Origin of the sequence: Pseudomonas multiresinivorans (genome assembly GCF_012971725.1) — a bacterium.
GTDB lineage: Bacteria > Pseudomonadota > Gammaproteobacteria > Pseudomonadales > Pseudomonadaceae > Pseudomonas > Pseudomonas multiresinivorans.
In genome coordinates, this window is record NZ_CP048833.1 from 1416254 (window position 1) to 1526723 (window position 110470).

At 65.5% G+C, this 110470-nt stretch carries 108 protein-coding genes, 1 tRNA gene and 1 pseudogene (1 of these 110 only partly in view); 58 read left to right on the forward strand and 52 right to left on the reverse strand.

Annotated features, from left to right (window positions below; genetic code table 11):
- Positions 1-42: 42 nt before the first annotated feature.
- The 9 genes from fis to G4G71_RS06420 all read right to left on the reverse strand — a co-directional run bounded on the left by fis (position 43) and on the right by G4G71_RS06420 (position 9677).
- The gene (fis, locus tag G4G71_RS06380) at positions 43-363 is read right to left on the reverse strand and encodes a DNA-binding transcriptional regulator Fis (protein WP_024766365.1); all 321 of its coding nucleotides are present in this window, start codon (positions 361-363) and stop codon (positions 43-45) included.
- Positions 360-1367, reverse strand: a complete 1008-nt coding sequence (gene dusB, locus G4G71_RS06385) for a tRNA dihydrouridine synthase DusB (protein WP_037007535.1) — start codon at positions 1365-1367, stop codon at positions 360-362. The genes fis and dusB overlap by 4 nt, the downstream gene beginning before the upstream one ends.
- A gap of 222 nt (positions 1368-1589) precedes the next feature.
- Positions 1590-3203: a DUF3426 domain-containing protein gene (locus G4G71_RS06390; RefSeq protein ID WP_169936248.1), complete on the reverse strand. Its 1614-nt coding sequence runs from the start codon at positions 3201-3203 to the stop codon at positions 1590-1592.
- 60 nt (positions 3204-3263) lie between these two features.
- Positions 3264-4142 (reverse strand): 50S ribosomal protein L11 methyltransferase, encoded by an 879-nt coding sequence (gene prmA / locus G4G71_RS06395; protein WP_169936250.1) that lies wholly within the window; start codon positions 4140-4142, stop codon positions 3264-3266.
- 177 nt (positions 4143-4319) lie between these two features.
- Entirely contained in the window at positions 4320-5669 is a 1350-nt protein-coding gene (accC, locus tag G4G71_RS06400; RefSeq protein WP_054906434.1) for an acetyl-CoA carboxylase biotin carboxylase subunit, read from the reverse strand.
- Between the two features lie 17 nt (positions 5670-5686).
- Positions 5687-6151: an acetyl-CoA carboxylase biotin carboxyl carrier protein gene (gene accB, locus G4G71_RS06405; protein WP_054906435.1), complete on the reverse strand. Its 465-nt coding sequence runs from the start codon at positions 6149-6151 to the stop codon at positions 5687-5689.
- A 24-nt stretch (positions 6152-6175) separates the two neighbouring features.
- On the reverse strand, positions 6176-6619 hold the full coding sequence (gene aroQ, locus G4G71_RS06410; protein ID WP_015479055.1) for a type II 3-dehydroquinate dehydratase: 444 nt from the start codon (positions 6617-6619) through the stop codon (positions 6176-6178).
- 150 nt (positions 6620-6769) lie between these two features.
- A complete protein-coding gene (locus G4G71_RS06415) occupies positions 6770-8623 on the reverse strand; it encodes a protein-disulfide reductase DsbD (RefSeq protein ID WP_169936252.1) in 1854 nt (617 codons plus the stop codon).
- Positions 8624-8768: 145 nt separating this feature from the next.
- Positions 8769-9677 carry a LysR family transcriptional regulator gene (locus G4G71_RS06420; protein WP_169936254.1) on the reverse strand — a complete coding sequence of 303 codons (909 nt, stop codon included), beginning with the start codon at positions 9675-9677 and terminating at the stop codon, positions 8769-8771.
- A 115-nt stretch (positions 9678-9792) separates the two neighbouring features.
- On the opposite strand from G4G71_RS06420, the gene G4G71_RS06425 reads away from it, so the two are divergent.
- Together G4G71_RS06425 and speB are read left to right on the forward strand one after the other, a co-directional pair.
- Positions 9793-10884: a polyamine ABC transporter substrate-binding protein gene (locus tag G4G71_RS06425; RefSeq protein ID WP_169936256.1), complete on the forward strand. Its 1092-nt coding sequence runs from the start codon at positions 9793-9795 to the stop codon at positions 10882-10884.
- 248 nt (positions 10885-11132) lie between these two features.
- A complete protein-coding gene (gene speB, locus G4G71_RS06430) occupies positions 11133-12095 on the forward strand; it encodes an agmatinase (protein ID WP_169936258.1) in 963 nt (320 codons plus the stop codon).
- Positions 12096-12270: 175 nt separating this feature from the next.
- Here the strand turns inward: speB and G4G71_RS06435 are convergent, their stop codons facing one another.
- Positions 12271-14238 (reverse strand): methyl-accepting chemotaxis protein, encoded by a 1968-nt coding sequence (locus G4G71_RS06435; RefSeq protein WP_169936260.1) that lies wholly within the window; start codon positions 14236-14238, stop codon positions 12271-12273.
- 131 nt (positions 14239-14369) lie between these two features.
- A complete protein-coding gene (locus tag G4G71_RS06440; RefSeq protein ID WP_169936262.1) occupies positions 14370-15980 on the reverse strand; it encodes a GGDEF domain-containing response regulator in 1611 nt (536 codons plus the stop codon).
- 288 nt (positions 15981-16268) lie between these two features.
- On the opposite strand from G4G71_RS06440, the gene G4G71_RS06445 reads away from it, so the two are divergent.
- From G4G71_RS06445 to speA, 4 genes are all read left to right on the forward strand, one after another.
- Positions 16269-17333, forward strand: a complete 1065-nt coding sequence (locus G4G71_RS06445) for a DUF2333 family protein (protein ID WP_024766968.1) — start codon at positions 16269-16271, stop codon at positions 17331-17333.
- A gap of 3 nt (positions 17334-17336) precedes the next feature.
- Complete coding sequence (locus G4G71_RS06450) at positions 17337-17876, forward strand: NUDIX hydrolase (protein ID WP_169936264.1); 540 nt, start codon at positions 17337-17339, stop codon at positions 17874-17876.
- Between the two features lie 321 nt (positions 17877-18197).
- The gene (locus G4G71_RS06455; protein WP_024766966.1) at positions 18198-18569 is read left to right on the forward strand and encodes a translation initiation factor Sui1; all 372 of its coding nucleotides are present in this window, start codon (positions 18198-18200) and stop codon (positions 18567-18569) included.
- Positions 18570-18843: 274 nt separating this feature from the next.
- Positions 18844-20757, forward strand: a complete 1914-nt coding sequence (gene speA, locus G4G71_RS06460) for an arginine decarboxylase (protein WP_045216427.1) — start codon at positions 18844-18846, stop codon at positions 20755-20757.
- Between the two features lie 189 nt (positions 20758-20946).
- Here the strand turns inward: speA and G4G71_RS06465 are convergent, their stop codons facing one another.
- The 3 genes and pseudogenes from G4G71_RS06465 to pdxR all read right to left on the reverse strand — a co-directional run bounded on the left by G4G71_RS06465 (position 20947) and on the right by pdxR (position 25601).
- A complete protein-coding gene (locus G4G71_RS06465; RefSeq protein WP_169936266.1) occupies positions 20947-21645 on the reverse strand; it encodes an anaerobic ribonucleoside-triphosphate reductase activating protein in 699 nt (232 codons plus the stop codon).
- Positions 21642-23849, reverse strand: a pseudogene (locus tag G4G71_RS06475) (ribonucleoside triphosphate reductase). The gene G4G71_RS06465 and the pseudogene G4G71_RS06475 overlap by 4 nt, the downstream one beginning before the upstream one ends.
- A 321-nt stretch (positions 23850-24170) precedes the next feature.
- The gene (gene pdxR, locus G4G71_RS06480) at positions 24171-25601 is read right to left on the reverse strand and encodes a MocR-like pyridoxine biosynthesis transcription factor PdxR (RefSeq protein ID WP_169936270.1); all 1431 of its coding nucleotides are present in this window, start codon (positions 25599-25601) and stop codon (positions 24171-24173) included.
- A gap of 263 nt (positions 25602-25864) precedes the next feature.
- On the opposite strand from pdxR, the gene cbpA reads away from it, so the two are divergent.
- Positions 25865-26833, forward strand: coding sequence for a curved DNA-binding protein (gene cbpA, locus G4G71_RS06485; protein WP_169936271.1), 969 nt, complete (start codon positions 25865-25867; stop codon positions 26831-26833).
- Positions 26830-27132 carry a chaperone modulator CbpM gene (locus G4G71_RS06490; protein ID WP_024766161.1) on the forward strand — a complete coding sequence of 101 codons (303 nt, stop codon included), beginning with the start codon at positions 26830-26832 and terminating at the stop codon, positions 27130-27132. Before cbpA ends, G4G71_RS06490 begins: the two co-directional genes overlap by 4 nt.
- Before the next feature lie 4 nt (positions 27133-27136).
- Here G4G71_RS06490 and G4G71_RS06495 read toward each other — a convergent pair whose 3' ends face one another.
- Both G4G71_RS06495 and G4G71_RS06500 read right to left on the reverse strand, forming a co-directional pair.
- A complete protein-coding gene (locus tag G4G71_RS06495) occupies positions 27137-27886 on the reverse strand; it encodes a hypothetical protein (protein ID WP_205896259.1) in 750 nt (249 codons plus the stop codon).
- A gap of 156 nt (positions 27887-28042) precedes the next feature.
- A complete protein-coding gene (locus G4G71_RS06500) occupies positions 28043-28603 on the reverse strand; it encodes an NADPH-dependent FMN reductase (protein WP_169936273.1) in 561 nt (186 codons plus the stop codon).
- Between the two features lie 186 nt (positions 28604-28789).
- Between G4G71_RS06500 and G4G71_RS06505 the strand changes: the two genes are divergently transcribed.
- From G4G71_RS06505 to G4G71_RS06515, 3 genes are read left to right on the forward strand one after another with little or no spacing between them, the layout of a single operon-like run.
- Positions 28790-29530 (forward strand): NAD-dependent epimerase/dehydratase family protein, encoded by a 741-nt coding sequence (locus G4G71_RS06505; RefSeq protein ID WP_169936275.1) that lies wholly within the window; start codon positions 28790-28792, stop codon positions 29528-29530.
- Positions 29527-30021: a cupin domain-containing protein gene (locus G4G71_RS06510; protein WP_169936277.1), complete on the forward strand. Its 495-nt coding sequence runs from the start codon at positions 29527-29529 to the stop codon at positions 30019-30021. The genes G4G71_RS06505 and G4G71_RS06510 overlap by 4 nt, the downstream gene beginning before the upstream one ends.
- A 22-nt stretch (positions 30022-30043) precedes the next feature.
- Positions 30044-30889, forward strand: coding sequence for an arylamine N-acetyltransferase family protein (locus G4G71_RS06515; protein ID WP_169936279.1), 846 nt, complete (start codon positions 30044-30046; stop codon positions 30887-30889).
- A 6-nt stretch (positions 30890-30895) separates the two neighbouring features.
- Here the strand turns inward: G4G71_RS06515 and G4G71_RS06520 are convergent, their stop codons facing one another.
- From G4G71_RS06520 to G4G71_RS06555, 8 genes are all read right to left on the reverse strand, one after another.
- On the reverse strand, positions 30896-31555 hold the full coding sequence (locus G4G71_RS06520; protein WP_169936281.1) for a hypothetical protein: 660 nt from the start codon (positions 31553-31555) through the stop codon (positions 30896-30898).
- A 120-nt stretch (positions 31556-31675) separates the two neighbouring features.
- The gene (locus tag G4G71_RS06525) at positions 31676-32131 is read right to left on the reverse strand and encodes a DUF2214 family protein (protein WP_169936283.1); all 456 of its coding nucleotides are present in this window, start codon (positions 32129-32131) and stop codon (positions 31676-31678) included.
- A gap of 36 nt (positions 32132-32167) precedes the next feature.
- Positions 32168-33211, reverse strand: a complete 1044-nt coding sequence (locus tag G4G71_RS06530; RefSeq protein ID WP_169936285.1) for a sensor domain-containing diguanylate cyclase — start codon at positions 33209-33211, stop codon at positions 32168-32170.
- A 17-nt stretch (positions 33212-33228) separates the two neighbouring features.
- Entirely contained in the window at positions 33229-34578 is a 1350-nt protein-coding gene (locus tag G4G71_RS06535) for an MATE family efflux transporter (protein WP_169936287.1), read from the reverse strand.
- Between the two features lie 157 nt (positions 34579-34735).
- Positions 34736-35137, reverse strand: a complete 402-nt coding sequence (locus tag G4G71_RS06540; protein WP_169936289.1) for a YkgJ family cysteine cluster protein — start codon at positions 35135-35137, stop codon at positions 34736-34738.
- Between the two features lie 81 nt (positions 35138-35218).
- The gene (gene idi, locus G4G71_RS06545) at positions 35219-35758 is read right to left on the reverse strand and encodes an isopentenyl-diphosphate Delta-isomerase (RefSeq protein ID WP_169936291.1); all 540 of its coding nucleotides are present in this window, start codon (positions 35756-35758) and stop codon (positions 35219-35221) included.
- Positions 35755-36336 (reverse strand): NUDIX hydrolase, encoded by a 582-nt coding sequence (locus tag G4G71_RS06550; protein WP_169936293.1) that lies wholly within the window; start codon positions 36334-36336, stop codon positions 35755-35757. The genes idi and G4G71_RS06550 overlap by 4 nt, the downstream gene beginning before the upstream one ends.
- A gap of 76 nt (positions 36337-36412) precedes the next feature.
- Positions 36413-36862, reverse strand: a complete 450-nt coding sequence (locus tag G4G71_RS06555) for a DMT family transporter (RefSeq protein WP_169936295.1) — start codon at positions 36860-36862, stop codon at positions 36413-36415.
- A gap of 126 nt (positions 36863-36988) precedes the next feature.
- Between G4G71_RS06555 and G4G71_RS06560 the strand changes: the two genes are divergently transcribed.
- The gene (locus tag G4G71_RS06560; protein ID WP_169936297.1) at positions 36989-37390 is read left to right on the forward strand and encodes an SRPBCC family protein; all 402 of its coding nucleotides are present in this window, start codon (positions 36989-36991) and stop codon (positions 37388-37390) included.
- 170 nt (positions 37391-37560) lie between these two features.
- On the opposite strand, the gene G4G71_RS06565 is transcribed toward G4G71_RS06560, so the two are convergent.
- Entirely contained in the window at positions 37561-39585 is a 2025-nt protein-coding gene (locus tag G4G71_RS06565) for an NADPH-dependent 2,4-dienoyl-CoA reductase (RefSeq protein ID WP_240964884.1), read from the reverse strand.
- A gap of 134 nt (positions 39586-39719) precedes the next feature.
- Between G4G71_RS06565 and G4G71_RS06570 the strand changes: the two genes are divergently transcribed.
- From G4G71_RS06570 to G4G71_RS06610, 9 genes are all read left to right on the forward strand, one after another.
- Positions 39720-39965 (forward strand): hypothetical protein, encoded by a 246-nt coding sequence (locus G4G71_RS06570; protein WP_169936301.1) that lies wholly within the window; start codon positions 39720-39722, stop codon positions 39963-39965.
- A gap of 155 nt (positions 39966-40120) precedes the next feature.
- Positions 40121-43198 (forward strand): formate dehydrogenase-N subunit alpha, encoded by a 3078-nt coding sequence (gene fdnG / locus G4G71_RS06575; RefSeq protein WP_169936303.1) that lies wholly within the window; start codon positions 40121-40123, stop codon positions 43196-43198.
- Between the two features lie 8 nt (positions 43199-43206).
- Positions 43207-44139 (forward strand): formate dehydrogenase subunit beta, encoded by a 933-nt coding sequence (gene fdxH, locus G4G71_RS06580; protein WP_169936305.1) that lies wholly within the window; start codon positions 43207-43209, stop codon positions 44137-44139.
- A 57-nt stretch (positions 44140-44196) separates the two neighbouring features.
- Positions 44197-44823, forward strand: a complete 627-nt coding sequence (locus G4G71_RS06585) for a formate dehydrogenase subunit gamma (RefSeq protein WP_169936308.1) — start codon at positions 44197-44199, stop codon at positions 44821-44823.
- A gap of 126 nt (positions 44824-44949) precedes the next feature.
- Entirely contained in the window at positions 44950-45882 is a 933-nt protein-coding gene (gene fdhE / locus G4G71_RS06590; protein WP_169936310.1) for a formate dehydrogenase accessory protein FdhE, read from the forward strand.
- Positions 45883-46019: 137 nt separating this feature from the next.
- Entirely contained in the window at positions 46020-47426 is a 1407-nt protein-coding gene (gene selA / locus G4G71_RS06595) for an L-seryl-tRNA(Sec) selenium transferase (protein WP_169936312.1), read from the forward strand.
- Positions 47423-49345, forward strand: a complete 1923-nt coding sequence (gene selB / locus G4G71_RS06600) for a selenocysteine-specific translation elongation factor (protein ID WP_169936314.1) — start codon at positions 47423-47425, stop codon at positions 49343-49345. Before selA ends, selB begins: the two co-directional genes overlap by 4 nt.
- 99 nt (positions 49346-49444) lie before the next feature.
- Entirely contained in the window at positions 49445-49723 is a 279-nt protein-coding gene (locus G4G71_RS06605) for an antitoxin of toxin-antitoxin stability system (protein ID WP_169936316.1), read from the forward strand.
- Positions 49720-50022: a type II toxin-antitoxin system RelE/ParE family toxin gene (locus tag G4G71_RS06610; RefSeq protein WP_169936318.1), complete on the forward strand. Its 303-nt coding sequence runs from the start codon at positions 49720-49722 to the stop codon at positions 50020-50022. Before G4G71_RS06605 ends, G4G71_RS06610 begins: the two co-directional genes overlap by 4 nt.
- A gap of 180 nt (positions 50023-50202) precedes the next feature.
- Here the strand turns inward: G4G71_RS06610 and G4G71_RS06615 are convergent, their stop codons facing one another.
- Positions 50203-51657 carry an alpha/beta hydrolase gene (locus G4G71_RS06615; RefSeq protein ID WP_169936320.1) on the reverse strand — a complete coding sequence of 485 codons (1455 nt, stop codon included), beginning with the start codon at positions 51655-51657 and terminating at the stop codon, positions 50203-50205.
- 65 nt (positions 51658-51722) lie between these two features.
- Entirely contained in the window at positions 51723-52193 is a 471-nt protein-coding gene (locus G4G71_RS06620; protein ID WP_169936322.1) for a polysaccharide deacetylase family protein, read from the reverse strand.
- A gap of 487 nt (positions 52194-52680) precedes the next feature.
- Between G4G71_RS06620 and G4G71_RS06625 the strand changes: the two genes are divergently transcribed.
- From G4G71_RS06625 to G4G71_RS06680, 12 genes are all read left to right on the forward strand, one after another.
- A complete protein-coding gene (locus G4G71_RS06625) occupies positions 52681-53304 on the forward strand; it encodes a hypothetical protein (protein WP_169936324.1) in 624 nt (207 codons plus the stop codon).
- An 81-nt stretch (positions 53305-53385) separates the two neighbouring features.
- The gene (locus G4G71_RS06630; RefSeq protein WP_169936326.1) at positions 53386-53859 is read left to right on the forward strand and encodes an SEL1-like repeat protein; all 474 of its coding nucleotides are present in this window, start codon (positions 53386-53388) and stop codon (positions 53857-53859) included.
- 81 nt (positions 53860-53940) lie between these two features.
- Positions 53941-54315, forward strand: a complete 375-nt coding sequence (locus G4G71_RS06635) for a hypothetical protein (RefSeq protein ID WP_169936328.1) — start codon at positions 53941-53943, stop codon at positions 54313-54315.
- 463 nt (positions 54316-54778) lie between these two features.
- A complete protein-coding gene (locus G4G71_RS06640; RefSeq protein ID WP_169936330.1) occupies positions 54779-55192 on the forward strand; it encodes an Imm50 family immunity protein in 414 nt (137 codons plus the stop codon).
- Positions 55193-55412: 220 nt separating this feature from the next.
- Positions 55413-55697: a hypothetical protein gene (locus G4G71_RS06645; RefSeq protein WP_169936332.1), complete on the forward strand. Its 285-nt coding sequence runs from the start codon at positions 55413-55415 to the stop codon at positions 55695-55697.
- Between the two features lie 740 nt (positions 55698-56437).
- On the forward strand, positions 56438-56653 hold the full coding sequence (locus tag G4G71_RS06650) for a DNA-binding protein (protein WP_169936334.1): 216 nt from the start codon (positions 56438-56440) through the stop codon (positions 56651-56653).
- A 22-nt stretch (positions 56654-56675) separates the two neighbouring features.
- The gene (locus G4G71_RS06655; RefSeq protein ID WP_023090052.1) at positions 56676-56891 is read left to right on the forward strand and encodes a hypothetical protein; all 216 of its coding nucleotides are present in this window, start codon (positions 56676-56678) and stop codon (positions 56889-56891) included.
- Positions 56884-57273: a hypothetical protein gene (locus tag G4G71_RS06660; RefSeq protein ID WP_169936336.1), complete on the forward strand. Its 390-nt coding sequence runs from the start codon at positions 56884-56886 to the stop codon at positions 57271-57273. Before G4G71_RS06655 ends, G4G71_RS06660 begins: the two co-directional genes overlap by 8 nt.
- 628 nt (positions 57274-57901) lie before the next feature.
- On the forward strand, positions 57902-59194 hold the full coding sequence (locus tag G4G71_RS06665) for a hypothetical protein (protein ID WP_169936338.1): 1293 nt from the start codon (positions 57902-57904) through the stop codon (positions 59192-59194).
- Entirely contained in the window at positions 59194-60234 is a 1041-nt protein-coding gene (locus G4G71_RS06670) for a phage integrase (RefSeq protein ID WP_169936339.1), read from the forward strand. The genes G4G71_RS06665 and G4G71_RS06670 overlap by 1 nt, the downstream gene beginning before the upstream one ends.
- Positions 60235-60242: 8 nt before the next feature.
- Positions 60243-60338: transfer RNA gene (locus G4G71_RS06675), tRNA-Sec, on the forward strand.
- 104 nt (positions 60339-60442) lie between these two features.
- Complete coding sequence (locus G4G71_RS06680) at positions 60443-60853, forward strand: hypothetical protein (RefSeq protein ID WP_169936340.1); 411 nt, start codon at positions 60443-60445, stop codon at positions 60851-60853.
- On the opposite strand, the gene G4G71_RS06685 is transcribed toward G4G71_RS06680, so the two are convergent.
- The 8 genes from G4G71_RS06685 to G4G71_RS06720 all read right to left on the reverse strand — a co-directional run bounded on the left by G4G71_RS06685 (position 60850) and on the right by G4G71_RS06720 (position 64757).
- On the reverse strand, positions 60850-61071 hold the full coding sequence (locus tag G4G71_RS06685) for a DUF6434 domain-containing protein (protein ID WP_169936342.1): 222 nt from the start codon (positions 61069-61071) through the stop codon (positions 60850-60852). The two genes, G4G71_RS06680 and G4G71_RS06685, sit on opposite strands and share 4 nt — an antisense overlap.
- Positions 61072-61153: 82 nt before the next feature.
- Entirely contained in the window at positions 61154-61357 is a 204-nt protein-coding gene (locus G4G71_RS06690; protein ID WP_169936344.1) for a hypothetical protein, read from the reverse strand.
- 71 nt (positions 61358-61428) lie between these two features.
- On the reverse strand, positions 61429-62052 hold the full coding sequence (locus G4G71_RS06695; RefSeq protein ID WP_169936346.1) for a GrpB family protein: 624 nt from the start codon (positions 62050-62052) through the stop codon (positions 61429-61431).
- Positions 62053-62179: 127 nt separating this feature from the next.
- The gene (locus tag G4G71_RS06700) at positions 62180-62863 is read right to left on the reverse strand and encodes a M15 family metallopeptidase (protein ID WP_169936348.1); all 684 of its coding nucleotides are present in this window, start codon (positions 62861-62863) and stop codon (positions 62180-62182) included.
- Positions 62860-63321: a glycine cleavage system protein H gene (locus G4G71_RS06705; RefSeq protein WP_169936350.1), complete on the reverse strand. Its 462-nt coding sequence runs from the start codon at positions 63319-63321 to the stop codon at positions 62860-62862. Before G4G71_RS06705 ends, G4G71_RS06700 begins: the two co-directional genes overlap by 4 nt.
- Entirely contained in the window at positions 63318-63692 is a 375-nt protein-coding gene (locus tag G4G71_RS06710) for a DsrE family protein (protein ID WP_169936352.1), read from the reverse strand. Before G4G71_RS06710 ends, G4G71_RS06705 begins: the two co-directional genes overlap by 4 nt.
- The gene (locus G4G71_RS06715; protein WP_169936354.1) at positions 63679-64173 is read right to left on the reverse strand and encodes a GNAT family N-acetyltransferase; all 495 of its coding nucleotides are present in this window, start codon (positions 64171-64173) and stop codon (positions 63679-63681) included. The genes G4G71_RS06710 and G4G71_RS06715 overlap by 14 nt, the downstream gene beginning before the upstream one ends.
- Before the next feature lie 11 nt (positions 64174-64184).
- The gene (locus G4G71_RS06720) at positions 64185-64757 is read right to left on the reverse strand and encodes a DUF4136 domain-containing protein (RefSeq protein WP_169936356.1); all 573 of its coding nucleotides are present in this window, start codon (positions 64755-64757) and stop codon (positions 64185-64187) included.
- Between the two features lie 132 nt (positions 64758-64889).
- Between G4G71_RS06720 and G4G71_RS06725 the strand changes: the two genes are divergently transcribed.
- The gene (locus G4G71_RS06725) at positions 64890-65816 is read left to right on the forward strand and encodes a glycerophosphodiester phosphodiesterase family protein (RefSeq protein WP_240964885.1); all 927 of its coding nucleotides are present in this window, start codon (positions 64890-64892) and stop codon (positions 65814-65816) included.
- On the opposite strand, the gene G4G71_RS06730 is transcribed toward G4G71_RS06725, so the two are convergent.
- From G4G71_RS06730 to G4G71_RS06745, 4 genes are read right to left on the reverse strand one after another with little or no spacing between them, the layout of a single operon-like run.
- A complete protein-coding gene (locus tag G4G71_RS06730) occupies positions 65801-66397 on the reverse strand; it encodes a DUF4136 domain-containing protein (RefSeq protein ID WP_169936357.1) in 597 nt (198 codons plus the stop codon). The genes G4G71_RS06725 and G4G71_RS06730 overlap by 16 nt on opposite strands.
- A gap of 53 nt (positions 66398-66450) precedes the next feature.
- Positions 66451-67221 carry a methyltransferase domain-containing protein gene (locus G4G71_RS06735; protein WP_169936359.1) on the reverse strand — a complete coding sequence of 257 codons (771 nt, stop codon included), beginning with the start codon at positions 67219-67221 and terminating at the stop codon, positions 66451-66453.
- Positions 67218-67535, reverse strand: coding sequence for a nucleotide pyrophosphohydrolase (locus tag G4G71_RS06740; protein WP_024766201.1), 318 nt, complete (start codon positions 67533-67535; stop codon positions 67218-67220). Before G4G71_RS06740 ends, G4G71_RS06735 begins: the two co-directional genes overlap by 4 nt.
- Before the next feature lie 47 nt (positions 67536-67582).
- Positions 67583-68440: a MaoC family dehydratase gene (locus tag G4G71_RS06745; protein ID WP_169936361.1), complete on the reverse strand. Its 858-nt coding sequence runs from the start codon at positions 68438-68440 to the stop codon at positions 67583-67585.
- A 204-nt stretch (positions 68441-68644) separates the two neighbouring features.
- Between G4G71_RS06745 and G4G71_RS06750 the strand changes: the two genes are divergently transcribed.
- The gene (locus G4G71_RS06750; RefSeq protein ID WP_169936363.1) at positions 68645-69652 is read left to right on the forward strand and encodes an AraC family transcriptional regulator; all 1008 of its coding nucleotides are present in this window, start codon (positions 68645-68647) and stop codon (positions 69650-69652) included.
- A gap of 63 nt (positions 69653-69715) precedes the next feature.
- Positions 69716-70117 (forward strand): EF-hand domain-containing protein, encoded by a 402-nt coding sequence (locus tag G4G71_RS06755; protein ID WP_169936365.1) that lies wholly within the window; start codon positions 69716-69718, stop codon positions 70115-70117.
- Between the two features lie 175 nt (positions 70118-70292).
- Here the strand turns inward: G4G71_RS06755 and G4G71_RS06760 are convergent, their stop codons facing one another.
- The gene (locus G4G71_RS06760; RefSeq protein ID WP_084358557.1) at positions 70293-71648 is read right to left on the reverse strand and encodes a 3-oxoacyl-ACP reductase; all 1356 of its coding nucleotides are present in this window, start codon (positions 71646-71648) and stop codon (positions 70293-70295) included.
- A 168-nt stretch (positions 71649-71816) separates the two neighbouring features.
- Here G4G71_RS06760 and G4G71_RS06765 point away from each other — a divergent pair, with 168 nt between their 5' ends.
- Positions 71817-73094, forward strand: coding sequence for an acetyl-CoA C-acetyltransferase (locus tag G4G71_RS06765; protein WP_169936367.1), 1278 nt, complete (start codon positions 71817-71819; stop codon positions 73092-73094).
- Between the two features lie 347 nt (positions 73095-73441).
- Here G4G71_RS06765 and G4G71_RS06770 read toward each other — a convergent pair whose 3' ends face one another.
- Positions 73442-73888: an Lrp/AsnC family transcriptional regulator gene (locus G4G71_RS06770; RefSeq protein ID WP_065085495.1), complete on the reverse strand. Its 447-nt coding sequence runs from the start codon at positions 73886-73888 to the stop codon at positions 73442-73444.
- A 178-nt stretch (positions 73889-74066) separates the two neighbouring features.
- Between G4G71_RS06770 and yedA the strand changes: the two genes are divergently transcribed.
- Positions 74067-74954 carry a drug/metabolite exporter YedA gene (yedA, locus tag G4G71_RS06775; protein ID WP_169942536.1) on the forward strand — a complete coding sequence of 296 codons (888 nt, stop codon included), beginning with the start codon at positions 74067-74069 and terminating at the stop codon, positions 74952-74954.
- Positions 74955-75018: 64 nt separating this feature from the next.
- On the opposite strand, the gene G4G71_RS06780 is transcribed toward yedA, so the two are convergent.
- Both G4G71_RS06780 and G4G71_RS06785 read right to left on the reverse strand, forming a co-directional pair.
- Positions 75019-76602 (reverse strand): rhodanese-related sulfurtransferase, encoded by a 1584-nt coding sequence (locus tag G4G71_RS06780; protein ID WP_169936369.1) that lies wholly within the window; start codon positions 76600-76602, stop codon positions 75019-75021.
- On the reverse strand, positions 76599-77204 hold the full coding sequence (locus G4G71_RS06785; protein WP_169936372.1) for a 3-mercaptopropionate dioxygenase: 606 nt from the start codon (positions 77202-77204) through the stop codon (positions 76599-76601). Before G4G71_RS06785 ends, G4G71_RS06780 begins: the two co-directional genes overlap by 4 nt.
- A gap of 113 nt (positions 77205-77317) precedes the next feature.
- On the opposite strand from G4G71_RS06785, the gene G4G71_RS06790 reads away from it, so the two are divergent.
- The 10 genes from G4G71_RS06790 (at position 77318) to G4G71_RS06835 (ending at position 89167) form a co-directional block, all read left to right on the forward strand.
- A complete protein-coding gene (locus G4G71_RS06790) occupies positions 77318-78214 on the forward strand; it encodes a LysR family transcriptional regulator (protein ID WP_169936374.1) in 897 nt (298 codons plus the stop codon).
- A gap of 391 nt (positions 78215-78605) precedes the next feature.
- Positions 78606-79673 (forward strand): LLM class flavin-dependent oxidoreductase, encoded by a 1068-nt coding sequence (locus G4G71_RS06795; RefSeq protein ID WP_169936376.1) that lies wholly within the window; start codon positions 78606-78608, stop codon positions 79671-79673.
- Between the two features lie 11 nt (positions 79674-79684).
- Positions 79685-80629 (forward strand): ABC transporter substrate-binding protein, encoded by a 945-nt coding sequence (locus G4G71_RS06800; RefSeq protein ID WP_169936378.1) that lies wholly within the window; start codon positions 79685-79687, stop codon positions 80627-80629.
- A 193-nt stretch (positions 80630-80822) separates the two neighbouring features.
- Positions 80823-81719: an acyl-CoA dehydrogenase family protein gene (locus G4G71_RS06805; protein ID WP_052239088.1), complete on the forward strand. Its 897-nt coding sequence runs from the start codon at positions 80823-80825 to the stop codon at positions 81717-81719.
- A 174-nt stretch (positions 81720-81893) separates the two neighbouring features.
- The gene (locus tag G4G71_RS06810; RefSeq protein ID WP_169936380.1) at positions 81894-82865 is read left to right on the forward strand and encodes an aliphatic sulfonate ABC transporter substrate-binding protein; all 972 of its coding nucleotides are present in this window, start codon (positions 81894-81896) and stop codon (positions 82863-82865) included.
- Positions 82866-82945: 80 nt separating this feature from the next.
- Entirely contained in the window at positions 82946-83956 is a 1011-nt protein-coding gene (gene tauA, locus G4G71_RS06815) for a taurine ABC transporter substrate-binding protein (RefSeq protein ID WP_169936382.1), read from the forward strand.
- A 248-nt stretch (positions 83957-84204) separates the two neighbouring features.
- A complete protein-coding gene (locus G4G71_RS06820) occupies positions 84205-84996 on the forward strand; it encodes a taurine ABC transporter ATP-binding protein (protein ID WP_037015270.1) in 792 nt (263 codons plus the stop codon).
- A complete protein-coding gene (locus G4G71_RS06825) occupies positions 84986-85804 on the forward strand; it encodes an ABC transporter permease subunit (protein WP_054906495.1) in 819 nt (272 codons plus the stop codon). The genes G4G71_RS06820 and G4G71_RS06825 overlap by 11 nt, the downstream gene beginning before the upstream one ends.
- A gap of 228 nt (positions 85805-86032) precedes the next feature.
- Positions 86033-86869: a taurine dioxygenase gene (gene tauD / locus G4G71_RS06830; RefSeq protein WP_169936384.1), complete on the forward strand. Its 837-nt coding sequence runs from the start codon at positions 86033-86035 to the stop codon at positions 86867-86869.
- A gap of 258 nt (positions 86870-87127) precedes the next feature.
- Positions 87128-89167, forward strand: coding sequence for an OPT family oligopeptide transporter (locus tag G4G71_RS06835; RefSeq protein WP_169936385.1), 2040 nt, complete (start codon positions 87128-87130; stop codon positions 89165-89167).
- Positions 89168-89349: 182 nt separating this feature from the next.
- Here the strand turns inward: G4G71_RS06835 and betT are convergent, their stop codons facing one another.
- The gene (betT, locus tag G4G71_RS06840) at positions 89350-91308 is read right to left on the reverse strand and encodes a choline BCCT transporter BetT (protein ID WP_139092886.1); all 1959 of its coding nucleotides are present in this window, start codon (positions 91306-91308) and stop codon (positions 89350-89352) included.
- Positions 91309-92077: 769 nt separating this feature from the next.
- Here betT and G4G71_RS06845 point away from each other — a divergent pair.
- Positions 92078-92413 (forward strand): hypothetical protein, encoded by a 336-nt coding sequence (locus tag G4G71_RS06845; RefSeq protein WP_024764762.1) that lies wholly within the window; start codon positions 92078-92080, stop codon positions 92411-92413.
- A gap of 58 nt (positions 92414-92471) precedes the next feature.
- Here G4G71_RS06845 and G4G71_RS06850 read toward each other — a convergent pair whose 3' ends face one another.
- From G4G71_RS06850 to G4G71_RS06860, 3 genes are all read right to left on the reverse strand, one after another.
- Positions 92472-93413: a sigma 54-interacting transcriptional regulator gene (locus G4G71_RS06850; RefSeq protein ID WP_169936387.1), complete on the reverse strand. Its 942-nt coding sequence runs from the start codon at positions 93411-93413 to the stop codon at positions 92472-92474.
- A gap of 19 nt (positions 93414-93432) precedes the next feature.
- The gene (locus G4G71_RS06855; protein WP_169936389.1) at positions 93433-94623 is read right to left on the reverse strand and encodes a trans-sulfuration enzyme family protein; all 1191 of its coding nucleotides are present in this window, start codon (positions 94621-94623) and stop codon (positions 93433-93435) included.
- 118 nt (positions 94624-94741) lie between these two features.
- The gene (locus tag G4G71_RS06860) at positions 94742-95521 is read right to left on the reverse strand and encodes a MetQ/NlpA family ABC transporter substrate-binding protein (protein WP_169936391.1); all 780 of its coding nucleotides are present in this window, start codon (positions 95519-95521) and stop codon (positions 94742-94744) included.
- A 477-nt stretch (positions 95522-95998) separates the two neighbouring features.
- On the opposite strand from G4G71_RS06860, the gene G4G71_RS06865 reads away from it, so the two are divergent.
- Genes G4G71_RS06865 through G4G71_RS06875 form a run of 3 tightly spaced genes read left to right on the forward strand, consistent with a single transcriptional unit; the run spans position 95999 to position 98609 of the window.
- Positions 95999-97438: a cytochrome ubiquinol oxidase subunit I gene (locus tag G4G71_RS06865; protein WP_169936393.1), complete on the forward strand. Its 1440-nt coding sequence runs from the start codon at positions 95999-96001 to the stop codon at positions 97436-97438.
- Between the two features lie 2 nt (positions 97439-97440).
- Positions 97441-98448 (forward strand): cytochrome d ubiquinol oxidase subunit II, encoded by a 1008-nt coding sequence (gene cydB / locus G4G71_RS06870; RefSeq protein ID WP_054906502.1) that lies wholly within the window; start codon positions 97441-97443, stop codon positions 98446-98448.
- Between the two features lie 11 nt (positions 98449-98459).
- Entirely contained in the window at positions 98460-98609 is a 150-nt protein-coding gene (locus G4G71_RS06875) for a DUF2474 domain-containing protein (protein ID WP_037007166.1), read from the forward strand.
- Between the two features lie 184 nt (positions 98610-98793).
- On the opposite strand, the gene G4G71_RS06880 is transcribed toward G4G71_RS06875, so the two are convergent.
- The gene (locus G4G71_RS06880) at positions 98794-100005 is read right to left on the reverse strand and encodes an MFS transporter (protein WP_169936395.1); all 1212 of its coding nucleotides are present in this window, start codon (positions 100003-100005) and stop codon (positions 98794-98796) included.
- Positions 100006-100337: 332 nt separating this feature from the next.
- On the opposite strand from G4G71_RS06880, the gene G4G71_RS06885 reads away from it, so the two are divergent.
- The 5 genes from G4G71_RS06885 to G4G71_RS06905 are packed head-to-tail and all read left to right on the forward strand — an operon-like array spanning position 100338 to position 106453.
- Entirely contained in the window at positions 100338-103169 is a 2832-nt protein-coding gene (locus G4G71_RS06885) for a xanthine dehydrogenase family protein molybdopterin-binding subunit (protein ID WP_169936397.1), read from the forward strand.
- Positions 103162-103701, forward strand: a complete 540-nt coding sequence (locus G4G71_RS06890) for a (2Fe-2S)-binding protein (RefSeq protein WP_169936399.1) — start codon at positions 103162-103164, stop codon at positions 103699-103701. Before G4G71_RS06885 ends, G4G71_RS06890 begins: the two co-directional genes overlap by 8 nt.
- A gap of 2 nt (positions 103702-103703) precedes the next feature.
- Positions 103704-104915 carry a cytochrome c gene (locus G4G71_RS06895; RefSeq protein ID WP_169936401.1) on the forward strand — a complete coding sequence of 404 codons (1212 nt, stop codon included), beginning with the start codon at positions 103704-103706 and terminating at the stop codon, positions 104913-104915.
- Positions 104916-104918: 3 nt separating this feature from the next.
- The gene (locus G4G71_RS06900) at positions 104919-105890 is read left to right on the forward strand and encodes an XdhC family protein (protein ID WP_169936403.1); all 972 of its coding nucleotides are present in this window, start codon (positions 104919-104921) and stop codon (positions 105888-105890) included.
- Positions 105887-106453, forward strand: a complete 567-nt coding sequence (locus G4G71_RS06905) for a nucleotidyltransferase family protein (protein ID WP_169936405.1) — start codon at positions 105887-105889, stop codon at positions 106451-106453. The genes G4G71_RS06900 and G4G71_RS06905 overlap by 4 nt, the downstream gene beginning before the upstream one ends.
- A gap of 213 nt (positions 106454-106666) precedes the next feature.
- On the opposite strand, the gene G4G71_RS06910 is transcribed toward G4G71_RS06905, so the two are convergent.
- The 4 genes from G4G71_RS06910 to G4G71_RS06925 form a co-directional block, all read right to left on the reverse strand.
- Complete coding sequence (locus G4G71_RS06910) at positions 106667-107557, reverse strand: alpha/beta fold hydrolase (protein WP_169936407.1); 891 nt, start codon at positions 107555-107557, stop codon at positions 106667-106669.
- Between the two features lie 67 nt (positions 107558-107624).
- Positions 107625-108032: a type II toxin-antitoxin system VapC family toxin gene (locus G4G71_RS06915; RefSeq protein ID WP_169936408.1), complete on the reverse strand. Its 408-nt coding sequence runs from the start codon at positions 108030-108032 to the stop codon at positions 107625-107627.
- Entirely contained in the window at positions 108029-108289 is a 261-nt protein-coding gene (locus G4G71_RS06920) for an antitoxin (protein WP_169936410.1), read from the reverse strand. The genes G4G71_RS06915 and G4G71_RS06920 overlap by 4 nt, the downstream gene beginning before the upstream one ends.
- A 76-nt stretch (positions 108290-108365) precedes the next feature.
- On the reverse strand, positions 108366-109490 hold the full coding sequence (locus G4G71_RS06925; RefSeq protein WP_169936413.1) for a methyltransferase: 1125 nt from the start codon (positions 109488-109490) through the stop codon (positions 108366-108368).
- Positions 109491-109833: 343 nt separating this feature from the next.
- On the opposite strand from G4G71_RS06925, the gene G4G71_RS06930 reads away from it, so the two are divergent.
- A protein-coding gene (locus G4G71_RS06930) for a TRAP transporter substrate-binding protein (RefSeq protein WP_169936415.1) crosses the window boundary here: on the forward strand, positions 109834-110470 show its 5' portion. It continues 356 nt past the right edge of the window; only the first 637 of its 993 coding nucleotides appear in the window; the start codon lies at positions 109834-109836; its stop codon lies off the right edge, out of view.

Below are 110470 nucleotides of genomic sequence, written 5' to 3' on the forward strand. Positions count from 1 at the left end.
GCCCGGCTGACCTTGCGGTCGCGGGCCCGCGCCTGCCACCTGTCAGAGAAGATCGTACTGCTTGAGTTTCTTGCGCAGGGTCCCGCGGTTCAGCCCCAGCAGTTCGGAGGCTTTGGTCTGGTTACCCTTCACGTGGTTCATGACGGTTTCCAGCAGCGGCGCTTCGACTTCGCAAAGCACCATGTTGTACACGTCCGTGACCGGCTGCCCTTCGAGATGGGCGAAATAGTTATGCAGTGCCTTTTCCACGCTGTCGCGGAGGGTCTGGCCCTCCTGCGTCGGAGTGGTCAGGTGCTGTTTAAGGTTGGCGTTGTCGCTCACGGGTGTCATTCCACTCACTAATGTCTCGGTCATCGTTGTCATGCGGCCACCCCTTCTCCGTTATTGTGGCGCTCGGCGAAGAACTGCCTGACGCTGGCGCTCTGTGCATCCGTGTCCTGCAAACGATTGAACTGGGCGCGGAACTCCGCCGCGCCCGGTTGGGTTGCGAGGTACCAGCCCACATGCTTGCGGGCAATGCGCACACCCATTTCCTCCCCATAAAACGCATGCAATGCAGCGAGGTGTTCGAGCAGGATGCTCTGCACCTCGTGCAGACTCGGCGCCGGCAATAGCTCGCCGGTGCTCAGGTAATGATCGATCTCGCGGAAGATCCAGGGATTGCCCTGGGCGGCGCGGCCGATCAGCAGGGCATCCACGCCCGTCTGTTCGAAAACCTGCCGTGCCTTGCGCGGTGAATCGATATCACCGTTGGCGAAGACCGGAATCGAAACCGCCTGCTTGATCGCTGCGATGGTTTCGTACTCCGCTTCGCCGGTGTAGAGGTCGGCACGGGTCCTGCCGTGTACCGCCAGCGCCTGGATGCCGGACTGCTCGGCGATCCGCGCCACCGTCACACCGTTCTTGTTCGACCGGTCCCAACCGGTGCGAATCTTCAGGGTGACGGGAACCTCTACCGCCGCGACCACCGCCTCGAGGATGTCGGCCACCAGCCGTTCATCCTTCATCAGCGCGGAGCCCGCGGCCTTGTTGCACACCTTCTTTGCCGGACAGCCCATGTTGATGTCGATGATCTGGGCGCCGAGCTCCACATTGCGCTGGGCAGCTTCCGCGAGCATCTGCGGGTCGCCGCCGGCGATCTGCACCGAACGTGGCTGATCTTCGTTGTCGTGCTGCAGGCGCAGGCGCGACTTGCGGCTGTTCCACAGGCGGACGTCACTGGTGACCATCTCCGATACCACCATGCCGGCGCCGAGGCGGCGGCACAGCTGGCGGAACGGACGATCGGTGACGCCGGCCATCGGGGCCAGGATCAGTCTGTTGGGCAGTGTGTAGGAGCCGATGCGTACCACCGACTGGATTTCCATGGTCAATGGGGCGGGAACACCGAGGCGCCGCGCGTTGTACCACTCGCGGATGCGTTTCGGAGCCTGCCACCGGTGCTAGCAAAAAAGGGAGGGCATGATACCCGCTCTCGATGACCGGATAAAGGCGATTTTGGATAAATTCTGAACAGCTTCGGGCTTAGCACCCAAGGTAGGAAGACGAGCGGAACTGGCGCTCTCAGGCGCTTTGAGCTACCCGCCGGGTCATTCCGGCGAGTGGAAGCTCAGGCTGTAGTTCACCGCTTTCGGGCCCGGATCGAGGATGTCCAGGGAGATGTGGATCGGCGTCTGCGGCGGCATCTCGCTCTGCCCGGCCAGCTCGCCGGAGAGGTATTCGCTGGGCTTGAATCGGCGGCTGGCGATCAGTTGGCCGTTGAGGTCGGCGAAGCGCATTTCCAGCAGCGGGAAGGGCTGGGAGAAATTGGCGCGGTTGTAGATGATCGCGTCCACTACCAGTGCGCCGCTGAAGTCCGGGTGGCTGCGCACCACCAGGTTGCTGCTGCGGATCTGCTCCACGTCGACCTTGGACGGCAGGGTGCAACCCAGCTCCGGGCAGGCCTGGGCGAACCAGGGACGGTACTGGTCCTGGCGGGCCAGTTCGTCGAAGTGATAGGCGATGTACTGGCCGGCGAGGCCGGCCAGGGCCAGCAGCACCAGCAGCAGCCAGAACAGGCGGCGGCCCCAGCGGCTCCTGGGTTTCTGCCAGTCCAGTTGCAGCGGTTCGTCGCTCAGGTCGTGCAGGCCGTCGCTACCCAGCCCCGGCTCGGCGCGGCGGCTGTCGGCGCGCTGGTCGGCCAGCGGCGGCTCTTCGTCCTCATCGTCGACGGCATCGGGCTCGTCGTCATCGCGGCGGGCGCTGAAGGCGGGGAGCTTCTCGTCGTCGGTCTCGGCGCGCAGGGGGGCGGGGTCGATGCGCGGTTCGTGCTCCGGTTCGTCCTCCGGCTCCTCCGGCTCGGGCTCCTGGTCGGCTACCAGGCGTGCGCTGGCGGGCGGCTCCTCCGGCTCGTCCGCGGGCAGCTGGCCGAGGCTGGGCTCCTGGCGGGACACACGGCTGGCGCCTTTCTGTTCCTCTTCGATCAGGGCCTCGGCCCAGCGTTCGTCGTGCGGGTCGCGCTTCTCTTCCTGGCGAATCTGCAGGGCTTCGCTGGGGCGCGGGGCGCGTTCGATGCTGAGAAATTCCTGGGACAGCTCGAACTCGTCGAGCTTGGCCAGTTCCTCGTCGAGATTGAGGCTGTCCAGGTCGAGATCGTCGTGTATCCACAGCGTCTCGTCTTTCTTTGCCGTTAAGGGAGCGGATTTGGCTGGCTCGCTAATCACGGTTGCCGCCGGGGCAATCACCGTGGTCGCGGCAATGGCCGGGGCGGGTTCGGGAGCCGGTGTCGGTTTTGCTTCCACCTTCGGTTCAGCGATGGCGGGTTTTTCCGCCACATCGCTGGAGTGCCGCGCGGCATGGGGCGCCAGCGGCCAGCCAAGGGTGGCGGTGCCGGGGACGCTCGCTGCGGCGGGCTTTTCGGGGGTGAAGGTGCTGAAGGCCGGCGTGGGAATCGGCGCCGCGGCGACCGGCTCCGGAGCTTTGGGCGGAGCCGCTTGCACGACCGGCTCCGGTGCAGATGCCGGTTCGGTGGCTTCGATGGGCAGCGCCGCGCTGGCTGGCGCTGTCGGTGCCTGGGTCGGCTCGCCCACCATGTTCTGCGGCGCGCTGAACACCTTCAGGCAGGTTCCGCAGCGCACAGCACCGCTGGCCGCGCCCAGTTGCGCCGCGTTGACGCGGAATCGGGTCTGGCAGTGGGGGCACTGTGTGATGAAGCTGTCGCTCATGCGGCGGTCCGGCGGAAAAATCTGGCGGTTAGTCTAACTCAAGCCCCGTACGGCGGGCACTCAGCGGCGGCGGCCGCTGATGCGGATCCAGCCATCGCGCTCGGCGGTCGGGTCGAGGTCGAAGGCGCCGGCATAGGCGGCGCGCACTTCCTCGGCCTGCTCGGCGAGGATGCCCGAGAGGGCCAGCAGGCCACCGGATTTCACCAGCCCGGTGAGCTGCTCTGCCAATGTGACCAGCGGGCCGGCCAGAATGTTCGCCACCAGGACGTCCGCTTGTTCCTTCGGCAGATCAGCGGGCAGGTAGACGGGGAATTTCGCCGGGTCGATGCCATTGCGCGAGGCGTTGTCCCGCGAGGCTTCCAGCGCCTGCGGGTCGATGTCGGTACCCACCGCCTGTTCGGCCCCCAGCAGCAGGGCGGCGATGGCGAGGATGCCCGAGCCGCAGCCGAAATCCAGCACCTGCTGGCCGGCCAGCTCCTGGCCGTCGAGCCATTCCAGGCACAGCGCGGTGGTCGGGTGGGTGCCGGTACCGAAGGCCAGGCCCGGGTCGAGCAACAGGTTCACCGCTTCCGGCTCCGGAGCGTCGTGCCAGCTGGGGACGATCCACAGGCGGCGGCCGAAACGCATGGGCTTGAAGTTGTCCATCCAGCTGCGTTCCCAGTCCTGGTCGGCGATGTGTTCGATCTGGTGCTGGGGCAGTTCGCCGCCGGTCAGCAGGGTCAGATGGGCGATCAACGAGGTTTCGTCGGTGTCCGCCTCGAACAGCGCGAGCAGGTGGGTGTGGCTCCACAGCGGCGTGGTGCCAAGGTCCGGTTCGAAGATCGGCTGGTCTTCGGCGTCCATGAAAGTCACCGATACAGCGCCGACTTCCAGCAGTGCATCTTCATAGGTTTCCGCCTGATCCGGGGTGATGGCGAGTCGGACTTGGAGCCAGGGCATGGGCGGAACCTCGATAGTGCTGGGATGGTGCTGGAAAGACAGCGGGCCGCCTGGGCGGCCCGCAGATAAAGGCGGCAAGCTTACTGCACGGCACCTTGCCATGCCAGCGGGCAGGGGCCGCAAAGCACAAGGGCCGCCCGGAGGCAGCCCTTGTGGTGGAGCGAGGCAAGGCAGGGCTTAGTGCTTGTCCATGCCCAGCTTCTTCTCCAGGTAGTGGATATTCACGCCACCCTTGCAGAACTCTTTATCGCGGACCAGCTCCTTGTGCAGCTCGGTGTTGGTCTTGATGCCATCGACGATCAGCTCGTCCAGCGCGTTGCGCATGCGCGCCATGGCTTCATCGCGGTCCTTGCCGTAGGTGATGATCTTGCCCACCAGCGAGTCGTAGTTCGGCGGTACGGCGTAGCCGCTGTACAGGTGCGAATCCACACGCACGCCATTGCCGCCCGGCGCGTGGAAGTGCTTCACCTTGCCGGGGCTGGGCATGAAGGTCTTCGGGTCTTCGGCGTTGATCCGGCATTCCAGCGCATGGCCACGGATGACCACGTCCTCCTGCTTGAACGACAGCTTGTTGCCCGAGGCGATGCTGAGCATCTCCTTGACGATGTCGATCCCGGTGACCATCTCCGACACCGGATGCTCCACCTGAACGCGGGTGTTCATCTCGATGAAGTAGAAGCGGCCGTTCTCGTAGAGGAACTCGAAGGTGCCGGCGCCACGGTAGCCGATTTCCACGCAGGCCTGGACGCAGCGGGCCAGCACTTCGGCGCGGGCCTTCTCGTCGATGCCCGGGGCTGGGGCTTCTTCCAGTACCTTCTGGTGACGACGCTGCAGGGAGCAGTCGCGGTCGCCCAGGTGGATGGCGTTGCCCTGGCCGTCGGAGAGGACCTGGACTTCCACGTGACGCGGGTTGGTCAGGAACTTCTCCAGGTAGACCATCGAGTTGCCGAAGGCCGCGCCCGCTTCGGTGCGGGTCAGCTTGGCGGACTTGATCAGGTCTTCCTCGTGGTGCACCACGCGCATGCCGCGACCGCCACCGCCACCGGCGGCCTTGATGATCACCGGGTAACCCACTTCGCGGGCGATGGCCAGTGCGGTTTCTTCGTCTTCGGGCAGCGGGCCGTCGGAGCCCGGTACGGTCGGCACGCCGGCTTTCTTCATGGCGTCCTTGGCGGACACCTTGTCACCCATCAGGCGGATGACGTCGGCGCTCGGGCCGATGAAGGTGAAGCCGGAGCGTTCGACCTGCTCGGCGAAGTCGGCGTTCTCGGCGAGGAAGCCGTAGCCGGGGTGGATACCCACGGCGCCGGTGACCTCGGCCGCGGCGATGATCGCCGGGATGTGCAGGTAGGACTGCGCGGCCGGGGCCGGACCGATGCAGACCGCTTCGTCGGCCAGCGACAGGTGCATCAGCTCACGGTCGGCGGTCGAGTGCACGGCCACTGTCTTGATGCCCAGCTCCTTGCACGCGCGCAGGATGCGCAGCGCAATTTCGCCGCGGTTGGCGATCAGTACTTTTTCCAACATCGCAGGCTCCCCGCGCTTTAAACGATGGTGAACAGGGGCTGGTCGAATTCGACCGGCTGACCGTTCTCCACGAGGATCTGACCGATCACGCCGCTGGTCTCGGCCTCGATGTGGTTCATCATCTTCATGGCTTCGACGATGCAGAGGATGTCGCCTTTCTTCACGCTCTGGCCGACTTCGACGAAGTTGGCGGAAGTCGGCGAGGCAGCGCGGTAGAAGGTGCCGACCATCGGCGAGCGCACGGCGCCGGCGAGGTTCTGCGCAGCCGGAGCGGCTTCAGCGGCCGGAGCGGCAGCGGCGACCGGAGCGGCGGCGGGGGCCGGGGCGGGTGCGTAGGCAGGAGCGGCGGCATAGATCGGCTGGGCGGCGGTCTTGCTGTGGCGGCTGATGCGTACGGACTCTTCGCCCTCTTTGATCTCCAGTTCGTCGATACCGGATTCTTCGAGCAGTTCGATCAGTTTCTTGACTTTACGGATGTCCATCAGTGTTCGCTCTCCCAGGTGAGGTCACGGGCGTTCAAGTTGTTCGAGGGCGGATTCCAGGGCCAGGCGGTAGCCTGTGGCTCCCAGACCGCAGATCACCCCTACCGCCACGTCGGAGAAGTAGGAGTGATGCCGGAAAGGTTCACGTTTGTGCACGTTGGAGAGGTGCACTTCGATGAATGGGATGCTCACTGCGAGCAATGCGTCACGTAGAGCGACACTTGTATGCGTAAAAGCGGCCGGATTGATCAGGATGAAGTCCACGCCTTCGTTGCGCGCGGCGTGGATCCGGTCGATCAGCTCGTACTCGGCGTTGCTCTGCAGGTGCATCAGGTGGTGGCCGGCCTCGCGGGCGCGGCGCTCCAGGTCCTGGTTGATCTGCTCAAGGGTGACGGAGCCATACTTGTCGGGCTCGCGGGTGCCCAGCAGGTTGAGGTTGGGCCCGTGCAGTACCAGTAAGGTCGCCATCTGGATGCTGTAGTCCTTGTTCTTGGCGGGATAAAGATAGGGCGGGACTATGCCGGAAAGCCGGCGTGACTGTCCAGTCATGCGGGTTTTGCCGTAGATGTCAGCATGTTGCCAGCCGATTACGGCAAAACCGTTGCAGTCAAACTGTGATCAGGAGCGCGTTCCCGCCTGTTTGAGGCGGTCGGCGAGGGTGGCGGCATCGGTCTCGCCGATGATGCGCAGATCGCTCCATTCGTCGCCTTTTGGCGAGAAGAACAGCAGCGCGGGCGGGCCGAACAGGTTGTAACGGTCGAGCAAGGCGCGCTGCTCTTCGGTGCTGGCGGTCATGTCGAAGCGCAGCAGGACGAAGCCGGGCAGCTGCGACTGCACCTCCGGCGCCGGCAATACCTGGCGCTCGATGATCTTGCAGCTGATGCACCAGTCGGCGTACCAGTCCAGCAGCACCGGGCGGCCGCTGGCCGAGGCGCTGCGCAGGGCGGCATCCAGTTGGGCCGGGCTGGTGATGTTCTGCCAGTCGCCGGGAGTGGCGCTGGGCGGACCGGCGTGGGTCCTGACACCGCTGCGGCCCAGCGGGTGCAGCGGGTCGGATTCACCGCGCAGGGCGCCGGTCCAGGCGGCCACGGCGTAGACCAGCAGCATCAGGCCAAACAATTGCCCAAGGCGCTGCAGCGGCTTCTTCGGCCCCAGTTCGAGGGTGCCGATGGCCAGGGCGACGCCGCCGGCGAGGGTGCCCCAGAGCGTCAGCGCCACCGGGCCGGAGACCAGTCGTTCGAGCATCCAGATGGCGACCGCCAGCAGCATCACGCCGAAGACGTTGCGCACGCCGTTCATCCAGGCGCCACTCTTGGGCAGCAGTGCCCCACCGCCGACGGCGAAGATCACCAGCGGCGTGCCCATGCCCAGGCCGAGGGAGAACAGCAACAGGCCGCCGCCCACTGCGTCGCCGGTGCTGCTGATATAGAGCAGCAGGCCGGCCAGCGGGGCGGTGACACAGGGCGATACCAGTAGGCTGGAGAGCACGCCGAGGGTCGCTGCGCCGGCGATGGAGCCGCCGCGGGTGTTGTTGGCCATGTTGTCCAGGCGTTCGCGCAGGAAGCCCGGCAGGCGCATCTCGAACACGCCGAACATGGCGATGGCGAAGACCACGAAGAACGCTGCGAAGGGGATCAGCACCCAGGGCGACTGCAGCATCGCCTGCAGGTTGAGCTTGGCGCCGAACAGGCCCATCAGCGTGCCGAGCACCGCGTAGCAGGCCGCCATTGGCAGCACGTAGGCGAGCGACAGCGCCAGGCCACGCATGCCACCCGGACGGCCGCGCAGGACCACGCCGGAGAGGATCGGCAGCATCGGTAGCACGCAGGGGGTGAAGGTCAGCGCCAGGCCCAGCAGGAAGAAGATCACCAGCGCGCGGCCGAGTTTCTTGATCTTGCCCGGCTCGTGGTCGCCCAGCAGGCCGGCCAGCGGGTTGCCCGCGCTGGAGGCGGATTGGGCGACGGCGGAGGGCGCGGCGCCGGCCACGACGCTGGCGGCCTGGCCGTCGGCGATCTGCAGGCGGGTGGTTTCCGGCGCGTAGCACAGGCCCTTGTCGGCGCAGCCCTGGTAGTTGACCACCAGGGTGAAGGGTTTGTGCTGCGGGTTGATCAGCGGTACGTCGATATCGGTGATGGCGTAGTAGACGACGGTGTCGCCGAAATAATCGTCATGGTGCTGCTTGCCCGGCGGCAGCTTCACTTCGCCGACGCTCACGCCGCTGTCGGCGGGCTCGACCTTGAAGCTGAACCGGTGCTGGTACAGGTAGTAGCCGTCGGCATTGATGAAGCGCAGTTTCACCTGCTGGCTATCGCTGTCCTCGACGCTGACGCGGAAGGCCTCGGCCACCGGCAGGAAATCGCCCTTGGCCGGTTGTCCGGCGGCGAAGCCGCCCTTGTCGGCGGGTTTGTCGAACAAGCCGGCGGAGGCGGGCAGGGCGACGAGAAGCAGGAGCAGGGTAAGCAGGCGGCGCATGGACATCTCGCGGACTACAGGGTGGCGGGCATGATAGCGGAAAGCTCCCGGCGCGGCCCGCGCCGCTGGCCGAAGAGCTGTCACAAGAAGTGATCGGTCGCTTGGGACTGCGCCAGAGCCTCCGGGTTCCAAAGACGCGCCTGCGTCAATCGGCCGCGTGCTGGCCGAAGGCTGCCAGAAGATCGCTGACGAAGGCCTGCTCGGCATCGCCGGGGTGGCGGCCGCGGTGGCGGGTCAGGCTGAAGGCCACGTCGAAGCCCAGCTCGTCGGGCAGCAGTTCGCGCAGTTGGCCGCGCTCGATCCAGGGCTGGGCGACGTGCTTGGGCAGATAGCCGATGTGCGCGCCGGAAAGGATGAAGGCCAGGCTGCCGTCCACCTGTTCGCAGCGCGCGCTGCTGCGGCTCGTCTGCAATGGCTCGTCGGCGGCGATGAAACGGTAGGGGTGCAGCACCTGGTCGGCGTCGGCCAGGGAATCGCGGGTCGGTTTCGTTTCCGTGAACGCAGGATGGCCCGCACCGCAATAAAGGCCCTGGGGTTCGACGAACAGGGTATGGTGCTCCAGCGCCGCCTGGGTGCCGGCGAAGTAGCCGACCGCCAGGTGCAACCGGTCTTGCAGCAACAGGCGCTCCAGCTCGGCGGGCGTGGCTGTCACCAGTTCCAGGCTGACCGCTTCGTTGCGCTGGCGGAAGCGCCGGATCGCCCCGGACAACTGCGCCAGCACCTCCACATCCAGGCCCTCTGACAGGCCGATGCGCACCTCGCCCAGCAGCTTGTCCGCTACGCCGCGCGCCTCGTCGCGGAAGCCCTCGATGGCGACGAACAGGCGCCGCGTCGATTGCAGCAGGTGCTCGCCCTTGGGCGTCAGGCGGAAGCCGCCCTTGCCGCGTTCGCACAGGCGATAGCCCAGGCGCGTCTCCAGCTTGGCCATCTGGATGCTGATGCTCGGCTGGCTCAAGCCCAGTTCACCTTGCGCCGCGCTGAAGCCGCCGCACTCCACCACGGTGACGAACAGGCGCAGCAACTGCAGGTCGAGGTCGCGCAATTGGCTGAGCATGGCCGTCTCCAAACATTGCCAATATGAAATGCCAAAGTAATTAACTTTGTATTTTTGCAAAGTAAAGCCCACGCCATGCTCGCCCCACAACGACAACAATCTCGAGGCGATAATCATGCGTGTGTTCCTCCGGGCTTCCCTCGCGGCCTTGGCCGTGGCCCTGGCCATACCCTTGCAGGCGCAGGAGCGGGTGCTCAACCTCTATAACTGGGCGGATTACGTGGGCGCCGATGCGCTGCAGCGTTTCCAGAAGGAAACCGGCATCCGCGTCAAATACGACACCTTCGACAGCGCCGAGGTGCTCGACAGCAAGCTGATGACCGGCCGCAGCGGCTATGATGTCGTTTTCCCCGCCAGCAGCGGGCTGGCCCGCGCCATCCAGGCGAAGGCTGTGCAGCCGGTGGACGATGCGCAGTTGAAGAACTTCGCCAACCTCGACCCGGAACTGCTCGCCAAGCTGGCCGCCATCGATCCGGGCAACCGCTTCGGCGTGCCCTACACCTGGGGCACCGTGGGCCTGGCGATCAACAAGGACGAGGTGCTCAAGCGCATCCCCGACGCGCCGCTGGATAGCCTCGACCTATTGTTCAAGCCCGAGTACGCCAGCCGCCTGGCCGATTGCGGCATCTCGCTGATCGACTCGCCCCAGGAAGTCATCAGCGTGGCGCTGAACTACCTCGGCAAGTCGCCGTACAGCACTGATCCGGCCGACCTTGCCCAGGTGCGCGAGCTGCTGGGCAAGCTGCAACCCAACGTGCGCTACATCGCCAGCGGCAAGCACATCAATGACCTGGCCAATGGTTCGCTGTGCGTCGCCCTGACCTACACCGGCGACGCGCTGATGGGCGCTGCGCAGGCCAAGCAGGCGAACAAGCCGTTCGAGGTGATCTACCGGATACCCAAGGAGGGCACGCTGATCTGGTTCGACACCATGGCCATCCCGGTGGACGCGCCGCACCCGCAGGAGGCGCGGGCCTTCATTGACTTCATGCTGCGCCCGGAGTCCATCGCCGAACTGACCAATACGTTGTACTTCGCCAACGCCAACCAGAAGGCCACGCCGCTGCTCAACGCCGACGTGGCGGGAGACCCGGACATCTACCCGCCGGCGGCGATGCGCCAGAAGTTGTTCGGCGAGCAATTGCTGACGCTCAAGCAGCAGCGCGACCGCACGCGGCTGTGGTCGGCGTTCCGTACCCGCAACTGACGAACAGGCTTACGTAGGGCGGATACCGCTCCAGCGTTATCCGCCCTACGTAGTTGAGTGCCTGGGACTCCCTCTCCCCCCGCCCTCTCCCTGAAGGGAGAGGGAGCCACTCGGAGTGGTCGGCAGACACGGCGTTCCGCCTGATGCCGATCCATCCCCTCTCCCTTCAGGGAGAGGGTCAGGGAGAGGGGGATCCCGCAGACACTGAACCATCAGAACAACACAACAAAGACATTGATGAGGACACCATGGATCTCGCCCAAGACAACGACCAGGCCATCACCCGCGACAGCCTATACGGCACCGCTGCCGAATCCACCTACGCCGGCATCACCAGTTTCATGCGCCGCCGCTACAGCCGCGACCTGCGCGGCGTGGACCTGGTGGTCAGCGGTGTGCCCTTCGACACCGCCACCACCAACCGTCCCGGCAGCCGCTTCGGGCCGCGGGCGATTCGTGCCGCCTCGGTGCAGATGGCGTGGGCCCGGCACTTCCCCTGGGAGTTCGACCCCTTCGACCACCTGGCGGTGATCGACTACGGCGACTGCTCCTTCGACCACGGCGTGCCGCAGGAAACCCCGGAAGTCATCGAAGCCCACGCTGCGCGCATCCTCGATGCCGGTTGCGCGCTGCTGACCCTGGGTGGCGATCACTTCATCAGCTACCCGCTGCTCAAGGCCCACGCGAAGAAGCACGGCCCGCTGTCGCTGATCCACTTCGACGCGCACAGCGACACCTGGCCCGACGAGGACTGCCAGCGCATCGACCACGGCACCATGTTCTACCACGCGGCCCGCGAGGGATTGGTGGACCCTTCGCGCTCGGTGCAGGTCGGCCTGCGCACCACCAACGACGACGTGATGGGCTTCCAGGTGCTGGACGCCCGCGAAGTCCATCGTCACTCGCCGCAAGCCATCGCCGAGCGCATCCGCGCACGGGTCGGCGACAACCCGGTGTACCTGACCTTCGACATCGACTGCCTCGACCCGGCCTTCGCTCCGGGCACCGGCACGCCGGTGTGCGGCGGGTTGAGCTCGCACCAGGCGCTGGAAGTCCTCCGCGCATTGCGTGGCATCAACCTGGTGGGGATGGATGTGGTGGAAGTCGCGCCGCCCTACGATAGCGCCGAGATCACCGCCCTGGCCGGCGCGACCCTGGCGATGGAGATGGTTTGCCTGTATGCGGCACGGCACAAGCTGGGCGAGCGTTGAGTCCACGCTGAACTGCAGGGGCACAATCGTAGGAGCGGACTTTGTCCGCGATTGACTCAACGCCCGCTCCAGATCGCCCGATGGCGCCAGGCTGATCCATCGCGGACGGAGTCCGCTCCTACGCTTCCTGTGGGGGGGGCGTACAGCTGGCAAGAGCTCCTACAGGTCGAGTCCGTTACACCCGGAACGCCCGCACAGCGGTATGCAATGCCCCGCCCAGCTCCTGCAACTGTTCGCCCTGGCTGCGTCCCTGGCCGATCAGGCGCAGGTTCTGGCTACCCAGTTCGTGGATGCGTTCGCTGTGTGAGCGGATTTCACTGACCGCGCCACTCTGTTGCGCAGAGCTTTCGGCAATGCGTTCGGCCATGCTGGCGATGGTGCGGATGGCGCCGACCACCTCGTCCAGCGCGCCCTCGGCGGCGCCGGCCTGGTTGGCAGTGATTTCCGCATGCTCGACCTGGCTGCGCATCGCTTCCACCGATTGTCGCGCGGCCTGTTGCAGGCGTTTGGTGAGCTGCTGGATTTCCTCGGTGGCGCCGGCGGTGCGCAGGGCCAGCGAGCGCACTTCCTCGGCCACGACGGCGAACCCGCGGCCTTGTTCACCGGCGCGCGCGGCCTCGATGGCGGCGTTGAGCGCCAGCAGGTTGGTCTGTTCGGCGATGGAGCGGATCACCCCCAGCACGTTGCCGATGGTGGCCGATTCTTCCGCCAGGTTCTCGATGGCCTGGGCGTTGCTCTGCACTTCGTCCACCAGCGCGCGCATGCCATTGAGGCTGTTGCCGATGACCTGCTGTCCCTGTTCGACGGCCGCGCCGGCGGCATGGCTGGCCGAGGCCGCCTGGCTGGCGTCGCCGGCCACCTGCTGGATGGCCGCCTCCATGTCGCCCAGCGCGTCGCGGATTTCCCCGGTATCGCTGGCCTGGCGCTCGGCCCCGGCGTGCAGGCCGCCGCTGAGTTCGGCCAGGGCGCGGCTGCTGCCGGCCACTTCCTCGGCGCGCTGGTGGATGGTGCCGACCAGGGTGCCGAGGAAGTCGCGCAGGCGGTTCAGCGATTCCTGCAGTTCCACCAGGTCGCGGGTGCGGGTGTTCAGCGCGATGGGCGTGGCGAAGTCCCCGCGCGCCCAGGTCGAGAGCGCCGGGACCAACTGACCGAGCACGCGCGCCAAACGGCGTTGCAGGGTGTCGATGAGCAGCGCGGTGGCGAGGATCAGGGCGATCAGTGCGCCCTGGATGACGCGTACCTGTGCCTGGATCTTCGAGCGCTCCTCGCGCACCTGCGGCTCCAGAGTCGCCAGGGCCTGCTGCACGGCGCCCAGGCGCTGGGCGGTGGCGCTGGCCAGCTCCTGGCGCTGGGCAACCAGTTGGCGGGTGCGGTCCAGTTCGTCGGGGTAGCGACGCAAAACACTGGCAAGGTCGCGCTTGAGGGTGACGCCGCGATCTTCGCTCTGCGCCTCGGCGGCCGGTTGGGATTCCAGGCCCATCATCGCGGCGAAGTCGTCGGAGGCCGATGCCTGCTGTTCCAGCACGCCCAGCAGCGGCAGGGCGTCGATGCGCTCAGCCAGCTGGCGCAGGGTTTCCAGCTCGCGCTGGATATCCTCGGCCAGTGCCGGGTTGCCGCTTTCCACCAGCTTGGCGCGGGCGTGGGCCAGGCGCGTCAGGTGCAGGCCGGCCTGCAGCAGCGGGGGGCGGTACTCGGCGGCGGCAGGGTTCTGGCTGGCGTCGGCGTAGGCGCCGAGCTGGTCCAGTGCGGCCAGCAGGTCACGCTCGGCCTGCAGCAGCAGCCCCTGCGGATCACCCGCCAGCTTGCCGGCGGCGAGCAACTGGTTGCCGCTGAACTGGCGCAGTTCGTCGAGGCGCTGGCCGAGCAATTGGCTGAGGCTGTCCGGCAGTTGCGGCAGCTCCGCGGCCAGTTCGTCCAACGCCTGCTGCGCGGCTTTCTGCTTGAGTGCGTCGCCGCTGGCGAGGTACGCCTGGATGTTCTGCGCCACCTTGCGCTCGAAGCCCTGGGAGAGTTCCAGGTAGCGGTCCATCAGCGTGAAGGGGCGCTCCAGTGCACGTTGCGACCACCAAAGGGTGGCGCCCAGCGCGAGGCAGACGAGCAGGAGCAGGAAGGTGTTGAGGTTGGTGAGCAGCTTGAGGCGCATGGCAGGTCTCGACCGACAGCGAAAAACGGCGAGCCCTGAACCTATTGCAGTTTGGTTACTGGCTGATGACACGGTGCCAGCATTTGGTCGGGAAATGGCGCGGCAGAGCGCCGCGCTGCCACTGCTGGGTGTTACTTGAAGACCTCGACGCGATTTCGGCCACCGTGTTTGGCGGTGTACAGCGCCTCGTCAGCCTGCTTGGCGAGGGTCTTGATGTCCATCTCCTCGCCCAGCTCGGCGATGCCGCAGCTGAAGGTGCAGGAGAGGTCATGGGGCTGCGCCGGGTAGTGGATCTCGGCGAAGCGCTGGCGGATTTCCTCCAGCACCTTGCGCGCGGCCGCGGCGTCGGTGTCCGGCAGCACCACGGCGAATTCCTCGCCGCCGTAGCGGCCGATGTGATCTGTCTTGCGCAGGCGCTGCTTGAGGAACAGCGCCAGGCTCTTGATCACCCGGTCGCCCATGGGGTGGCCATAGGTGTCGTTGACCCGTTTGAAGTGGTCGATGTCGAGCATCGCGAACGTCAGCGGGCGCTCCTCGCGGCGCGCGCGGAAGCGGGCATCGTCGAGCAATTGCAGGGTATGGGTGTGGTTGTACAGGCCGGTCAGGCTGTCGCGCACCATCCGCGCCTTGAGGCTGCGGGCGCGGGCGGCGCGGTTGCGCACGGTGGCGATCAGGTGGCGCGGCTTGATCGGCTTGGTGAGGAAGTCGTCGCCGCCTTCGCTCATGGCGTCCAGCTGCTTGTCCAGGTCGTCCTCGGCGGACAGGTAGATGATCGGCACGCTGACGTAGCGCTCGTGCTGGCGGATCACCTTGGCCAGCTCGGTACCCAGGCATTCGGGCATGTACATGTCGAGGATGATCAGGTCCGGCTGGAACTCGGCCAGCTCGGCCATCACCGACAGCGGCGCGGTGAGCGCGCGGGTGACGATGCCGGCGCTGTTGAGGACCATCTCGGTGTGCGCGGCCTGGGCGCGGGAGTCGTCGACGATCAGTACGCGGAACGGCTCGTAATGAGCCACGCGGGTCAGCGTCTCGATCTTCTCCAGCAGGCCGGAAGCGTCCAGCGCGCCGCTGAAGAAGTCCTGGCCACCGGCGCGGGCGGCAGCCAGGCGGGTTGGGGTGTCGGTTTCCTCATGGCTGAAGAACAGCACCGGCAGTTTCTGCTTCAGGCCCGCCTGGGCCTCGTCGGCCAGGGCCAGGCCCTGGCCGCCCCCGAAGTCGATTTCCATGACGATGGCTGCCGGATGGCGGTCTGCCATGGCGGCGCGGAAGGCGTTGGCGTGCTCGCAGGGCTGCGCGGCCATGCCGAAGAATTCCAGCTGCTGGGCCAGGCGCTCGGCGCGCTCCAGGTCCTGCAGGGCCAGGTAGACCGGCTTGCGCAGCGGCGGCAGGTGGGTGTGCTCGAACTGGTCGCCATGGCGCAGGCCGGTGCGCGACAGGCGCTGCATCAGCCGGTTTAGCTCGGTGATCAGCTCGCTGGACAGGCGCCCGCGGTTGTCCTGCACGGCGCGCAGGCACTGGTCGATGGCCTTGGCGAGGTCGGCGTGCTCGGCCTGCTCGAAGCGTTCGGCGTAGCGCTGCAGGCGCAGGCAGGCCTCGGCCAGCTCGGCCATTCCGGCGCTGTTCCACTCCGAGCGCGACAGGCGCTGCCAGACCTCCAGCAGGTGGCGGGCCTGGTGAATCACCCGCTGGGCGAAGTGATGCTTGAGGCGGTCGAGGGATGGATCGTCGAGCTCGGTCATCGCGCGCTTCTTTATAGGGCCGTACCGGCGGCCTGCGGGGCGAATATGTTTCCGCCGTGATACACACTGATGGCCCTATGCTACCAATCCTTGATGGCAATAACAGTGCCTTCGGTCAAACATCTCAAGCTTTGTAATTCGCACCATTACCTAGCACCATGCGCAGGGTAGGCTGCGTTGGCCTGCCCGGGTGCGGCATGCTTGCGCAGCGAGGCCTAAAATCGCGGCACCCTGGGGCCGGTTGCAGGTCCAAGCTATCTTCGAATTCGGGACATCAAGGAACTTGCCATGTGGAACTGGAAGAAACGCGGCTCCGTGCGTGATCGCGTGGATGACACGGTAGACAATGCGCGCGCCTACTTCGGCGGCCCCTGGCTGGGCCGCGTACTGGGCGGCCTGCTGGGTGCCTACCTGGTGGTCTGCGGGGTGATCGGCTGGTACTGGAGCCAGGAACCGGACCTGTTCCCCGTGCAGCAGAACGCCCAGGCCGCCGCCGAGCGCGCCGGCCGGCAGATGGTGGTGGGCTACACCACGGTGGAAACCCTCAAGGAAGTGGTCGCCACCATCCTCAACAAGCCGGGTGGCTACCTGTCCAACGACATCTTCCCGCCGGGCGTCTGGCTGGACAACATGCCCAGCTGGGAATACGGCGCCCTGGTCCAGGTGCGCGACCTGTCCCGCGCGCTGCGCAAGGACTTCGCCCGCTCCCAGTCGCAGTCCACCGAGGACGCGGACCTGGCGCGCGCCGAGCCGCGCTTCAACTTCGACAACAAGAGCTGGGCGCTGCCGTCCTCGGAGTCCGAGTACGCCGAAGGCATCAAGTCCCTGGACCGCTACCTCGGCCGCCTGTCCGCCGATCCGGCCGGCGCGCAGTTCTACGCCCGCGCCGACAGCCTGAACAACTGGCTGGGTGACGTCTCCACCCGCCTGGGCTCGCTGTCTCAGCGCCTCTCGGCCAGCGTCGGCCGGGTCAAGCTGAACACCAACATCACGCCGATGCAGCCGGTCGCGCCGGGCCAGGCGCCGCAGGTCGAGGAAGTGGTCCAGGAAACCCCCTGGATGCAGATCGACAACGTGTTCTACGAAGCCCGCGGCCAGGCCTGGGCGCTGTCGCACATCCTGCGCGCCATCGAGGTGGACTTCGCCGACGTGCTGGCGAAGAAGAACGCCACCGTCAGCGTGCGCCAGATCATCCGCGAGCTGGAGGCCGCCGAGGCGCCGCTGTGGAGCCCGATGGTCCTCAACGGCAGCGGCTTCGGCGTGCTGGCCAACCACTCGCTGGTGATGGCCAACTACATCTCCCGCGCCAACGCCGCGATCATCGACCTGCGCCAACTGCTGGCCCAGGGCTGATCGATGGAAGGCATCAGCCGCAAGGAAGCCGCCCACCGGGCGGCTTCGGACGCCGAGAAGATCGCCTGGGTCGACGACGACGACCAGTTGCTGGGCAGCCTGCCGCGCGCCGAACTGCGCGCGCGCGGGCTGATCGGTCGGGGCACCTTCATCCTGCTGTTCAACTCTGCCGGCGAGCTGTGCGTTCACCGGCGCACCCTGAGCAAGGCGGTCTACCCCGGCTACTGGGACCCGGCAGCCGGCGGCATGGTCCAGGCCGACGAAAGCTACGCCGAGTCCGCCGCCCGCGAGCTGGAAGAAGAGCTGGGCATCGCCGGCGTCGAGTTGCGCGCCCACGGCACCTTCTTCTTCGACCAGCCGGATAACCGCCTGTGGTGCGCGGTGTTCTCCGCCGTTTCCGACGCGCCGCTGCGCTTGCAGCCGGAGGAAGTGCTGGAAGCGAAATTCATCGACCCGCACCAGGCGCTGGTCGAGGCGAAGGCGGGCGCGCTGTATTGCCCGGATTCGCTGGCGGCGTTACGCAAGTATCTGGTCAGTTTCTGAGGGTTCGCCGCAGGCTTTGAAGCATCGCGGACGGAGTCCGCTCCTACGCCAGGGTCAGCATCCGGGTAGGAGCGGACTCTGTCCGCGATCGCTCGATCCGACTTCCAGCTGTCCTGAAAAGAGGGCATGTCGCCAAACCACCGATCAATGACGCATTTTCGGTCTTAGCATTTGCCTTCAATGCTGCTAAATTGCGCGACCTTTCCGGCAGGGTCCTCCGCCGGGAATTGCGCAGCCCCTGCCTGAGTGGGGCGTCGCGGTCGGTACCCGCCGGCCATTCGTTGACCTGGCCCGAAGAGGCCAATCCTGGGGAAACGCCCGGTGGTCAAGAAAGCATCCTCCCTGTCCGCCCTCGGCGGGCTCGTCTACTCCACTGATTCCGGCCGGCACTGCCCGGACTGCAATCAGCCCGTTGGCGCGTGCATCTGCAAGCAGGCCGAGATTCCGGCCGGCGATGGCATCGCTCGCGTGCGTCGGGAAACCAAGGGCCGCGGTGGCAAGACCGTAACCACGGTGACCGGCGTGCCGCTGGCGGCCGATGCGCTGAAGGACCTGGCCACGGCGCTGAAGAAGCGCTGCGGCACGGGTGGCGCGCTGAAGGACGGCATCATCGAGATCCAGGGCGACCACGTCGACCTGCTGCTCGAAGAGCTGACCAAGCGCGGCCTCAAGGCGAAGAAATCCGGCGGCTGAGCCGTCTTCTGTCGCAAGCGACTCTCCCCTGTCGAGAACGGGTTCCAGGCGATGCGCGTCGTGCGCATGGCCGGCAAGCCCTTTCCCTAGATGGGAGATTTATCGGCGCGCCCTGGGCGTGTCGTCGGATTTTCCTAAACTTACCGCCAACCCCGGCGGTCAACACGGCAACGTCACGAGGCCCGGCTAGGTTTACACCACCAGGCCTGACGACTCACCCGCACGCCGGGCGGGCGCCTGCACACATTCGCGCAAATTGAGGAGACCACCCCGCATGGCCGCTAGACGGACCCGCAAAGACGACGGCAGCAACTGGACCGTGGCAGACAGCCGCAGCATCTACGGAATTCGCCACTGGGGCGCTGGCTACTACGCCATCAACGACGCCGGTAACGTGGAAGTTCGCCCGCAGGGCGCCGATGCCCAGCCGATCGATCTGCACGGGCTGGTCGAGCAGCTGCGCGAGGCGGGCCTGTCGCTGCCGCTGCTGGTGCGCTTCCCGGACATCCTCCAGGACCGCGTGCGCAAGCTCACCGGCGCCTTCGACGCCAACATCGCGCGCCTGGAATACAGCAGCCGCTACACCGCGCTGTACCCGATCAAGGTGAACCAGCAGGAAGCGGTGGTGGAAAGCATCATCGCCACGCAGAACGTCTCCATCGGCCTGGAGGCCGGCTCCAAGCCCGAGCTGATGGCCGTGCTGGCGCTGGCGCCCAAGGGCGGCACCATCGTCTGCAACGGCTACAAGGACCGCGAGTTCATCAAGCTGGCACTGATGGGGCAGAAGCTCGGCCACAACGTGTTCATCGTGATCGAGAAGGAATCCGAGGTGCAGCTGGTGATCGAGGAAGCCGCCGTGATCGGCGTGCTGCCCCAGGTCGGCCTGCGCGTGCGCCTGTCCTCGCTGGCATCGTCGAAGTGGGCCGATACCGGTGGCGAGAAGGCCAAGTTCGGCCTGTCCGCCGCGCAGCTGCTGTCGGTGGTCGAGCGCTTCCGCGCCGCCGGCCTGGACCAGGGCGTGCGCCTGCTGCACTTCCACATGGGCTCGCAGATCGCCAACCTGGCCGACTACCAGCACGGCTTCAAGGAAGCCATCCGCTACTACGGCGAACTGCGTGCCCTCGGCCTGCCGGTGGACCACGTGGACGTCGGCGGCGGCCTGGGCGTGGACTACGACGGCACCCACTCGCGCAACGCCAGCTCGATCAACTACGACATCGACGACTACGCCGGTGTGGTGGTCGGCATGCTGAAAGAGTTCTGCGACGCGCAGGGCCTGCCGCATCCGCACATCTTCTCCGAGAGCGGCCGCGCACTGACCGCGCACCACGCGGTGCTGATCACCCAGGTCACCGACGTCGAGCGCCACAACGACGAAGTGCCGAAGATCACCGACCTGGCCGAACAGCCGGAGATCGTCCAGTGGCTGGCCGACCTGCTCGGCCCGACCGACGCCGAGATGGTCACCGAGACCTACTGGCGCGCCACCCACTATATGAGCGACGCCGCCGCGCAGTACGCCGAGGGCAAGATCAGCCTGGCGCAGAAGGCCCTGGCCGAGCAGTGCTACTTCGCCATCTGCCGCCGCCTGCACAACCAGCTCAAGGCGCACCAGCGTTCGCATCGCCAGGTGCTCGACGAGCTGAACGACAAGCTGGCCGACAAGTACATCTGCAACTTCTCGGTGTTCCAGAGCCTGCCCGACACCTGGGCCATCGGCCAGGTGCTGCCGATCCTGCCGATCCACCGCCTGGGCGAGGAACCGACCCGCCGCGCGGTACTGCAGGACCTGACCTGCGACTCCGACGGCAAGATCACCCAGTACGTCGACGAGCAGAGCATCGAGACCAGCATGCCGGTGCACGATGTGAAGGAAGGCGAGGACTACCTGATCGGCACCTTCCTGGTCGGCGCCTACCAGGAAATCCTCGGCGACATGCACAACCTGTTCGGCGACACCGACTCGGTGAACGTCTACCAGAACGCCGACGGCAGCTTCTACCATGCCGGCATCGAGACCCACGACACCATCGAGGACATGCTGCGCTACGTGCACCTGTCGCCCGAGGAGCTGATGACCCACTACCGCGACAAGGTCGCCGGGGCCAAGCTCACCGTTCGCGAGCGCACCCAGTACCTTGATGCGCTGCGCCTGGGGCTGACCCGCTCGGCTTACCTGTCGTCCTGATGGATTGGCGGTACGCGTAAGCAAAAGCCCCGCTTCGGCGGGGCTTTTGCTTTTCCGTTTGCGTGGGCGAGAGGCAGAGCGTAGGAGCGGATTTATCCGCGATGCTCTTCAGCAGCGGCGGACCTATCGCGGACATAGTCCGCTCCTACGACATCACCTCGCACCGGAGCTGGATTGCAGAAGCAGCTTTCAGGCGTCTCTCAGTTCGAAGGTCGTGAACAGCAAGTTCAGTTCGCGCCAGAGTTCGGCTGTACCGTATGGCGCCGGCGTGGCTATCAGCTCGGGATCGAGCTGCCGCCCGCTGCGGGCCAGTTGTACCACGAAGTTATCCACACCCATTGCGCGCAGGCGCAGGGCCAGGCGGCGGAGTTTATCCAGGTCGAACAATTGCCAATGCACGGTCATCCGGCACTCGTGTGCCACGCCGCTCTCCAGCAACAGTTCCAGGCTGCGCCAATTGGCCAGCCCACTGCGCTTCACGCCGGTGATGGCGTCCATGTCTTCGGCCAGTCCCTTCACGTCGAACCCCACCCAGTCCGCATGGGGCAGTGCACGGGCAAAGGACTCCGGGCGGATACCGGCGCTGTGCAGCCCGGCGCGGAAACCCATCTCGCGGACGCTCGCCATGGCATCGGGCAGGGCGTTCTGCAGGGTCGCTTCGCCGCCGCTGAAGACCACACCTTGCAGCAGCCCCTGGCGACGGCGGAGGAAGGCGAGGATGTCATCCCAACCGATTTCCTCCACGCCGCGCGGAGCAATCAGCTCCGGGTTGTGGCAGTAGCGACAGCGCCACGCGCAGCCCTGGCAGAACAGTACGCAGGCGAGCAGGCCGGGGTAGTCGAGGGTGGTCAGGGGCACCAGGCCCCCGACCCTGAGCGTGGCGCTCATCGCGTCTCGCGGAAGTGGCGGCGCTCGCGGTGCTCGGATTGCTTGCCGGCGTTGAAGGCCGTCACCGGGCGGTGATAGCCCATCACGCGGGTCCACACCTCGCAGCGCTGGCGCTGGCTTTCGGGCAATTGGTTCGCGGTCATCGGTAGTGCTCCTTTTTTGCGGGGATGAAAGTGAACGGAGGATCAGCCGCCACAGCAGCTCTTGGGCGCGGCTTTCTGCAGCGCGGCTTCGTCGCACTTCGGGCAGAACTCGTGTTCGCCGGCGAGGTAGCCGTGGACGGGGCAGATGGAGAAGGTCGGCGTTACCGTCAGGTAGGGCAGGCGGAAGCGCCCGAGGGCGGTGCGCACCAGGGTCTTGCAGGCCTCGGCGCTGGAGATGCGCTCGGCCATGTACAGGTGCAGCACGGTGCCGCCGGTGTACTTGCACTGCAGGGCGTCCTGCAGTTCCAGCGCCTCGAACGGGTCGTCGGTGAGGCCCACCGGCAACTGCGAGGAGTTGGTGTAGTAGGGCGCGTCCGGCGTGCCGGCCTGGAGGATGTCGGCGTGGCGCTTCTGGTCCTCGCGGGCGAAGCGGTAGGTGGTGCCTTCGGCCGGGGTAGCTTCGAGGTTGTAGAGGTGGCCGCTGTCTTCCTGGAAGCGCACCAGCCGCGCCCGTACATGGTCCAGCAGCTCCAGCGCGATCTGCCGGCCGGACTCGGTGTGCAGGCCTTCGCGATCATCGGTGAAGTTGCGCACCATCTCGTGCAGGCCGTTCACGCCGATGGTGGAGAAGTGATTACGCAAGGTGCCGAGGTAACGTTTGGTGTACGGGTAGAGCCCGGCATCCATGTGCTGCTGGATGACCTTGCGCTTCACTTCGAGGCTGTCGAAGGCCAGCTCCAGCAGGTAGTCCAGCTGGCGGTGGAGCCCGGCCAGATCGCCGCGATGGCGGTAGCCCAGGCGCGCGCAGTTGATCGTTACCACGCCCAGCGAACCGGTCTGCTCAGCCGAGCCGAACAGCCCGTTGCCGCGCTTGAGCAGCTCGCGCACGTCCAGTTGCAGGCGGCAGCACATGGAGCGCACCTGATTGGGCTGCATGTCCGAATTGAGGAAGTTCTGGAAGTACGGCAGGCCGTAGCGCGCGGTCATCTCGAAGAGGCGCGTGGCGTTGTCGCTGTCCCAGGGGAAGTCGTGGGTGATGTTGTAGGTCGGGATCGGGAAGGTGAACACCCGGCCGTGGGCGTCGCCGGCCTGCATCACTTCGATGTAGGCGCGGTTGATCAGGTCCATCTCGGCCTGCAGGTCGCCGTAGGCGAAGGGCATTTCTACGCCGCCGACGTAGGGAATCTGTTCGCGCAAATCTTCCGGGCAGACCCAGTCGAAGGTCAGGTTGGTGAAGGGCGTCTGGGTGCCCCAGCGCGACGGCACGTTGAGGTTGTAGATGAATTCCTGCAGGGCCTGGCGCACCTGTTGATAACTCAGGCCGTCCTTGCGCACATAGGGAGCGAGGTAGGTGTCGAAGGAGCTGAACGCCTGGGCGCCGGCCCATTCGTTCTGCAGCGTGCCGAGGAAGTTGACCATCTGCCCCAGTGCGCTGGACAGGTGTTTCGGCGGCCCGGCCTCGACCCGCCCCGGTACACCATTCAGGCCTTCGCTGAGCAGGGTGCGCAGCGACCAGCCGGCGCAATAGCCGGCGAGCATGTCGAGGTCGTGGATGTGCAGGTCGGCCTCGCGGTGGGCGACGGCGATACCCGCGCTGTACACCTCGTCCAGCCAGTAGTTGGCGGTGACCTTGCCGGACACATTGAGGATCAGCCCGCCCAGGGAGTAACCCTGGTTGGCGTTGGCGCGCACCCGCCAGTCTTCCCGCGACAGGTACTCGTTCATCGACGCGGCGACGTCCACCAGCGTCTTGCGCTCGCGGCGCAGGCGGCCGTGGCGTTCGCGGTAGACGATGTAGGCGCGCGCGGTGGGGTAGTGGCCGGCTTCCATCAGGGTGCGCTCGACCATGTCCTGCACCTGTTCCACGTCGAGATCATTCTGCGCCGGCAGGCGCGCCAGCACGCGGCGGGTCAGCTCCTGCGCGTGGGGCGCGGAGAACTCGCCGCTGGCTTCGCCGGCGGCGGCAATGGCGCGTTCGATCTTGCTCGGGTCGAAGGCTGCGGCGTTGCCATTGCGCTTGCGCAGGCTGGCGGGAAGAGGGGCGGTCCGTGTCAGGGGCATTGGCTGGATTCCACAACATGCTGTGTCTCGACTTATTCAAGACAACAAGATGTTGTGGGAATCTAACGATATTGCCCGTAGGGAAATTGACCTCGGTCAACGTCGCCTGTCAGTCAATTTTTGCCATCGGAGGTATTGACCGCCGCTCGGCGCGACTCCGTCCGGCAAGTGCGCCAGTTGCTCTGTGACAGATGTCAGGGCTGGCTCCAGGCGTCTGCGGTCGGTTCGCGAGCAAGCTCGCTCCTACAGCCCGGGCCGACCTGCTCTACGTAGGAGCGAGCTTGCTCGCGAACGGGACTGCGCGCCAAACGCGGGGAGCCTTCAGCCCAGCAACGGCACCAACCGCTCTGCCAGGCGACCGGCGAGCTTCTCGTCGGTGACGTTGGTGAAGCTCATGAGCAATGCCGGTTCGCGCCTGGCCTCCACGCACCAGGCGTTCAGCGCTTGCAAACCGAGGCCGTCCGCGTGGGCGCGGCGGGCGACGGCGAGGTCATCCTGTTCCAGCGCGCCGATCAGGTGCAGGCCACCGGGCGTATCGGCGAAGCGCAGGTGTTCGCCCAGGCGATCCTCCAGCGCACTGCGCAGCCACTGACGGCGCTGGGCGTAGAGCGTGCGGGTGCGCTTGAGGTGACGGGCGAAATGGCCTTCCTGCATGAAGTCGCAGAGGGTCGCCTGGAGCAGCTCGGCGCAGCCCGACGTGAACACCTGCTGGGCGCGCACGAAGTCTTCCACCAGCTCCGCCGGTACTACGAGATAGCCCAGACGCAGCGCCGGATAGAGCACCTTGCTGAAGGTGCCGGTGTAGAGCACGCGGCCGGCGCGGTCGAGGCTTTTCAGTGCCGGCAGGGGGAAGCCGGCGTAGCGGTATTCGCTGTCGTAGTCGTCCTCGACGATCCAGGCGCCGCTGCTCGCCGCCCAGTCCAGCAGGGCCAGGCGCCGTGGCAGGCTGAGGGCGACGCCGGTGGGGCTTTGCTGCGACGGGGTGATCAGTGCGAAGCGCGCGTCCGGCGCGCGGGCGATGCCGTCCTCCACGCGCAGGCCATCGCCATCCACCGCGACCGGCACCGGCACACCGCCGGCGCGGCGCAGCAGTTCGCGGCCGCGCGGGTAGCCGGGGTCCTCGTGCCAGAAGCGCTGGCCGGGCTCCAACAAGGTGCGGCTGATCAGGTCCAGTGCACCCTGGTAACCGGCGCAGATGAATACCTGTGCCGGGTCGCAGGCGATGCCGCGGGAGATGCCCAGGTAGCCCGCCACCGCCTCGCGCAGCGGGCCGTAGCCGCAGGGTTCCGGGTAGGCGAGCATCGATGCGCTTTGCTGGCGCAGTCGGCGTGCGCACAGGCGTGACCAGAGCGCGCGGGGGAAGGCGTCCAGCGCCGGCACGCCGAGCTGGAACGGCCGCAGGGCGGGGCCGTGGGCGATCAGGCCGGGCAGGCTGCGTTCCACGGTCGCCGGGGCGATGGCCACGGGCGGTGCGCTTTCCGTGCGGCCGGCGAGTTGCGGGGAGACCACCGTGCCGGCCGGACCGCGCGCCAGCAGATAGCCCTCGCTGGTCAGCAACTGGTAGGCGAGCTCCACCGTGCCGCGCGCCACGCCCAGTTCGCCGGCCAGGCCGCGCACCGGCGGCACGCGCTCGCCCGGCCGCAGTGCGCCACGGGTGATGGCGTCGCGGATGCGCTCATAGAGTTGCCGATAGATCGGCAGCTCGTGGCTCGGGTCCAGCGGCTGGCGGAACGAGTCGGTGGGCGCGCTCATGGCCTGGAAGGTTCGTGAGGAAGTGGGGAAGGTGACTATGCCATGACCGGTATCAAGTCGTCCCGGCAGACCCGATGCAGGATCAGCGTCTAGGCTTGCAGGCAGTGTTGAAAAGCGGGCGCGACGCCTCCATCTGGTAGGGCAGAACCCGCTTTTTCCACCTGTTCGCCTCGCAGTGCGCGCAGCGGCTCCGGCTGCCCGCGCGAATCCCCCGTGTCCCAGGCGCCGACAGGTCCAACGCATGTGAGGAGTGACCGCTACCGATGGAATTCAAGGACTATTACGCCGCGCTCGGGGTCGAACCCGACGCCGACGACAAGGCGATCAAGACCGCCTACCGCAAGCTCGCGCGCAAGTACCATCCAGACGTCAGCAAGGAGCCGGACGCCGAGGCGAAATTCAAGGACGTCTCCGAGGCCTACGAAGTGCTGAAAAGCCCGGAAAAGCGCGCCGAGTACGATGAGCTGCGCCGCTACGGCCCGCAGGGGCCGCAATTCGAGGCGCCGCCCGGCTGGCAGCCGCGCGGGGGCTTCGACGGCCCGCCGCCGGGGCACGAGCAGGACTTCAGCGACTTCTTCGAGCAGATCTTCGGTGCCCGCGCAGGCGGCCCCCAGGGCGGCTTCGGTGGCGCCCGCCAACCGCGCCAGCACCGTGGCCAGGACATCGAGATGGAAGTGCCGCTGTTCCTCGAGGAGACCCTGTCCGGCGAGAGCCGGCCGATCAGCTTCAGCCTGCCCAGCTACGACGAGTACGGTCGCAAGCTGCCGCCGCAGAACAAGACGCTGAACGTGAAGATCCCCGTGGGCACCGCCGACGGCGAACGCATCCGCCTCAAGGGGCAGGGCGCGCCAGGCGTCAATGGCGGGCCGGCGGGCGACCTGTACCTGGTGATTCGCCTGGTACCGCACCCGGTGTTCGACGTCGATGGCCGCGACCTGATCGTCACCGTGCCGGTGGCGCCCTGGGAAGCGGCGCTCGGCGCCAAGGTGGAAGTGCCCACCCTGGGCGGCCGGATCAACCTCGGCATTCCGGCCAACAGCCAGGCCGGCCAACGCCTGCGCATCAAGGGCAAGGGCCTGCCGAACAAGGGCGATGCCGCCGCCGGCGACTTGTACGCCGTGCTCAAGGTGGTGATGCCGAAGACTGCGGATGACGCGACACGCAAACTCTGGGAAGAACTGGCTGCCAAGGCGGCCTTCGACCCCCGTGCCGATTGGGGTAAACGCGCATGACGACGACAGTGATGGTGGTGGACCTCGACGAGCTCTGCCAGTCGGTGAACCTCCCCCGCGACGTGCTCGTCGAGATCGTCGAGGTGGGCATCGTGGAGCCCCGTGAGCAAGGCGCAGGGCACTGGGTTTTCGATTACCAGGCGGTCAGCGTGGTGCGTCGTGCCGTGCGCCTACGCCGTGAATTCGAACTGGATTGGCCGGGCATCGCCCTGGCGTTGCGCCTGCTGGACGAGGTCGACGAACTGCGCGCGGAGAACCGTTACCTGCGCCAGCGCCTGGCGCGCCTGCTGGAAGACTAGGCCGCTACTGCGATGCCGCCGCCGTGGCGGCATCCAGCGGGATGAACTGCACCAGGCCGATGATCGGCGCGGCGAGGATGCCTTGCACATAGTTGATGCCGCTGCGTCGCAGGCTTTCGTTGGTCATCTGCGCCAGCAGCTCCAGGCGTCCGGCGATGCGGCCGAATTCGCGCTCGAAGGACAGGTTGCGCCCCTTTTCGCTGATCTCGTTCGATAGCAGCAGGGGCTGCCCCTGGGCGTCTTCGCGGCTGGCCAGCAACCAGGCGGCAACCTCGATGTTCCAGGCGGCATTGGCGGTCTTCTGCGAATCCAGCCCGCTGAGCAGGTGCTGGGTCGTGGTGCCGCCGTAGAGTTCCATCAGCATGCTGCCCAACCCGTAGATCAGCGTGCCGGCGCGGTCGCCCGTGAAGCTGGCGTCGAAAGCCAGGGGCAGCACGGCGACGGATTTCTGCTCCTTCAGCCCGGCCAGTGGGCTGTTCCCGGTGATGGCATCCATCACCGCCTTGTGTGCCTCATCGCGGCTGGCGGCGCCGGTCTTCTTCCATTCCCGTGGGTTGCGCTTGTAGAGCTTGTCCAGTAGCAGCGACAGGCTTTCCAGGTTGTCGCGCATGGCCAGGTTGGCGGCCCGGTTGGCGTCGCTCTGCAGCAACTGACCGGAGCTGAAATCCTCGCCGTGGACGTCTTTCTTCACCGGCGGGGAGCTGCAGGCAGCGAGCAGGGCAAAGGCACAGAGGGCGATGAGGCGCAGCGACATGATCGGTCAAGGCATGGGAATCGGCCCTGAACCATGGCGCGCGGGGCAGTGCGCAGCCAGCTGAAGTGGCTGTTATCGGGGCCTCGCCTGGAAGCCTGCGACCGGTTGCACAGATTGGCGGAAGAGGGCGCCGGCGGGGGCCGGCGCGGTGAACGATCAGCGTGGCTGGTTCTGTTCGATCCAGCCGGCGAAGGCGTCGATGATGCTCTGCAGGAAGGGCTGGGTCTTCTCGGACAGCTTGCCGGCTTCGTCGAAGAAGGCACCGGCACCGCCCAGGTAGGCCTCGGGTTGCTGCAGCACCGGCATGTTGAGGAACACCAGGGACTGGCGCAGGTGGTGGTTGGCGCCGAAGCCGCCGATGGCGCCCGGCGATGCGCTGACCACGGCGCAGGGCTTGGCGTTCCAGGCGCTCTTGCCGTACGGCCGGGAGCCGACGTCAATGGCGTTCTTCAGCACGCCCGGCACCGAGCGGTTGTACTCGGGCGTGACGAAAAGCACCGCGTCAGCACGGGCGATGCGCTCGCGAAAAGCGGTGTAGCTGGCGGGCGCGGTGCCTACGTCGAGCTCTTCGTTGTACAGCGGCAGGTCGCCGATCTCCACGATTTCCAGCTTCAGGTTGGCCGGCGCCAGGGCGGCGAAGGCCTTGGCGATCTTGCGGTTCAGGGATTCCTTGCGCAGGCTGCCGACGACCACGGCAACATCGAAGACTTGGCTCATGACGACTCCTCGGGAAAGCGGTAGTTGAGCCGTTTGTTATAGACGATGCCGGCGGTCCTGCCCGGACCTGGGTCAAGAAGGCAAGTCGCATGTCCCAGTCATTCAGTGCGATCTTGGCTCTGTGGAGTGGGGCATGGCGCTCCTAGAGTGAGGCCATGTCCTGAACCGCCCGAGTCGAGGTCCACCATGTGCATGAAAGTGTTTTTCGCCGGCGCCAGCGGTGCCATTGGCCAGCGCCTGCTGCCCTTGTTGCTGGAGCGTGGCTACGAGGTGCTGGCGATCAGCCGCTCGCCGGAGCGCGCCGCTCGCATCGAGGCTGCCGGCGCTCGCGCGCTGGTGCTGGATGTCTTCGATGGCGACGGCCTGCGGGACGCCGTGCAGGCGTTCGGGCCGCGCTGGGTGATCCATCAGCTGACCGATCTGCCGGCCGGTCTCGACCCGGCGCAGATGTCCGCCGCCCAACCGCGCAATGCCCGTGTTCGCCGCGAGGGCACCGCCAACCTGGTGGCGGCTGCGCGTGCCGCCGGCGTCGAGCGCATGGTCGCGCAGAGCATTGCCTGGGCCTACCGGGCCGGCGAGCAGCCATTGCACGAGGAGCAACCGCTGGACCTTGGCGCCGAAGGCCCGCGCGCCATCAGTGTCGGCGGCGTAGCAGCGCTGGAAAATGCCGTGCTCGGCGCTCAACCGATGGAAGGCATCGTGCTGCGCTACGGCCGGCTCTATGGCCCTGGAACAGGGGCTGAAACGGCTGATCCGCGTCTGTCCGTGCATGTCGATGACGCGGCTCGCGCCGCACTGCTGGCGCTGGAGTGGGGCGCCCACGGCGTCTACAACATCGCCGAGCAGGACGTCGAGGTCAGCTCTGCCAAGGCCCGCCATCGGCTTGGCTGGCAGCCGGGCTTCCGCCTGGCGGGGGCCTCGGCATGAACCTGGCCGTGGGCCGTGAGTGGCGCATCGGGTTGGCACTGGTGGCGGCCGTTGCGGCGGGTGCACTGCTCTGGCAACCCGCTTCGCGTCCCGTGGTGCATCTTGCCGAAAGCCATGCCGGACACTCCGCCGACGTGCGCCCGGCCACGCAGGTGAGGCGCCTTTCCTGCGAGCCGCTGGCGGACATGCCCGGCAAGGTCGTCACCACGTTGCAGGTAGATTTCCCGCCCAGGGGCTTCACGCACGCTCACCGCCATCCCGGCGCGGTGACTGCCATCGTGCTCAGCGGCCAGGTCCGCTCGCAGATGCAGGGCCTGCCGGCACAGACTTACGGACCGGGTGAAACCTGGTTCGAGCCCAGCCGCGAGCTGCACCTCTTCGCTGAGAACCCCAGCGCCAGTGAGCCCGCGCGGCTGCTGGCGGTGATCGTCAGCGAAGAGAATTGCGGGCCGCTGGTGATTCCCGAACCCACTGCCCGGAGCACACCTTGATGCTTCGCGAAAGGAGACTCGCATGACCCCGCTCACCCCCTTCGACACTGCCCAGCTCGATGCAACCCTGGCGCGCCTCGGCCTGCCGTCGGAGCGCCCCGCACCGACCCTGGAAAACCTCGACCGGCTGATCGTTGCCGCGCTGCACCAACTGCCCTTCGAGAACCTCGACGTCCTGCTGGACAAGCCGGTCCTGATCGAGCCGGAAGCGGTGTTCGAGAAAGTCGTCGAGCGTCATCGCGGCGGCTACTGCTTCGAGCTCAACAGCCTGTTCGCCCGCCTGCTGAGCAGCCTGGATTACCGGGTGACGCTGCTGGTGGCGAGGGTGCGCTGGGGGCTTGCGGCGGATGCGCCGCTGACGCCGCAGACCCACCTGCTGCTGCGGGTCGACCTGGAGGAAGGTGCGCACCTGGTGGATATCGGTTTCGGCGGTCCGGCCTCGCCGCGCGCCCTGCCGTTGCGTGTGGATGAGGAGCTGCCCGGTGGCTGGCGCATCAGCCGCAGGGCGGATGGAGAACTGGAGATGGCGACACGCTCTGCGTCTGGCTGGCAGACGCTTTACCACTTCACCCTGGAGGCCCAGCACTGGGCCGATTACACCATGCGCAACTGGTACACCTCGACCTACCCGCAGAGCGTGTTCCGCAATTCCCTGCGCGTGGCGCTGAGCGAAGAGGGGGCGCGGTTGTCGCTGCTCAACGGGCAGTTCAGCCGGCGGACGGCGGAAGGTGATGTCGAGCAGTCCAACATCGCTGACGCGGATGAGCTGCTGGCAGTCCTGCGCCAGCGCTTCCACCTGCAGCCCGCGCCGGGAGAGATCGAGGCCCTGCGCATGCGGCTGGCGCAGCTGTTGCCGCCGAACAGCTGAGAGGGGTTATTGACCGGAAGCGGTGACGGTGGCGGGTACGTCGGGTGCCGCACCGATGGCCAGGCGCACGGTACGCCCCGCCAGGTCACTGCGCCGCAGCGTTCCGCCCGGCGTGGCGTCGAACCAGCGGCCTTGCAGGTCCGAGGCGCTGCATTGCAGTCGCCGCTCGATGGTGGTGCCGGCCCCGGTCGGCGGGAGCTGCCAGCGGCATTGGCCGTCGAAGATGATTGCACCCTTGCGCGGCGGTTCCCAGACGCTCGCCGGCAGATGCTCTCGGACTGTCAGGATGGCGAAGGCCAAGTCCGGCTGCACGGCGTCATTGGGGTGGACGGCGGACTCGCCATCGAGCTGGATCTGTATGCGGCTGAGCTGAAGGACGCAACCCTCGGCTCTTGTGCTCAGCGGCACCTGAAAGCTCACTCGCTGCGGTCGCGCCGCATGCCCCGGGGTATTGAACAGGCGATGCCTGAGGTTCTGTCCCGTCGCACCCGGGCAGCTGTTGCCGGCGGACTGGATGTACTCGGCGTCGCCCGCCAGTTGGAAGTCGCCGGGCAGGTCGGCCTCCAGGGTGAACTCGTCACTGGCGCAGCCGCCCAGGGCGGTGGCAAGCAGGACGAGGGCCGGGGATGAAGCGCGCCGGATGAGTGTTAGAAGGGGACGGAACATGCAAGGGGCCTGCAGCAGTTGCAACTGCACAGGAGCATCCGCCGATCAGAACGGCGCCTGAATCGGACTGGTCTCGATTGTTTGTAGGAAAATGGCAGACCAGGCGGAGCTATCCGCGGCTCAACCGATCATCCCGAAACCGCGCGCCATCAGGCTCGCCAGCAGCGGCAGGATCAGCAGCGCGAGCAATTCGACGCGGATGGTCATGATCACCAGCTTTGCCTGGCGCTCGCTGGGCGCCGGCACGCGCCCGGCCTTGAGCTCGTTGCGCCAGTTGAGGAAGGTCATGGTCGGCAGGATCGACAGCAGTGCCACCAGCACGAACAGGCCGATCTTGGCGTGGAAGATGCTGTTGTGCAGGTAGTACTCGGTGCCCTTGGCGAACCACACCACACGTGCCGCGCCGGTCAGCAGGACCAGGCCGGCGCAGGCGCCGTAGGCGAGGTCGACGATGACCAGGCTGCGTGCCCGCGACAGGTCCAGCGGCAGGCGGAACAACTGGTGCTCCAGCACCAGCAGGGCGAACAGGATGAAGATCGACAGGTAGTGCAGGTATGCGGCAATGGCTTGGGCCATGGAGGCTTCCTCGGATGGGGCCTTCTTATTGGGGATTCAGGCTTGGGCCGATGACGCGTGGAAAACCACCCGGTTGCGTCCGGCCTGCTTGGCACTGTAAAGCGCGGCGTCGGCGCGTTCCAGTGCCTGGTCCACGGCTTCCTCACCGGCCAGCAGGGTGCAGCCGATGCTCAGGCTCACCGGCAGCGGCCCGCTGGACAGCTGCACCGGCTCGTTGCCGATCAATTGGCGCACGCGCTCGGCGACCCGCTGCAGTTCCTCGCCGTCCTTCACCTTGAGCAGCGCGACGAACTCCTCTCCGCCCTGGCGCACCAGCAGGTCGTCGGGGCGTAGCGCGGCGCGCAGGCGGCGGGCACATTCGCACAGCACCTGGTCACCGGCGGCATGGCCATGCTGGTCGTTGATCGACTTGAAGAAGTCGAGGTCGGCATAGAGCACGCCCAGCTGCGCATGGCTTTCCCGCGCCATCCGGCATTCGCGCTCCTGGAAGGTCAGCAGGCCGCCGCGGTTCCACAGCTGCGTCAGTGGATCGAGCAGGGCCTTGCGCTGTTCGCGGTCCATCTCCACGCGCAGGTCGCGGTTGTTCTGGATCAGTGTGCGCAGTTGCAGGTAGCCCTCGGCGAGGGTGGCGAGGTCGCGGAAATTGGCCTGCTGCGCCTGGGTCATGCTGCGCGGGCGCGGGTCGACCATGCACAGGGTGCCGATGGCCTGGCCATTGCCGGCGCGCAGCGGGCGCCCGGCGTAGAAGCGGATGTAGGGCGGGCCGAGGACCAGCGGGTTGTCGGCGAAGCGCGCGTCGAGGGTGGCGTCGGGTACCAGCAGGGTGTCCTCGCCGAGAATCGCGTAGCCGCAGAAAGACACGTCGCGCGTCGTCTCGTTGGCGTCCAGGCCGACGCGGGCCTTGAACCACTGGCGGTCCTGGTCGATCAGGCTGATCAGCACGGTATCGACCTTCACCAGATCCTGGGTCAGCTGGACCAGGGTATCCAGGTAATGCTCGGCCGGGGTGTCGAGCAGGTTCATCTCATCCAGGGTCTGCTGACGCAGGTGTTCGTCAACGGGAATGGGACAAGCCGGCATGGCGTTTCCTCACAGGTTCAGGGGCTGGCAGGCACCTGCCAGGCATCTTGGCGCGTGAGCCTCCAGGCGTAGAGGGCGAGGATCGCGCCGCGCAGCAACATGAAGCATAGGAAGGTTAGCCATAAACCGTGATTTCCCCAGCCCTGCAGCGCGATGCCCAGCGGCAGGCTGGCGGCGCAGGCGAGCAGCATGGCGTTGCGCATCTCGCGGGCGCGGGTGGCGCCGATGAACAGGCCGTCGAGCAGATAGCTCCACATGCCGATCAGCGGCAGGCAGGCGAGGTAGGGCAGGTACTGGTCGGCGGTGGCGCGTACTTCGGGGATGTCGCTCTGCAGGGCGATGAACAGGTGCCCGGCGAAGCTGAAAAGGGCAACGAACAGCAGGCTGGCGATCAGTGACCAGCCGCAGGCGACCACCAGCGAACGGCGCAGCGCAGTACGGTCGCGGCCGCCGATGGCATGCCCGCACAGGGCCTCCACCGCATGGGCGAGGCCGTCGAGGGCGTAGGACGTGACCATCAGCCCGTTCAGCAGCAAGGCATTGGCGGCCACCGTGGCGTCGCCCAGGCGCGTGCCCTGCACCGTCAGCAGGAAGAACACGCCCTGCAGCGCCAGGCTGCGGATGAAGATGTCGCGGTTGACCATCAGCAGCGGGCGCCAACTGGCCCAGGCGCGCAGGCGTGACCAGTCCGGCTGGCCGGAGTAACGCGCCAGGGTCCTGCGGGTCAGCGCCAGGCCGAGCAGGGCGCCACTCCACTCGGCGAGCACGGAGGCCTTCGCCGCACCGCCCACGCCCCAGCCCAGGCCGATCACGAACCAGAGGCTGAGAACGATGTTGATGACGTTGGTGGTCAGCAGGATCGCCAGTGGCGCGCGGGCGTTCTGCGTCCCGAGGAACCAGCCGACCAGTGCGTAGGTGGCCAGCGCTGCCGGCAGGCCGAACAGGCGGATGTGGAAGAATTCGCGAGCCAGCGCATCCAGCTCGGCAGACGGGCGCATCAGCCCCAGTGCCGGACCGGTCAGCGGCACCGCCAGCACGCCGAGCAGCAGCGCCAGTCCCAGTGCGAGCAGCAGGCCCTGGCCGAGAATCCGTCGCAGCGCTCCGCCGTCGTCGCGTCCAGCCGCCTGCGCGGAGAAACCGGTGGTGCCCATGCGCAGGAAGCCCAGCACTCCCACCAGCAGCGTATAGAGCCCGCCGCCGACGGCGACGGCGCCCAGCTGGTGCGCGTGTGGCAGGTGGCCGATCACCGCGCTGTCGACCAGGGTGACCAGCGGCACGGAGACGTTGGAGAGGATCATCGGCGCGGCGAGCGCCCAGACACGGCGGTGGGTCGGTGAATGCCGCCAGGCTTCGAGCAGGGAATTCATTCGGGGCTCCTGAGCAGGCCCGCAGTATAGCGAGCCACCTCAGGGGCTGTAGGAGCGAGCTTGCTCGCGAACCGCATAGCACCGTGCCTTGCAGGTTCGCGAGCAAGGGCTATGCGCCCCCCTCGTTCCTACGAAAAGCAGAAAGCGCCCTGGGCGCTCAGCCGGTCTTCTTGCGATAGGCGCAGTAGCCAGGGCGCGGGCCGACCTGCGGGTGGTTGCGGCAGGTGTCCGGGCGCTTGGCGTAGACGCTGCAGAGGCGGGTCTTGCGGTCGAGGAAGTAGCAGTCGCCGTTGCTGGTGCGGGTCAGGGTGAAGATGCCGCTCTTCTGGTTGAAGCGCTCGACGACGCCTTCCTTCAGCAGGCGCTTGGCGATGTTCTTCGCCGGTTCGTCGCGCTCGAATTCGTCGACCACGCCGATCCGGATCAGGTCGTTGACGTTCACTTCCGCCGGCATGGTGCAGCAGGTGGCGTTGCAGTCCTTGCACAGGCCCGAGGTGTACTTGGCCCAGGTTTCCAGGCGGTCCAGTTCGGCGTTGGCGATCAGCGGTGGTTTTCTCATGGGGGCATTCGGCGGGGCGTTGCGAAGGCGCGCATCATAGTGGTGAGGCGGAACAATTGCGCGCTCTTTCGACGAAGGGCCTCAGAGTGCTGCCAACCCGCCGTGCTCCCGCAGGTGGGCGTTGAGCGCTGGATAGCAGAGGCGGAACCAGGGGGTGAAGCGGTCCGGGGCGGCGGCCATTTCCACTTCCAGGTCGGCCAGGCTGATGTAACGGAAGTCATCGGCCTCCTCGGGATCGGGGTGGGGCGGCTGATTGTCCACGGCAGCGAAGATATGCCCGTACTCGTTTTCGATGAGGCCGCCGGGCAGCTCCAGGCAGTAGCTGAACTCGAACAACTTGTGCAGGTGTACATGGACACCCATCTCCTCGCCCAGCCGGCGTTCGGCGGCGTTGAGCGCGGTTTCGTCGGGGTAGGGGTGGCCACAGCAACTGTTGCTCCACAGCCCGCCGCAGTGGTACTTGGCTTGCGCGCGGCGTTGCAGCAGCAGTTCCCCTGCCGTGTTGAACAGATAGACCGAGATGGCCCGATGCCGCAGGCCCTGACGGTGCGCCTCGAGTTTCTCCAGTGTGCCGACGGGGTTGTCGTGTTCGTCGACCAGAATCACCTGGATATCCGTCATGCAAGATCTCCCTCGGGGAATCCGAAATGCAGCCGGCCCAGGCGCATCAGGCCCAGTAGCAGGCAACTGAGGTGGCCGTTGTCGAGCAGCGAGCCGTCCAGCAGGCGCGTCTGCACCTCCGTCAGCGGCAGCGTCAGCACGAAGATGTGTTCGTCATCGTCCGGCTGCGGTTCGCGTACCCGTTGCCCGCCCGTGGCAAGGAAGGCATGCAGGAGGTTGTCATGGGTGCCGGGGTTGGGTGAGAGCGACAGCAACGGCTCGACCTGGTCGAACACATAGCCGGTCTCCTCCAGCAGCTCGCGCCGAATGGCATGTTCGCGGTCGGCGTCGTCCGGCTTGACCCAGCCGCCGGGCAGCTCCACTACCCAGCCTCGAACGCCATGGCGGTACTGGCGCACGAGGAGCAGCTCGCCATCGCGGGTCAGCGCCGTGGCATTGACCCAGTCCGGGTACTCGAGAACGTAGGCGGTTTCCGGCTCGTCGCGGCCCGGCCAGCGCAGGCTGTCGCGACGCAGGTTGAAGGTGCGGGAGCCGAATAGCCATTCCGACGGCTCGTCGCTGTGCGGGAGTGTATCCATGGCGTGACTCGGCACGGTCCGGGTCCCAGCAGCATAGCCAGTGTGGCTTGGTTGTCGGGCCCGCCCGTCGGTCCGCTCAGCCCCTGCGGATCATCCAGATACCGATGGCGATGGCGACCATGCCGGCGACCTTCATGGCGCTGACCGGCGCTTCCTTGAAGCCGGCCCAGCCGAAGTGGTCCAGGGCCAGCGCCATGCCCAGTTGCCCGGCGAGCACCAGCACCATGAACATCAGCGCACCGACGCGCGGCGCGGCGAAAGCGGCGATGAAGATGAAGAACATCCCCAGGAAGCCGCCGCACCACTGCCACCAGGGCATCCCGCGCATCGCTGCGAGGCTGGGGAATTCACGGTTGGCCAGGGTCAGCGCGAGCAGGCCGAGCATGCCGACGAAGAAGGAAATCAGCGCGGCGGCCAGTACGCTGGACACCTGCTTGGCCAACTGGCCGTTGATGCCCGCCTGCAACGGCAGGCAGGCTCCGGCGATCAGCGGCAGGACGAACAGCCACCAGGGCGGTGTAGGCATGGGAAACTCCGGAAGCGGTTCGCGGGCAGAGCGGCGACGGGCCGGCCTGCGGTCGAAGGATGAAATGTAGCCGCGTAGTATGCACCAGACCGGAGCATTGCTCCCGTCCCGATGGAGGTCCCGATCATGGCCACCCGCGCTTCCCGCGTCTTCAGCATCCGCATCGAGCGGACTCGCGATGCGGCCTACGACTTCCTCGCCGACCCGAAGAATTTCCCCTACTGGGCTTCCGGGCTGTGCAGCGCCATCGCGCCGCTTGAAGGCGACCTGTGGCTGGCGCAGACACCCCAGGGGCCCCTGCGCGTGCGCTTCTCGCCGCGCAACGGGTTCGGCGTGCTGGACCACGACGTGCTGCCCGAGCAGGCGCCGGCCATTCATATCCCGCTGCGCTTGATCCCCAATGGCGATGGCTGCGAGTTGCAGTTGACCCTGCTGCGCCAGCCGCAGATGGACGACGCCACCTTCGAACGCGACGCCCAGTGGGTCGAGCGCGACCTGCAGGCGATCAAGGTGTTGCTGGAGGGTTGACTGCTCGGACCTGTAGGAGCTCCCCATGGGCGCGAGCCCAAGATGGGATTCCAGCACTGCCTCAAGCGATCGCGGATGAATCCGCTCCTACCCACATGCTAAAGCTGGTGTAGGAGCGGACTCTGTCCGCGATGGGCCTCCGCCACGCCAGAGCATCATGGATAACGTCGTTACAACCGCGCGGCCAGTTCGGCGCCCTCGCGGATGGCCCGTTTGGCATCCAGCTCCCGCGCCACGCTGGCGCCGCCGATGACGTGGTAGCGCAGGTTCTCCGCCGCCAGTGTCGGTTGCAGTTCCAGGAGGGGTTCCTGGCCGGCGCAGATCACCACGTTGTCCACGGCCAGGCATTGCTCCTGGCCATCGACACGGACGTGCAGGCCGTCATCGTCGATGCGCAGGTACTCGACGCCGCCAAGCATTCGCACACCGTGATGCCTGAGGTGCGCACGGTGCACCCAGCCGCTGGTCTTGCCCAGCCCGGCGCCGGGCTGGCCGGCCTTGCGTTGCAGCAGCCAGAGCTGCCGGCGCGATGCGGGGGCGACAGGCGGGATCAGGCCGCCCGCAGTGGCGTTGTCCAGATCGATGCCCCACTGGCCGAGCCACTCGCCCAGCGGCTGCGGACCATCACGCTCGGTGAGCAGGAAGCTGGCGACGTCGAAGCCGATGCCACCGGCGCCGATCAGCGCGACCTTCGCGCCCACCGCTGCGCCACGCAGCACGTCGAGGTAGCTGAGCACCTTGGCGTGGCCGATGCCCGGAATCGACGGCGTGCGCGGCTGGATGCCGGTGGCGACTATCACCTCGTCGTACTCGCCGCTCAGTTCGCCGCGCCGGATGCGCCGGCCCAGTTGCACCTCGACACCCAGTTCACCCAGGCGTACGGCGAAGTAGCGCAGCGTCTCGTGGAATTCCTCCTTGCCCGGCACGCGCTTGGCCAGGTTGAACTGCCCGCCGATCTCCCCGGCGGCTTCGAACAGCGTTACCCGGTGCCCGCGCTCGGCGGCGACGCAGGCGGCGGACAGCCCGGCAGGCCCCGCGCCGATCACCGCGATGCGCTTTTGCACGCGCGCCTTGCGGTAGCGCAGTTCGGTCTCGAACGCCGCGCGCGGGTTGACCAGGCAGCTGGCGCGGCGATTGGCAAAGGCGTGGTCCAGGCAGGCCTGGTTGCAGGCGATGCAGGTGTTGATCGAGTCCGCGCGCCCGGCGGCAGCTTTCTCCACGAACTGCGGGTCGGCCAGCAGGGGCCGGGCCATGGAGACGAGATCGGCGTGGCCCTCGGCGAGCAGCCGCTCGGCGACTTCCGGCGTGTTGATGCGGTTGCTGGCGATCACCGGCACGCGCAACTCACGGCGCAGGCGTGCGGTGACTTCGGCGAAGGCGGCGCGCGGCACCGAGGTCACGATGGTTGGCACCCGCGACTCGTGCCACCCGACGCCGGTGTTGAGCAGGTCGATGCCGGCGCCTTCCAGGGCTCGTGCAACGGTGCGCACCTCGTCCCAGCTGTTGCCGCCTTCCACCAGGTCGAGCAGCGACAGGCGGTAGCTGACGACGAAGCGTTCTCCCAGGGCGCGACGTGTGCGGCGGACGATCTCCAGCGGCAGGCGCATGCGGTTGCCCAGGTCGCCGCCCCAGCGGTCCTGGCGCTGGTTGGTGCGCGGGCAGAGGAACTGGTTCAGCAGGTAGCCTTCGCTGCCCATGATCTCGACGCCGTCGTAGCCGGCGGCGTGGGCGAGCTTCGCGCAGCGCACGAAGGCGGCGATGGTGCGCAGGATGCCGCGCTCGGAGAGTTCGCGCGGGGCGAACCAGCTGATTGGCGATTTCAGCGGCGAGGCCGAGACCACCAGCGGGTGATAGCCGTAGCGCCCGGCATGTAGGATTTGCAGCAGGATGCGCCCGCCCTCGCGGTGCACCGCCTGGGTCAGGCGGCGGTGCGCCGGCACCTGCAGGCCGCTGGTCAGGCTGCTGCCCAGCGGCAGCAGCCAGCCTTCGCGGTTGGGCGCGAATCCGCCAGTAATGATCAGGCCGACGCCGCCGCGTGCCCGCTCTCGGTAGTAGGCGGCGAGCTTGCCGAAGTCCCAGAGGCGATCTTCCAGCCCGGTATGCATCGAGCCCATGACCACGCGGTTGCGCAGCTGGAGGGCACCCAGGTCGAGCGGGGCGAGCAGGTGAGGGAAAGGCGAGGCGGCAGACGACATGGAAGCACTCATGGGCAGTCAGGTCCTGCCACCCTAATGGGCCAGCGGTGGGTCGGTTAACGGCCCGGCTGCCGTCTCGTTCAGGCATTTCGGTCAAGCGTTTCGATTTGACAGACTGGCCACAGGTTCCAGACTTGAACCCATGGCAGGGCTTCGTGCCCCGAACGCTGGCTGAAGTGACGGAGGTCGTCATGAAAGCGATAAGAACAAGACATGCGCGCCATTACCTGCTCGCTGCCTTCATCGGTGTGGCCCTGCTCGGACTGCACGAAACCCTTCAGTCGGATCGCGCGCAGTCCGCCTGTCGTTCCGATGCTGAAGCTATCTCCTGCGCCTACCCGCCCGTTGCCCATTTAGGGGTACTCAGCAGTCCGTTCTGAGTGACGCACTGACGCGCGTCAATGCGCCGCAAAGTCTCCGCGTGCATGGTCAGCGCCCGGCTGAAGACTGGCTTATTGCCTCAGCTTGGCTATCTTTTAAGCAGCAAGGGTCCGGCCATGCACCGGACGTACGCTGCCTGATCAGGAGACGCACGATGGATATGAACCGTCGGCAATTTTTCAAGGTCTGCGCTGTGGGCCTTGGAGGATCGAGCCTGGCGGCACTCGGGATGGCACCCCCGGATGCATTCGCCGACCAGATCCGCCATTTCAAGCTTGCGCGCACCGTCGAGACCCGCAATACCTGCCCGTACTGCTCGGTAGGCTGCGGCATCCTCATGTACAGCCAGGGTGATGCGGCGAAGAACGTCTCGCAGAACATCATCCACATCGAGGGCGACTCGGACCATCCGGTCAACCGTGGCACCCTCTGCCCCAAAGGCGCCGGCCTGCTGGACTTCGTCCACAGCCCGAACCGCCTGAAATACCCGCAGATTCGCGAAGCTGGCTCCGCTGAGTGGAAGCGCATCGGCTGGGACGAGGCGCTCGATCGCATCGCCAAGCTGGTGAAGGACGACCGCGACGCCAACTTCATCGAGAAGAACGCCCAGGGCCAGACGGTGAACCGCTGGCTGACCACCGGCTTCCTGGCAGCGTCGGCGTCTTCCAACGAAGCCGGCTACATCACCCACAAGGTGATGCGTTCCCTCGGACTACTGGCGTTCGACAACCAAGCGCGTGTCTGACACGGCCCGACGGTGGCAAGTCTTGCCCCGACGTTTGGCCGTGGAGCCATGACCAACCATTGGACCGACATCAAGAATGCCGATCTGATTCTGATCATGGGCGGAAACGCCGCTGAAGCGCACCCGTGTGGCTTCAAGTGGGTGACCGAAGCCAAGGCGCACAACAAGGCGCGCCTGCTGGTGGTCGACCCGCGATTCACCCGTTCCGCCTCGGTGGCCGACTACTACGCGCCCATCCGTACCGGCACGGACATCGCCTTCCTCGGCGGCCTGATCAATTTCCTGCTGGAGAACGACAGGTACCAGAAGGAATACGTCCACAACTACACCGACGTCTCGTTCATCGTGAAGGAAGGCTTCGGTTTCGACGACGGCCTGTTCAACGGTTACGACGCCGAGAAGCGCACCTACCCGGACAAGTCGTCCTGGCAGTACGAGCTGGGCGAGGACGGCTTCGCCAAGGTCGACCCGACCCTGACGCACCCGCGCTGCGTGTTCAACCTGATGAAGCAGCACTACAGCCGCTATACGCCGGACGTGGTGAGCAACATCTGCGGCACGCCCAAGGACATGATGCTCAAGGTGTGGGAGGAGATATCCACCACCGCGGCGCCGACCAAGGTCATGACCATCATGTACGCCCTGGGCTGGACACAGCACTCGGTGGGCGCGCAGATGATCCGCACGGGCGCGATGGTGCAACTGCTGCTGGGCAACATCGGCATGCCCGGCGGCGGCATGAACGCCCTGCGCGGTCACTCCAACATCCAGGGTCTGACCGACCTCGGGCTGCTGTCCAACTCGCTTCCCGGCTACCTGACACTGGGCATGGACGCGGAGCAGGACTACAACGCCTACATCACCAAGCGCACGTCCAAACCGCTGCGTCCGGGGCAGTTGTCCTACTGGCAGAACTATCCCAAGTTCCACGTCAGCCTGATGAAGTCCTGGTTCGGCAAGTCCGCGACCAAGGACAACAACTGGTGCTACGACTGGCTGCCCAAGCTGGACATGCCCGGCGCCGGCTACGACGTGCTGCGCTACTTCGACATGATGTACCAGGGCAAGGTCAACGGTTACTTCTGCCAGGGCTTCAACCCCATCGCCTCGTTCCCCAACAAGGCCAAGGTCAGCGCTGCGCTGGCCAAGCTGAAGTGGATGGTGGTGATGGACCCGCTGGCCACCGAAACCTCCGAGTTCTGGCGCAATGCCGGCGAGCACAACGACGTCGACACCAAGGCCATCCAGACCACGGTGTTCCGCCTGCCCACCAGTTGCTTCGCCGAGGAGGACGGTTCCATCGTCAACTCCGGCCGCTGGCTGCAATGGCACTGGAAAGGCGCCGAGCCGCCGGGTGAGGCACGCACCGACATCGCCATCATGAGCGGCCTGCTGCATCGCCTGCGCGAGGCTTATCGCAAGGACGGCGGCAAGTTCCCCGACCCGATCCTGGGCCTGGACTGGCCGTACCTGACGCCCGACGAACCGACGCCGGAGGAGATCGCCAAGGAGTACAACGGCAAGGCACTGGCCGATGTGGTCGACCCCGCCAACGGCATGGTCCTGGCGAAAGCCGGCGAGCAGCTGCCCGGCTTTGCGCTGCTGCGTGACGACGGAAGCACCGCCAGTGGTTGCTGGATCTTCGCCGGCTCCTGGACGCAGCAGGGCAACCAGATGGGCCGCCGCGACAACAGCGACCCCTACGCCATGGGCCAGACCCTGGGCTGGGCCTGGGCGTGGCCGGCCAACCGGCGCATCCTCTACAACCGCGCCTCGGCCGACGTCAGCGGCAAGCCGTGGGATCCGGTGAAGAAGCGCCTGGTGTGGTGGAACGGCAAGGCCTGGGGCGGCACCGACATCCCGGACTTCAAGCCCGATTCGGCGCCGGAAGCGGGGATGAACCCGTTCATCATGAACCCCGAAGGCGTGGCGCGTTTCTTCGCCGTCGACAAGATGGCCGAGGGGCCGTTCCCCGAGCACTACGAGCCGTTCGAGACGCCCATAGGCGTCAACCCGCTGCACAAGAACCCGCAGGCGATCAGCAGCCCGGCGGCGCGGGTGTTCAAGAACGACATGGAACTGTTCGGCACGGCGAAGGAGTTCCCGTACGCCGCGACCACCTACCGGCTCACCGAGCACTTCCACTTCTGGACCAAGCATTGCCGTCTGAATGCCATCGTCCAGCCGGAACAGTTCGTCGAGATCGGCGAGGCGCTGGCGAAGGAGCTCGGCATCAAGGCCGGCGACCGCGTGAAGGTTTCCTCCAACCGCGGTTTCATCAAGGCGGTGGCGGTGGTGACCAAGCGCATCCGTCCGCTGCAGGTCAACGGCCAGACCGTGCACCACGTGGGCATCCCCCTGCACTGGGGTTTCTCCGGCGTGGCGCGCAACGGCTACCTGACCAACACCCTGACCCCCTTCGTGGGCGACGGGAACACGCAGACGCCGGAGTTCAAGTCCTTCCTCGTCAACGTGGAAAAGGCGTGAGGTGACCCATGAGTAGCCAAGACATCTACGCCCGCTCCGCCACCACCTTGCCGTCGCCTTCGGTGCGGCACGAGGAGGAAGTGGCCAAGCTGATCGACGTGTCCAAGTGCATCGGTTGCAAGGCCTGCCAGGTCGCCTGCTCGGAATGGAACGAGCTGCGCGACGAGGTGGGTCACAACCACGGCACCTACGACAACCCGATCGACCTGACGGACCAGTCCTGGACGGTCATGCGCTTCACCGAGCATGAGAACCCCAACGGCAACCTCGAGTGGCTGATCCGCAAGGACGGCTGCATGCACTGTGCCGAGCCGGGCTGCCTAAAGGCCTGCCCGAGCCCCGGCGCGATCGTGAAGTACGCCAACGGCATCGTCGACTTCAACCAGGACCACTGCATCGGCTGCGGCTATTGCATCACCGGCTGCCCGTTCAACATCCCGCGCATCTCGCAGAAGGACCACAAGGCGTACAAGTGCACCCTGTGTTCCGACCGCGTGGCCGTGGGCATGGAGCCGGCCTGCGTGAAGACCTGCCCGACCGGCGCCATCGTCTTCGGTACCAAGGAGGACATGAAGGAACACGCCGCCGAGCGCATTGTCGACCTGAAGTCCCGTGGCTTCGAACACGCGGGTCTGTATGACCCCGAAGGCGTCGGCGGCACTCACGTGATGTACGTGCTGCACCATGCCGACCAGCCGTCGCTGTATGCCGGCCTGCCCGACAAACCGGCGATCAGCCCGATGGTCAGCCTGTGGAAAGGCCTGACCAAGCCGCTGGGCCTGCTGGCCATGGCCGGCGTGGTGCTGGCCGGGTTCTTCCACTACACCCGCATCGGCCCCAATCGGGTCGAGGAGGACGAGGAGGACGGACCCGACCCGCAGGCGCCGGTGCACAAGGTCGATCCTTCGGTGCATGACTATGATCCGCGTGATCCCCGCTGACTGACTTCCACCCTCCTCGCGGGGAGGGCGGAAAAGGGCAGCAAGGAGCCCGACGACATGAAAAAAGATATCCAGCGTTACAACGCCAACGAACGGAGCAACCACTGGATGGTGGCCATTCTGTTCTTCCTCGCCGGCCTCTCGGGGCTGGCGCTGTTCCATCCGGCCATGTTCTGGCTGACCAACCTGTTCGGCGGTGGGCCGTGGACGCGCATTCTCCATCCCTTCCTCGGGGTGGCGATGTTCCTGTTCTTCCTCGGCCTGGTGATTCGCTTCGCCCACCACAACCTGGTGGAAAAGCGCGATGTGCAGTGGCTCAAGCAATGGCGTGATGTGGTGACCAACCGCGAGGAAAACCTCCCGGAAGTGGGTCGCTACAACGCCGGGCAGAAGCTGCTGTTCTGGACCCTGCTGCTGTGCATGCTGGTGCTGCTGGTGACCGGCTTCGTGATGTGGCGTGCGTACTTCAGCCACTTCTTCGGCATCGACCTCATCCGTATCGCCTCGCTGCTGCATGCCTTCGCCGCCTTCGTACTCATCTGCAGCATCCTGGTGCACATCTACGCCGGCATCTGGGTGAAGGGTTCGATGGGCGCCATGCTCTATGGCTGGGTCAGCCGCGGCTGGGCGCGCAAGCACCACGCCGCCTGGCTCAAGGACGTGGACAAGGGCAAGGGCCACTGACCCTCGACGTAGCCGCCGGCTGAGGCCAGTGCTTCCGCCGGCACGAACCATCCCCTCTCCCTTCAGGGAGAGGGCCAGGGAGAGGGGCTTTCCAGGCCCCGCTCCGAACCCAACAAGGAGTCCTGCGTGTCAGGCCGAATTCTCGAACCCGGGCAGATCGAAGCTGCCGCAAACATCCCGCCGCTGTTCAATCTACCGCCCCACGACCTGTTCTCCCGCCGCGCCGCGCGCCTGCGTGAACTGGCACCGGATAATCCGCTGCAGGGCTACCTGGAGCTGATCGCCGGGGTCTGCGACGCTCAGCAGGTGCTGCTGGAACGCAAGCTGTTCCTGCCCACGCCGGACGCCGCCGCGCTTGCCCGCAGCCAGGAACACCGCATGCCGCCGCTGGCCTACGAGGTCCTGGTGCGCGAAGGTGCGTGGCTGCCGCTGCTGGATGCCTTCCTCGATGCCTATGAACTCACCGCCAACCCGGCCGTGGTCGAGGCGCTGAAGGCACTGCGCAACGCCGACTCCGGCCAGCGCAAGGCCTGGGCGCTGGGCCTGCTCAACGGCCAGTTCGACCTGCTGCCGCCAGCCCTGGTGCCCTTCCTTGGCGCCGTACTGCAGGTCGCCTTCAGCCAGTGGCTGCTGCAATTGCCGGAAGACACCCTGGTGGAAACCGACAGCCAGACTCTCTGCCCGGCCTGCGGCGCACCGCCGGTGGCCGGGATGATCCGCCACCAGGGCAAGCACGCCGGGCTGCGTTACCTGGCCTGCTCGCTGTGTTCCTGCGAATGGCACTACGTGCGCGTGAAGTGCAGCCACTGCGCCGAGAGCAAGGGGCTGGCCTACTACTCGCTGCAACGCGAGGGGCTCGCCAGCGACCAGGCGCCGCTCAAGGCCGAGACCTGCCCCGGCTGCCAGTCCTATCTCAAGCAGTTCTACCTGGAACACGACAAGCACGCCGAGGCCCAGGCGGACGACCTGGCCAGCCTCGCTCTGGACATCCGCCTCGCCGAGGACGGCTACTTGCGCAGCGCGCCGAACCTGCTGCTGGCGCCGGGTGGCGCTGGCTGAATCTGCTCTTCGTAGGGCGGATAACGCGGCACGCGTTATCCGCCGTCAGCTTCGCTTCGATTGGGCCGGCGGATAACCGCGAGCGGTTATACGCCCTACACTGACTCCAGCCATCGACTCCGCATTAAGGTTCGTCCATGACCTCGGTACGCCTGCCTTCCATCGACCGCCTGCTGCGCAGCCCGGCCTGCCAGCCGCTGCAGCAACGCTATGGCCGCGAGGCCCTGCTCAAGACCCTGCGCGACCTGCTCGACGAACTGCGCGAGCCCGCGCGCCACGGCCAGCTCGCTGCCGTCGAACTGGAAGAGTCCGTGCTCGCCGGCCGCGCTGGAGAGCGTCTCGCCGCCCACCACGCCAGCCGCGTGCGCCGGGTGTTCAACCTGACCGGCACCGTGCTGCACACCAACCTCGGCCGTGCGCTGCTGCCGGAAGAGGCCATCGAAGCCATCACGATGGCCGCGCGCTACCCGCTCAACCTCGAATTCGATCTCGCCACCGGCAAGCGTGGCGACCGCGACGACCTCATCACCGGGCTGATCCGCGAATTGACCGGCGCCGAGGGCGTCACCGTGGTCAACAACAACGCCGCAGCCGTACTGCTGGCGCTCAACAGCCTGGGTGCGCGCAAGGAGGGGATCATTTCCCGTGGCGAGCTGATCGAGATCGGCGGCGCCTTCCGCATCCCCGACATCATGTCCCGCGCCGGGGTGAAGCTGGTCGAGGTCGGCACCACCAACCGCACCCACGCCAAGGATTACGAAGCCGTCATCGGCCCGCGCTCCGGCCTGCTGATGCGCGTGCACACCAGCAACTACAGCGTTCAGGGCTTCACTGCCAGCGTGCCGACGCCACAACTGGCACAGATCGCCCACGCCCATGGTTTGCCGCTGCTGGAGGATCTGGGCAGCGGCACCCTGGTCGATCTCACTCGCTGGGGTTTGCCAAAGGAGCCAACCGTGCAGGAAGCCCTGCGCGACGGCGCCGACATCGTCACCTTCAGTGGCGACAAGCTGCTCGGCGGCCCGCAGGCCGGGTTGATCCTCGGCAGCAAGGAGCTGATCGGCAGGATCAAGAAGAATCCGCTCAAGCGTGCCTTGCGCGTGGACAAGCTGACGCTCGCCGCGCTGGAGGCCGTGCTCAACCTCTACCGCGATCCCGACCGCCTCGCCGAACGCCTTACCAGCCTGCGCCTGCTCAGTCGCCCGCAAACCGATATCCGCAGCCAGGCGCAGCGCCTCGAACCCGCGTTTGCCACGCTTCTGGGGGAAGGCTGGAGTGTTAGCGCCGAGGATGCGCTCGGCATGATCGGCAGCGGCGCGCAGCCAGTGGCGCGGCTGCCCAGCGCCGCATTGTGCCTGCGTCCGAACCAACCCAAGCGTCAACGAGGCCGCGCATTGCTGGACCTCGAAGAGCGTCTGCGCTGTCTGCCCATCCCGGTGCTCGGCCGCATCGACGATGACGCGCTGTGGCTCGACCTGCGTCAGCTCGACGACGAGCCCGGCTTCGTCGCGCAACTGCCGATGCTGGCCGAGGGCGAGGCGTGATCGTCGGCACCGCTGGGCACATCGACCACGGCAAGACGTCCCTGCTGCGCGCCCTCACCGGCGTCGAAGGCGACCGCCGCCCGGGCGAGCGCGAGCGAGGCATCACCATCGACCTGGGCTATGTCTACGCAGAGCTCGGCGACGGCGCGTTGACAGGTTTTATCGACGTGCCGGGGCACGAGCGCTTCGTCCACAACATGCTCGCCGGCGCCAGCGGCATCGACCTGGTGTTGCTGGTGGTCGCCGCCGACGACGGCGTGATGCCGCAGACCCGCGAGCACCTGGCCATTGTCGAACTGCTCGGGATACGTCGCGCCATCGTTGCGCTGACCAAGGCCGACCGCGTGCTGTCCGAGCGGGTGGAGCAGGTCACGGACGATCTGCACGAACTGCTGGCCGACGGGCCCTTTGCCGGTGCACCGGTCATCGCGGTTTCCAGCGTCAATGGCGAGGGCATCGACATCCTGCGCGACGCTCTTCGCGAGGCGGCCCGAGAGACCCGCGAGCTGGCGGCGAACGGCGGATTCCGCCTGGCGGTGGATCGCGCGTTCAGCGTCAGTGGAGCGGGTATCGTCGTCACCGGAACTGCCTTTGCCGGCAGCGTCCAGGTCGGCGATGAGCTATTGCTGGGCACTGCCGGCCGCCGCGTTCGCGTGCGTGGCCTGCATGCACAGAACCGCGAAGCGCAGCAGGCCCACGCCGGCCAGCGGGTGGCGGTGAATATCACTGGCGAGCGGCTGAGCCTCGACAAGATTCACCGCGGCGACTGGCTGATCGCCCCGGAGCTTCACGCACCCACCACGCGCATCGATATCGACCTGCAGTTGCTACCCAGCGAAAGCCGTGCCTTTGCACACTGGACGCCAGTGCATGTCCACCTTGGCGCGCAGGACGTCACCGGCCGTGTCGCACTACTGGAAGGCGAGCGGCTGCAGCCTGGCGAACGTGCTTTCGCGCAGTTGGTGCTGAATGCGCCCAGCCATGCCGTACACGGCGACCACCTGGTGCTGCGTGACCAGTCCGCGCAACGCACCCTTGGCGGCGGCCGCGTGCTCGACCCGTTCGCCCCGGCGCGCAACCGGCGCAGCCCGGAGCGCATGGAGCAGTTGCGCGCACTGCAGGGCGACAGACTCGAAGGTGCCTTGCCAACCCTGCTGGCGCACGCCAGCAATGGCCTCGATCCTGCGCTGCTGGCGCGGCAGTTCAACCGCCCGCGCGAGGGCTGGCAACTGCCCTCGGCACTGGCCGAGATCAACACGCGGCTTGGCGCTCGGCTGTTCGCCGCCGAGCGCTGGTCCGCGCTGCAGCAGCAACTGCTCGATGCCCTGCAACGCTTCCACGCAGAAGTCCCCGACGAACTCGGCCCCGACCGTGATCGCTTGCGCCGCTACGCTTTCTCTTCGCTGGAGCGGCCGGTCTTCATCGCCCTGCTGGAAAGCCTGCTGGCGACCGGGCAGGTCGCCAGCAGCGGTCCCTGGCTGCACTTGCCGGATCACCGGGTACAACTGGTCGAGGCTGACGAGAAGCTGCGCGAACGCCTCTGGCCATTGTTGCTGGCAGGCTCCTTCGACCCGCCCTGGGTACGCGACCTGGCTCGGGAGCTGGGGGAGGAGGAGGCCGACGTGCGCCTGCTGTTGCGCAAGCTCGCTCGCCTGGGCCAGTTGCACCAGGTGGTGAAGGACCTGTTCTACCCCGAGCAGACCCTGCGCCAACTCGCCGGCCACGCCCTGCAACTGCGCGACGAAGCCGGCATCATCCGCGCCGCCGCCTTCCGCGACCGTATCGGCATCGGCCGCAAGCGCTGCATCCAATTGCTGGAGTACTTCGACCGCATCGGCTTCACCCGCCGCTTCGGCAATGAGCGACGGATAAGGGAGGATTCGGCGTTGGCGCAGGGCGCGTCCGACGACAATTCCTGACTATTGGTCGGATGCAGATTTCGCGGAACAGGGGGGATCGCCTACAGTGAGGCGGGTGTATACGAGGTATATACTTTTTCATCACCAGGTAGTTCCCCCATGAGTAAAGAAGCCGTATTCACCATGAAGCTCGAACCCGAATTGCGCGCCGAGTTCATGGCCGCAGCCGAGGCGGCTCATCGCCCTGCGTCTCAGGTCATGCGCGAATTGATGCGCGATTTCATACGCCAGCAACGCCAGGCTCAGGACTACGACGACTACCTGCAGGCCAAGGTCGAGGCGGGGCGTGCTTCGATGGCTGCGCGAGACGGGCGCTCGGACGAAGAGGTCGAGGCGGTATTTGCGGCGCTTCGATCAAGGGCAACCGAGCGTAAATGAAGGTCTTCTGGACGCGGGATGCTCAGCAGGATCGTCTCGATATCTGGGAATACCTCGCCTCCGAAAACCCAGGCGCTGCCGCGCAGATGGACATCCTTTTCAGCGCTACCGCCGCCAGGCTCAGGAGCTTCCCGATGATGGGCAAGCCCGGCCGAATTCCCGGCACGCGTGAGCTGATCCCCCATGAGAGCTACCGGCTCGTCTATCAGATCGAGGCCGACGCTCTGTGGGTTCTCGCACTGGTGCACACATCCAGGATGTGGCCTCCATTGAGCGAGGATCGACGCCATCAACAGTGAGCGCGGCGGTCGGCGCCAAGTCTTGCTCGTCTCCTCTTGAAGAAGCCTTCTGAACACTCTATCCGCCGTGTTCTTCTTATAGCCTTGCTCACTACAGGGAAGAGGGGCCAATGATTTCCTGGCTGCTTCTGCTGTTTATTGCCGACACCTGACTGCCGTCGTGTCGGACCTGGGCAGGCGTTAGCGTGATGGCAAAACCTGATCCACCCGTTGCACGAGGTAGTCATAGAACGGGTTGGATGTCACCCGCTGGAACAGGTCCAACCCGACGATCAGTACGCCGCGTTCACCGCGAGGCGTGAGGGTGCCCAGGTGGATACCGAAGTCCTCCGTGGTGTCCGGGTGCTGGCCATACAGCGCGTCATTGGGCGGGAAGGGCAACGCCACATGGGACAGGGAGAACAGGTCCGGTGGGTAGCTCGCCGCCAGCGGCTGGCTCTCCTGTCGCTGGCTGTGGGCAGTCGTATGCAGAGCTGCAACCTGGCTGCCCAGCGGGCTGTTGGAGATTACCGTCAGGTCGTAGTTGCGCTGGCGCTCCGGCAGGAGGCGGTCGCCCAGCGTGGCCATTTCCGGGCGCAGCAGCGGGCCGTAGTTCAGTGAGCGGTTGAGGTCGAACAGCACGAGTTCGCTACCGTTGTCCGGCAGTCGGTCGTACAGGTTGCTGATCACCGCGGGGGTGCTGACGGTGCTGTCGGCCAGGGACTGGAAAGTGAGGATCGGTGGCAGGCGAGTGAGACTGCCGCTGCGATTGGCGCTCTCCAGGCTGCGTTGGACGGCGTCGGTCAGCTCCACGGTCTGGCGCGCTGCGGAGATGGGGAAGGAGTTGTATTTGAAGGGGTTGAACTCCGGCAGTACGTTGAGCCACGCCGCCTTGGCGAAGGCCGGCAACAGCGCTGGCAAACCGGCGAACCCGGCAAACTGGGCGTAACGGGTGACCCCGATCATCGGCGAGATCAGCACCAGTTGCTTCGGCATGGCCAGGCTCGCGTCGTCCAGCGCATCCAGGCTGTACTTCATCGCTAGCGCGCCGCCGTTGGAGAAGCCCACCATCAGCAGCGGTGCGCCCCTGGGCAATTGCGCCGATGCCTCGCGCACGGCCAGCCGGGTGGCGGCCATCCAGTCTTCCCAGCCCGCATCGGTCAGCCCGGCAGGTACCGTGCCGTGGCCCGGCATGCGGATCGCGATGACCACGAAACCCTGTTGCCGCAGGTGCTCGCCCAGGTGGCGCAGGCTGTAGGGCGAATCGGTCAGCCCGTGCAACAGCACTGCCGCGCCGCGCACTTCGCCGGCGGGATGCATCTCGTAGGAACGGTTCCAGTCGGTGGCGAAGTGGCCGGGGTAAACCTCGCTCCGGTCGAAATAGCGGTTGTAGGCCACGCGCTCGAAGGGTTGCAGGCTGGCCGCCATTTCCTTGCGCATGGCCTGCATGAGCCTGTCTTCGGCGGCCAGGTATCCGGCCCAGTCCAGATGGTCGATGTCATCGCTGTGCAGATCGTTCGGTACCCAGGTATGCCAGGGCTCCAGCGGCGGGATATTGCGCAGCGCGGCGACCCGCAGCCCCAGCGCCAGAACGGCGATGGCGAGGATGACGATGACTACCCAGAGCAGTGCCCTGGTGAGTTTGGCGTTCAGCATGGAGTTCCCTTGTCAGCTTGCGGGACAAGCATAGAGCCCCAGGCGCCACAAAGTCCGCCGGTGGCTCAAATGGCCGCGGTCGCCTCGACATAGGCGGAGTTGCCGATGCCCACCTGGGCCCAGACGGGGCGCGTCTCATTGCCCTGACGATCGTATTGCTCGTCCGCATCCCACAGCGTGATGATCTGGCCGGGGAACAGGTATTCGCTGTCGGTGAGCTCGTGGGCGCCGGAGTCGTCCGCCGAGGCGATCAGCGAGAACAGCTCGCCGGCCGACAGCGCAAACACGTCCACACCCTGGTAGCGGGTGAGGTATCGATCGCTCTGGGAGATACCGATGAACCAGATCAAACCTTGCTCATCACACTCGGTCTGGATCGCCGCCTGGCAGAAGTAGTCCGTTGGCCCGTTGGACGATTCCAGCGGAAAACCGGCGGCAGCCAGCGCGTCGCGCGCCATGACTCGCGTGTCGCCCAGACAGACCGGGCCGATGCCCTGGTGTGGGGAAATCTCGAGGATGGGTAAAGTGGGCTTCATGCCGTTGTAGCTCCCTGGGTTGCCGCTGGCGAGGTTAGAGCACGGGCACCCAGATTGCCGTCTTTTTCTGGCTAATCAATAGCAATTTGATTGTACTTGGCCATATTTGTATGAAGGGCTGTCGGGAATGGCGTCACGCTCCAGCCAGCGCTGCGGCATCACTGCGCTGGCATCCAGCGTGGCAACAATGGCAACATCCGGGCTCCCGCTTTCGCCGCTGCATTCGCGCAGCCGGCTTCTGACCAGGGAAGGCAATCACGCCCGGTGGCGTGGCCGGGCTTCAAACCCTCTAAAACAGTGCTTTGATGCGTTGCTATACGTTCCAACGCCACTGTTTTCGCCGGTTTGGTGTCCCAATCCGTAGCTTTTCGTGCCATCGATTTCGACACATTTTCGACAGGCGTCCGTCACTGCTCGAAAGGTGTCAGTGGGTGCGGCTGCGGAAACCGAATGACTATCCTTGATCGGACGATTGGATTGGCACTTCATGAAAAGACCTTCGGTACTTCTGATTCTTGCTATAGGTTTTCTCTGCAGCAGGGCCTATGCGCAGAGCGAACTGGAGCCCTGCGGTAATGAATTTTCCGGTGAATACTATGCACGTGTGGATAGAGTAATTGCCGAAGCTGTTGGTCAGCGCGCTCAGCTGAAGTTAACAACTATTCCTTCGTTTGAGCCTGAGTCCGGCGTGCGCCTTGTTGGCACGGATGTGTACTTTGTTAAGTTCTTGAATTCCTTATGGGCGGAGGCCACTTCTTTTGATGAAGCTGGGTATGGCCATACGGACTATGCCAAGCCGCAAATCACCACTGAGGTACGCCACGCCCCGCTTGCTCCAGGACTTGCTAAGCGTGTGGAGCAAGTTTTCTTGCAGTCAATTGCAAACACCAAAAAGTCTGATGAATTGAGGCTTGATGGTGTTACTTATCGATTTTCGACAGATAAGAATAGCTGTGGCACTACTTGGTCACCTGATCCGGAATCGCATGGTGGACGCTTGGTGAAAGTATTTAGGCTTCTTGAAAAACATGCCGTTTTGGAAAGCGCTAGTGATCTAAAGAATAGTGAAGACTCAATTTCTCTGGCCTTAGATGAGTTGAAGGTTGAGTAATGCATGGTCAATATGGGTTGGCTTGGGCGGGCTCGATCATGGAGAGCAGCAGGGCGCTAAATCGAGGTCGAGTGTTTTCCTATGGACGATGATGTGATACTCGCCAAAGCCCAGGAACTGGTGGAATCTGGCTCCGCCAGAGAGGCGCATCTTCTAATCCAGCCTCTGCTGAAAGCGTCTCAGCCGGACGCCTTATTTCTGTATTCGACCTATAGCGTCGATAGAAATGAGTCCAATGAGGAGTTCGAGAGACGGAGCGTTGCTCTGCTGACTAAAGCGTCCACCCTCGGACATGTAGGAGCAACCTTTGTCCTTGCCGGCTATTACGACTCCGGCGACATGGTTCTGATGGACAAGCCATATGCCGCTCAGCTGTGCAAAAGAGCTGCGGACGGTGGTCATCCCACGGCCAAGCTCATCCACGGCTTGGACTTGTTCTATGGCGCTAATGGCATTCGGCAGGACAAAGCATTGGGACGACAGCTCATAGAGGAAGCGGCCCAGGAAGGTGTCGACGGTGCTTTGGCACGAATCCAAGAACTGGGTTCGTACTGACGCCTCCTAAGCTCAGTAGCTGATTGTAACCAGCAGCAGGAAGCGGCCAAAAGGGGCCGTTTCGGTGAGGATCAAGCACCTATGCTCATCCGATTTACGACACTGGCAATGGACCCTGACTCAGGCCACACAACTGGAATCTTGGTTTGTGCTCATGACCTTCGAGATAACGGTGATCTCACTGTTGGCGAACACTCCGAGCTACGTAACTGCTTGTCTTGGTTCAACGCGAATTTGTTTGTACCGGGTGTCCTTAAGGCGGAAGAGCATCGTCGCGCCATCTCATGGTTCAAGCCGGCTGCCAGTGAGGCTATTCAGCATATGTGGCAGCTAAAAGGCATTCTGGAACCCCATGGTTTTCACGTCGAAGTGCTTCGGTCAGCAGATCCGGGCGCCGTGGTCTATGAGGATGATTGGCAAATCATCGCTAAGCCCAGGAAGGGGCAGCGCTTTTAGGAGCGTATGTGCGTTTAGTCAGTTCTCTTGAGCGCATTTGGCCGACACTCGCCTTCAGGTGGATAGCAGTGTCTGGCTGGTACCCGCCTTTCGCTCGGGCAGCAACGGGCTGGATGCTTGCCGCCTGATGCGGTCTACTTCGGAGTTGAGGTGGAGCTTCCAGGTGTAGGGAATCGAACCCTTGAGAATAGTGCGTTGATGCATCGCTATACGTGCCATTGTCACTGTTTCCGCAGCTTCGGTGACTCGTTCCGTGCCTTTCTGTGGCATTGATTTCGACACATTTTCGACACGTGTCGGATGACCGCAACCGGCTAGAAGCAGATATTCGACTTTCTCCGTTTATAACCAGTGACTGCCTTTCGGATTAGGAGCCCAAAGCTGCTTTCGCCTGCCCAAAGCGAATTGGGGCACCCGTTCTGCATTGGTTAGACTGCAGCATCGTTCTCAAGGAAAACCTCTTATGGAAAGCCCAGGTTGCGTTCAACACACCGAGAAAGTAATCGAAGCGCTGGGCTACTGGCCTGGCTTTCATGATGCGGAAGTGATTTCGGTGTCTGCCACCAGGGCCATGGCTGGCCATCCGGTTGCCACGTCAGCACGGCTCTGCGTCAACGTTCGCCAGTACAAAGAGGTCGGTGCAGGGACCGCAGACTACGAAATGGTCTGTATCAGGAGCGTCCTGATTGAATTCTTGTTCAGCGATCTGCAATACCTGTCTCTTGAGGATTTCAATCACCAGAATGTCATTGATTCGATTGAATTTACTGTCTTGGAGAACCAGTCCATCGAAGTGAATGTTGCGTCCATATGGGGGCTAGGTGGTGTTATCAGGTGTGCGAGGGTCGAGATAGGGGATGTCACTCGCCTGCTTTGAATCCTGAGTGGCCGAGCCAAGAGTGCATCGACGCGCGAGCGTCCGCTATGGGGCGGTAGCGGCCTCTCGCTAGGGGGGGCAACCGGCCGGTAGCGGCCATTGGGTATCTGCGCCAAGGTCTATCAAGTAGACGGGAGGCAGCTGAAGCGATGACCTCTAACAATCCTGCGATAGTGACGCAGTACTTAACGAATCGTCATATGGGCCAGGAGACCTGCCAATGCAGAAAGTGACCGTATCAGGGGTACAGTTTGCCCGGGCCGCCTATTACCTGGCCGCTATTGGTTTTCATTGGGCTTTGTTTTTCACCAATATTGGCAACTACTACCATGGTGGGACACCGTTTGAGTGGGTGGCATTGAATACCGTGGCCGTGTTGATTGTTTTGTCGGCCCTCAGGCTTGTGCCGGCGGTTCGGATGCCGCAAAAAATCCTCATAGTGCTGTGCGCCGCGGTGCCGACTATCTCTATTGTTTGGGTTTTGGCTGAAATGGTCCGAAGATAGAGGCCGGTAGACCGTACGCTGGCTTCTTCGTTGGTAGCGGCTGTGCACGGCATGGTGATGCGGGTCATCCATGACGAGTATTACTTTAGCTTCAAGCTGCCGGTCAGCGTCAGCCTGAGCTCGCGCGGCGGATTTACTGAGCTGGCCTACTCGCAGCCCTCACCGTGACTCGGTATTGATGCCCGCTTCGTAACATCTACCGAGTGACTGCTATGGGTCGGTAGCTGCCGTTCAAAAATTCGCTGTCAGTTGACTAGTCGGCAATTGTCATTGGTCGAATTGCCACATTAGCCACGTCCTTTGCTGAACCAGCGCAGTGCCACCTTCCTAGTCAGCTCTATCCCGCGCTGGGTTTGGCTAATTTGGCATCGGCTTCCTCATAACCCGGAGCGACTTGGCCATGTTCAGGGTCTACCTCGCCTTTCCACAGCCATAGCTCGTATTGAGGAAAGGCCTTCAGGACCTCCTCCATGTCTTCGATTCGGGCTTTGACATCTTGATTCGTAGCCACGGTCTGCCAGCGCCTGCGGTCGATGCGGGTTGCAGTGGCAAGCTTTGTCGCGCCTATGTAGCGGACCAGCGTTCTTAGACGGCCCTCAATCATTCCAGTTGCTCAATGCTGAAAGACAAAATATTTGACTGGCAAATATTTTGTCTTTATGGTGTTCGTGTTTGACAAATAATTTGCCATAAATCTGCGAGCACTCGCTTGCAATGGCACGAATAGTGACGGAACGAGCATGGAACTGGAAGAGCTGAACCCCGGCGCCCTGGTAGGGGCGCAGCAGGATGTGGAGTCGATAGAGCATTGGGCTGAGCGCAACGGTGTCGCCTATGGCATCGCTCGAGCCTGGGTGTACCGAGGCGTTCTGCCTTCCGTGAAGTTCGGCAAGTTCCGCATGGTCAACAGCGCTTTGCTCCGGAGCTGGTTGCTGGAGCAGGAGTGGACGGCATGAATGACGGAATGGGAGAACGACTGTGAGCAAGGAGAAATGGAATCTGGACCTGTGCGGCATCGCTACCTTTGCGGAGATGTGCAGCGTGTCGTACGACGAAGCGGCCCAGTGGGCGGAAGACGGCACTGTTCCGAGCATCCAGATGGGGTGCTTCCGCATGATCAATCTTGCCCGTTTCCGCGACGACATGGAGCGCGGCAAAGCCACCTTCGGTGCGGGGGACTACAGCAATGAATAGCCAATCTCCCGTCCTCGATGCCGAAAGCGCTCTGCCTTATCTGGGGAAGACTGTCCTCGTTGAGTTGGCCTGGGAGCAGGACCCTGAATCGCTCTGGTGCTGCATGCACATCGTGGGCATCGTCCTGCCGCTGGCCGGTATCCAGGAAGAACCGTATTTCCTGGTCAAGCACGTCGCTGGTGACGAGCCATTTCCCAACGAGATGTTCTGGTCGAACGTGCGCACGATTCGGGTGATGCGGTACCGCGACCGGCATGGTTCCGGCAACGTACTGGGCCGCGTCACCCACCCTGACGACTCGCGCTCAAGGGCCGCGCTCCCGGCTCGTCGGAACAGCCCCACCGTTCCGGCGAACGGAAGCACGGGCGGAGCGAACCCTTGAACGCTTGCCCCTCATCAGCCTCGGCCGGTGAGCGTGGGGCAGCTTCTCCGCCCCGCGCTCCCGAGCCCTCGGCGGCAAGAGCGGGATGACAAGGGCAGCGCCCTTGGTGTGATGGAGGCGTCAGCCATCAAGAAAGCTGATGGCTTGAAATGCCTGCCCATGACCCCGAATGTTGTTCCGTCGCTATTCGTTCCAATGCGTCTAGAACGGGCCTCTAGCCATTAAATCAAACGATTAGTCGCGCTGCCGGCGGTTTGATTCAATACCCATATCCCACTGCAAAACCTCGATAGCGCAGATCAACCGGCGAGCGCGCCTGTTTATCCGTGCCAGGCCAACTCATGCCTGCGAAAAGGCAACGGAGGCAGCGCGATGCAATTACCCGATTGGACCTATGACCTTGTGCTGGTGGCGCTGGCCTACCTGCTGGGCGCGATCTCGGCCCTGGGTTCTTCCTCGCCAGCAGTAGCGTTTCCCTACTGAGGTGCATGAGTCGGGCGTGGGCCGCGACGCCGGCCGGGAGCGCAAGGCACGAGCGGTAGGCCGAAGGCGCGGCCGACGCCCCCTGTAACACGTCGGAAAGCCCAACTACCAACGTTTCAATTCGTAGCTATTTGGAGTGTTTAACATGGCAAAGCCCTATCACATGCTGCGCATTACCCTGAAGCCCAATGGCGAGTTCGTGGAGTCGGAGAGCGGTCGCCTGTTTTTCGATGACCAGCGCAAGCGATTCATTGACCTGTCCAACGTTCGGTTGCTGCGTTGCGGCGTCGACACCGTTCGCCAGTTGTACAACGGCATGATCCGGCCTGAAGTCATGGCGCTGTTCGAGCAGCCGGAAGAGTTCGTTAAGTTCGCCGGCCACCAGTGGGCCAAGGGCAGGGTAGGGCGCGATTCGGGCTATCAGTACCGTTTGCAGAACGCTGACATGGGCGTGATCCTGCTGATCAAGAACCACAACGTGAAGCTCGAGAACATCGGCGCTCACCTCAAGTTCGAGATTTCCCCTCACGCCCTGGATGGCGCGGATCCGCAATCGCTTCAACGCCTGATGGATGACCTGGCGCGGGCTGTGCTGATGCACTGCGAAACCAATCAGTGTGCGGTCCATCTCGCCCTGGATGTGCAGGGTTGGGAGCCTCCGCGCGACATCGTGGAGCACATGCATTGCCGCTCGCATCGGGTGCGCCAGATCACCGGGATTGAGCGCATTGAGTTCGACAGCAGCGCCTCCGTCTACGGTCGCGGTGAAACGTACATGTTCGGCTCCGCCAGTGGCCTGCAACTGTGCATCTACAACAAAACGATCCAGGCACGGGCCACCGACAAGCTCGATTACTGGAGCAACGTGTGGGCATCCCTCAACGGCGATCCGTTCGGTGATGGTGACCCGGCGTACAAGCCTGAAGAGGACGTATGGCGCCTTGAGTTCCGTTTCCACCACTCGGTGATTCAGCAGTTCTCCGAAGGCTCCACGCTGTCCTCTGGTGAGGTGATCGGGTGCCGCACCTATGCTGGCCTATGCCCGCACCTGCAAGGCCTCTGGCGCTACGCCTGCGACAACTTCCGCCTGTTCAAATCCAAGTCCCGCCTCGATCCGTTCTGGACCCTGATCTTCCAGGATGCAAAGGTCCAGGTGGAGGCCGATCCGCTGATTGATCGCACCGAGTACCGCCGCTACTACAAGACCGCACAGGGCTTCTCCGGGAAGAACTGCGAGATGTTCCTGGGCCAGTTCGTCAGCCTTATCGCACGGGAGCGCGTGAACATAAAAAAGGCTATTGAGGTCGGCAAGACGCTGCCGTTCTGGCACGTGATCGAGGATCACTACAAGGCCAAAGGCTTCACGACTGTCGACCTCGAAAAGCACATGCGCAAGCTGCTGAATGACCGGTATTTGCGGCGGGGGTACTCTATCTAGTGAGCATCACCAAGCTCCCCGATGGCCGTTGGTTTGTCGATGTAGAACCGATCAAGGGCAGGCGTTTCCGCAAGCGGTTTAGTACCAAGGGAGAGGCCCAACGCTTCGAGGCTACTGTGCGTCAGAAGTGCATCGATAGCCCTGGTTGGAACCCCACTCCGAAGGACCGACGCCGGTTGCTGGAATTGCTCAATCGCTGGGGTGTTCTGCATGGTCATGCGCTGAGCGATTACGACGGGCGCGAGCTGCTGATGCGACGGATGATTGAACGGCTCAAGAACCCTATTGGGCGGGCCTTCACGGCCATTCGGTTTGCGGAGTATCGGGCCAAGCGCCTTGCGGATGGCTACAGCCGAAAGACTCTCAACAATGAGCTGTCGTACCTGCGCGCGATGTTCAATTGCCTGATCCAGTTTGGTGAGGTGGATTACCCGAACCCACTGGCCACTCTGAAGCCGCTGAAGCTGCAAGAGAACGAGTTGGCCTACCTCGATCATGACCAGATCGCGGCGTTGTTCGATACGTTGCGCCAGATGCCGCACGTCCACGTGGAGCTGATATCAGCCATTTGCCTTGCCACGGGGTGTCGATGGGGAGAGGCGCAGGGGCTTGTGCCATCCAGGGTGAAGGGAGCTGCCGTGCACTTCATCAACACCAAATCCAAGCGTCGACGCTCGATACCGATTTCACCCGAACTGGAGAGCAGGATTCTCGATCACTTCAAACGCTTCGGACCTTTCACCAACTGTCGAAACGCATTTGATGAAGCTGTCACCAAGGCTGGTCTAGAGTTACCGCCAGGTCAGAAGGCACACGTCCTGCGACATACCTTCGCTAGCCACTTCATGGCGAACGGTGGCAACATCCTGTCCCTGCAAAAGATACTCGGCCATTCGACCCTGGCGATGACCATGCGTTATGCGCACCTCGCTCCAGGGCACATGCAGGACGTGCTAGCGTTCGGTCCCAGCAGAGATTTTCGACACTTCTTCGACACTCCACCGGAGTCGGCCACGGAAGCTGGAGAAAAAGCCTTGTAAATCAATATGGAAGGCAATCACGCCCGGTGGCGTGGCCGGGCTTCAAACCCGGTGGGGGACGGCAGCCGTTCCTGGGTGAGTTCGACTCTCACTGCCTTCCGCCAATTTCCCTGTTTCGAACTTCTTCCGCCCTTGGCACAGGCTGAGCAGGCATGGGCTATTGTCTGCCTGAGGTCATCAAGGCTGCGCCGTCAGGAGGGACCTGGCCATGGTAAGGCTGGACCTGTTCACCGAAGAACATCTGGAATTGGGCGATCTTTGGCAGTTGCAGGATGGGCGACGGGAAGAGTGTTTTCTGATACCGCTGATGGCGGCTCAGGTCGAGCAATCGGGGCCCTTGCTGGTTCGCGCATTGTTTCGATTACCGTCCGGTGACCAGCTTCAGGGCTTGATGACTTATGACGCAGACAGCGATGACGTCTACGCGCTGCATGTGCTGATTGGCGGAGAAAGTTTCTCCTTCAATAAATACCTGCCGGAAGCGTCCTTCGAAGAAGTGCTGGCGCTGGCTGATCGTCTGGGCGTCGGAACGGGTGGGGTCCTGCCCGTGCGTTACAGCGTTGTACGAGACGCCATGCCCATTCGCGACGGCCGCTTTACTTTGTGGATCGGCTGTTAACGAGTAGTCGCGCAGTCTTTGCGCCGCCGCCACTCATCCACCACCGCTCCCATGTCCGCTGGCGCGCCGCTGCGTATCCAGGCCATGAAGGCGCGGTCGAAATGGAAGTCGTCGCCGCAGTGCTCGGTCATGAAGCGGCGGACGTTCTGGGTGTTGCGGTAGTTGCTATCCAGCGGGGTCTGCCGGGTGATCGGGTCGCTGTGCCAGTCGAAGGCCATGGCGTCCATTCCTGTGCCTTGGGGAGCTGCCGTTATAGCGCACTCGGCAGCCGCTGGTGCGGTCTGCCGAGGTGTTGCGGCGTCACTGGCCCCACATCATCCGCTGTTGCTGCGCCGAGTAATCGTCGCTTTGCAGGCGCATGCGGGTGGGCTGGCGTTCGAGGTTGTCTTCGCCGAAGGATTCGCGCACGGGCGATTCGATGGCACCGAAGTGGTTGTAGTGCGGGGCGTCGGCGCAGCCGACCAGGGTGAAGCAGGCGAAGGTGACCACGGAGAGCTTGAGCATGGGACTTCCTCCTGAGGGGAGCTCCGAGCTTCGGCCGGCTGGATTAACGGCGGATTAACGAGCAGCAATCTTCAGCGGCTGTCCGGTCCCTGGATTTCGCCACCATGGGCAGCGTCGCCGTCGCGGTAGTGCTCCGGCGGGTTGAGCGCGCGCCCCAGTATCTGCGCGACGACCTCGTCCTTGCCTTCGGTGTAGGCGTCGCGGTCGGTGGGGAAACGCTGTGCCAGGTCGTGTTTCACCTGCGCGTAGAGTCGGGCGTCGTCGGGGTGGGTGCGCAGCCAGTCGCGGAACAGCAGTCGGCGCGAGGCTTCGTTCAGCTCCATGACGTGGACATGATGGGTGCGCCCGCTGCCCAGCGGCGGCATGCCTTTGACGAAGAACATTCGCGAGGTGTCGGGATTCTCCGCCCAGTACTGGTAGCCCAGCCGTTGTAGCGGTTCGATGAGGCGATGCGGGTCGCTGCCCGGCGGCGGCAGCAGGAGGATGTCGATGATCGGCTTGGCATCCAGCCCCGGCACGGCGGTGCTGCCGATGTGCTCGATGCCCAGGCCGGGGAGCTCGACCTGCTGGGCGATGGCGGCGGCTTCTTCGGCGAATCGTTGTAGCCAATGGGGATCGGCTGCAACGACTTCGATGCGGTCGTCTTCGGCGTTGCTCCAGCGCTGGCCGTCGAATTCGGGGGCTAGCGGGCTCATGTGGAAACTCCGGCGATAGCGGTGGGAGGGCGAGGATTGGAGGCTGGTCGGGCGGGCGGAGTTCCGAGCAAGTCCGGCAGGAGCATTCCAGGGACGCGATCTTGAGGGCCATGCTCGTGGAGCGTGCTCATTGCACCGGGAAGTCGAAGTAGGTCTTCGGGTAAGGCTCGGCCTTCAGGGTGTAGTGCCACCACTCGGCGCCGTAAGGTTCGAAGCCGTGGCGCAGCATGGCCTGGCGCAGGGTTTCGCGGTTGCGCGTCTGCTGCACGCTGACCAGCGCGGTGCCGTGATGGGAGATGGGCCCGAAGAAGTCGAACGGGCTGCCCATGTCCAGTTCTTCCCCGGAGCTGGAATCCACCAGCGTGAGGTCGACGGTGCTGCCGCGCGAGTGGCCGGAGTGCTTGGCGATGTAGCCGTCGCGGAACAATGCAGGCTTGTCCAGGCCCGGGTAATAGCGGGCCTTCTGGCGAATGTCCTGCGGGTCGGCAGCCCAGCGGCGGAACTCATCCACGGCGCGCTGCGGGCGATAGCCATCGAAGATCTTCAGCGCCAGGCCGCTCAGGGCGACGTCCTTCTCGACCGCTGCCAATGCGCTGGCAGCTTCGCGGGTCAGGATGATCCGCGCCTTCTGGTAGCCGTCGATGGGCTCGCCGACGAAGTTGTCGGCGCCGGCGTAGCGCACCTCATAGCGCGCAGATTTCAGTACCTGGTCGAGATAGACGAAGCCGTCCTGCGCGGGCTGGTCGGCGTACAGCGTCGGGCTGGCGAGCAGGCAGAGCAGCAGCGCGAGGCGTCTGCCTGCCGGGCTCATGGGCGCAACGCCTGGACCCCGTCGTCGTCCGGGTCGAAATTGTCCAGGCGCATACGCTGCTCGAAGGCTTTCAGCGCGGCCTCGCCGTGCAGGAAACGGCCCCGGGCGCCGGCCCAGTCGTCGGGCTTCAGGCGCACCATCCAGCCCTCGCCGTAGCAGTCCTGGTTGATCAGGCCGGGGCGGCGCACCACGGCTTCGTTGCTGGCGAGGACGGTACCGTCCAGCGGGCTGCGCGCCGAGGAAGCAGCCTTGGCGAACTCCACTACGCCGAAGCTGCGATCGCAATCGATGTGCCAGCCATCGCGCTTGGGGGTGAAGGCGAAGATCTGCCCGTAGATCGCGCAGCCGTAGGAGGTGAGGCCGAGTGTGACGGCGCCGCTTGCTTCCTCGCGCAGCCAGAGGTTGTACTCGGGGGCGTAGAGCAACTGATCCGGAAATTCGAGGCCGTGCAGCTTCACAGGGTCAGTACCCGGTCATATTCGAGGATCATGCGCGCCATCTCGCCGCCGCTGGCGATCTCGTCGACCTCTTCGATCAGTCGGCTCTCGTCGATGCTGATGCCCGGTGCGCGGCACATCAGCAGGCGCGCGCCGGCTTCCTTGGCCTGCTGGATGAAATGGCTGATGGGCTCGCCACCCTCGGCGGCATAAAGGTGATCGGCGATGTCCTGGAAGGCCAGGCGCGTGCCTTCGCCACTTAGGAACAGGGTGACCTGCGCGTCCATGCAGGCCAGCAGCGTGGCGGTGTAGAAGGGCGCGGCGCAGCGCGCCGGGGTGCTCGGGCCGCTGCTGACGATGATCAGCACCCGCTGGACTTCAGGCGTGGGCAAGGGATTTCTCCAGTTGGACCAGGGCGACGCGCCGGCCTTGCGGGTCGGCGCGCTCGACGATGCCCTGCGGCCGGTAGCCCAGGCGTGCGTAGAGCAGCAGGCCGGCGGCGTTGGCATTGAAGCAGGACACTTTCATGACCTGCGCCTTGTACTGGTCGCGGGCGAGATTCTCCATGACCTCGATCAGGTACTGCGCGACGCCGTGCCGCCGCGCCGATGGCGCCACCATCATGTTGCCCAGCGCGCAGAAATCGCCCTGCTGCCACTGGTAGAAGTTGGCGAAGCCCGCGACGCGATCATCCAGCAGTGCGACCGTGCTGCCACGCCTCTCGGCCATGGCGGCAGCGAGCTGGCCGACGGTCAGTGGCCAGCTCGCCTTGGGATAGCAGTAGAAAAGCTCATCGGCGTCCTGGGGGAATTCCACCACTTGCCCAAGGTCGTCGGCGAGGGCGGGGCGATGCTGCAGGGCGGACTGGTTCACGGGGTCTCCTGTCAGTGCGGCGGATACTGGGCGATGATCTTCTGCACCGTCTCGCGGATTGCCGCTTCGCGCTCGGCGGGTGTCGGCGGGCTGCTGCGCATGATCTGCTCGCCGCTGCCGCGCCAGACCAGTTTGCCGTCCTTGCCGTCGAGCATGTCGACCTGGATGGTGGCGACCTTGTAGGTCACGCTGCGGGTCTCGGCCATGGGCGGCGGGCCCCAGTAGCCACCCCAGTAACCGCCCCAGTAGCCGCCGGTGTAGGTGGTCACCTGGTCCTGGCGTTGGTCGACGATCAGGTAGGCGCGGATTTTCACATCGCCCGGGTTGCCGTCCTGGGCCTTGCGCAGGCCGCGCTGGTCGAACTGGTCGGCTACCGCGTCGCTGATGCGTTGCTCGGTAAGGTCGCTCTTGATGCGCGGGTCATCCGGGCGGTACTCGAACGCCGGCTGCGCCCAGCTCCAGGTCTGGTAGCGCGAGAAGTCGCGGGTGGTGTCGTAATCGCGGCTGACACTGGTGGTTTCGCAGGCGGCGAGGCCGAGCAGCAGGCCCCCGAGGATAAAGCGGCAGAGCAGACGGCGGATCATGGTCGCAGTACTCCAGTCAGAGATTTCCATCCAAGCGCAAGGCACGGGGAATGGCAAGTACGGAATGTTCAGCGTCTGCGACGGCCCTTCCCATTGCTAGAGTCGCCGCTCGTCTTCGATCTGGAGAAGGTCATGAAACAGCAGTGGCTGGGCGCGGCATTAGGGCTGGTAGTACTGACGGGATGCAGCCTGGACGGCATACGGCCGGTAAGGCAGGAGCCGCAGGTGGTGGCGCACCGGGGCGGCACGGCGGATGCTCCGGAGAACACCTTGCTGGCGATTCACCGGGCGCTGGATAACCACAGTGAGGGACTCTGGCTGTCGGTGCAGGCGTCTGCCGACGGTGTGGCGGTGCTGTACCGGCCGGCGGACCTGTCGGCGCTGACCGATGCGCAGGGTGCGGTCGCCTCGAAGACGCTGGAGCAACTGCGCGCGGTGAATGCGGGCTATCAGTTCAAGGACGCCGCTGGCGCTTATCCGTATCGCACGGCCCCTCAAGCGATCCCGACACTGGCCGAGGCGCTGCGAACGATCCCGGCGCAGGTTCCGTTGTTCCTCGATATCAAGGCGCGACCGGTGGCCGACGTCATCGATGCGGTCGCGCGGACGCTGGATCAGGAGCGGGCCTGGGCGCGGGTGCGCTTCTACTCCACCGAGCGTGATGCCAGCGACTACCTGGCACAGCACTACGCTGGTCGCGCACTGAATTTCGAAAGCCGCGAAGCGACGCGCAATCGACTGGTCGACCTGGCGCTGGGCGGGCGCTGCGCTCCGCCGGTCGCAGGTGCCTGGATGGGCATCGAACTGGACCGCGAGCTGACGGTGACGGAACAGTTCACCCTCGGTTCGTCGTCCCATCCGGTGAAGCCGGCCCGGTTGTGGACTCCAGAGGCGATGGCGTGCGTGCGACGAGCCGCAGGAACCACGGTGATGATGTTCGGCATCAATTCGGCGGCGGCCTATCGGACGGCCCGCGAACTGGGCGCCGATGCGGTGATGGTCGATTCGCCGGCCAGTGTTCCCGACTATCGGCGCGCTGCGGCTCAGCCCGGCGGGTAACCGTCCATGGCCTTGCGCGCGGCTTCGCGCAGCGCGCGGGCCTGGTCGGTCTGGCTGCTGCCGTCTTCGTACTCGGCGCTGCCGCTCCATACCTGCTGGCGACTGTGCGCATCGAAGAGCGCGATGCGCACCACGCTGACGGTGACCACGTAGGTGCGGGTAACCGGGTAGGAGGCGCCGTAGCCGCCATACCACGGGTCGTTCCAGCGGCCGTAGCCGCCGTAGTAACCGCCGTTGTAGTAGTCGGTGGTCTGGCGGGTGCGCTGCTCGCTGGAAAGATGGGCGCTGACGGTCAGGTCCGCCGGCGTATTCGTGCGAGCCGGGCGCAGGCCGCGCTGGTCCAGCGCCTCACTGACGGCATCCTGCAGCGGGCCGCCGAAGCCGGTGCCGTCCATCCAGCTCCACGAGCGGAAGCGCCCGTAGTCCAGCGGCGGCGCGGGATAACTGCCCGGATCGAGCCCGGGATTGGTCGACTGCGCGGGGGCCGGTGGCATCGGCAGCGAGGTGGCGGTGTAGGGGTTCTGGCCCTGGCAGGCGGCGAGGGCGGCGAACAGTGGCAGGACCAGCAGATGACGCGGCATGACGGACTCCCGCACGCTCACTTCGATTGGCGTGCGCAGTGGCAACTATGCACCTAATCCTGCGGCCGGCACAGCCAGTGCAGGTAGCGGCCGAGGCCGGCGAAGGCAGGATGTCGACGGTATTGCAGCTCCATTTCCACCAGGTCCAGCGGCTCGGCCTTGTGCTGGAATTCCACCGGCATGTAGTCGTGGAACACCCGCACGCCGCTGCGCGCATCGATGCTCCAGTGACCAGCCATGGCGGCCTCCAGTACGCGCGGATCGAGCGGTTCCTGCGGGGTCAGGCTTTGGCCCTCGCCGGCGAAGCGGTTCTTGCGCAGCTTGCGGAAATGCCCCTTGAGCAGGTTGCGGTAGATCAGCGCATCGCGGTTGTAGAAAGCCAGGGACAGCCAGCCATCGGCGCGGGTCAGCTGGTGCAGCACGGGGAGGATGGCCAGCGGCTCGGCCAGCCACTCCAGCACGGCGTGGCAGATCACCAGGTCGTAGGGCTCGTTGAGCTGGCCGAGCAGGTCCTGCCAGGGAGCCTCGATGAAGGTGGCCGCAAGGCCGGCCTCCTCGAAGCGCTGGCGCGCGCCTTCGAGCATGGGTGCGGCAGGTTCGGCGAGCGTCACCTCATGGCCGCGCCCGGCCAGCCACAGCGACATGTGGCCCAGGCCCGCGCCGATGTCGAGTACCCGCAGCGGGCGGTCGGGCAAGGCTTCGGCCAGGTCGGCCTGTAGCACGGCGAGGCGGATGGCGCCCTTGGCGCCGCCGTAGATCTTCTCGGCGAAGCGCGTGGCCAGTTCGTCGAAGTGACGGTCGCCGGTCTTCGGGGATTCGCTCACTTGGCGCCTCCTTCGATGAAGCGCCGTTCGCTGTCGGCCAGCTTGGCGAGTACCGCCTGGTTCATGTCGATGCCCAGTTCTGCGCACATCAGCAGCAGGTAGAGCACGATATCGCCGACCTCCTGGCCGGCGTGGGCGAGCTTCTCCGGTGGCAACTGGCGCGATTCGTCCTCGCGCAGCCACTGGAAGATTTCCACCAGTTCGGCCATTTCCACGCTGGCCGCCATGGCCAGGTTCTTCGGGCTGTGGAAGCGACTCCAGTCGTTGTGGTCGCGGATGGCGTGCAGGCGTGCGGTGATGGCTTCGAGGTTCATTGCAGATGGGGCTCCAGCGTCAGCCCCATAGCTTCAAGCCTGGCGCTTCAAACGTCCAGCGGGCCCCAGCTGCCGGCCATATGCGGCAGGTCGTCCTTGCCGCGCAGGCTGAATTGCCCGACAGGCGCGGGTTCGCTGGCCAGCAGGGTGACGGAGGAGGGCAGCAGGACGGGCTTCTGGAAGCGCACATCGACCCGATAACTGGCGGCCGGCAGGCGCTCGCCCAGGGCAGCCAGGCTGCGCGCCTTGTTCCACAGGCCGTGGGCGATGGCGCGAGGGAAGCCGAACAGTTTCGCGCTGGCAGCCGACAGGTGGATCGGGTTGTAGTCGCCGGCGATGCGGGCGTAACGCCGGCCGATGTCCGCCGGGCAGTTCCACGCGTCGATCTGCTGCAGAGGCAGCACGGCCTCCTCGTGGCGAACCGCTGGTGTGCCGTCCAGGCGCATGCCGCGGAACAGGATGCGGCTGTCGCCTTCCCAGAGCAGGCCGAGCTGGTCGTGCAACTGGGTGATGATGCTGAAGGTCACGCCCTTCTCGTGGGGCTGCAGGTCCGCCACCCGCACGCTGACGTTGAAGGGCCCCAGCCCGCCCAGCGGCCGCAACACGCTGATACGGTTTTCCAGGTGCACCAGGCCCAGCAGCGGGAACGGGAAGCTCGCGTCGGTGAGCAGACCCATCTGCAGGCCAAAGGCGAGGATGTGCGGATAGGTGGGTGGCAACAGGTGGTTGTCGGTGAAGCCGCAGACCTTGCGATAGCGCTCCAGGTGCTTCGGATCGACCGTGACCGGGCAGCGCACGCCGCGGGTTGGCAGGCTGCGGCCACGCACGCCGCGGCGCAGCGCCGCGCGAACGAACAGGCCGGTGAGGGCGGGTGGTGCGGACAGGTCGAGCCAATCGCGGGACATCGGGTATCTCCTGAGGGGCATTCATTCAGCTTAGCCAGTGCTCAGCCCCAGGCATTGGCCGTGGCAACGCGGCGCGCGGCAGGCAAGTCAATCTGACCCGCCATTGCCTGGATATTTCCCTCAACCTGCTTCCTGATTCTCTTGAGAGGCGATAAGAAAGCTGCCTAAGATGGGCCCGCCCCATGGATAACTAGAAAAAACACCATGCGTGATCTGACCGACGATGTGGCGCTGATGCGCCCGGTGATCGACGCCCTGCGCGCCAGCGGCACCGACCCTGACCGTGTGCTGGCCCGCGTCGGCCTGCCCGCCGGCAGCCTGCCTGCCGGACGATTCCCCCACAGCGCTCAGAACCTGTTCTGGAAAGCCGCCGCCGAAGAGTGCGGCGAGGAGCATGTCGGCCTCTACCTGGCCGGACACCTGCCCGCGTTCCACGGCTTGCTGCTGGAGTACCTGTTCCTGTCCAGCGCCACGTTCGGCGAGGGGCTGCGCCATGCCCTGCGCTACGTTCGCCTGCTCTCCGACACCCTCAATGCGCGGCTCGAAGTGGAAGGCGAGAAAGCCGTCCTGTTGCTCGGCCACACTGCTGGAACAAACCGCCACTTCCCCGAGATGCTCGCCGGCGCGGTAGTGCGCCTGTTCCACGCCCTGACCGAAGGCGACTTCAAACCCCACGAAGTCCAACTAATGCACAACGAAGGTGCGCCTGCCGCGCGCTACCGCGAGGTCTACGGCTGCCCGGCAGTGCTGGGTGCCGAGCGTTACGCGCTGATCTTCGACGCCGCAGTATTGGAGAAAGCCTCGCGCCATGCCGCTCCCGAGCTGCTGCGCATGCACGAATCACTGGCACGCCGGCAACTGGCGGAAGTCGAACGGCTGGACCTGGTGCGCAAGGTACGCGAGCTGATCGGCGTACTGCTGGTGGATGGCGGCGCAACGCTGGAACAGGTCGCCGCGCGGCTGGACATGCCGGCCCGTCGCCTGCGCGAGCGCCTGGCCATGGCGGGAGTGCGCTTCAACGACCTGGTCACCGACTACCGCTGTCGCCTGGCCAAGGAGCTGCTGCTCAAGACCGACGAGCGCATCGAGGTGATCGTCGAGCGGACCGGCTTTTCCGAGCCGAGCACCTTCTACCGTGCCTTCAAGCGCTGGGTCGGCGAGACTCCTGTGGAGTTCCGCCGCCGCGGCCGCCCGCAGCCGCCGGTGGAGTGATCGAACCCTTTCGAGCTCGGCTGTGGATAGGCTTTGCCGGTCAGTCCCACCTTGGAATCACCGATGCAAAGCCGAATCCGCCAAGCCTTCCTGCTGTCTGCCGTCCTGTTGTCCGCACCCTGCGCCTTTGCGGGGGAGATGGGCGAAACGGCATTCTCCCGCCTGGATGCCAACGGCGACGGTTACATCGAGGCCAGCGACATGGCGCCGATGCGCGTGCGCATGTTCCACCGGCTGGACCGTAATCAGGACGGCCTGCTGACCCGCGAGGAAGTGACGCCGCCGAATCCCAGCGTGCAGGTCTCGCCCAATGCCATCGCCTGGCCGGACCATGACGGTGACGGCAAGGTCAGCCAGGCGGAGTTCATGACCCAGGAACCGGCGTTGATCGTGCGTGCGGATCGAGATGGCGATCACCGAGTGAGCGCGGAGGAGTTCCGCAAGCTGGTGGCGGCGCGAAGCTGATCGACCACCGCTGCAGTTGGCCGGCCTGAACGAGGGCATAGCGCGCTTCTGCGAGGCGCGGGGAAGAGGCTTTTCGTAGGATGGCGTGGAGCGAAGCGATACCCATCAAACCTTGCGGCAGCATGGGTATCGCTTAGGCTCCACCCATCCTACAAATAGAGCCGGCAGGAACGGATCAGGCGCCGAGCAGGCTCTGCCCGCAGACCCGCAGCACCTGGCCGCTCACTGCGCCGGAGCCGGGCTGGGCGAACCAGGCCACCGCTTCGGCGACGTCCTGCGGCAGGCCGCCCTGGCCCATGGAGTTCATCCGTCGGCCGGCCTCGCGGATGGTTAACGGGATGGCGGCAGTCATCTGGGTTTCGATGAAGCCCGGCGCCACCGCGTTGATGCTGATGCCCTTCTTGCCCAGCGCCGGCGCCCAGGCCTGCGCCAGGCCGATCAGGCCGGCCTTGCTCACCGCGTAGTTGGTCTGGCCCATGTTGCCGGCGATGCCGCTGATGGAGGCGAGCAGCACCACGCGGCCATCGTCATGCAGCTTGTTCGCGTCCAGCAGGGCCTGGGTCAGTACCTGCGGCGCCTTGAGGTTCACCTCGATCACCGAATTCCAGAAGGCCTCGCTCATCTTGGCGACGGTCTTGTCGCGGGTGATGCCGGCGTTGTGCACCACGATGTCGACGCCATCGGGCAGCGCCGCCACCAGTTGCTCTCCAGCATCAGCGGCGCAGATATCCAGCGCCACGCCACGGCCGCCGAGGCGCGCGGCGAGGGCGTCGAGCGCGTCTTTGGCCGGTGGTACATCCAGCAGCACCACCTCGGCGCCGTCACGGGCGAGGGTCTCGGCGATGGCCGCACCGATGCCGCGGGCGGCGCCGGTCACCAGTGCGCGCTTGCCCACCAGCGGGCGGCTCCAGTCCTGCACCTGCTTGTCGTAGGCAGACAGGCGCACGACCTGCCCGGAGACATACGCACTCTTGGGCGAAAGGAAGAAGCGCAGCGCACCTTCGAGCTGGTCCTCGGCGCCCTTGCCGACATACACCAGTTGCACGTTACCGCCGCGGCGGATTTCCTTGCCCAGGGAGCGGCTGAAGCCTTCGAGGCTGCGCTGTACGCTGGCGGCGATGGGGTCTTTGATTGATTCCGGCGCGCGGCCGAGGATCACCACGTGCGGGCATTTATCCAGGCCCTTGAGCGCGCCCTGGAAGAAGGTGCGCAATTCGATCGTCTGCTCGAAACGGGTCAGGCCGCTGGCATCGAAGACGATGGCCTTGAGCTTGGGGCCGTGCTCGGCGGTCCAGCGCGGCAGGCCGTACTGCCCGTCGCTGAAGGCGAAGATCGAGTCGGTCAGGCGCTCGGCGAAGGGCAGCACGGCCTCGTTCAGGTTGCCCTCGCCACCGAGCAGCAGCGCCCCGTCCACCGGCCGCGTGCGCCCGGCGCTCCAGCGCTCCAGGCGAACCGGCGCGGGCAGGCCGAGGGCGCCGACCAGGCGGCGGCCGACGTTGGAGTTGGCGAAGGCAATGTAGCGATCGGTCATGGAACGGGCTCCTGAACGGATTCTCTAAAGTGCTGACCACTCTACGCAGGCAGGGGTTCGACGCAATTGACCGCGCTGACCTGCGCAACGGCGGGGCGGCCAATGCGACACAAGCGGCTAAGGTTAGCCTTGACCGCACTTTAACGCTCATCCATCCAGGAGCTCTGCATGACCCAATTGCGCCGGGTCGCCATTGTCGGCGGCAACCGTATTCCCTTCGCCCGCTCCAACACCGTGTACGCCACGGCGAGCAACCAGGAGATGCTGACCTCCGCGCTGGACGGCCTGATCGAGCGCTACAAGCTGCACGGCGAGCGCCTGGGCGAGGTGGTCGCCGGCGCAGTGCTCAAGCATTCGCGCGACTTCAACCTGACCCGCGAGTGCGTGCTCGGCACGCGCCTGGCGCCGGAGACCCCGGCCTATGACATCCAGCAGGCCTGCGGCACTGGCCTGGAAGCAGCGATCCTGGTGGCCAACAAGATCGCCCTCGGGCAGATCGACTGCGGCATCGCCGGCGGCGTGGACACCACCTCCGATGCGCCCATCGGCGTCAACGAAGGGCTGCGCAAGATTCTGCTGGAAGCCAACCGCGGCAAGTCCAACGCCGAGAAGATCAAAAGCCTGCTGAAGATCCGCCCGCGCCACCTGATGCCGCACATTCCGAAGAACGGCGAGCCGCGCACCGGGCTGTCGATGGGCGAGCACTGCGAACTGATGGCGCAGACCTGGGCCATCCCGCGCGACGAGCAGGACAAGCTGGCTTACGAGAGCCACCACAAGCTGGCTGCCGCCTATGACGAGGGCTGGCAGAACGACCTGATGACGCCATTCCGCGGCCTGGTGCGCGATCAGAACCTGCGCCCGGACATCAACCTGGAGAAGATCGGCACCCTCAAGCCGGTGTTCGAGCGCGGCCCGCGCGGCACTCTGACGGCGGCCAACTCCACGCCGCTGACCGATGGCGCTTCCGTGGTGCTGCTGGCCAGCGAGGAATGGGCGAAGGCGCGTGGCCTGCCGATCCTGGCGTACTTCAAGGATGGCGAAGCAGCGGCGGTGGATTTCGTCGGTGGCCACGAAGGCTTGCTGATGGCGCCGGTCTATGCCGTACCGCGCCTGCTGGCGCGCAATGGCCTGACCCTGCAGGACTTCGACTTCTATGAAATCCACGAGGCCTTCGCCGCCCAGGTGCTGTGCACCCTCAAGGCCTGGGAAGACGCGGACTACTGCAAGGAGCGCCTGGGGCTGGACGCGCCGCTGGGATCCATCGACCGCAGCAAGCTCAACGTGAAGGGCAGTTCGCTGGCAGCCGGCCACCCGTTTGCCGCCACTGGCGGGCGCATCGTCGCCAACCTGGCCAAGCTGCTGGATGCCGCTGGCAAGGGGCGTGGGCTGATCTCGATCTGCGCCGCGGGCGGCCAGGGTGTGACCGCGATCATCGAACGGTAATCCAATACAACGGGGCGGCCCTCTTCGCCGACCCGCGATGTAGCAACTCCGTGACTTCAGGCGGCACCGCGCGAGCGGCGCCGCCTTTTTTTGTCCGCTATTCGCCAAAGCGTCACTTGTAGGAGCAACTGTCTTCTTCTGAAAGCCGGTGCCTGCGTTGGCCCCTCTCCCCAGCCCTCTCCCTGAAGGGAGAGGGAGCTGTCTGTACCGGCTGACGCTGTGGTTTCATCCTGCTCTGAACCAGTCCCCTCTCCCTTCAGGGAGAGGGTTAGGGAGAGGGCAAGCCCCGCGGAGGATTCACAGACTACGTGGGAGCGGGCTGCGCAATTACCTTCTAGAAACGCCCCTCAGCCACCCTGCAACATCGCCGGATGGATTCGCCGGGAGAAGGGCGTGGAGAGCACCAGCGAAGTCTTGCTGGTGCCGAACTGGGCGAGGCGGTCGATCAGCTCTTCCAGTTCCTGGGTGCAGCTCACCGCTACCTTGAGCATCACGCAGGCCTCGCCGGTGATGCGGTAGCAATCGATGATCTGCGGAATTTCCAGCAGCGGATCGAGCATGGTCTTGCTGCGGTGGTCGTTCAGGCGCAGTTCGATCAGGCACTGGATCGAACGGCCCATCTTCGACAGGTCTACGCTGGCGTGGTAGCCGGTGATCACGCCTTCGGCTTCCAGGCGCGCCACACGGTCGGCCACGGCGGGCGGGGAAAGGTTGATGCGTCGGGCCAGTTCGGCGAAGGACAGGCGGCCGTCTTCCAGCAAGGCGGCGAGCAGGGCGCGGTCGTATTTGTCCATCAGTCTTGCCTCGGCATTCTGGTTAAAACAGATTCAACGGAAAAGGACCGGAAAATCCATCGATTGAAAAGTGTTACGCCGCTATTGGCGTTGTCTGTGCCTTATCCGTGGGTGGATGCCTGCATAAAATGAATCGCCCCACCCGCCTTGTCGAGCCCCTTTCATGACCACCCTGCCCATGCCCAGAGCCCGCGTCTCCCTGACCCTGATCGCCGCGTTCTTCGCCCTCTATTTCATCTGGGGCTCGACCTACCTGGTCATCCGTATCGGTGTCGAATCCTGGCCGCCGATGCTGATGGCCGGCTGCCGCTTCATCATCGCCGGGGCGATCCTGTTCGCCTGGATGCTCTGGCGCGGTGCGCCGTTGCCGACCTTCAAGCAGTGCTTGTCGGCGGGCGCCATTGGCATCCTGCTGCTCAGCTGCGGCAATGGCGGGGTGACGGTGGCCGAGCACTGGGGCGTGGCTTCGGGTGTGGCGGCGTTGGCTGTGGCAACCGTGCCGCTGTTCACCCTGGTGTTCGGACGCTTCTTCGGCAACAGGACCAACGCGCTGGAGTGGGCCGGCATCGCCCTTGGCCTGTTCGGCATCGTGCTCCTCAACCTTGGCTCAAACCTGCAGGGCAGCCCGGCGGGCGCGGCGCTGATCATCTTTGCGGCGGCCACCTGGGCCTTCGGCTCGGTATGGAGCCGGCGCCTGGACCTGCCCGCCGGCGCCATGGCCAGCGCGGTAGAGATGCTGGTGGGCGGCGGCGTGCTGCTGCTGGGCAGCCTGCTCAGCGGCGAGCGCCTGGAGCAGATGCCCACCGCCGCCGGCTGGGGCGCGCTGGCCTACCTGGTGGTCTTCGGCTCGATCATCGCCTTCAGCGCCTACATGTACCTGCTGGCCAATGTGCGCCCGGCGGCGGCGACCAGCTACGCCTACGTCAATCCGGCGGTGGCGGTGATGCTCGGCGTGGTGTTCGCCGGCGAGCACATTGGCCTGGCGGAATCCCTGGCGATGGCGGTGATCATCAGCGCGGTGGTCCTGATCGGCCTGCCGCAGTGGCGCCGCGGCCCCGCGAACTGATCCCGGAACGCAAAGCGCCCGCCCACAGGAGACTGTCGGCGGGCGCTGTGCTTTTCGGCGCGGGTCAGATCACGAAGAAGCCGTGGGTGCCGTCGCGGCCCAGTTGCTCGACCAGGCCGAACTCCCAGTCCAGATAGCCCTGCATGGCTTCACGCGGGTTGTCGGTGCCTTCGTACGGACGGCGGTAGCGATCGATGCGCGGTGCCGCCAGGCGGCTTTCGCCTTCCTCGGTGGGCAGGCCCGCGGCGACCCAGGCACCGGTGCCGCCATCGAGCAGGAACACCGGCTTGTTGCTCAGGGCTTCCACTTCCGCCACGGCGAAGCGCGCCAGCAGACTGCTGCCGCAGGTAAGCACATAGCGCTCGGCATTGCCCAGCTGCGCCACTGCCTGCTTCAGCTGGCTGCGCAGGGCCCAGGCGGCGCCGGGGATGTGGCGCTTCACGTAGTTGGCGCTGGCGGTGAAGTCGAGCACGGCGGTGCCCGGTTCGCGCAACCAGCTGGCCAGGGTCTGCGGGCTGATGGTCTCAGCCTGAGGCTTGGGCGGCAGCGGCGCATTCCACGCGCCCTGTTCGCTGAAGTCGGCGGCAGACAGCCCATCCAGCACTGCCACCTGCCAGCCCATCTGGGCCAGCCAGGAGGCGCTCATGTTGGCGCGTACGCCGTCGTCGTCCACCAGCACCAGACGCGCACCGCGCACGCTGGCGACGTGGTCGGTTTCCTGCACCAGCTGGCCGCCGGGAGTCGAGCGCGAACCCGGAAGGTGGCCGGCTTCGTACTCTTCCGGTGTGCGCACGTCGAACAGGTAGGTGGTGCGTTTGGTTTCGGCCTGCCATTGGCGCAGGCCGGCCAGGTCGATACGCGCAACGTTCGCGCGGTCAGCCACGGCGCGGGCGCGCTGGGCGGCGGACTCGCGAGTAGTGGCGGAAACCTCGGCGAAGCGCCGGGCCTGCCCATGCTCCAGCTGCTGGCCGGCCAGGGTCCAGCCGATGGTGCCGTTGCGCAGCGCCGACACCGGGTTGGGAATGCCGGCGTTCACCAGCGACTGGGTGCCGATGATGCTGCGGGTGCGCCCGGCGCAGTTGACGATGACGCGGGTGGCCGGGTTCGGTGCCAGCTCGGCAACGCGCAGCACCAGTTCGGCGCCCGGCACGCTGACGCCGCTGGGGATACTCATGGTCTGGTACTCGTCGAAGCGGCGGGCGTCGAGCACCACCACGTCGGCCTGGGCATCGAGCAGCGCCTTCACTTCCTCGGCGGCCAGCGACGGAGTGTGACGCTCGGCCTCCACCAGTTCGCCGAACGACTTGCTCGGCACGTTCACGTCCTTGAACAGCTCGCCACCGGCCTCGCGCCAGCCGGCGAGCCCGCCGTCGAGCACGGCCACGTCGCTGTAGCCCAGCGCCAGCAGGCGCTGCGCGGCGATCTGCGCCAGGCCTTCGCCGTCGTCATAGACGGTGACCGGCGTATCACGGCGCGGCACGCGGGCGTAGATCTCCAGCTCCAGCTTGGACAGCGGCACGTTGGCGGCGAACAGCGGGTGTTCCTGGGCGAATGGGTCTTCCTCGCGCACGTCCAGCAATGCCAGCTCCTGGCGGGCGAGGAGGGCGGCGCGGATATCGTGGAAGGAGCGACGGGTGATCTGGCTCATGCAGGGTTCTCTTTCGACAGGTCCCAGATATTGGGCAACTGGCTGTTGGAATAGCCGGAGATGAAGGGTTTCTCTTCACCATCGGCACTGAAGACGGCACGCCGCACTGCGCCGATGTTGGCGCCGTAGACGTGGATGCTGATGGAGGGCTGGTCGGCGAAGGCATTGCTGACCTGGTGGATGTCGCCGATGCGGGGTGACACCGCCTCCACTTCGCCCGGCTCCAGGCGATGCGGCTCGCCCACGGGCTGCAGGTTGCCATCGGCGGCGAAGGCGAACGGCTGCGAATACTCGGCGCCGCGCAGCATGCCGATCAGGCCCCAGACACGGTGGTCGTGCACTGGCGTGCGCTGGCCCGGGCCCCAGACGAAGCTGACCACCGAGAAGCGCTGCCGCGAATCGGCGTGCAGCAGGTACTGCTGGTAACGCTGCGGGTCGGGGCGGGCGTAGTCCTCGGGCAGCCAGTCGTCATGGCGCACCAGTTCGGCGAGCAGCGGGCGGGCTTCGGCGAGCAGCGCGGCTTCGTCGGGAGCGGTGTCGATCAGGGCTGCCAGATCGCCGATGAACTGGCGCAGGCGGTCGAGGCGAAGGGGAGCTGACATGCGGGGGATTCACTCCGGAAGGTTCTGGCGCTACGGTAGCAAACGCGTTTTTATTCCTGAAATGCATTTTGAATCTAAGCTAATATGCGAGAAATGCAATTGGTGCCAGCCCCATGAAGATCGACGACATCGATGCCTTCGTCGCGGTGATCCGCAACGCCTCCCTCAGCCAGGCCGCCGAGAGCCTTGGCCTGACCCAGTCAGCCATCACCCGGCGGGTGCAGAGCCTGGAGGAATCCCTCGGGGTGGAGCTGCTGGACCGCAACACCAAGCCGCTCAAGCCCACTGCCGCCGGGCGCCGCGTGTTCGAGCAGTGCTTGCGGGTGATGCGCGAGGTGGACGGCCTGCGTGAGCTGGTGGCCAGCGACAGCGCGCCCAGCGGCGTGTTGCGCCTGGGCGTGCCGCAGAGCATCGGCGAGGTGGTTTTGCTTGAGGCCCTGCAGCGGCTGGCCGGTGAATACCCGGAGCTGCGCGCGCAGGTCAGCAGCGGTTGGGGCAGCCATCTGCTGGCTCGGCTGGAGAATGCCGAGCTGGACGCGGCTGTGGTGCTGTTCCCGCCGAGCAAGGTGTTCCCCGACGACTTTGGTGCGACGCCGCTGGGTCGTGTCGAACTCTGCGTGGTCGTGTCGAAAGACTGTGACGTGCGGGCCCGTCGCCTGCTCGATTGCTACCAGCGCGGCTGGGTGCTCAACCCCGACGGCTGCGGCTTCCGTGCTGGTCTGCAACGTGCCTTGGCGGACCAGGGACTGGCGCTGCAATTGAACCTGGAAACCTTCGGCAGCGAGCTGCAGCTCGGCCTGGTGGCCGAAGGGCGCGGGCTGGGCCTCGTGCCGGCGCCGGCCCTCGCGCGCAGTCGCTACCGCGATCAGTTGCGGGTCTTGGAGCTGGAGGACTTCCAGCCGTTGATCCAGCTGTGGCTGGTACGTCCGCGTTTGCTCGGTAACCTCGAAACGCCGGCGCGGCTGTTCGGCCAGGCCGTGGCCGAAGGTCTCGATATCGCGACGAGCTGACTTCGCTGCACCCACTTCCACCTTGTAGGAGCGAGCTTGCTCGCGAACCCCTCGACGCCACGTCTCTCTCGGAGGGCGGATAACCCGGAACGGGTTATCCGCCGATGTACCTCGCGGCGGATAACGCTGGCGCGTTATGCGCCCTACGATCCTGATTCGCCGCACCTGTTGTCCTTGTAGAAGCGCAGAAAATCCCACTCTGCAACTTGATTGCGTCTGAATATGCGTAATAAGCATATTAGGATATGACAAAAATGAATTTCCATCATGAAGTGCTTGCCTATAGCTTCTAAGAACAACGTCTACACCGACGTTTTTCTTATAACGAAAGCCGCCGACCTTATGCAGCGGCCCAGGCGAGGGCAACACAGTGAGCGTGGAAATTCTCGGCATGATCACCGCCACCCCGAGTTCCGAGGTGGACCAGCCGCTGGGGGAAGCGGTGGATGCCGGATTCGTCCGGCGCTTCGCCCAGGCCCATGAGGACGCTGGTTTCGACCGCGTACTGGTGGGTTACTTCAGCAATGCCGCCGAGGGGGCAGTGGTCAGCTCCTTCGTCGCCGCCGCTACCCGTCGGCTGGGCATCCTGCTGGCCTATCGACCCGGTGTGATCGCGCCGCCTCTGGCTGCCCGGCAACTTGCCACCCTCGATCAGTTCAGCGATGGCCGCCTGGCCCTCAACGTGGTCAGCGGCGGCAACGACGAAGACCTCGCCCGCGACGGCGACTACCTCGAGCACGACCGCCGCTACGCCCGTGCCGACGAATACCTGCAAGCGCTGCGCGACATCTGGACCGCTGAAGGCCCGGTGGACTTCGATGGCGAGTTCTACCGCTTCCAGGGTGCCTCGCCTGCCGTGCGTCCGCAGCAGAAACCGCACATCCCGATCTACTTCAGCGGCTCCTCGGATGCCGCCATCGACGTCGCGGCGAAGCACGCGGACACCTACATGCTCTGGGGCGAGCCGCTGGCCGCCGTCGACGGCCATATTCGTCGCGTGCGTGCTGCTGCGCATGCGCAGGGGCGTGATCCACGCTTCTCGGTGTCCTTCCGCCCCATCGTCGCCGATACCGAGGAAGCCGCCTGGAAGCGCGCCGCCGAAGTGCTAGAACAGGTGCGGGAGAACCGTACCCGCCTGGGCCTGCCGCTCAATGACCACCAGCCGGAGAACGTCGGTTCCCAGCGCCTGCTGGCCGCAGCGCAGCAGGGCGAGGTGCTCGACACACGCCTGTGGACCGGCGTGGCCCGGCTTACCGGTGCGCGCTGGAACTCCACCGCGCTGGTCGGTACGCCCGAGCAGGTCGCCGCCGCGCTGGGCGAGTACTACCGCCTGGGCGTTTCCACTTTCCTGATCCGTGGCTTCGACCCGCTCGGCGATGCCGTGCGCTACGGCCAGGGCCTGATTCCCGCCATCCATGACCATATCGCCCGCCTGCCGCAACTGCGGCGCGTCGGCTGAGGAGCTTTTCGATGAACCTGAAGCAACGCCTGCGCGCCACGTTCGCCGCGCTCGTCCTGGGCGCGCCGCTGGCCCAGGCTGCCGACCTGCCGACCCTGCGGGTGGGCGACCAGAACTACTACAACGTGCGCGCATCGATGGAAGCGTCCGGCGCGCTTGAAGGCGCGCCCTACACCGTCGACTGGAAGCACTTCCAGTCCGCCGCGCCGGTGGCCGAAGGCTTGCAGGCCGGCGCGCTGGACCTGGGCTTCCTCGGCGACTCCGGCTTCATCTTCCTCGCCGCCAAGGGCGCGCCGGTGAAGCTGATCGGCATCTCCCGGCAGAACCCGGACACCATTGCCCTGCTGGTGCCCAAGGATTCGCCGGTGAAGACTATCGCCGACCTCAAGGGCAAGAAGGTCGCCTACTGGCCCGGCGCCTGGAGCCAGCAATTGACCCTGCGTGCGCTGGAGAAGGCCGGCTTGCCCAGCGACTACGTGGAGTTCGTCAAGCTGATGCCCATCGACGCCGCCGCCGCATTGCCACGCGGCAGCATCGATGCCTTCCCGGTGTGGGAGCCCTACATCTCGCAGCAGATCGTATTCTCCGGCGCGCGCCCGATCCTCACTGCCCGCGACCTGATGCCGGGGCTGTCGAGCATCGCTGCCAACGCCAATTCCATCGATCCCAAGCGCGAGCAGATCGCCGACTTCCTTGGCCGCCTGCAGAAGGCCCGCGCCTGGGTCGAGGCGCACAAGGAGCAGTACGCCGACATCTGGGCGAAAAAGGCCAACCTCGACCAGTCCGTGTCGCGCCACTGGATCGGCCAGGCCGCCATGAGCGTGGGCCCGGTGGATAAACAGGCCGCCGCCGATTACCAGGGCACCGCCGACTTCCTCCTGCAAACCGGCGCGCTGCCCAAGGCTTTCGATACCTCCAGCGTGATCGATACCTCCTTCACCACCTCATTCCACTGAGTGGCGGGTTCTCAGCTAAGGCAAAAAGGTTATTTAACCTTGCGGCGGTGCTTGGATATGGTTCTAAGTGCCGCCCCGGCCGCCGGCTCTGTCCGACGGCGTAACGGGGTAGTTCCAGGCTCCGTTTCCGCTTCAGTCCACCCGCGCGCCCAACGCCCAGGCCACTGATCCTCGTGTCTATCCAGAGGTGTCCATGAGCGTTGTTCCATTCCGGCTGGCTGCGACCCGGCCGGTCGCACCGCCTGTTCCCAGCACGGCCGGAACCTGGGCTCGCGCACTGCGCGAGTCCGGCCTGCTGCGGCTGTCCCTGCCAGCTCAACTGGGCGGTAGCGCCAGTCCCTGGCAGGACATCCTGCAAACCCTGCGCGATCTCTGCGAGCGGGACGGCGGGCTGGCCCGGCTGTTCGCCGTCCATCACCTGCAACTGGCGCGGGTCAGCCTGCTGGGCAGTCGCGAGCAGGTGCAGCGGCTGCTCAACCTGACACTGTTGCGCGAGCCGCTGTGGGGCGCGCTGGGGGACGGGCAGTCGCTGCAGGCCGCCGAACATGTGCGGGGTGGTTTCCGCGTCAATGGCGCGGAGTGGGACGCCTTCACCGTCGAAGCCGCCGACTGGCTGGTGCTGCGCGCCTGGTACGAACCCGGCCGCGATTTCCTCCTCGCCGCGCTGCCCGGCGCGCGTGCGGGCTTGGTGCTGCGCGGCGGTGCGCAGTGCAACGAACTGCGCTTGCACCCGGAAGACATCCTCCTGCCGCCGGGGCTGGCGATCACGCCCCGGCGTTCGCTGTGCGATGGCCTGGCCCTGCTGCTGGAAGCCAACGTCGCCCTCGGTCTCGCACTGCATGCGGCAGAGCGGCTGGAACTGGCGCAGAGCTCTGAGTTGTTGCGGCTTCTCGGGCTGGGACTGGTGCTCAGCGAACAGGCCGCCGCGCAGCTGGACGACGACATCGCCGCTGGCGCCGGGCTGAGCTTCAGCCGCAGCAGCCATTTTTCCAACCTGGCCATCCAGGCGCTGGCGGTGGCTCGTGAAGCCGCGCAGTCGAGTCTCCGTGCAGAGGGCTTGAGGGCCCGGCTGCTGGGGGCTGCGCACTGATCGACGGGTAAATCCGTCCGGCATTAGTTAAGAACTAAAAATTATTTATTTTGGATTTTTTATACCTGTAATCTTCGCTCTACCGGACCACCGGACTCATCCAGCACCACCTGACCTGTCCAGTGGTCCGCCTCGCTCTGCGGGCGGCCAACCCGTACCCGAGGAGCCGTATCCATGTCCCGCAGTCATTTCCTGCGCCGTTTCGCCGTTGGCCTCAGCGCGTCGGTCGCCCTGTTCGGCGCCCTGTCCGCCCAGGCCGAGCAGACCCTGCGCATCGGCTTCCAGAAGTCCTCCACGCTGCTGACCGTGGTGAAAGCCCAGGGCAACCTGGAGCGCGAACTGGGCAAGCAGGGCATCAAGGTCACCTGGCATGAGTTCCCCAGCGGCCTGCCGCTGCTCGAATCGCTGAATGTGGGTAACGTCGACCTGTCCGCCGACGTCGCCGATACCGTACCCGTCTTCGCCCAGGCCGCCGGCGCGCAGCTGACCTATTTCGCCCGCGAAACCCCGTCGCCCACCGCGCAGTCGATCCTGGTGCCGCACGATTCGCCGCTCAATTCCCTGGCCGATCTCAAAGGCAAGCGCGTGGCTGTGACCAAGGCCGCCGGCAGCCACTACCTGCTGATCGCCGCCCTGCAGAAGGCTGGGCTGAAGTTCTCCGACATCCAGCCGGCGTACCTCACTCCCGCCGATGGCCGTGCCGCCTTCGAAAACCACAAGGTCGATGCCTGGGTGACCTGGGACCCGTACGTGGCCAGCGCCCAGCGCCAGCAGAACGCCCGCGTGCTGGTCGATGGCAAGGGCCTGGCCAGCTACCAGCGCTACTACCTGGCGTCCACCGAGTACGCCAAGGCCCACCCGGAAGTGCTCAAGCAGGTCTTCGCCGAACTGCAGAAGACCGGCCGCTGGGTGAAAGAGCACCCCGCCGACGCCGCCAAGGTGCTCGGCCCGCTGTGGGGCAACCTCGATGTCGCCACCGTCGAACAGGCCAATGCCCGCCGCAGCTATGACGTGCAGCCGGTGCGCAAGGACGGCCTCGACGAGCAGCAACGCATTGCCGACGCCTTCTACGCCGAAGGCCTGCTGCCCAAGCCTGTCGATGCCCGCGCGGTGCCGGTCTGGCAGCCGGACGTGGCGAGCAACTGATCCGCAATTTCCCGCCGCTCTCCCGAGCGGCCCGTCACGGCCCGGCCGGCCGCCTTTGTACGCATTTCCAGGAGCTCCACATGAAACACATCAGTGCCCCGCGCCGCCTGCTGGCCGCGCTTGCCCTGGTCGGCGTCGCTGGCGCCGCCCAGGCCGACATCACCCTCGGCTACCAGACCGGCATCGACCCGACCAAGGTGCCCCAGGCCGACGGTACCTACGAGAAAGTCATCGGTGAGAAGCTCGACTGGCGCCGCTTCAACAGCGGCCCGGAAGTGGTCGCCGCCATCGCCTCGGGTGATGTACAACTGGGCAACCTCGGCTCCAGCCCGTTGGCCGCCGCCACTTCCCGTGGCCTGCCGATCGTCGCCTTCATCGTCTCCGCGCAGATCAACGCCGCGGAGGCCCTGGTGGTGCGCAACGGCAGCAAGATCGAGAAGCCCGAGGATCTGGTCGGCAAGACCATCGCCACGCCTTTCGTGTCGACCTCGCACTACAGTCTGCTGGGCGCGCTCAAGCACTGGAAGATCGACCCCACCAAGGTGAAGATCGTCAACCTCAACCCCACCGAGATCGCCGCCGCCTGGCGCCGTGGCGACATCGATGGCGCCTTCGTCTGGTCGCCCGCCCTGGGCGAGATCAAGAAGTCCGGCAAGGTGCTGACCGACGCCGCCGAAGTCGGCCAGTGGGGCGCGCCGACCTTCGAGGTCTGGGTCGCTCGCAAGGACTTCGCCGAGAAGCACCCGGAAATCATCGCCAAGTTCGCCAAGGTCAGCCTGGATTCCTTCGCCGACTACAACGCCCACAAGGCCGAGTGGACCGCCGATTCCGAGCAGGTGAAGAAGATCGCCAAGCTGACCGGCGCCGATCCGAAGGACGTGCCCGAGCTGCTGGCCGGTTCGGCCTTCCCCGAATCCCAGGCGCAGCTGTCGTCCGCGCTGCTGGGCGGCGGCACCGCCAAGGACATCGCCGGTACCGCTGCCTTCCTGAAAGAGCAGAAGCGCGTGCCTTCGGTACTCAAGGACTACTCGCCCTACGTCAGCGCGGAATACGTGCGCCAGGCGGAGAGCGTGCAGGTCGGGCAGCGCTGAGCTCCGGCTCTTCGTAGGAGCGAGCTTGCTCGCGAACCTAGGTTCGCTTTGAAGCTCGGGCCTGCAATTTTTTCGCGGGGCACCCTCTCCCCCGCCCTCTCCCTTAAGGGAGAGGGAGCTGTCCGTGCCGGCTGACGCTGAGGTTTCAACCTGTGCCGAACGGTCCCCTCTCCCTTCAGGGAGAGGGTTAGGGAGAGGGCAATCGCCGCACCGAACCATCCCCTTTCTCACCCTACGGAGGGCAGAACATGAGCCGTCTGACGGCCGAGGCGGTCAGCCTCACTTTCCAGCAGCGCGGACGCGAGCGCGTCGTGTTGCAGGACCTCACTCTCAGCCTGGCCAAGGGCGAATCCCTGGTGGTGCTCGGCCCGTCCGGCTGCGGCAAGTCCAGCCTGCTCAACGTGCTGGCAGGCTTCCAGGCGCCGGACAGCGGCCGCGTGCAGATCGATGGCCGGACCCTCGAAGGCCCTGGCGGGGAACGCGGCGTGGTGTTCCAGGATGACGCCCTGATGCCCTGGCTCAACGCCCTGGACAACGTGGCCCTGGGCCTGCGCATTCGCGGCGTGGGCGCTGCCGAGCGCAATGCCCGTGCCCACGAAGTACTGAAGCTGGTGGGCCTGGGCGAGCACGCGGACTACCGCATCTCGCAACTTTCCGGCGGCCAGCGGCAGCGCCTGGGCCTCGCCCGCGCACTGGCGGTGGAACCGGATTTCCTGCTGCTCGACGAACCCTTCGGCGCGCTCGATGCGCTGACCCGCGAACGCATGCAAGTGCTGACCCTCGACCTGTGGCGCAAGACCGGCAAGGGCCTGTTCCTGATTACCCACAGCGTCGACGAAGCGCTGTTCCTCGCCACTGACCTGGTGGTGATGGACGGGCCACCGGCGCGCATCGTCAAGCGCCTGTCGCTGGACTTCGCCCGCCGCTACGCCGCCGGCGAGCCGGTGCGCAGCATCAAGTCCGACCCGGAGTTCGCGCGTCTGCGCCAACTGCTTCTCGATGAGTTCCTCGAAGAACCGGAGGCCGAGCATGCCCACTGAAACCCTCGCCGCCAAACTCCCCGCCGCCGCGCCGAAAGCCCGCAGCGTACCGGGTGATTACCGCCGCTGGGCCGCCGCCGGCAGCATCGTCGGCGTCTTCGTGCTGTGGTGGCTGGCCACGCACCTGGGCTGGGTCGACACCCTGTTCCTGCCGGCCCCGGAGCAACTGGTGGAGGCCTTCCAGCGCGTGCTGGCCGAAGGTTACGTCGACGCCTCGCTGTGGCAACACGTCGGCACCAGCCTGATGCGTGTGCTGCTGGCGCTGGGCGCGGCGGTGCTCACGGCGATTCCGCTGGGCATCCTGATGGGCCTCAATCCGCTGGTCAGCGCGGCGTTCGATCCGCTGGTGGAGTTCTATCGCCCGGTGCCGCCGCTGGCGTACCTGCCGTTGATTGTCATCTGGTTCGGCATCGGCGAGCTGTCCAAGGTGCTGCTGATCTACCTCGCCCTGTTCGCGCCGCTGCTGATCGCCACCGCCGCCGGTGTGCGCCGTGTGGACAAGTCGCGCATCCAGGCCGTGCGCTGCCTGGGCGCGAGCCGCCTGCAGGTGGTGCGTCACGTCATCCTGCCCAGCGCGCTGCCGGAAGTCCTGACGGGCCTGCGCATCGCCCTGGGCGTGGGCTGGTCGACCCTGGTCGCCGCCGAACTGATCGCCGCCAACCGCGGCCTGGGCTTCATGGTGCAGTCCGCCGCGCAGTTCCTCGCCACCGATGTGGTGGTGCTGGGCATCCTGCTGATCGCCGCCATCGCGCTGAGCTTCGAGCTTGGGCTGCGCTGGCTGCAGAAGCGTTTCGCTTCCTGGGAGTGATGAGGCCGAGAGTTGAAGGCCCCTCTCCCTAACCCTCTCCCGCGAGCGGGAGAGGGGACTGGTCCTGAGCGGAGGTGAGTGCCTCTGCTACCCGGAAAGGTACTGCGAATGCAGGACTGCTCCGGAATATCTGAACACGCCGAACGGCTCCCTTTTCCTTCAGGGAGAGGGCTGGGGAGAGGGCAAGCCAAGCCGCCCACCCCGTGAACCTCACGAGAGAACACGAACATGACCACCCTGACCATCGAACCCATCAGCCCGGCCCTGGGCGCCGTCGTTTCTGGCGTGCGCCTGGCCGATCCGCTGGACGACGCGGCGCAGCGCCAGATCGAGCAGGCCCTGCTCGATCACCACGTGCTGTTCTTCCGCGACCAACCGCTGACGCCGAGCCAGCAGGCGAACTTCGCCGCGCGCTTCGGTGACCTGCACATCCACCCGATCTACCCCAGCTCGCCGGAGCAGCGCGAAGTCATCGTCCTCGATACCGCCGTCACCGACGTGCGCGACAACGCCATCTGGCACACCGACGTGACCTTCCTGGAGACCCCGGCCCTGGGCGCCGTGCTCGCCGCCAAACAGCTGCCGCCCTACGGTGGCGATACCCTGTGGGCCAGCGGCATCGCGGCGTTCGAGGCGCTGTCGAAACCGCTCCAGCAACTGCTCGATGGCCTTACCGCGACCCACGACATCAGCAAGTCCTTCCCGCAGGAACGCTTCGGCGCCACCGACGCGGACCTCGCGCGCCTGGAGGAGGCTCGCAGGAAGAACCCGCCGCGCAGCCACCCAGTGATCCGTACGCACCCGGTCACCGGGCGCAAGGCGCTGTTCGTCAGCGACGGCTTCACCACCCGCATCAACGAGCTGGAGCCGGCGGAAAGCCGCGCCATCCTCGACCTGCTGTTCGCCCACTTCGCGCGTCCGGAGTTCACCGTGCGCTGGCGCTGGAAGGAAAACGACGTGGCCTTCTGGGACAACCGCGTGACCCAGCACTACGCGGTGGACGACTACCGCCCGCAGCGGCGCGTGATGCACCGGGCGACCATTCTGGGAGACAAACCGTTCTGAGTTCGCCACTCGGAATTGGCGGTTTGATTTGCAGGAGCGAGCTTGCTCGCGAACCGAATAACTCCGGAGTCATCCGGGAATCCGTTCGCGAGCAAGCTCGCTCCTACAGACGGCGCGGCGACTCGGAAATTACCGTCATCCCCGTGACTTAAGGCAACAAAGCCGCACGGCAGACCGCATTCGTCGCCATTCTGGGTCGCGGCGGCTGGCGCACTGTCCTACGCTTTGGCAGTTCCGCTTTATGAAGAGACTGCCTACATGCAAGAACGGATTCCCGACGAGTCCAACCTCGCCGAGCTGACGGTTCGCGGCCTGATCCTCGGCGCGCTGATCACCGTGGTGTTCACCGCTTCCAACGTCTACCTCGGCCTCAAGGTCGGCCTGACCTTCGCCTCGTCGATTCCCGCGGCAGTCATTTCCATGGCCGTGCTGCGCTACTTCTCCGGCTCCAACATCCTCGAGAACAACATGGTGCAGACCCAGGCCTCGGCGGCCGGCACCCTGTCCTCGATCATCTTCATCCTTCCGGGCCTCTTGATGATCGGCTACTGGAGCGGCTTCCCGTTCTGGCAGACGGCGGCCATCTGCTCCATCGGCGGCATCCTCGGCGTGCTCTACACCATTCCGCTGCGCCGGGTCATGGTGGTGCAGAGCAGCCTGCCGTACCCCGAGGGCGTGGCGGCGGCGGAAATCCTCCGTGTCGGCAGCCAGGACGAGGAAGAGGAGAAGGCCGGCAAGCCGGCGAAAGCCGGCGGCCCGGGCCTGCGTGACATCCTCGCCGGTGGTGTGGTCGCCGCTGCGTTCAGCCTTCTCAGCAGCGGCTTCAAGGTGCTCGCCGAGGGCTTCAGCTTCTGGATCACGGCCGGGCAGGCGGCGTTCCGCCTGTCCACCGGCTTCTCCCTGGCGCTGGTTGGCGCCGGCTACCTGATGGGCATCACCGCCGGCATCGCCATCCTGATCGGCGTGGTCATCGCCTGGGGCGTGGCGGTGCCGCTGCTCTCGGTGAACAGCGTGCTGGCGGCGGGGCAAACTCTGCCGGAACTGGCCACCAAACTGTGGAGCAGCCAGGTGCGCTTCCTCGGCGCCGGCACCATCGGCATCGCCGCGCTGTGGACCCTGGCGACGCTGTTCAAACCCATGGTGCAGGGCGTCTGGTCGTCGCTCAGTGCCGTGCGCGGCCGTGGTGAAGTCAGCGACCTGCGCACCGAGCAGGATCTGTCCGCGAAATGGATAGTCGCCATCGCCGGCTTCCTGCTGGTGGCGCTGTTCGTGGTCTTCTCCTACTTCCTCAGTGACGCGGCGCCGGACCTGAAGGGCGTCGGCTTCTGGGGACTGGTGGCGGTCTGCGTGATCTTCGCCTTCTTCTTCGGCTTCCTGATCGCCGCCGCCTGTGGCTACATGGCCGGCCTGGTCGGCTCGTCGAGCAGCCCGATTTCCGGCATCGGCATCATCGCGGTGATTCTGGTGTCGCTGCTGATCCTGGGCGTCGGTTCGCTGGAGGACGGCTTCCTCGACCAGCAGGGCGGCAAACTTGCCATTGCCCTGGCGCTGTTCACCACCTCGGTGGTGATCGCCATCGCGGCGATTTCCAACGACAACCTGCAGGATCTGAAAACTGGCTACCTGGTGGGCGCCACGCCGTGGCGCCAGCAGGTGGCGCTGATCGTCGGCTGCCTGGTCGGTGCGCTGGTGATCCCGCCGGTACTGGAGCTCTTGTACAACGCCTATGGCTTCACCGGCGCACTGCCGCGCGAGTCAATGGACCCCAACGCCGCGCTGGCTGCGCCGCAGGCGACGCTGATGACGGCCATTGCCAGCGGGATTTTCCACAACGCGCTGAACTGGAACATGATCCTCATCGGCGTGGCGCTAGGCATCGCGCTGATCCTGGTGGACGTACTGCTGCGCCGCACCGGCAAGGCCAGCCTGCCGGTGCTCGCCGTCGGCCTGGGCATCTACCTGCCGCCCACCATCGGGATGACTTTGGTGGTCGGCGCGGTGATCGGCTGGCTGCTGGAAACCGCGCTGGCCAAGCGCGCGGCAGCCGCCGGCAAGGACGTGGAGAAGTACTCCGACGAGCCCAAGCGCCGTGGCGTGCTGCTGGCTTCGGGCCTGATCGTCGGCGAGAGCCTGATGGGTATCCTGCTGGCCGGCATCATCGGCGCCACCGGTTCTGCCGCGCCCCTGGCCCTGGTCGGAGGGAGTTTCGAGGACACCGCGCAGTGGCTGGGCCTGGTGGTCTTCGTGGCGATCTGCGTGCTGTTCTACCGCAAGGTACTGAGCGGCACCCGCGGCTGATCCTTCGCCATGACGTGAAAAAGGCGCCTTCGGGCGCCTTTTTCATTATCTGCTCCTCATACCGAGAGATACGCAGTCTGTATGTAGGAGCGAGCTTGCTCGCGAACCGCCCAACACTGGCGCTGCCGGTGAATCCGTTCGCGAGCAAGCTCGCTCCTGCAAGGGCATGCGCAAGTCCGAACCTAGCGCACCAGATGCAGGAACTGCAGGTGCCGTTCGTACTGGTCGAGCATGTCGTTGATGATCTGCTCCTTGCTGTAGCCCATCAGGTCGTAGTCCTGGCTGCCTTCGGAGAGGTGCACCTCGGCGCGGAAGTAGCGGCGGTTCTTCAGGTGCAGGCCGCCCATGCCGGCGCGGGCGAAGGACGGGGTGAAGTAGCCGCGCATCGAGACCTGGTAGAGGAACGTGTGCTGCTCGCCGTGGCCGATTTCCAGGACCAGCTCCAGGTTGCCCAGGTCGAGGTCGGACTCCACCTGTAGGCCCTTTTCGCGGAATACCTGGGACACCTCGGCAATCGCCGGGCTGACCACATCGACCATGAAGCGGTACACCTCGTCCCGCGTGGGGAAGTGCACCGCCTGGGAGATGCGTCGTTTCCAGCCGCCGGGCTTGGCCGAGGGCGGCGGCGCCAGGGAGTGGGTGCGCGCGCGCTGGCGCTGGGATTCGAGGTAGAACGCCTTGTGCAGGCCCCACATCATCAGCAGCAGGATCAGCGAGAAGGGCAGTGAGGTCAGCACCACTGCGGACTTCAGCGCATCGATGCTGCCGGCGAACAGCAGGCCGCCGGTGACCAGCGCCGTGGCTACGCCCCAGAACACCCGCAGCCACTTCGGCCCATCGTCGTCGGCGCTGCCGCCGTGGGCGGAGAGGGTGGAGAGCACCACGGTGCCGGAATCCGCCGAGGTGACGAAGAAGACGAAGCTGACCAGCACCGTCACCGCGATCACTACACGGCTCGCGGGGTAGTTCTGCAGCATCTGGTACAGCGCCATGGACGGATCGGAAATGGCGACTCGGCCAAGCTCGCTGAAGCCATGGTTGAGTACCTGATCCAGCGCGCTGTTGCCGAAGATCGACATCCACGCCAGGGTGAATCCCAGCGGGATGAACAGCACGCCGAAGACGAACTCGCGGATCGTCCGCCCGCGCGAGATGCGCGCGATGAACAGCCCGACGAAGGGCGCCCAGGCGATCCACCAGGCCCAGTAGAACACCGTCCAGCCACCCAGCCAGTCGCTGCCGTCCTTGCCGTAGGCGTAGAGGTCGAAGCTCTTGGTCGGCAGGCTGCCGAGGTAGTCGCCGATGTTCTGCACCAGGGTGTTGAGCAGGTGCTGGGTGGGGCCGGCGAACAGCACGAAGAGCAGCAGCGCGCAGGCCAGCAGCATGTTGATGTCAGACAGCAGGCGGATGCCCTTGTCCACGCCTGAGACGGCGACCAGGATCGCCGCACCCATCATCAGCGCGATCAACGTCATCTGCACCGGATGGCTGTGGGCGATGCCGAACAGGAAGTCCAGCCCGGCGTTGAGTTGCAGCACGCCGAAGCCCATGTCCGCGCCCAGGCCGAACACCGTGGCGATGATGCCGAAGCAGTCCACGGTGTAGCCGATGGGGCCGTTAATGCGCTTGCCGATCAGCGGGTAGAGCGCCGAGCGCAGCGCCAGCGGCAGGTTGTGCCGGTAGGCGAAGTACGCCAGGGCCATCGCCACCAGGGCGAACACGCCCCAGCCGTGCAGGCCCCAGTGCAGGAACAGCAGCTGCATCGCCTGCCGCGCCGCTTCCGGCGTGCCGGCTTCGCCTTGTGGTGGCTGGGCGAAGTGGGTCAGCGGCTCGGAGACGCAGAAGAAGAACAGGGTGATGCTGATGCCGGCGGCGAAGAGCATGCCGGCCCAGGACAGGTAGCTGAATTCCGGCTCGTCGTGGTCGGCACCGAGCTTGATCTTTCCGTAGCCGGAAAGCGCGGTGACCACCACGAAGATCAGGTACAGCGTCATCGCCAGCAGGTAGTACCAGCCGACGGTATCGGCGGCCCAGGACTGTGCGGCGAGCAGCCATTCACCGGCCCGTTGGGGCTGGCTGATGACGATCAGGGCGAAGAGAAGGATCAGCGCGGCCGCACCGTAGAAGACCGGTGGGTTCATGCGCATGGAGGATGGGGGTGTTACGGACGGGGGCGATTGTGCAGCGGACAAAACGGGCGGGGTCCCTCGGATTTTTCCTTGAACAAGCATTCAATGAAAACACGGGAAGGCCCTGGAAAGCCAATCGGCGGGACCGATGGTCCCGCCGCCGGCCCTTTCAAAAGGGCCGAGCGGAGCGGGTACTGCTTACTTGCGGCGGTTCTTTCTTGCCTCACGAATCTCACGGCGTTCCGGATCGGCCTTGACTGGCGCGGTCAGGAAAGCGGTGGCGGCGAAAAAGTTAGCAAGAGCGGCGAAAGTCACGATGATCTCCAATGGCGCCGGGGAAAATGGGTCCCGACTGCCTGATAGCCATTTTCCCTGAACATTGTGACAAAAAGAAGTGAATGGTCTTGATGGGCGGTATTGATGTGGTCGATGGAGCTGCTTTGTTCGATGTTTGTGGGTAATAGTCCTGATTTTGACTTCCTGCTCAGGATTCCCTCCTGCCGACCTGCAAGTCGGCACGGCCTTTCACTGCGACCATTCGTCGCCAAAGGTGAAACGGTTCAGCGCAGGCTCTGGCTTTGACGCGATAAACGGCTGTCAGCGGCGAGAAACAGGTATTCCCGTAGCACAATCGCCGAAATAGAGCGGCTTCAATTCCGGAAGCTTGAACGAGTGTGCAGTTTTTCGTGAAAAACTTGTGAATCGGCTATGGCGATTGACTTGTTGATTCCGTTAGTCTCCCCCGGCAGGACAAAAAACCACCAACAGGGAGCATCTCGAGATGGACTTCAAACGCATCGCCCTTGCCACTGCACTCTTCGCTTCGCTGGCTGGCTGCCAGACCATGACCACCAACCAGGCCATCGTTCCGCTGCAGGCCGCCACCGCCCAGATGATCGGTCTGGCTTCCTCCGACGAGCTGGTCGTCAGCGACGTCAAAGCCGGCCAGCCGGACGCCCTGGGTGGCCAGGAACTCTCCTACGTCGCCACCACCACCAAAGGTCGCGTGTTCAACTGCACCTCGCGCATGATGCCGGGCCTGCTGACCGATCCGGCCAAGCTGACCAACCCGTCGTGCACTCCGGTGGTTGCGCACTCCAACACCGCCACCAAGTAAGACTGCCCTGTCGCCCGTGCGCGGCCCTTCGGGTCGCGCTGGCGACTACAGCGCTGCATCAGCCGCGCTCGTGCTCCAGGCGTTGCAGCAGCGCACGCAACTGCGCCTCGACGCCGGGCTGGCGCACCAGACGCTCCAGCGCCTCATCGTTCACTTCCGTTTTCCCGCCTGTCCCCGCTACGCCGCCTGAAAAATTCAGGTGCTCCGGGCGAATCTCTTCGTCCGGGCTGACCAGCAAGGCGAAGTGGATGACGTTTTCCAGCTCGCGGATATTGCCCGGCCACGAATAGCTTTCCAGCGCGCGCTGGGTGTCGCTGGCGATCTGTGGCACCGGCAGTTCCAGGCGTTGCGCGTGTACGCCGAGGAAGTACTCGGCCAGCGGCTGGATATCGCCGATGCGCTCGCGCAGCGGTGGCAGCGTGAGGTTGCCGTCGTGCAGGTATTGCTGCAGTCCTTCGAGGAATTTCCCCGCCTTCACCGCCTGCCCCAGATCGATGCTGGTGGCGGCGACCAGACGCACGTCCACCGGTACCGGCTCGCGTGCGCCGACGCGCAGCACTTCACGTTCCTGCAGCACGCGCAGCAGCTTCTGTTGCAGCGACAGCGGCAGGTCGGCGATCTCGTCGAGATAGAGGGTGCCGCCATTGGCCGAGCCGAACCAGCCGGCGCGGCTGCCCACCGGGCCGTTGTGTGCGCCCGGCGCGTAGCCGAACAGTTCGGCGTCGGCGTAGTTGCGGCTCAGCGCGCTGCAGCTCACCGCGACGAACAGGCCGGGGCGCTCGCTGGCGCGGTGGATGTGACGGGCCAGCAGCTCCTTGCCGGTGCCGGTCTCGCCATGGATCAGCACCGGTTGCGGCAGCGGCGCCAGGCGCTCCACCTCGTCGCGCACTTCATGGGAGCGCGGGTCGAAGAACACCAGCGCCTTGGCGCGGATGCTCAGCGGGCTCTTGTCGGCGTCGGGGAAGGTCAGCAGCGGTAGCGGCGCGTGGGGTGCGTTCATGGAAAATCTCCTTCTGCTCTTACAGCGCGTCCAGCGCCTGCAGGAAGTCACTGACGATGTCCTCGCTGTCCTCGATGCCCACCGAGACACGGATGGTGCCGTCGTGGATGTCCAGCGCGGTCAGGGCCTCGGCGGACAGCGCACGATGCGAGGTCTTGCCGGGGTGGGTAATGCTGCTGGCGACACCGGCCAGCGACGGGGCGAAGGCGGCCAGTTGCAGCGCGCCGATCAGCGCGTCGACCTGGTCCAGGCCGCCCTTCAGGGTGAAGCTGAGCATGCCCGAGTGGCCTTTGCGGAACAGGCGCTGCGCCAGTTCGTGGTCCGGGTGCGAGGGCAGGCCGGGGTAGTAGACGCGCTCCACCTGCGGGTGCGCCTCCAGGGCTTCGGCCAGTGCCTGGGCGTTCTGCGAGTGGGCGCGCATGCGCAGTGCGAGGGTCTTCGCGCCGCGGAAGTTCAGCCAGCTCTCGAAGGGGCTGGCGCTGCCGCCGGCATTGATCTGGAAACGCCTCGCGGCGGCGATCCACTGGGCGTCGCCGACCAGTGCGCCGCCCATGGCGTCGCTGTGGCCGTTCAAGTACTTGGTCGTGCTGTGGACCACCAGGTCGGCGCCATCGCGCAGCGGCTGGTAGAGCACCGGCGAGAGGAAGGTATTGTCCACCAGCAGCTTGAGGCCGTGGCGGTGGGCGAGATCGGCCAGCGCCGGGACGTTGCTCACGCGCACCAGCGGGTTGGAGGCGGTCTCGGTGTAGATCAGTTTCGTGGTCGGGGTGATCGCCGCTTTCACCGCGGCCAGGTCGTTGAGGTCGAGCAGGGTGGAGGCGATGCCGAAGCGTGTCAGCTCCTTCTCGATCAGGCTCTGGGTGGTGCCGTACAGCTCGCGGCTGGCGATCAGGTGGTCGCCAGCACCCAGCACGCCCAGTAGCGCGGCGGAAATGGCCGCCATGCCGGAGGCGGAGAACAGTGCGTCCTCGCCGCCTTCCAGATCGCGCAGCAATTCCTCCACGGCGCTGTGGTTGGGGTTGCCGATGCGCGTGTACATGTAGTTGTCGGGGTTGCCGGCGAGAAAGTCGTCGACCTGCTCCAGGGAGTCGTAGACGAACACCGAGCTCTGGTAGATCGGCTGGCTCTTGGCACGGGTGACCATGCGCCGGTCGGCGTCGTGGCCGCTGTGTACAGCGCGGGTGGAAGGGCCTTTGGCGTGGTCGCTCATGGCAAGTCCTTGGGAAAGAAAAACGCCGGTGGAACCTGCCCACCGGCGTTGAAGCGGGTGCGCCAAGGGCGCGCCCAGCGTGGGAGTCGTTGCGCCCGGCGGATGGCCGGGCGACGGATCAGAAGGCGGGCACCACGGCGCCGTTGTACTTCTTCTCGATGAAGGCTTTGACTTCCGGGCTGGTCAGGGCGGCGGAAAGCTTCTTCAGCGCATCGCTGTCCTTGTTGTCCGGGCGCGCCACCAGGTAGTTCACGTAGGGCGAGTTGCGGTCTTCGAGGATCAGCGCGTCCTTGACCGGGTTGAGCTTGGCTTCCAGCGCGTAGTTGGTGTTGATCAGGTCCAGGTCGACCTGGTCCAGCACGCGCGGCAGCAGGGCCGATTCCAGCTCCTTGAATTTCAGGTGCTTGGGGTTCTCGGCAATGTCCCGCGGGGTGGCCAGGGCGTTGCTCGGGTCCTTGAGCTTGATCACGCCGGCCTTCTGCAGCAGGAGCAGGGCACGGCCGCTGTTGCTGCCTTCGTTGGGGATGGCGACGGTGGCGCCGTCCGGCAGTTCGTCGATGGACTTGTACTTCTTCGAGTAGCCGCCGAAGGGCTCGACGTGCACGCCGGTCACGGTGACCAGGTTGGTGCCCTTGCCCTTGTTGAAGTTGTCCAGGTACGGCTTGGTCTGGAAGTAGTTGGCGTCCAGGCGCTTCTCGGCGACCTGCACGTTGGGCTGCACGTAGTCGGTGAAGACCTTGATCTCCAGGTCCACGCCTTCCTTGGCCAGGGTCGGCTTGATCAGTTCGAGGATCTCGGCGTGGGGGATCGGCGTGGCGGCAACGACCAGCTTCTCGTTGGCGAAGGCGGAAGTGCTGAAGGCAGCGGCGAGGGCGGTCAGAAGCAGCAGCTTTTTCATTGCGATGTCCTTGTGGGGCAGATGACCGCTGGCGTCCGGGCCGGCCGGGATGGGGCCTTCGTACGGGCGGTGGATTCTAGTTCCGCAGCTCACTTGGCAGCGGTTGAAGCGGAAGTTACCCGGCTTTTTTATTCCAATAAAATATTAATTTTTCATTTTCATATTCGATTTTGTTCATAAAGAGCGGCGTCGGCGAGCTGAGACAACCTGTCGCGCGACACCCCGTCGCGCGGCAACCCACCACTCCAGCCCGCGCTGCAGGCACGCGTAAGATCGAGTCGTTTTCTTGAGCGGCGTCAATGCGGATGGCGGTCCATTCTGATTGAGCAGCGAAAGAAACCCGAACCGACAGGAGATCGGTGGCTCGAAAAAGATCCATCAAGCAACACAGACATCACGCAAGAACGCCCTGCGCATGCGCAAGGTACGGTGCCTGACCCTTCCGTGGGGTGGGCGTCAGCCTGAAGAGGAATCGTCATGTTCGGATTAGAGGCGCTCGACCTGGCCCGGATCCAGTTCGCCTTTACCGTGTCCTTCCACATCATCTTCCCTGCCATCACCATCGGCCTCGCCAGCTATCTGGCAGTGCTCGAAGGGCTGTGGCTGAAGACCCATGAGGAGGTCTACCGCGACCTCTATCACTTCTGGTCGAAGATATTCGCCGTCAACTTCGGCATGGGCGTGGTCTCCGGCCTCGTCATGGCCTATCAGTTCGGCACCAACTGGAGCGCCTTCTCGGCGTTCGCCGGGAGCGTCACCGGCCCGCTGCTGACCTACGAAGTGCTGACCGCCTTCTTCCTCGAGGCCGGCTTCCTCGGCGTCATGCTCTTTGGCTGGCACCGCGTCGGCCCCGGCCTGCACTTCTTCGCCACGGTGATGGTGGCCATCGGCACGCTGATCTCGACCTTCTGGATCCTCGCTTCCAACAGCTGGATGCAGACCCCGCAGGGCCACGAAATCGTCAATGGCGTGGTGGTGCCGGTGGACTGGGTGGCGATCATCTTCAACCCGTCCTTCCCCTATCGCCTGCTGCACATGGCAATTGCCTCGTTCGTTGCCACCGCCTTCTTCGTTGGCGCTTCGGCGGCCTGGCACCTGCTGCGTGGCCGCGACAACCCGGCGATCCGCAAGATGCTCTCGATGGCGATGTGGATGGCGCTGATCGTCGCGCCGATCCAGGCCATGGTGGGCGATGCCCACGGCCTCAACACGCTGAAGCACCAGCCGGCGAAGATCGCCGCGATGGAAGGTCACTGGGACAACAGCAGCGGCGAACCGACCCCGCTGATCCTTTTCGGCTGGCCGGACATGGAGCGCGAGGAAACCCGCTTCAAGATCGAGATTCCGGTACTCGGCAGCCTGATCCTGAATCACAGCCTGACCGAACCGATCCCGGCGCTGAAGGACTTCCCGAAGGCGGACCGGCCCAATTCCACCATCGTGTTCTGGTCGTTCCGCATCATGGCCGGCCTGGGGATGCTGATGATCTTCGTCGGCCTGTGGAGCGCCTGGCTGCGCTGGCGCAAGCGGCTGTTCGAGAGTCGCGCCTTCCTCAAGCTGGTGCTGTGGATGGGGCCGTCCGGCCTGATCGCGATCCTCGCCGGCTGGTTCACCACCGAAATCGGCCGCCAGCCGTGGGTGGTCTACGGGCTGATGCGTACCAGCGATGCGGTGTCCAACCACAGCGTGACGCAGATGAGCATCACTCTGGTGATGTTCGTGGTGGTGTACTTCTCGCTGTTCGGCGTGGGCATCGGCTACATGATGCGCCTGGTGCGCAAGGGCCCGATCACCCATGAAGGGCGCGAAACCAGCCCAGGTGGCGCCGGCCAGCAACGTACTCCGGCGCGGCCGCTGTCGGCGACCGCCGAGGGCCTCGACGACGATGAAACCGACAGTCCGGCAGGGAGGAACTGAGCATGGGCATCGACCTTCCGCTGATCTGGGCAATCATCATCATCTTCGGCGTGATGATGTATGTGGTGATGGACGGCTTCGACCTGGGGATCGGCATGCTTTATCCGTTCTGCCAGGACGAGGGCGACCGTGACGTCATGATGAATACCGTGGCGCCGGTCTGGGACGGCAACGAGACCTGGCTGGTGCTGGGCGGCGCGGCGTTGTTCGGCGCCTTCCCGGTGGCCTATTCGGCGGTGCTCTCGGCGCTGTACCTGCCGCTGATCCTGATGCTGATGGGGTTGATCTTCCGCGGCGTGGCCTTCGAGTTCCGCTTCAAGGCCCGGCCGGCGAAACGGCACATCTGGGACAAGTCGTTCATCGTTGGTTCGCTGGTGGCGACCTTCTTCCAGGGCGTGGCGCTGGGGGCCTTCATCGAGGGCATCCCGGTGGAAAACCGCGCCTTCGCCGGCGGCGCGCTGGACTGGCTGGCACCGTTCCCGCTGTTCTGCGGCCTGGGTCTGGTGGTGGCTTACACCCTGCTGGGCTGCACCTGGCTGATCATGAAAACCGAGGGCCCGCTGCAGCAGCGCATGCATGACCTGGCGAAGCCCCTGGCGTTGGTGCTGCTGGCAGTGATCGGCATCGTCAGCCTGTGGACGCCGCTGGCCCACGAGGAAATCGCCCAGCGCTGGTTCAGCCTGCCGAACCTGTTCTGGTTCCTGCCGGTGCCGCTGCTGGTGCTGCTGACCTTCTACAGCCTGCTGCGCTCGGTGGCGCGCAATGACCATGTGAAGCCGTTCCTGCTGACCTTGGCGCTGATCTTCCTGGGTTACAGCGGCCTGGGCATCAGCCTGTGGCCGAACATCATCCCGCCGTCCATGTCGATCTGGGATGCCGCGGCGCCGCCGCAGAGCCTGGGCTTCATGCTGGTGGGGGCGCTGTTCATCATTCCCTTCATCCTCGTCTACACCGCGTGGAGCTACTACGTGTTCCGCGGCAAGGTGAAGCACGGCGACGGCTACCACTAGAGGTGCGCGTGATGACCCATGAAGAACAGGAGAAGGCGCCGCTGCGCAAGCGGCTCGGCTGGCTGGTACTGATCTGGGCGCTGAGTGTTGCCGGCCTGGGTGTCGCGGCCTGGCTGATGCGCCTGTTCATGAGCGCGGCGGGGCTGGGCACGCCGCACTAGCCGCGCAATCGATCCCATCCGGACGCTGTCCCCCGGCGTCCGTTCCCACATCCCTCGCCGGTGCTTCCAGCGGGGGATTTTTTTGTGCTCTTCGTAGGAGCGAGCTCGCTCGCGAACCGACCTGACGCTGGAGTCGCCATTGAATGGGTTCGCGAGCAAGCTCGCTCCTACAGGAACATCAAGCTCAGTGCAGCTTGTCGCGCTTGGCCAGGGTGGGGAACAGCTTCATCCATGCGCCAGTGACAATCAGCGTACCGACACCGCCCAGCACCACCGCCGGCACCGTGCCGAGCCAGTGCGCCGTGACGCCGGACTCGAACTCGCCCAGCTGGTTCGAGGCGCCGATGAACAGGCCGTTCACCGCGCTGACCCGGCCGCGCATCTCGTCCGGGGTTTCCAACTGCACGAAGGCACCGCGGATGACCATGCTGATCATGTCCGCCGCGCCCAGCACCACCAGCACCGCCAGGGAGAACCAGAAGGATGTCGACAGGCCGAAGGCGATGGTGGTGACCCCGAACACGCCCACGGCGGTGAACATGATCCGCCCGACGTTGCGCTCGATGGGGAAGCGCGCCAGCCAGAACGACATCAGCAACGCACCCACCGCCGGCGCCGAACGCAGCAGGCCCAGGCCCCAGGGGCCGGTGAGCAGGATGTCCTTGGCGAACACCGGCAGCAGTGCGGTGGCGCCGCCCAGCAGCACGGCGAACAGGTCCAGCGAGATGGCGCCGAAGATGTCCGGGCGGCTGCGGATGAAGCGGATGCCCGCCAGCAGCGATTCCAGCGTCGCTTTGCCCTGCGCCGCCGGCGCCTGGCGCTTGGGCAGGGTCAGCACCAGGGTGCAGGCGATGAAGTAAAGGATTGCGGTCGGCGTGTAGACCCAAAAGGCGCCGAAGGCATAGAGGAAGCCGCCGAAGGCCGGCGCGGCGATGGTCGCCGCCTGCATGGCCGAGGCGGACGCGGCGACGGCACGGGGGAAGAGTGCCGTGGGCACGATGTTCGGCAGCAGCGCCTGGGTGGTCGGCATCTCGAAGGCCCGCGCGGTGCCCAGCAGGAAGGCCATCACGAAGATCATTTCGCGGGTCACGTTGTCGGTGCTGGCGCCCACCACCAGCGCCACGGCGATCAAGCCCTGGCCGACCTGGCAGAGCGAGGCGATGCGGCGGCGGTCGTAGCGATCGGCGACGTGACCGGTGTGCAGCATGAAGAGCACGCGCGGGGTGAATTCCACCAACCCGACCAGGCCCAGGTCGAGCACGTTGTGGGTCAGTTCGTAGATATGCCAGCCGATGGCCACGGTGATCATCTGGAAGGCGCTGGCGGTGCAGACGCGGGCCAGCCAGAAGGCGAGAAAAGGTCGGTGACGCAGCAGGGACGTGGCTTCGGCGGTCATCTTGAAGGCTTTTCTGGGGAGGTCGTTAGGAGGCTAAGCAAGGGTCGTGCAGCGTAGCACGACGTAACACTTTTCCGCTTGTCGCCGAGGTTTTTTGCTATTGGCGAATAGTCTCGACCTGTCGACTAAAATTTTCATCTCCGCGACAAGCTGTCCGATTGACTTTGCTTCGCACTATTGAGGTGCGTTAAAGTTGACAGAAGAGTCAGGTTTTCCTGCAGGATCTTTCCTCCGGCGCCATCCCCGAGACGCCCGCGATTGTGCGGCCTCCGAACTCTCTCCAGCACAGAAAAAACCACATGGGCGGACCTTCACCGCCCAGAGGATGAACCATGTCCAACCGTGATATTTCCCGGCGCGCCTTCCTGCAAGGCGGGCTGATTGCCGGTGTCAGCGTGACCATGGCGCCGCTCGGCAGCCGGGCCTTCGCTGCCCTGATGGAAAACTCCGTCACCGTCTCGCCCCAGCAGTGGATGGGCCACGACGGCAAGGCGCGTTTCCGTAACGACGCGCTCTCCAAGGTGTGCGGCAACAAGGTGTTCGCCCGCGACATCCGTTCCAAGGACATGCCCGGCTGGCCGCAGCAGCAGGGCCACGCCATGCTGCTCAAGACCATCAAGGCCGACCGCATCTTCGACGGCATCGACCTCGCCTGGCTGGGCGCCGAGCTGCAGCCGGACCGCATCGTCACCGCCGAGGACCTGGACAAGGACGGCATCGTCTTCCCCGAAGCCCACGCTCCGGACCCGCTGCTGCCGCGCGGCAAGGTGCCGATGTTCATCGGCCACCCGGTGGCGATCCTGATCTGGAACGACTTCGAGCGCTTCCGTCAGGCCAAGCTGAAGATGAAGTTCAACGACAAGGCGATCCGCTACGGCGCGCAGGCCCCGCTGTACCAGGGCGACCCCTACGGCAGCTTCCGCTACGTGCGTGTGGGCGGGGCGACTTCGGCCGATCCGGACGAGTTCTCCAGCCTCAAGGACTCGATCCTCTTCCCGATGATCCGCGAGCGCAAACCGGTGTGGAACCAGCAGCCCAACCAGCACGGTGACCTCACCGAGCAGGGCCTGTTCTACGCGCAGAAGATCAAGGACCAGATCGAAAACCCGCCGGAGAACTGGCTGGTCTTCGACGAACGCTACAAGACCCCGTCCATCGAGCCGGCCGCCATGGAGCCCGACAACGGCAACGGCTGGTACGACCCGGCGAGCAAGACCCTGCACTTCGTGGTCGCCACCCAGTGCCCGTTCGAAGCGGCCTACGAGACGGCGCACATGATCGCCCCGTCGCGCTTCGGCCTGGCCAAGCTGAACATGCACCCCGGCTACACTGTGGGTTACGGCTCCAAGGACCACAACATCTTCGTCTACTACGCGGCCCTGGCTGCGCTGTACGGCAACGGTGTACCGGTGCGCCTGGCCAATGACCGCTACGAGCAGTTCCAGAGCGGCATCAAGCGCCACCCGTTCGACATCCGCTACCAGCTCGCGGTGGACAAGAAGGACATGACCTTCAAGATCTTCCGCACCGAGATGAGCGTGGACGGCGGCGGCCGCATCAACTACAGCCCGTCCGTGGCCGCCGTGGGCGCCACCGCCGCGCAGTCGATCTACTACATGCCGCAGAACGACCTGCAGGTGACCGCCTACCATTCCCGCGCCGTCGAGGCTGGGTCCATGCGTGGCTACGGCACCCTGCAGAGCATGGCTGCCACCGAGATGATGGTGGACGAGATCGCCGGTCGCCTGGGCGTCGACGCCATCGAACTGCGCCGCGTCAACGCGTTGAAGTCGGGCATGAAGAACACCCAGGGCGCTATCCCTGCCGGTGCCCTGCGCCTGCACGAAATCCTCGACAAGGCCGCCGCCCACGAGTGGTGGAAGACCCGCGACGCACGCAAGAAGGAGATGGACGCCAAGGACCCGGACCATTGGTACGGCGTCGGCTTCGCCATCTGCCAGAAGGACTTCGGCACCGGCTCGGAAGCGCCCATGGCGAGCATCGAGTTCGATGCCACCGGCAAGGTGCACATGCGCCACATCGGCATCGAGATCGGCACCGGGATGTCCACTTCCCAGGCGCTGGTGGTGGCCGACTTCCTCGGCAAGCCGGCGGACGAGATGAAGACCGCCGAAACCGAGTGGCCGGAACTGCAGCTGCTCAGCGGTGAAGACCCCTACACCATGAGCCAGCCGACCCAGGACGAGAAGCTGCGCAACCCGCGCTGGGTCGGCAAATACGCCTCGGCGTCGTCGGCGACCAACTCGGCCTACTACTTCAGCCACGCCACCCGCGAAGCGGCGCGCGTGCTGTTCAACCACGGCCTGTGGCCGGCGGCCCTGGAAATCTGGCGCCGTGGTCCGTTCAACGGCGCCGCCAACCCGCTGGTGGTACGCCGCGAGGACGCCCACTGGGTCGACGGCAAGCTCACCGCCAACGGCCTGCAGCCGCTGTCGTTCGCCGAGCTGGCGCAGGTCGCCCATGAGAATGGCCTGGTCACCGGCGCCACCGTCCACGGCTTCAACCGCTGGAGCTGGGCGGAGTGCGACTACGTCATCGACGGCGTGCGCGACCGCCTGCCGCTGGACGCCCTGGCCGTGAAATACGGCGACGGCGCACCGGGCGTGAAGAAGGCGCAGATGAACAGCGCCGGCTTCCACCTGCTGGATCGCCAGAACGTGGCCTATCCGCCGGTACAGCTGAACAACGCCGCCGTGACCTATTACAGCCCGGTGGCGACCATCGTCGAGCTGAAGGTGAACAAGGGCAACGGCGAAGTCAGCGTGCTCAACCACCACAGCTGGATCGAGTGTGGCCGCGTGCTGGTGCCGGAACTGGTGAAAGGCCAGATCGAAGGCGGCACCGCCATGGGCATCGGCCATGCGCTGCTCGAAGACATGCCGCTGTACGAGGGTGGCCCGGGCGAGGGCGACTGGAACTTCAACCGCTACCGTCTCCCGAAGGCGAAAGACGTGGCCGTCTGGCAGCAGAGCTCGGAAATCCTTCCGCCGCTCTCGCCCAGCGACCCGTCCAAGGGCATCGCCGAAGTGGTGATGATCCCGGTGGTCGGCGCCATCAGCAACGCCGTGGCCCACGCCATCGGCAAGCGCGTCCGCGACCTGCCCATCACCCCCGCTCGCATCAAGGAGGCCCTCAATGGCTAACCGTCCGCTCAACCTGACCATCAATGGTCAAACCGTCGGCCCGGTCGAGGTTCCCGAGGACCTGCCGATGATCGACTACCTGCACGAATACCAGAACCTCACCGGTTCGCGCCTGGGCTGCGGCCAGGGCATCTGCCACGCCTGCGTGGTGATCGTCGACAACCCCGACGGTACCAGCGAGGAAGTGCGCACCTGCATCACCGGCGCGCACTACTTCGAAGGCAAGAAGGTGCGCACCATCGAGGGCCACGCCAAGCGCGAGGAAGACGGTTCGCTGAAGGAACTGAACCCGATCCAGCAGAAGTTCGTCGATCGATTCGCCTTCCAGTGCAGCTACTGCGCACCGGGCTTCGTCAACGCCGCCACCGTGCTGGTGGAGAAGGCCCAGCGCCAGCCGCTGAAGAAGAGCGAACTGGAATCGACCATCGAGGCGAGCCTCGGCCACCACATCTGTCGCTGCACCGGGTACGTGCGTTACTACGACGCCACCCGTGAAGTGCTGACCGATCTCGGCCTGGTCAAGGAGGGTTGAGCATGCAGCGCATTCTTTCCGGCCTCGCGTTGGCTGTCGGCCTCGGCCTGGCAGTGAGCGCACAAGCTGCTGACCAGGAGCTGATCAAGCGCGGCGAGTACGTCTCCCGCGCCGCCGACTGCATGGCCTGCCACACCGCCGAGGGCGGCGCGCCGTTCGCCGGCGGCCTGCCGATCCACTCGCCGTTCGGCACCATCTATGGCAGCAACATCACCCCGGATAAAGACTTCGGCATCGGCAACTACAGCGCCGACGAGTTCTTCGCCGCCCTCACCGAGGGTAAGCGCAAGGACGGTGCCAACCTCTATCCGGCCATGCCCTATACCTCGTACCACCTCATCAAGCGTGAGGACAGCGATGCCCTCTACGCCTACCTGATGAGCCAGACCCCGGTGCACCGCGCCGCGCCGGAAACCAGCCTGAGCTTCCCGTTCAACGTGCGCCTGGGCCTGAGCGGCTGGAACATGCTCTACGGCAAGAGCGTCCAGCTGGAAAACACCGAGGGCAAGAGCGAACCCTACAAGCGCGGCCAGTACCTGGTGGAAGTGCTTGGCCACTGCGGCGAGTGCCACACTCCGCGCAACCAGATCGGCGCCCTGGAGCAGGACAAGCGCCTCAGCGGCGGCCTGCTCAACGGCTACAGCGCCCCGAGCCTGCTGGCCCAGGACCTGGCCGAGCGTGGTTGGACCAGCGCCGACCTCACCGGCTTCCTCAAGCACGGCATGAGCCCGCAGGGCAGCATGTTCAACGAGATGTTCCCGGTGATGCACCTGAGCACCCAGCACCTGGGTGACGAGGACCTGGCCGCCATGTCCACTTACCTGCTCGGCGAGCAGCCGCCGCAGGCCAAGGTGGTCAAGGCAGTGGCCGAGGACCAGCTCAGCGACAGCGCCAAGCGCGGCCGCCAGCAGTACCTCAACGTCTGCGCCGGCTGTCACGGCAACGATGGCGAGGGCAAGCCGCACATCGCCGTGGCCATGCAGGGCAACACTACCCTGCGCCTGGCCGATTCGCGCAACTTGGCCAAGGTCATCGTCGAAGGCATCCGCGAGCAGCAGTTCACCGGTTTCGAGCGCATGCAGCCGATGCCGGGCTTTGCCGACAAGCTCAGTGACGAGCAACTCGCGGACCTGATCAACTACCTGCGCCAGGCCTGGGGTGGCCTGCCGGGCGACATGGGCGTACAACAGGTCGCTCAACTCAAAGCGGAGTGAGTCGTGCAGCATCTCGATCTGCAAGTCGTCCGGCAGGCGCTCCAGTGGTCCAATGCCGGGCAGCGTGTATGGCTGTGCAGCGTGCTCTTCACCTACGGCTCGGCGCCCCGCGCGCCGGGCTCGCTGCTGGCGGTCAACGCCAGCGGCCAGTGGGTGGGTTCGCTGTCCGGCGGCTGCGTCGAGGATGACTTTCTCGAACGCGTTGCCGAAGGCGAGTTCAGCGAGCCGGTAGTCGTCGTGCGCTATGGCGACGGCACCGATACCCGCACGAACATCCGCCTGCCCTGCGGCGGCATCCTCGACGTCCTGGTGGAAAACCTCGCGCCCGATTGCGACGTGCAGGCCCACCTGCGTGAGCTGGAGTCGGCACTACTCGGCCAGCGCCGCCTGCTGCGCGAAGTGAACCTGCAGGACGGCAGCCGCCGCCTGAGCGACGACCATGAGCACGGCCCGCGCGTGGAGCGTGACGAGTCCCGAGTACTCTTGCGCGTCGGTGCTGCGCAGCGCTTGTTGCTGGCCGGCTACTCCAGCGTTGCGCATTTCTGTGCAGAGTTCGGCAAGGGCCTTGGCTTCGAAGTGATCCTCTGCGATCCCCGCGAAGAGGCGCTGGATGGCGTGGTGCTGGACGGCATCGAAATCCGCCGCGAGCTGCCGTCGATCTTCATTGCCAACGGCGGCTGCCACGCGGATACCGCCGTGGTGGCGCTGACCCACGACCCGAAGATCGACGACCTGGCGATGCTCGAAGCCGTGCGCACCGAGGCGTTCTACATCGGCGTCATGGGTTCGCGCACGACTTCCGACAAGCGCCGCGAGCGCCTGCACCGCATCGGTGGCCTGAACGAGACGGACCTGGCGCGCGTGCACGCGCCCATCGGCCTCAATCTGGGTAGCAAGACCCCGGCGGAAATTGCCCTGGCAGTGCTCGCCGACATCCTGCGCACGCGCAGCGGCATTGCCCGCGAGGCGCTGTGACGGTGGTGGCGCTGGTCCTGGCCGCCGGCCAGGGCTCGCGCTTCGGCGCGGACAAGCGCCGCGCGGTTCTTCCGGATGGGCGCAGCCTGCTCGCGCATAGCGTCGAGCGGGCGCAGGCCGTATTCGGTGACGTGCGGGTTGTGCTGCGCGATGGCGAGAGGGCGGATGACTTCGGCCTGCCAACCGGCTGCCGCGTTATCAACAGCCCGGACGCAACACTCGGCATGGGGCACAGCCTCGCCGCGGGTGCAGCCTCATTGCAGGATTCCGACGCCCAGGCCGTGGCCATCCTGCTTGGCGACATGCCGTGGATCGCACCGGAAACCCTGCGTGCGCTGGCCGATGCTGCCGATGCCTCGACCATTCTCTTTCCGCTTCACGATGGCCAGCGTGGGCACCCCGTGCTGTTCGGTCGCGACTTCTGGCCGGAGCTGACGCAGCTCACTGGCGATGAAGGCGCCCGCGCGTTGGTGCAGGCGCATCGTGACAGTTGCGTCGTCGTCGAAGTGAAAGACGCGGGTGTCTTGCGAGACGTGGACACCCCGGAAGTCCTGCGCTCCTGACAGGTTCGCGAGCAAGGACTGGGCGTCTCCCTCGTTCCTACAGGAGAACTCCAGTGTCGTAGGGCGAATAACGCGCCAGCGTTATCCGCCGAGCAGATGCCGGCGGATAACCTGTTCCAGGTTATGCGCCCTACGGTGCTACAGGTATGCAAGGGCGCGCTCTGTGTAGGAGCGAGCTTGCTCGCGAACCCCGGCAGCACCAAACCCAAGGTTTCAACGCAGCCCCAGCCACTGCCCAATACGCGGCCAGATTTCCTGACTGGCATTGCGCGACAGTAACAAGCGGTTATGGCTGTAATCCTCTCGCGCGCCGGTGGCCAGACCGAACAGCTCCAGCTTCGCGTCGTTGCCGCCGAACGCTTCCACCAGGGCCTCGCACCCGGCAACCGGCGCGATGAAGGTATCGCCGCTACCCGCCACGCCCAGCACCGGTAAATTGACGTTCGCCAGTCCGCCCAGATAGTCGAAGCCGGCCAGGGAGTCGAAGCGCCGCCGCAGATTCCATTGGCACCACTGACGCATCAGCCGCGCGCTTTCCGCCTCAGGGCCGACGCTCTTCGCCCGGCTGGGCGCAACGCGCCGCCAGCGCAGCAGCCAGTCGTAGCCGAGCACGGCCAGCCGATGAGAAAGACTGGCCCCGGCCGCCGTGGCCTGGGAGCCGAGCAGCACCATCGAGCGCAGCCGCCGCTTTGCCAGTTCGGGATGGCGCGCCGCCCACATGGCGACGATCAGCCCGCCGCCGGAGTGGCCGATCCAGTGCAGCGCCGTTTGCCCGCTGCGCTGGCTCACCGCATCCAGAATCGCCGGTACGTCCTGCTCGGCGACATCATCGAAGCTGTGGATAAAACCGTTGCGCTCACTGTCGCCATGCCCGCGCCATTCGAACAGCCAGCAGGCGAACCCTTGCCCGGCGAGGTAATTGGCCAGTCCCAGGCAACTGCGATGGTTGGAAAAGGTGCCGTGGGTCAGCACGACGGGCACGCCATCCGCCGGGCCCACGAGGCGCAGCGCCAGGTTGACGCCGTCGGCGGTGCGGATCAGTTCGATGCTGGCGCCCGTGGCAGTGAGCGATGTGCTTTGTTCGGAAGCGGTATTGTCGAGCATGGTGGCATCCCGGCGCGGCGGTGGCTCATGCTCCTACCGGACGTCCCGCAATGCAATCGGCTGCCGCTCAGCTTGCCCAGTCTTCCAACACCAAGCCTTCAATGCGCTCGAACTCGCGGGTGTTGTGGGTCACCAGCGTGGCATCCAGCGCGAGGGCGTGGCAGGCGATCCACAGGTCGTTGGCGCCAATCGGGGTGCCTGCGTGCTTCAGCCGGGTGAATTGCGCGGCGTAGTGTTCGCACAGCGCTGGCGTGCTGTCGTGGATGACGGGGATCTGCCGCGTCAGCCGGTCGAGTTGGCGACGCACTTCAGCCTTGCGGGAGCTGCGTTCTGCGCCCTTGAGCAGTTCTGCATAAGTGAAGAACGACATGTTGAGCGATGCATCGCTCGGCAGCGCATTGACTCTTTGCGCGACGGATTCCGGGCGGTTCTTCAGCAGGTAGATGAGAATGTTGGTGTCCAGCAGGTAGTTCACAGCTCTTCCCTGTCCTGTACTGGCGGTTGGTCACGCTGATCCTGTTCCAGCGCTTCGATGAAATCCTCATCGAATCCCCGGAGGGCTTCCATCAGCGCAGCGCCACGATCCTGCGGGATCGGGTGGATAACCAGGTCGCCGTTTTCCGCACGGGTGATTTCCACGCTGCTGACTTCCAGGCGGAACTCCTGCGGAATTCGCACCGCTTGGCTGTTGCCGTTCATGAAGACGCGGGTAGTGAGAGTGGAAGTCGGCATGGACACATGCTCCGTGTGTGTACGGTTATGTGTGTATATTGATTGTTGGTCAGGAATTAAACAACTTTCAGTTGATTTACTTCGTAGCTTTCAGCACCACGAATTTCGGATTTGCCGCCACCTGCTCCACGCCGCGGAACAGGCGCTTGAGCTTGGCGTGGTAGCCCAGGTGGCGGTTGCCGACGATCCATAGCTCGCCGCCGGTGACCAGCGCCGCGCGGGCCTGCTGGAACATGCGCCAGGCGAGGAAGTCGCCGACTACCTGCTGCTGGTGGAACGGCGGGTTGCACAGGACCAGGTCCAGGGAGTCGGTGGCCTGGCTGGCGAGACCGTCGTCGGGATGGATATCCACAGGTCGGTCGCCCAGCGCTGCCTGCCAGTTCTCGCGAGCCGATTGCACGGCCATGTACGACTCATCCACCAGCGTCAGCTCGGCTTGCGGATTCAGCAGGGCGAAGGCGATGCCCAGCACGCCGTTGCCGCAGCCCAGGTCGGCGGCGCGTACAGCGTGGTGGATCTGCGGCAGGTGCGGGAGAAAGGCGTGGGTGCCGATGTCCAGGCCGTCGCGGCAGAACACGTTGGCGTGGTTGACCAGCGTGAGTGCCGGTTTGTCCAGGCGGTAGCGGCTGGGGTAGGGCGAGGAGGGCGCGGGGCGCTGTTCGGTGGTGGCGACCAGCAGGCGGGCCTTCTTCACCGCCAGCGACGCTTGCATCGGGCCGATGTACTTTTCCAGCAGGTCACCGGCGGCGCGCGGCAGGTGCTTGATCATGCCGGCAGCGACCACCTTGGCACCCGGCGCGAGCTGGTCGTGCAGGCGGATCAGTTGTTCCTCCAGCAGTGCCAGTGTCTTGGGCACGCGCACCAGCACGTGGTCGAACGGGCCCTGCGGCGTTTCGCTGGCGGGCACGAAAGTCAGCGGTGCGCCGGTCAGGCCGTTGCGTTCCAGGTTGCGCTGCAGGGCGATGAAACCCAGGTGCGAATCACCGCTGCTGGTCAGCTTCACGTGGGGAGCGAGGCTGGCGGCGAGTGCGCCGAAGCTGTCGTTGAGCACCAGCACCCGGCTGTCCGCGCCGGCGCCCTGTTCGTGCAGGTGCGCGAGGAGGTACTCGTCCGCCGCATCGAAGGCCTGCAGCGGGTCTTCGCGCTGTTCGGGGTGACGGACCAGATCGAGCTGGGCGAAGGGGCTGGCGAGGACGGGCATGGGACTCTCGAACGAAGAAGGGCTGAGAACAGCTGGAGCTGGAAGTCGCAATGAGACGAGGCTGATTGCAACGAGATTGTCATCAAACTGCGAAGCAGTTGGCCATCATCCGCTTGTGCGGGGCAGCGTTATACCGAAAAATTATGACCTATCCGCCCGCTGTCGTCTTTCCATCGCTGCGTGGCGGCCTCCCAATAATAACCGGGCGCTCCAGGCGACCCGGTAGGGCCCGATCCCGGAGCTTGCCTCCGCCGACCGACGGCCACCACTCCAAGTCTTCACGAATCCTCGACACGCGACATTCGTTCGCGCGCCGGGCTATTGCCATTACATAAGGATGTCGATGTACAAGTCGTTGCTCGGGGTGGCCCTGTCCGCCCTTTTCCTCGTGGCTCAAGCGGCCGTTGCCGATGCGCCCATCGTGATCAAGTTTTCCCACGTCGTTGCCGACGACACGCCCAAGGGCCGCGGCGCGCTGCTGTTCAAGAAGCTGGTGGAAGAGCGCCTGGCCGGCCAGGTGAAGATCGAAGTGTTCCCCAACTCCACGTTGTTCGGTGATGCCGACGAACTGCAGGCCCTGCAGGACGGCAAGGTGCAGATGCTGGCGCCATCGCTGTCGAAGTTCGAGGGCTACACCAAGCAATTGGAGGTCTTCGACCTGCCGTTCCTGTTCGATGACCTGGAGGCGGTGAAGCGCTTCCAGAAGCGCGACAAGAGCCGCGAATTGCTGCACTCCATGGCGCGTTCGGGTATCTACGGCCTGGCCTACTGGAACAACGGCATGAAGCAGCTTTCCGCCAACCGCGAGCTGCGCGCGCCGGCCGACGCCAAGGGCCTGGCCTTCCGCATCCAGCCGTCCTCGGTGATCAACGCCCAGTTCGGTCTGCTCGATGCCACAGCGGTGAAGATGCCCTTCGCCGAGACCCTCAAGGCGCTGCAGGACGGCAAGGTGCAGGGCACCGAGAACACCTGGTCGAACA

What these genes read in the sequence shown, in the direction of transcription:
- fis (WP_024766365.1), bottom strand. Translation starts at nt 363, where the DNA reads ATGACAACGATGACCGAGACATTAGTGAGTGGAATGACACCCGTGAGC.
- dusB (WP_037007535.1), bottom strand. Translation starts at nt 1,367, where the DNA reads ATGGAAATCCAGTCGGTGGTACGCATCGGCTCCTACACACTGCCCAAC.
- G4G71_RS06390 (WP_169936248.1), bottom strand. Translation starts at nt 3,203, where the DNA reads ATGAGCGACAGCTTCATCACACAGTGCCCCCACTGCCAGACCCGATTC.
- prmA (WP_169936250.1), bottom strand. Translation starts at nt 4,142, where the DNA reads ATGCCCTGGCTCCAAGTCCGACTCGCCATCACCCCGGATCAGGCGGAA.
- accC (WP_054906434.1), bottom strand. Translation starts at nt 5,669, where the DNA reads ATGTTGGAAAAAGTACTGATCGCCAACCGCGGCGAAATTGCGCTGCGC.
- accB (WP_054906435.1), bottom strand. Translation starts at nt 6,151, where the DNA reads ATGGACATCCGTAAAGTCAAGAAACTGATCGAACTGCTCGAAGAATCC.
- aroQ (WP_015479055.1), bottom strand. Translation starts at nt 6,619, where the DNA reads ATGGCGACCTTACTGGTACTGCACGGGCCCAACCTCAACCTGCTGGGC.
- G4G71_RS06415 (WP_169936252.1), bottom strand. Translation starts at nt 8,623, where the DNA reads ATGCGCCGCCTGCTTACCCTGCTCCTGCTTCTCGTCGCCCTGCCCGCC.
- G4G71_RS06420 (WP_169936254.1), bottom strand. Translation starts at nt 9,677, where the DNA reads ATGCTCAGCCAATTGCGCGACCTCGACCTGCAGTTGCTGCGCCTGTTC.
- G4G71_RS06425 (WP_169936256.1), top strand. Translation starts at nt 9,793, where the DNA reads ATGCGTGTGTTCCTCCGGGCTTCCCTCGCGGCCTTGGCCGTGGCCCTG.
- speB (WP_169936258.1), top strand. Translation starts at nt 11,133, where the DNA reads ATGGATCTCGCCCAAGACAACGACCAGGCCATCACCCGCGACAGCCTA.
- G4G71_RS06435 (WP_169936260.1), bottom strand. Translation starts at nt 14,238, where the DNA reads ATGCGCCTCAAGCTGCTCACCAACCTCAACACCTTCCTGCTCCTGCTC.
- G4G71_RS06440 (WP_169936262.1), bottom strand. Translation starts at nt 15,980, where the DNA reads ATGACCGAGCTCGACGATCCATCCCTCGACCGCCTCAAGCATCACTTC.
- G4G71_RS06445 (WP_024766968.1), top strand. Translation starts at nt 16,269, where the DNA reads ATGTGGAACTGGAAGAAACGCGGCTCCGTGCGTGATCGCGTGGATGAC.
- G4G71_RS06450 (WP_169936264.1), top strand. Translation starts at nt 17,337, where the DNA reads ATGGAAGGCATCAGCCGCAAGGAAGCCGCCCACCGGGCGGCTTCGGAC.
- speA (WP_045216427.1), top strand. Translation starts at nt 18,844, where the DNA reads ATGGCCGCTAGACGGACCCGCAAAGACGACGGCAGCAACTGGACCGTG.
- G4G71_RS06465 (WP_169936266.1), bottom strand. Translation starts at nt 21,645, where the DNA reads ATGAGCGCCACGCTCAGGGTCGGGGGCCTGGTGCCCCTGACCACCCTC.
- pdxR (WP_169936270.1), bottom strand. Translation starts at nt 25,601, where the DNA reads ATGAGCGCGCCCACCGACTCGTTCCGCCAGCCGCTGGACCCGAGCCAC.
- cbpA (WP_169936271.1), top strand. Translation starts at nt 25,865, where the DNA reads ATGGAATTCAAGGACTATTACGCCGCGCTCGGGGTCGAACCCGACGCC.
- G4G71_RS06490 (WP_024766161.1), top strand. Translation starts at nt 26,830, where the DNA reads ATGACGACGACAGTGATGGTGGTGGACCTCGACGAGCTCTGCCAGTCG.
- G4G71_RS06495 (WP_205896259.1), bottom strand. Translation starts at nt 27,886, where the DNA reads ATGTCGCTGCGCCTCATCGCCCTCTGTGCCTTTGCCCTGCTCGCTGCC.
- G4G71_RS06500 (WP_169936273.1), bottom strand. Translation starts at nt 28,603, where the DNA reads ATGAGCCAAGTCTTCGATGTTGCCGTGGTCGTCGGCAGCCTGCGCAAG.
- G4G71_RS06505 (WP_169936275.1), top strand. Translation starts at nt 28,790, where the DNA reads ATGTGCATGAAAGTGTTTTTCGCCGGCGCCAGCGGTGCCATTGGCCAG.
- G4G71_RS06510 (WP_169936277.1), top strand. Translation starts at nt 29,527, where the DNA reads ATGAACCTGGCCGTGGGCCGTGAGTGGCGCATCGGGTTGGCACTGGTG.
- G4G71_RS06515 (WP_169936279.1), top strand. Translation starts at nt 30,044, where the DNA reads ATGACCCCGCTCACCCCCTTCGACACTGCCCAGCTCGATGCAACCCTG.
- G4G71_RS06520 (WP_169936281.1), bottom strand. Translation starts at nt 31,555, where the DNA reads ATGTTCCGTCCCCTTCTAACACTCATCCGGCGCGCTTCATCCCCGGCC.
- G4G71_RS06525 (WP_169936283.1), bottom strand. Translation starts at nt 32,131, where the DNA reads ATGGCCCAAGCCATTGCCGCATACCTGCACTACCTGTCGATCTTCATC.
- G4G71_RS06530 (WP_169936285.1), bottom strand. Translation starts at nt 33,211, where the DNA reads ATGCCGGCTTGTCCCATTCCCGTTGACGAACACCTGCGTCAGCAGACC.
- G4G71_RS06535 (WP_169936287.1), bottom strand. Translation starts at nt 34,578, where the DNA reads ATGAATTCCCTGCTCGAAGCCTGGCGGCATTCACCGACCCACCGCCGT.
- G4G71_RS06540 (WP_169936289.1), bottom strand. Translation starts at nt 35,137, where the DNA reads ATGAGAAAACCACCGCTGATCGCCAACGCCGAACTGGACCGCCTGGAA.
- idi (WP_169936291.1), bottom strand. Translation starts at nt 35,758, where the DNA reads ATGACGGATATCCAGGTGATTCTGGTCGACGAACACGACAACCCCGTC.
- G4G71_RS06550 (WP_169936293.1), bottom strand. Translation starts at nt 36,336, where the DNA reads ATGGATACACTCCCGCACAGCGACGAGCCGTCGGAATGGCTATTCGGC.
- G4G71_RS06555 (WP_169936295.1), bottom strand. Translation starts at nt 36,862, where the DNA reads ATGCCTACACCGCCCTGGTGGCTGTTCGTCCTGCCGCTGATCGCCGGA.
- G4G71_RS06560 (WP_169936297.1), top strand. Translation starts at nt 36,989, where the DNA reads ATGGCCACCCGCGCTTCCCGCGTCTTCAGCATCCGCATCGAGCGGACT.
- G4G71_RS06565 (WP_240964884.1), bottom strand. Translation starts at nt 39,585, where the DNA reads ATGTCGTCTGCCGCCTCGCCTTTCCCTCACCTGCTCGCCCCGCTCGAC.
- fdxH (WP_169936305.1), top strand. Translation starts at nt 43,207, where the DNA reads ATGAGTAGCCAAGACATCTACGCCCGCTCCGCCACCACCTTGCCGTCG.
- G4G71_RS06585 (WP_169936308.1), top strand. Translation starts at nt 44,197, where the DNA reads ATGAAAAAAGATATCCAGCGTTACAACGCCAACGAACGGAGCAACCAC.
- selA (WP_169936312.1), top strand. Translation starts at nt 46,020, where the DNA reads ATGACCTCGGTACGCCTGCCTTCCATCGACCGCCTGCTGCGCAGCCCG.
- G4G71_RS06605 (WP_169936316.1), top strand. Translation starts at nt 49,445, where the DNA reads ATGAGTAAAGAAGCCGTATTCACCATGAAGCTCGAACCCGAATTGCGC.
- G4G71_RS06610 (WP_169936318.1), top strand. Translation starts at nt 49,720, where the DNA reads ATGAAGGTCTTCTGGACGCGGGATGCTCAGCAGGATCGTCTCGATATC.
- G4G71_RS06615 (WP_169936320.1), bottom strand. Translation starts at nt 51,657, where the DNA reads ATGCTGAACGCCAAACTCACCAGGGCACTGCTCTGGGTAGTCATCGTC.
- G4G71_RS06620 (WP_169936322.1), bottom strand. Translation starts at nt 52,193, where the DNA reads ATGAAGCCCACTTTACCCATCCTCGAGATTTCCCCACACCAGGGCATC.
- G4G71_RS06625 (WP_169936324.1), top strand. Translation starts at nt 52,681, where the DNA reads ATGAAAAGACCTTCGGTACTTCTGATTCTTGCTATAGGTTTTCTCTGC.
- G4G71_RS06630 (WP_169936326.1), top strand. Translation starts at nt 53,386, where the DNA reads ATGGACGATGATGTGATACTCGCCAAAGCCCAGGAACTGGTGGAATCT.
- G4G71_RS06635 (WP_169936328.1), top strand. Translation starts at nt 53,941, where the DNA reads ATGCTCATCCGATTTACGACACTGGCAATGGACCCTGACTCAGGCCAC.
- G4G71_RS06640 (WP_169936330.1), top strand. Translation starts at nt 54,779, where the DNA reads ATGGAAAGCCCAGGTTGCGTTCAACACACCGAGAAAGTAATCGAAGCG.
- G4G71_RS06645 (WP_169936332.1), top strand. Translation starts at nt 55,413, where the DNA reads ATGCAGAAAGTGACCGTATCAGGGGTACAGTTTGCCCGGGCCGCCTAT.
- G4G71_RS06650 (WP_169936334.1), top strand. Translation starts at nt 56,438, where the DNA reads ATGGAACTGGAAGAGCTGAACCCCGGCGCCCTGGTAGGGGCGCAGCAG.
- G4G71_RS06660 (WP_169936336.1), top strand. Translation starts at nt 56,884, where the DNA reads ATGAATAGCCAATCTCCCGTCCTCGATGCCGAAAGCGCTCTGCCTTAT.
- G4G71_RS06665 (WP_169936338.1), top strand. Translation starts at nt 57,902, where the DNA reads ATGGCAAAGCCCTATCACATGCTGCGCATTACCCTGAAGCCCAATGGC.
- G4G71_RS06680 (WP_169936340.1), top strand. Translation starts at nt 60,443, where the DNA reads ATGGTAAGGCTGGACCTGTTCACCGAAGAACATCTGGAATTGGGCGAT.
- G4G71_RS06685 (WP_169936342.1), bottom strand. Translation starts at nt 61,071, where the DNA reads ATGGCCTTCGACTGGCACAGCGACCCGATCACCCGGCAGACCCCGCTG.
- G4G71_RS06690 (WP_169936344.1), bottom strand. Translation starts at nt 61,357, where the DNA reads ATGCTCAAGCTCTCCGTGGTCACCTTCGCCTGCTTCACCCTGGTCGGC.
- G4G71_RS06695 (WP_169936346.1), bottom strand. Translation starts at nt 62,052, where the DNA reads ATGAGCCCGCTAGCCCCCGAATTCGACGGCCAGCGCTGGAGCAACGCC.
- G4G71_RS06700 (WP_169936348.1), bottom strand. Translation starts at nt 62,863, where the DNA reads ATGAGCCCGGCAGGCAGACGCCTCGCGCTGCTGCTCTGCCTGCTCGCC.
- G4G71_RS06720 (WP_169936356.1), bottom strand. Translation starts at nt 64,757, where the DNA reads ATGATCCGCCGTCTGCTCTGCCGCTTTATCCTCGGGGGCCTGCTGCTC.
- G4G71_RS06725 (WP_240964885.1), top strand. Translation starts at nt 64,890, where the DNA reads ATGAAACAGCAGTGGCTGGGCGCGGCATTAGGGCTGGTAGTACTGACG.
- G4G71_RS06730 (WP_169936357.1), bottom strand. Translation starts at nt 66,397, where the DNA reads ATGCCGCGTCATCTGCTGGTCCTGCCACTGTTCGCCGCCCTCGCCGCC.
- G4G71_RS06740 (WP_024766201.1), bottom strand. Translation starts at nt 67,535, where the DNA reads ATGAACCTCGAAGCCATCACCGCACGCCTGCACGCCATCCGCGACCAC.
- G4G71_RS06745 (WP_169936361.1), bottom strand. Translation starts at nt 68,440, where the DNA reads ATGTCCCGCGATTGGCTCGACCTGTCCGCACCACCCGCCCTCACCGGC.
- G4G71_RS06750 (WP_169936363.1), top strand. Translation starts at nt 68,645, where the DNA reads ATGCGTGATCTGACCGACGATGTGGCGCTGATGCGCCCGGTGATCGAC.
- G4G71_RS06755 (WP_169936365.1), top strand. Translation starts at nt 69,716, where the DNA reads ATGCAAAGCCGAATCCGCCAAGCCTTCCTGCTGTCTGCCGTCCTGTTG.
- G4G71_RS06760 (WP_084358557.1), bottom strand. Translation starts at nt 71,648, where the DNA reads ATGACCGATCGCTACATTGCCTTCGCCAACTCCAACGTCGGCCGCCGC.
- G4G71_RS06765 (WP_169936367.1), top strand. Translation starts at nt 71,817, where the DNA reads ATGACCCAATTGCGCCGGGTCGCCATTGTCGGCGGCAACCGTATTCCC.
- G4G71_RS06770 (WP_065085495.1), bottom strand. Translation starts at nt 73,888, where the DNA reads ATGGACAAATACGACCGCGCCCTGCTCGCCGCCTTGCTGGAAGACGGC.
- yedA (WP_169942536.1), top strand. Translation starts at nt 74,067, where the DNA reads ATGCCCAGAGCCCGCGTCTCCCTGACCCTGATCGCCGCGTTCTTCGCC.
- G4G71_RS06780 (WP_169936369.1), bottom strand. Translation starts at nt 76,602, where the DNA reads ATGAGCCAGATCACCCGTCGCTCCTTCCACGATATCCGCGCCGCCCTC.
- G4G71_RS06785 (WP_169936372.1), bottom strand. Translation starts at nt 77,204, where the DNA reads ATGTCAGCTCCCCTTCGCCTCGACCGCCTGCGCCAGTTCATCGGCGAT.
- G4G71_RS06790 (WP_169936374.1), top strand. Translation starts at nt 77,318, where the DNA reads ATGAAGATCGACGACATCGATGCCTTCGTCGCGGTGATCCGCAACGCC.
- G4G71_RS06795 (WP_169936376.1), top strand. Translation starts at nt 78,606, where the DNA reads ATGATCACCGCCACCCCGAGTTCCGAGGTGGACCAGCCGCTGGGGGAA.
- G4G71_RS06800 (WP_169936378.1), top strand. Translation starts at nt 79,685, where the DNA reads ATGAACCTGAAGCAACGCCTGCGCGCCACGTTCGCCGCGCTCGTCCTG.
- G4G71_RS06805 (WP_052239088.1), top strand. Translation starts at nt 80,823, where the DNA reads ATGAGCGTTGTTCCATTCCGGCTGGCTGCGACCCGGCCGGTCGCACCG.
- G4G71_RS06810 (WP_169936380.1), top strand. Translation starts at nt 81,894, where the DNA reads ATGTCCCGCAGTCATTTCCTGCGCCGTTTCGCCGTTGGCCTCAGCGCG.
- tauA (WP_169936382.1), top strand. Translation starts at nt 82,946, where the DNA reads ATGAAACACATCAGTGCCCCGCGCCGCCTGCTGGCCGCGCTTGCCCTG.
- G4G71_RS06820 (WP_037015270.1), top strand. Translation starts at nt 84,205, where the DNA reads ATGAGCCGTCTGACGGCCGAGGCGGTCAGCCTCACTTTCCAGCAGCGC.
- G4G71_RS06825 (WP_054906495.1), top strand. Translation starts at nt 84,986, where the DNA reads ATGCCCACTGAAACCCTCGCCGCCAAACTCCCCGCCGCCGCGCCGAAA.
- tauD (WP_169936384.1), top strand. Translation starts at nt 86,033, where the DNA reads ATGACCACCCTGACCATCGAACCCATCAGCCCGGCCCTGGGCGCCGTC.
- G4G71_RS06835 (WP_169936385.1), top strand. Translation starts at nt 87,128, where the DNA reads ATGCAAGAACGGATTCCCGACGAGTCCAACCTCGCCGAGCTGACGGTT.
- betT (WP_139092886.1), bottom strand. Translation starts at nt 91,308, where the DNA reads ATGAACCCACCGGTCTTCTACGGTGCGGCCGCGCTGATCCTTCTCTTC.
- G4G71_RS06845 (WP_024764762.1), top strand. Translation starts at nt 92,078, where the DNA reads ATGGACTTCAAACGCATCGCCCTTGCCACTGCACTCTTCGCTTCGCTG.
- G4G71_RS06850 (WP_169936387.1), bottom strand. Translation starts at nt 93,413, where the DNA reads ATGAACGCACCCCACGCGCCGCTACCGCTGCTGACCTTCCCCGACGCC.
- G4G71_RS06855 (WP_169936389.1), bottom strand. Translation starts at nt 94,623, where the DNA reads ATGAGCGACCACGCCAAAGGCCCTTCCACCCGCGCTGTACACAGCGGC.
- G4G71_RS06860 (WP_169936391.1), bottom strand. Translation starts at nt 95,521, where the DNA reads ATGAAAAAGCTGCTGCTTCTGACCGCCCTCGCCGCTGCCTTCAGCACT.
- G4G71_RS06865 (WP_169936393.1), top strand. Translation starts at nt 95,999, where the DNA reads ATGTTCGGATTAGAGGCGCTCGACCTGGCCCGGATCCAGTTCGCCTTT.
- cydB (WP_054906502.1), top strand. Translation starts at nt 97,441, where the DNA reads ATGGGCATCGACCTTCCGCTGATCTGGGCAATCATCATCATCTTCGGC.
- G4G71_RS06875 (WP_037007166.1), top strand. Translation starts at nt 98,460, where the DNA reads ATGACCCATGAAGAACAGGAGAAGGCGCCGCTGCGCAAGCGGCTCGGC.
- G4G71_RS06880 (WP_169936395.1), bottom strand. Translation starts at nt 100,005, where the DNA reads ATGACCGCCGAAGCCACGTCCCTGCTGCGTCACCGACCTTTTCTCGCC.
- G4G71_RS06885 (WP_169936397.1), top strand. Translation starts at nt 100,338, where the DNA reads ATGTCCAACCGTGATATTTCCCGGCGCGCCTTCCTGCAAGGCGGGCTG.
- G4G71_RS06890 (WP_169936399.1), top strand. Translation starts at nt 103,162, where the DNA reads ATGGCTAACCGTCCGCTCAACCTGACCATCAATGGTCAAACCGTCGGC.
- G4G71_RS06895 (WP_169936401.1), top strand. Translation starts at nt 103,704, where the DNA reads ATGCAGCGCATTCTTTCCGGCCTCGCGTTGGCTGTCGGCCTCGGCCTG.
- G4G71_RS06910 (WP_169936407.1), bottom strand. Translation starts at nt 107,557, where the DNA reads ATGCTCGACAATACCGCTTCCGAACAAAGCACATCGCTCACTGCCACG.
- G4G71_RS06920 (WP_169936410.1), bottom strand. Translation starts at nt 108,289, where the DNA reads ATGCCGACTTCCACTCTCACTACCCGCGTCTTCATGAACGGCAACAGC.
- G4G71_RS06925 (WP_169936413.1), bottom strand. Translation starts at nt 109,490, where the DNA reads ATGCCCGTCCTCGCCAGCCCCTTCGCCCAGCTCGATCTGGTCCGTCAC.